This window comes from Streptomyces sp. (genome assembly GCF_035645055.1).
In the GTDB taxonomy this organism is placed as follows: domain Bacteria; phylum Actinomycetota; class Actinomycetes; order Streptomycetales; family Streptomycetaceae; genus Streptomyces.
In genome coordinates this window covers 1-111,832 of the sequence record NZ_DASQNH010000065.1, presented here as the reverse complement: position 1 = coordinate 111,832, position 111,832 = coordinate 1, and the positions used below count along the sequence as shown (strand labels likewise).

Below are 111,832 nucleotides of genomic sequence, written 5' to 3'. Positions count from 1 at the left end.
ATGAACGGTGTCCTGATATTGTTCCCGCATGACCACCCCCGATCCGGACGCCCTGCTCGCCGAGCAGCTGCTGCGGCTCACCCGCCGGGTGCACCGCATCCAGAAGCGCCATCTGGAGCAGCGCGGACTGGGCATCACCCCCGCCCAGTCCCGGCTGCTGCGCACCCTCGCGCACTACGGCTCGCCGCCCCGCATGGCCGATCTCGCCGAGCGCCTGGAGGTCGTACCGCGGGCCGTGACCACGCTGGTCGACGGGCTCGAGGCGAGCGGGAAGGTGCGCCGGGTGCCGGATCCGGCGAACCGGCGGGTGATCCGCATAGAACTGACCCCCGACGGCCGCACCGCGCTGCGGCGGCTGCGCGGAGTACGGCGGTCGGCGGCGAACGAGATCCTGGCACCGCTGACGGAGGATCAGCGGCGGCTGCTGGGCGGGTTGCTGGACACGCTGGTGGACGGGGCCGGCGAGCGGTCCTGCTGAGACCTTTCGCGGGCGCGGGTCACGCCCCCCGGCAGCGCAGCCGGTCCTCGACGAGCACGCCCTGCACGGTCGTGAGCGTGCGGTCATGGCACCCGGACGCACCCGCTTCGGATCCGGACAGCCGGTAGCGCTCGCGCGTCGTGCCGACCGCGCGCCGCTCGTCGCGCGGGACGTTCACGGTGTAGGTGGCGTCGCCCGTGTAAGTGTCGTCGAGCCGCGACCAGGCGGTGCGCCGGCCGTCCCGCGTGGTGACGGCGACGGCCCGGTCGCCCAGCGTCAGCACCGTGCGCAGCCGGTCCGCCGCGCCGAGGGTGGTGGTGCCGTCCATCGTGTACGTCCGGTGGGTACGCGTCGTGCGGGCCGGTCCCTGCCCGCTCACGGTGACCGCTTCCGTGTCGGTCCACTCGGCGTCGAGCGCGTCCGTGGTCTCCTCGTCGGTCCAGCGGTGCGCGGAGGCGTGCGCGAGGGCCCGGCTGACGGTGGTGGTGACCCGGCCGTGCGAGGTCTCGACGTATCCGGAGACCGTCAGACGGTGGGCGGCCTCGGTGTCCACCCGGTGCTCCTCCTTCTCCGAACGCGGCGTGTACGTCGAGGAGTTCGCCGGGACGCCCTCCCGGTGGCCGGTGAGCGCGCCGGGGACGTGTGCGCGCCTCTCGTCCTGCCAGACCAGGACGTTGACGGGCGCGCCCCAGCCGGGACGGCCCTCGGGCACGCCGGTCACGGAGACCTCGATCCGGTGCGGGCGGCCGTCGTTGAGGAGTCCGGCGAACGGGGTCAGGTCGTAGGTGATCGGCTTGATGTCGAAGGCGCGCGGGCCCGGAACGACGTACCAGAGGAAGGGGTTGGACCAGCCGCCGGTCCAGACCGTCGGGAACGGCGTGGCGATTCCGGCCAGTCGTCCGTCGACCCGGAGCTGGACCTCGCGGTAGGGGCCGTCGTCGGCCCGGCAGGAGTACGGCGCGATGGAGGGCACCGTGAGATACCAGTACTCCTCGCAGCCGCCTCCGGAGCCGGTGGCGTACACCTCGGCGACGATGCGCTCGCTGTTGCGCGGGGTGGTGAGGGTCGTTCCGTCGGTGAGGGTGAGGACGCGGTCGGGGGTGCGGACGCGGTCGGAGGTGAGGACGCGGTCGGAGGTGGGCGCGCCGGTCGGGCGGCCGGCCGCGTAGAAGGTGAGGGTGGTCTTGACGTCGATGACGCCCGTGTAGGTGTCGTCGACGACGTTCCCGATGAGCATCTCGACCTCCTGGGCGCGGCGGAAGGTGTCGCTGTAGCGGGTGACGTCCTTCTCGACGGACCACTCGATGCCGTCCGGTGAAGGCTGCGGGGTCGAGGTGCGGAGAATCTCGACCCCGCCGACCTGGAGATGGCCCAGGCGGTCGTACTGGCGGCCCTTGACCTTGCCGTCGAGGCGCAGTACGACCCTGCTCCAGCTCTCGCCGCAGCCGTCCGGCGGGGTGTAGGTGCCGCGGTAAGGGGTGAAGTCGCGGAATTTCGCCTCGGCGAGGGTCACTTGGCAGGACTCGGTGTCCGGCCTGGGGACGGGCGGGGCGGCGGTGACCGGATCGTGCCAGTCGGTGCCGAACTCGGCGGGGACATCGGCCGCTTGGGCGGGGCCCGCTCCGAGCAGGGCGCCGGCGAGGAGGGTCGCTCCCGAGAGCCCGGTGAGCATGGACATGATGAGACGGTTTCTCATGGCGGGTTTCTACGGGGGTTCCGCGACCGGCGCAATGAGGCATCCCCGGCCGCCCCCTGCCACCCTCCGGCCCCGCCTTGCCCGTTCTGTGCGGTCCCGTGGAAAACCGTTTGCTATTGACCATGTCACGACGTGAACCTTTCACGGCTTGCTGTCGCCGTTCACCCCCCTGATCCGAGCCACTGGGACGTCATGCAGATCCGAGACCTTCCGTTTCCCGACCCGGGCGTGCCCGACGCACGCTCGGGCCCCCGATTTCTGTGGTGGCTCTTCCGCAATCAGCTGAGCGGCCAGCTGAAGTCGCTGGCCTGGGGCCTGCTGCACTTCGTCTCCGTCTCCGCGCTCCCGTTCTGCGTCGGGTTCGCCGTCCAGGCGGTCGTCGACCGCTCCGGCTCCCGACTGGCCCTGGCGGGCGGGCTGCTGGCGCTGTGCGGCGTCGGCATCGCGCTCGGCGACACCTTCCTGCACCGCGCCGCCGTCACCAACTGGGTGACCGCGGCGGCCCGCGTCCAGCAGCTGCTGGCCCGCAAGACGGCCCAGTTGGGCTCGGCGCTGACCCGGCGGGTCGCGGCCGGTGAGGTGGTGGCCGTCTCCACGGGCGACGTGGAGAAGGTCGGCTGGTTCGTGGAAGCCGTCTCCCGGTTCACCGCCGCCGCCCTCACCGTCGTCCTGGTCGCCGTCGGCCTCGTCGTCTACCAGCCGGCGCTCGGCGTGGTCGTCGCGCTGGGCCTGCCCGTGCTGGCCCTCGCGGTGCTGCCGCTGCTGCCTCCCGCCACGCGACGCGCCGACATCCAGCGCGAGAAGGCCGGACGGGCCACCGAACTGGCCTCCGACACCGTGGCCGGCCTGCGCGTACTGCGGGGCATCGGCGGCGAGGACCTGTTCCTCGACCGCTACCGCCGCGCCTCCCAGGAGGTCCGCCACGCGGCCGTGCGCAGCGCCCGGATGTGGTCGCTGATCTCCGCGATCCAGGTGCTGCTGCCCGGACTGCTGCTGATCTCGGTCGTCTGGTACGGCGTCCGCCTGGCCCGCGAAGGCCGGATCACCGTCGGCGAGCTGGTCACCGTGTACAGCTCCGTCATGATCATGAGCTACCCGCTGCGGCACTTCGAGGAGATCGCGATGGCGTACTCCTTCTCGCGCCCCTCGGCCCGGCGGGCCGCCCGCGTGCTGTCGCTGGAACGCGCCACCGACACCGGCGGCTCACGCGCCGCCGATCCGCCCTCCGGCGATCTGTACGACCCGGCCACCGGACTGCTCGTCCCCGAGGGCCTGCTGACCGCCGTGGTCTGCGGCGACCCGGACGCGGCGGGGCGGCTCGCGGAACGGCTGGGCGGACACGCCGCCGAGGCGGGTACGCCCGTGCTGCTCGGCGGGGTGCCGCTGGACGAACTCCCGCTCGACACCGCGCGCACCGCCGTCCTCGTCCAGGACAAGGACCCGGTCCTTCTCTCGGGCACCCTGCGCGACCTGCTCGACGTGCCCTCCTCGGGCGCGGTCGACGCCTCGGACGCGCTGTCCGCCGCGCAGTGCGGGGACGTACTGGCGGCGCTCGCCCAGAGTTCGCTCGACGTCGAGGACCCGCTGGACGCCCGGATCACCGAACGCGGCCGGTCCCTCTCCGGCGGCCAGCGCCAGCGGCTCGCCCTGGCCCGGTCGCTGCTGACCGACCCGGAGGTGCTGGTCCTCGACGAGCCGACCTCCGCCGTCGACTCCCATACCGAGGCGCGCATCGCCCAGGGCCTGCGGGACCTGCGGGACGGCCGTACGACCGTGGTCTTCACCTCCTCTCCGCTGCTGCTGGACCGCGCGGACCGGGTGGTGCTGGTCCACGACGGCCGGGTCGCGGCGGTCGGGCCGCACCGTGAGCTGGTGCACGACGAGCCGCGGTACCGGGCGGTGGTGACCCGTGAGGCCGACGACGGAAGCGGACTCGATGAAGTCGGCGGCCGGAAGCAGCTCGACGGACAACGGCCCGGTGAACAGCGGCCCGGTGAACAGCGGATCGATGCGCAGCCGATCGATGCGCAGCCGATCGATGCACAGCGGATCGACGCACAGCGGATCGATGCGGAGCAGTTCCACGGACAGCGGCTCAATGAACTGAACGAACTGGAAGAGATCGAGGAGACCGCATGATCGGCGTGGCGCCACCGGCCCACGACCCGGCGGCCCCGACGACGGCGAACACCCTGCCCGTCGGCGCCCCCGCCACCGTCCGCGCCTACGTGGCCGAGCTGTTCCGCCGGCACCGCCGTGCGTTCCTGCTCCTCGTCGGCGTGAACACGGTCGCCGTGATCGCCTCCATGGCGGGCCCCTACCTGCTGGGCGGACTCGTCGAGCGGGTGACGGACGAGGCGCGGGAACTGCACCTGGGCCTGACGGCGATCCTGTTCGTCGTGGCGCTGGTCCTCCAGGCCGTGTTCGTGCGGGAGGTACGGCTGCGCGGCGCGATGCTCGGCGAGCGGATGCTGGCCGATCTGCGCGAGGACTTCCTCGTCCGGTCGGTCGGGCTGCCGCCGGGCGTCCTGGAACGGGCCGGCACCGGCGATCTGCTCTCCCGGATCACCACGGACATCGACCGGCTCGCCAACGCCATGCGCGAGGCCGTGCCGCAGCTGGCCATCGGTGTGGTGTGGGCCGGACTCCTGCTGGGCGGACTCGTCGTCACGGCACCTCCGCTGGCCGCCGCGGTGCTGCTCGCGCTGCCGCTGCTGGTGGCCGGCTGCCGCTGGTACTTCCGCCGGGCGCCCTCCGCCTACCGGTCCGAGTCCGCCGGATACGCCGCCGTGGCCGCCGCGCTCGCCGAGACGGTGGACGCCGGGCGCACCATCGAGGCGCACCGGCTGGGCCGGCGGCGGGTGGAACTGTCCGAGCGGCGGATCCGCGAGTGGACGGCCTGGGAGCGGTACACCCTCTGGCTGCGCTCGGTCCTGTTCCCGGTCATCAATCTCACCCATGTGACGGTCCTCGGTTCCGTGCTGATGGTCGGCGGGGTGTTCGTCCTGCAGGGCTGGATCGGCGTCGGGCAGCTCACCACGGGCGCACTGATCGCGCAGATGCTGGTCGACCCTGTGGGGCTCATCCTGCGCTGGTACGACGAACTCCAGGTGGCCCAGGTGTCGCTGGCCCGGCTGGTCGGGGTCCGCGACATCGAGCCGGACGCGGGGGACGCCTCGGTGCGGCCGGACGGCCGCGACGTACGGGCCGACCGGGTGCGCTTCGGCTACCTCGAAGGCGTGGACGTGCTGCGCAAGGTCTCCCTGGAGGTCGCTCCCGGCACCCGGCTGGCGCTGGTCGGCCCCTCGGGGGCGGGCAAGTCCACGCTGGGCCGGCTGCTCGCCGGGATCTACGCGCCCCGCGACGGCCGGATCACCCTCGGCGGTGCCGAACTGTCCCGGATGCCGGCCGAGCGGGTCCGCTCCCATGTGGCCCTGGTCAACCAGGAGCACCACGTCTTCGTGGGCTCCCTGCGGGACAACCTGCTGCTCGCCCGCACCGACGCCGTGGACGCCGAGCTGTGGGCGGCGCTCGGCGCGGTCGACGCGGACGGGTGGGCACGGGCTCTGGACGAAGGCCTGGACACCGAGGTCGGCTCGGGCGGGCTCGCGCTGACCCCGGCGCAGGCCCAGCAGATCGCCCTGGCCCGCCTGGTGCTGGCCGACCCGCACACCCTGGTGCTGGACGAGGCGACCTCCCTGCTCGATCCCCGCGCCGCCCGCCATCTGGAACGCTCCCTGGCCCGGGTCCTCGACGGCCGCACCGTCGTCGCCATCGCCCACCGCCTGCACACCGCCCATGACGCCGACGTCATCGCCGTCGTCGAGGACGGACGCATCACCGAACTCGGCAGCCACACCGATCTCGTCGCCGCGAACGGAGCGTACGCGGCCCTGTGGAGGTCGTGGCACGGCTGAGCCGTCCGCCTGGGGTGGGGCGGAGCCGACGGTGGGCACGCCGCGGGTCCCGGGTGGGGCGGAGCCGAGGGTCGGTGCCGCGCGGGCCCCGGACGGAGTGGGTGCCAAGGGCAAGTGCCGGGCGGGCCCCGGACGGAGTGGGCGCCAAGGGCAGGTGGCGGGCAGGCCCCGGACGGAGTGGGCGCCAAGGGCAGGTGCCGGGCAGGCCCCGAGCCGGGCGGGTGCCGCGCGGGCCCCGGACGGAGAGAGCGCCAAGAGCGGGTGCGGGCCTGCGCTGGCGGGGCGCGGCCCGAAGGGCCGGAAGTACCGTGCGTCCCCGGACGGCCGATTGCCAGGCGCTGCCCCAGACGCTGTTTGGCGGGCGCCAGCGAGGCGCCGGCCCAGGCACTCGGGTGTCCCATATCGCCTCGTGCACCCCTGGCCGCGTCGCCTCGCCCGGCAGCGACGGGACCGGCCGGGGCGCGGGCGGTGCCGGGCCGTCGGCGTCCGGCGTGGTTCCGGGCAGGCGGTGGGCTGCCGCGGCCTGGATCCCGGCCGGCCGTTCATCACCGGCACGGGCCGGAGCCCGGGGAACGGCCCGGGCCGGAGCCCGGCGCAGCCCCCTCGGCTCCTTGCCGTTGCGCGGTGCCGAACAGGGGTGGAAGGCTGGATAGCGGCGGCGCCGGCTCGGGGGCGCGCCCGCAGTCCGTGGCGGGCGGGGCCTGTGCCCCGGCACGGACGATCGCGGTCCGCCGCCCACCGCGGTGAGAACGGCACCGTCCCCACCCCCTGGAGGTACCCGTGAACAGCGCCGACGGATGGGGAGACGACGTCTATCAGCCCGACGCGTCCGACCAACGCGAGGACACGGGCGTGCTCGACGCGGAGGACACCCTGGAGTACGACGGTGTCGACGATCCCCTCGACCGGGGCTGGTCCCCTCCGGAGCGACCGTGGGCGGTGGAGCACACCGGGGTGACCGCGGCCGAGCGCCACGCCGGCGAGACCCTGGACCAGCGGCTGGCCGAAGAGCAGCCCGACCTCGCCGTTCCGGACGGCGACGGCCTCGGCGACTCCGCGGACACGGACGGCGAACTCCTGGACAACGAGGTCGGTGCCGCCCGCGCGGGTCGTCTCGTCGCCCCCGACGAAGGCGCGCACGAGGACGAGGAAGCGGCACTGGTCGCCACGGACGTCGGTATCGACGGCGCCGCCGCCTCCGCCGAGGAGGCCGCCATGCACATCGTCGACGAGGAATCCCTGTCCGGCTGACCCCGCCGTCACCGGCGCCTCTCCCCTGCCCCCGCCCCACCTGGAGCACCCATGCAGCAGGACAAGCACCCCGACTACCACCCCGTCGTCTTCCGCGACCGGGCCGCCGGCTACGCCTTCCTCACCCGGTCCACCGCGACCAGCGACCAGACCATCGAATGGGACGACGGCGAGACCTACCCGGTGGTGGACGTGGAGATCTCCGCGGAGAGCCACCCCTTCTACACCGGCAAGGCCCGCACCGTGGACACGGAGGGCCGCGTCGCCCGCTTCGAACGGCGCTACGGCGAGGGCACCCGCCAGGGCTGAACCCACCAGGTCCGAGCCCACGGGGCGGCGGGCCGCCCGGGCGGCCCGCCTCAGATCACGTTGAGCGCCGCCGCGCCGCCCACTCCCCCGAGCAGCATGAACGCCGGCATCAGCACCTTCAGCTCGACCCAGCTGCCCGCCCGGAAGCGCATGGCCCTCGGCGGGCCGACCGGGTACCAGCGCTTGCGCCCGACCGGGATCGGCCACAGGATCGGGCAGCCGGAGACCGTCAGCGCGTCCCCGATGTCGTGTACCAGCGCGCCCAGCACGACCGGCAGTCCCAGCCACAGATACTCCTGGCCCGGCGCCGTGAACAGCCAGTCCGACCCGTTGCCCGGCTTGTCCAGCACTCCGGCCAGGATCCACGCGCTGGTCGCGGCCAGGAGCCATACCAGGACATCGCTGCCGGAGCCGCGGGTCGCCCGCCACAGCAGGCCCTCGATCGCCAGCACCATGTGCACGAACAGGATCGCCAGCACCGCCCAGCGCTCGCCGGTGATCGCCAGTACCGAGGTGCCGCCCCCGATCAGCACCGCCCACACCCAGGTGTGCGTCAGCGTGCGGTGCCCGCCGGAGCGACGCGGGTCGCCTTGCTTCCTGGTGGCCTTGTAGACCGCGTACGAAAGCTTGTCGACGATCTCGCACAGGCCGCGCGAGAGGGGCCCGAAGGCCCGGGAGATGGTCGCCGCCTTGTGGTCGAGGTCGGGGGCGAGCGCGGCGCCGGCGCAGATCAGGGCGCCGGCCAGCACGACCGGCCAGGGCATGGGGTGCCCGGCCGCGGCGGCGGCCGCTCCGACTCCGAGCCAGGCCGCGGCTCCGGAGAGTGAGTGTGCTGGTCCCATCATCGCCGTTGCCCGCCCCGTTCTTCGTGTGCCGCTGTCCAGTCGGCCGCGCGTGCTGTCGCCACGCCGGCGACTCAGCGTAGCGTTCGTGATCTTCGGGCGGGCATCCGATTCCCGCATCGGGCGCGAGGCCAGGCAAGATGGGGGCGTGACCCTCATCGATCAGCTGCCGCCGACCGCCGACCCCGACGCCCTGTACGAAGCCTTCGAGTCGTGGGCTCAGGACCGCGGTCTCACCCTCTATCCCCACCAGGAGGAGGCGCTGATCGAGGTGGTCTCGGGCGCGAACGTGATCGTGTCGACGCCCACCGGTTCCGGCAAGAGCATGATCGCCGCCGGTGCCCACTTCGCGGCGCTCGCCCGGGACGAGGTCACCTTCTACACCGCTCCGATCAAGGCGCTGGTGTCGGAGAAGTTCTTCGAGCTGTGCAAGATCTTCGGCACCGAGAACGTCGGCATGCTGACCGGCGACGCGTCCGTCAACGCCGACGCCCCGGTCATCTGCTGCACCGCCGAGGTGCTCGCCTCCATCGCGCTGCGCGACGGCAAGCACGCGGACGTCGGCCAGGTCGTCATGGACGAGTTCCACTTCTACGCGGAGCCGGACCGCGGCTGGGCCTGGCAGATCCCGATTCTGGAGCTGCCGCAGGCGCAGTTCATCCTGATGTCGGCCACCCTCGGCGACGTCTCGATGTTCGAGAAGGACCTGGCCCGGCGCACCGGCCGCCCGACCTCGGTGGTCCGCTCGGCGACCCGCCCCGTCCCGCTCTCCTACGCGTACCGGCGCACGCCGCTCACGGAGACGCTGACGGAACTGCTGCAGACCCAGCAGGCGCCGGTGTACATCGTGCACTTCACCCAGGCGCAGGCGGTGGAGCGAGCGCAGGCGCTGATGAGCATCAACATGTGCTCGAAGGAGGAGAAGGAGCGGATCGCCGAGCTGATCGGCAACTTCCGTTTCACCACCAAGTTCGGCCGCAACCTCTCCCGTTATGTGCGGCACGGCATCGGTGTGCACCACGCCGGCATGCTGCCCAAGTACCGGCGTCTGGTGGAGAAGCTGGCCCAGGCCGGTCTGCTGAAGGTCATCTGCGGCACGGACACGCTCGGCGTCGGCGTCAACGTGCCCATTCGCACGGTGCTGTTCACGGCACTGACCAAGTACGACGGCAGCCGGGTGCGCACCCTGCGCGCGCGGGAGTTTCACCAGATCGCGGGCCGTGCCGGGCGGGCCGGCTTCGACACGGCGGGTTTCGTCGTCGCCCAGGCGCCCGAGCACGTCATCGAGAACGAAAAGGCGCTCGCCAAGGCGGGCGACGACCCGAAGAAGCGCCGCAAGGTGGTCCGCAAGAAGGCGCCCGAGGGTTTTGTGGCGTGGTCGGAGGACACCTTCGAGAAGCTGATCACGTCCGAACCGGAGCCGCTGACGTCCCGCTTCCGGGTGACGCACACCATGTTGCTGTCGGTGATCGCACGGCCCGGGAACGCCTTCGAGGCGATGCGGCATCTGCTGGAGGACAACCACGAGCCGCGCAGGCAGCAGCTGCGGCACATCCGCCGCGCGATCGCGATCTACCGTTCGCTGCTGGGCGGCGGCATCGTCGAGAAACTGGACAAGCCGGACGCAGAGGGCCGGATCGTCCGGCTCACCGTCGACCTCCAGCAGGACTTCGCGCTGAACCAGCCGCTGTCCACCTTCGCGCTCGCCGCGTTCGAGCTGCTGGACCCGGAGTCGCCGTCCTACGCCCTGGACATGGTGTCCGTGGTGGAGTCCACGCTGGACGACCCGCGGCAGATCCTCGCCGCCCAGCAGAACAAGGCGCGCGGCGAGGCGGTGGCCGCGATGAAGGCGGACGGCGTCGAGTACGAGGAGCGCATGGAGCGCCTCCAGGACATCACCTACCCGAAGCCCCTGGAGGAGCTGCTCTTCCACGCGTACAACACGTACCGCAAGAGCCACCCCTGGGTCGGTGACCATCCGCTGTCGCCGAAGTCGGTCATCCGCGACATGTACGAGCGGGCGATGACCTTCACGGAGCTGGTGTCCCACTACGAGCTGGCCCGCACCGAGGGCATCGTGCTGCGCTACCTGGCCAGCGCCTACAAGGCGCTCGACCACACCGTGCCCGACGACCTGAAGTCCGAGGATCTGCAGGATCTGATCGAGTGGCTGGGTGAGATGGTCCGCCAGGTCGACTCCAGTCTGCTCGACGAGTGGGAGCAGCTGGCGAACCCGGAGGAGATGACCGCCGAGGAGGCCCAGGAGAAGGCCGACCAGGTCAAGCCGGTCACCGCCAACGCGCGGGCCTTCCGGGTCCTGGTGCGCAACGCGATGTTCCGCCGGGTGGAGCTGGCGGCCCTCGACCAGGTGGCGGAGCTGGGCGAGCTGGACGCCGAGTCCGGCTGGGACGCCGAGGCCTGGGGCGAGGCGATGGACAAGTACTGGGACGAGTACGAGGAGCTGGGCACCGGCCCGGACGCCCGCGGTCCCAAGCTGCTGATCATCGAGGAGGAGCCGCAGAACGGTCTGTGGCGCGTCCGGCAGATCTTCGACGACCCGAACGGCGACCACGACTGGGGCATCAGCGCGGAGGTCGATCTCGTGGCCTCCGACGCGGAGGGTCGCGCCGTGGTCCGTGTCACCGACGTCGGCCAGCTGTGAGCACAGGAGAAAGGCACCCATGACGAATCCGGCCGAGAGACTCGTCGACCTGCTCGACCTGGAGCAGATCGAGGTCAACATCTTCCGTGGCCGCAGCCCCGACGAGTCCCTCCAGCGGGTCTTCGGCGGCCAGGTGGCCGGCCAGGCCCTGGTCGCCGCCGGGCGTACCACGGAGGGCGACCGCCCGGTGCATTCGCTGCACGCGTACTTCCTGCGCCCGGGCCGGCCGGGCGTGCCGATCGTGTACCAGGTGGAACGGGTCCGCGACGGGCGGTCGTTCACGACCCGCCGGGTCACGGCCGTGCAGCAGGGCCGCACGATCTTCAATCTGACCGCCTCCTTTCACAAGCCTGAGGAAGGGAGCTTCGAGCACCAGCTGCCGCCGGCCCGGAAGGTGCCGGACCCGGAGTCCCTGCCGACGGTCGCCGACGAGATCCGCGAGCATCTGGGCGCGCTGCCCGAACAGTTGGAGCGGATGGCGCGTCGCCAGCCGTTCGACATCCGCTACGTGGACCGGCTGCGCTGGACGCCCGAGGAGATCGAGGGCGCCGAGCCCCGCAGCGCGGTGTGGATGAGGGCGGTCGGCCCGCTCGGTGACGACCCCCTGGTGCACACCTGCGCGCTGACGTACGCCAGTGACATGACCCTGCTGGACGCTGTGCGCATCCCGGTCGAGCCGCTGTGGGGACCGCGTGGCTTCGACATGGCGTCGCTGGATCACGCGATGTGGTTCCACCGGCCGTTCCGCGCCGACGAGTGGTTCCTGTACGACCAGGAGTCCCCGATCGCGACGGGGGGCCGGGGTCTGGCCCGTGGGCGGATCTACGACCTGGAAGGGCGCCTGCTGGTGTCCGTCGTCCAGGAAGGGCTGTTCCGGGCGCTGTAGTCCGGGGCCGACCGGCTGTTCAGGAACCTCTGCGGCGCAGCCATCCGGGAAGACGGCGCCGTCGCTCCGGCGTCGGCAGCTCGGCCTCGGGCAACCGGGGGCGCGGTGTCGGCCGGGGCGCCGGGCGTGGGGCGGGCCGGTGCTCGCGGGCCTCTTCCAGGGCCCGTGTCAGGTCGGCCCGCAGCCAGCCGATCTCGTCCGCGTCCTCTGCCGTCGTGATCCTCTCGGCGAGCTGGGCCGCCGGCGAGCCGGGGGCGCACCGGACCGGCGGACCGGGCCGGAACCGGTTCAGATGCGCACGCTCGTAGGGGTCGTTGACCAGCTCCGCGATCTGGACCGGATCGAGCAGGGCGGCCAGGGCGCCCGCCTTCTCCCAGGGGTCGTCGGCGTGCCGCAGCAGGAAACCCAGGTGGCGGCCCCGCCAGTTCCGGGGCCGTAGATCGAGCCCGGCGGCCAGCTGGTCCCGCAGCCACTCGGGTGCCCGGCCCCTCAGCAGCGCGGCGTTCTTCTCGTCGGCGGCGAACTGCCGTACCTCGTCGGCGAGATAGAGCCAGACGACCGCGCGGTAACGGTTGATGTAAAAGGCCACGGGCACCACCAGACCCAGGCGCGCGAGGCGGGTGAACCTGGTCGGCGTCACGCCCATGAGTGCGGTGGCCTCCCGTGTCCCCACTGTCCGCAGGCCGTCGCGGAGCGTCTCGGGGAAGCCCTCCGCGGCGCGCAGCCGGTCGACCTCGTCGCGGGGCACGCGGCGGCCTCCGCCGCCGTCGTCGGGCACCGTGCGGATGCGTCCCAGGTGCACCGCGAGGTCGAACTCGTCGCGCTTGAGCCCCAGTTCGCGGGCGGCCCGGCTCGGCGCCCAGGTGAGGCGGTTCCCTGCCGTGATGGTGTCACCTGACATGTCGGTCTCCCCCGTGGAGTCGTGTGCTCACGCTGTGTGCGTTCGCGGTGACACCAACGTAACCGGTCCGGCCGACAGCGCGCCGAGCCTGTGGACAACTCCGCGGGGGAGTGAGAAAGCGCAGCTCAGAGGTCTGCGGCTGGGGCTCGCTCAGGGCGGCGGGCATCTACGCCGAGGTGTTCGCCGACCCGGTTGACGAGCAGCGTCATCTCGTAGCCGATCTGGCCGATGTCGGCTTCAGCGCCGCTGAGCACGCACAGACAGCTGCCGCTGCCCGCCGCGGTGACGAACAGCACCGCGTCGTCGAACTCCACCATGGTCTGGCGGACATTCCCCGCGCCGAAGTGCCGGCCCGACCCCTTGGCCAGGCTGTGCAACCCGGACGCGACGGCGGCCAGGTGTTCCGCGTCCTCGCGCCGCAGGCCCGTGCTCGCGCCGGTCACCAGCCCGTCGTTGGACAGGACCAGTGCGTGGCGCACGTCTTCGACGCGTTCGGTCAAGTCGTCCAGCAGCCAGCCGAGTCCCTGGTTCTGTGCCATGTTCAAGTCTCCCCGTGTGATGTCTCCCCCTGGCCGGAGGGGATCTCTCCGTCAGCCTTACCCAGGACCGGCGCGCGGGCAAGGAGGAGGGGAGGCATGCACAGAAGATGACCGACGGCCAATGGCGGGAGTTCGTCTCGCGCGGTGCCCGCACCGGAAAGCTGTCGACCGTCCGGGACGACGGGAGTCCGCATGTGACACCCGTCTGGTTTCTGCTGGACGGCGACGAGGTGGTGTTCGACACCGGCAAGGACAGCGTGAAGGGGCGCAATCTGGCCCGCGACGGCCGGATCGTCCTCTGTGACGACGACGACCGGCCGCCCTACGCCTACGTGGTGCCGCGGGGCCGCGCCCGGCTCGTGGAGGACCCGGTCGAGCTGCGGCACTGGGCGGCCCGGATCGGGGCCGGGTACATGGGCGAGGACCGCGCCGAGGAGTTCGGGGCGCGCAACGGCGTACCCGGTGAACTTCTGGTGCGGGTGACCATCGACAAGGTCCTCGCGGAACGGGGCGTGGCCGACTGACTCCGTCCCCGCGGCCGGGGAGCACGGGTCAGCCGACGGAGTCGAGCAGCCGGGTGGCGTGCATCCGCCCGGCGTACTCGACGAGCCGGATCAGCACCTCCGTGCCGGAGTCGCGGTCACGGGCGCCGCACAGCACCACGGGGGTGCCCTGGTCGAGGTCGAGCGCGCGGCAGACATCGTGGGCGCCGCAGGTGCGGGCGCCCACGAAGCAGTTGACGGCGGGGCACAGGCGCACACAGGGGCGCATTCTCGAAAGGTGCTGGAATGTGGCGCGCAGGTGTACCTGAACGCCCGCCTCCCGCTCGAACGGGTGCGCCGAGGCGTCGTCCGCCTCGGTGAGGGATCATGCGGAACATGAGCGACGACCGTACGCACGTCCAGGAGTTCTTCACCTCCCGCGCCGCCGACTGGGACAGCCGGTTCCCCGACGACGGCCCGGCCTACGCGGCCGCGGTCGCCGAACTGGGGCTGCGTCCGGGCGACCGCGTCCTCGACGCGGGCTGCGGCACCGGACGCGCGCTGCCGCCGCTGCGCGCGGCCGTGGGCCCGTCAGGGGTGGTGGTGGGGGCCGATCTCACTCCGGCGATGCTGGAGGCCGCCGTTCGGGCCGGCCGGGACCGGCACGGGCGGCTGCTGCTCACCGACGTGGCCGCGCTCCCCCTGCGGACGGGGGTGTTGGACGCGGTCTTCGGGGCGGGCCTGATTGCTCACCTGCCCGACCCGGCCGCCGATCTGCGGGAGCTGGCTCGCGTGGTGCGCCCGGGCGGCCTGCTCGCCCTCTTCCATCCGATCGGCCGCGCAGCGCTGGCGGCCCGTCACGGGCGGCAGATCACCCCGGACGACCTCCGCGCGGAGCCCAACCTCCGCCCGCTGCTCGCCGCCTCGGGCTGGCGCATGACGTCGTACGTCGACGAGGACGACCGGTTCCTGGTGCTCGCCGTACGCGAGGACTGAGCCGTCGGGGACGACCGGGCCGTCACAGGAGCATCACCGCGCTGACGGGGCATGTGCGGCCGGTCGCGGAGAGCACCCGGTATCCCGCGATCAAGCGACTGGAGCGGGCCGGTCTCCTGGTACGCGCCATGGAGCCCGGGGCGGTGGCCGCCCCGCGGCACGTGCTGTCCCTGACCCACGAGGGTCGGCGGGATCTGCGCCACCGGCTGGCGGAGCCCGCGCGGCGCGACATCACGGACGAGAACCGCTGGTTCACGGTGCTCGCCTTCCTCCGTCACCTGGACGACGCCGACGCGCAGGCGGCCGTACTGCGCCGCAGGCTGTCCTTCCTGGAGGAGCCCGCGAGCTTCTTCTACGACGGTGACCGGCCGCTCGCCGCCGAGGATCTGGACGACCCGTTCCGGCAGGGCATCCTGACCATCGCGCGCGCCACGTCCCGGGCAGAACTCAAATGGCTGCGCGCCACGTTGACGTCACTCGGCGACCGACCCGCCACCGTGCCGCACCGGGCAGCCACGCACCCCCGGCGTCGGCCAGGTGCCCAGGTCGGCCAGCCGATAGCCGTCCGGATAGCCCTTGATCTCCCGGTTCTGCCGGGCGAAGTGCGGGGACCGCCGCGGCGGCATCAGCCGGACGGCCCGGCCCCGCAGGCGCACCGCACGACGTACCAGCGCGCGCGTGCCGGGGCTCGGCACCGGATAGCGGAAGGCCCGCAGCAGCGGGTCGTCGAGCAGCGCCAGGATGCCGGTGCGCAGCACGGGCGCCAGAGGGCGCGGATACCAGGAGGCCATCAGGTCGAGCGTGGCGTCCGAGACCCGGCGCCCCGCCTCGTCCCAGTCGAAGTGGGCGGCCTCGTAGTCGTCGAGGCAGGCCTCGAACTCCTCGTAGGTCTCCGGGATGCCCTTGATGCCCATGTGGCGCCCCAGGGCGCCGTAGTGCACCGCGAAGGCGGAGATCTCGTGCCGGGACAGCCTCCGCCACCCGTAGGCGTCGATCCACCGCCTGGGCATCACGACGAACGTGCACAGCACGTACCGCATGTCGTCGTTGCTGATGTCGTAGGAGCGGTGCATCCGGTTGATGCGGCGGACCGCCGTACGGCCGGTTGTGCTGTCGAAGCCGTGCTCCACGACGGCGTCGAGCAGAAGCGAGGTGTCGTCGTACCGCTTCTGCGTACGGTCCGTCAGTTCGGCGGTCTCGGCGAGCAGCCGGCCGATGCTCGGCACGGCGTAGGTGCGGTACAGCGCCAGCTCCAGTGCGCGGGTGTAGTCCCATGGGAACTCGTACGCCGATGTGAGCCGGAGGATCGCCGTCGCCTCCTCGCGCGGATCCATCCGCCGGATCTGCTCGAGCCGCGCGAATCGCTTCACTGCGCCCCCCTTCTGCCGCCGAAGTTCCAACTCTACGTTGTGCAACAGTGTTTGAGACGATCAGTGACGCACACCCTCACAGGGGGGAAGGTGGTCGGCATGTTCGGCAAGGTATGCCAGGCATGGGGGAAACTTCAGGGCGCCGCGCGGGAGGAGCGGAGTGCCGGCCGTGACACACGCACGCACAACCTCTTCGAGGCGGCAGCCGTGTATGTGTCGGCCTGCGCGGAGGACGACCAGGAGCGGAGCGACGAGGCGGCGGGCTGGGTGTCGCCGGAGGCGCTGTCCTTCGGGGTGAACGAGCTGGCGTGCCGTGCGGTGATCGCGCTCGCGCGGGAGCGCGGCGAGTCGCCGCAGACCGTCGCCCGCGATCTGCTGGGATTGCCGGCGGCCTGACGCCCGCGGCCCGAGGTGGCCGTTTCGTCCGGTCTCCACCGGATCACCGCGGTTCCGCGCGGTCGATGGAGTCGTGACAAGCGGCTCCCGGGCGCACTAGGGTGCGCGCCGTTGGACGAACCCCTGGGGAGGCTGTGATGGCCGGGATGGACGAGGATGCCGTCGCCGCCGCGGACGACGCGCTGTATGTGCTCACGGCGGTGCTGCTGACACCGGCCAAGTTCCCGAGCGTGCTCGGCGACGACTACCCGGAGGCCTGCGCGGCGCTCGGCCTCCCGCCGCTGGCCGACGGGTACGGCCTGGTGCTGGGCCAGGACGGCGAGGGCGCGCGGTGGACGGTGGTCACCGACGACGTGTCCCTGGTGGCCGTCGCGATCGCCTCCTGGGACTGCGGCATGGAGTACGACCTTTCGCCGGACGAGCGCAGCGTGGTCGCCGCCCTGCCCGGGTGGCCCCTCGCGCTCGCGGTGGCGGCGCCCGGAGTGCCCGCGCCGCATGACCCCGGCCCCGACCTGGCCGACCGTCCACCGCTGACTCCGCCCGACACCAGCACGTGGGGTCCCGCCCAGCGGCGGCTCGGGGCCGACGAGATAGCCCTCCAGTGGGCGCAGTGGAGGGAGCAGCTCGACGACTCCGAGTTCACGACCCCCGGCGGCGCCGGGGAGGGAGAGCGGGGAGGCGGGCACGGCGGTGTGCGGCGGGTGCTCGCCGAGGCACGCGCGTACGTGGCCACGCCACCGCCCCTGGGCCGGGTCCGGTCGTCCTTCGCCCCGGGCGACGCGCGGACGCTGCGCGCCGACGGTCCGGGCTGGTCCCTGGTGGCCAGGACCGACGACATCGCGTTCGTGCTGCTGGACGAGATGCCCGGGGAGGTCCTGCCGGTGGGGCGCGGGCCGGAGCTGCCGGGGCTCCTGGAGGCCCTGGACAGGATGGCCGTACGCCCGAGCTGAGCGCGCCGGGCCGTAGGGGCATCGCGTGGCGGACCGGGCTCGTGTCCGCCACACGGTGTGAGCCGTCGGGCGCACGCGCCACCCGGCGCATTCGGGGGTTGGTGGGGAGCCGGTGGCTAGCGGCCGAGCTCCTTGCGGGTGGCACGGCGCAGGCGGCGCCGCTGTGCGGGGTCCAGTGCGACGTACGCGGCGGCGGGGACGCCCAGCACGATCAGCAGCGCCGCCCACCAGGGCAGCCAGATCAGCAGAAGAAGACCAACCGCCACACCCCCTGCGGCGATCTTCGCGTTCTTCGACATATGAGTCGCCTCCTTCGCGGCCACTGCCGCTCTCTGCCGGAAGAACGGCCCCGCGCCGCCGACGGTTCCGAGCCGCGCCCCTGAGACATCCCTGACGCCCGTCCCTTAGGGCATCCCGAAGCCTTCCCCGCTCAGTGACTCAGGTCACAACCTTCTCATGCCGAGCCGGCCGATGCGGTGCTGTACCCTCGGCGACTCCAAACCCGGTAGTCAAATTTGAGGAATGCGACGCGCTGTGCAGAGGATTTCCCCGGCAACCTCCTCCGAGATCCCCGAACTTGCCCGCTGCTGCGCGGTGTTCGTACCCGGTGACCCGGCCCGCGCCGGTGGCGTCGCCTTCTGGCGGCCCGGCGGCGAGGCACCGCCGGATGTCGCCGCGGGCACCGTCACGGATCTGGTCGTCGTCCTGCCCGACGGCGGTGGCGTCGAGCGGGTCACCGTGCCCGCCGTGGTCCTGCCGCTGCGCCTGTCCCTGCCCGTCCTCACCCGCGCGCGTGTCACCGGGCAGGGGCACCGGGCGGCCGTGTTCTGGGGGGCGGCGGCCCTTCTCGCCCTGAGGTTCACCGCGCGGGGCCTGCTGCTGCCCGGCCTTTCCGCGAGCGATCACGACGCATGGCGCACCGGTCCGCTGCGCGCGGAGGAGATCGAACAGGTCCGGCGGCTCGCCGCCGCGATGCCGCCCGAGGCGCACTCCGTGCCGGTGGACCACGCGGAGCCGCCGCGGCTGCCCGACCAGGAGCGGCTGTTGCGGGCCTTCCTGGACGCCGTCGCCGACACACTGCCCCGCTCCCCCGCCGCGCCGCTCGTCACCGGCGGACCGGCGTACGCGGGACGGGAGCCGCAGTATCTGCCCGAGCAGCGCGCCTGGGCCGCCGATGTCGCCGCGGGCCATGACGCGGGGGTGCGGATCTCGCTGCGGATCGAGGTGACGGGGCTGACGGACGCGCCGGAGCGGGCGAGGCCCGCCTTCCGCGCGGTGCCGCAGGTACACCTGGTGAGCGACCCCTCCCTCGTCGCGGACGCGGCCGACGTGTGGGCCGCCACGGACACCTCGGGCCGTGCCTTCGGCCCGCGCGCGCGGATGGACGCCCTCGTGGCGCTGCGCCGCGCGGCCCGCGCCTGGCCGGCGCTCGGCCCGCTGCTCTCGGCCGCCGTGCCGGACGCCGTGGACCTCGCGGACGAGGAGATCACCGAGCTGCTGGGCGAGGGCGCGGCGGCGCTCGCGGCGGCCGGGGTCGACGTGCACTGGCCCCGGGAGCTGGCCCGCGGCCTGACCACCCACGCGGTCGTCGGTCCGCCGGACGACGAGCCGGGCACCGGGGGCAGGATCTCCTCGGACACGCCGTCATTCCTGTCCGCCGACGCGTTGCTCGCGTTCAGCTGGTCGTTCGCGCTCGGTGACCAGCGGCTGACCCGGGAGGAACTGGACCGCCTCGCCGAGGCGAGCCGCCCGGTCGTCCGGCTGCGCGACCAGTGGGTGCTCATCGACCCCCATCAGGCGCGCCGGGCCCGTGACCGGCAGGACCGCAAGGTGACGCCGATCGACGCGCTGGGCGCGGCGCTGACGGGCTCCACGGAGGTCGACGGGCGCCGGGTCGAGGTACGGGCCACGGGCTGGCTGGCGGGGCTGCGCGAACGGCTCGCCGCCCCGGAGGGCCAGGAACCGGTCGCCCAGCCCGCCGCCCTCGCCGCCGAGTTGCGCGACTACCAGCGACGCGGTCTGAACTGGCTGGCCCGGATGACCTCTCTGGGACTGGGCTGCTGCCTCGCCGACGACATGGGCCTCGGCAAGACCATCACGCTGATCTCCCTGCATCTGCACCGGCAGAGCGACCTCTCGACGGCCGGTCCGACCCTGGTCGTCTGTCCCACGTCCCTGATGGGCAACTGGCAGCGCGAGATCGAGAAGTTCGCGCCGGGCACGCCCGTGCGCCGCTTCCACGGGGCCCGGCGCGACCTGGACGCTCTGGCCGACGGCGAGTTCGTGCTCACCACCTACGGCACTATGCGCCTGGACGCCCGCCGGCTGGCCGAGGTGCCCTGGGGCCTGGTGGTGGCCGACGAGGCCCAGCACGTGAAGAACCCGTATGCGGCGACCGCGCGGGCCCTGCGCTCCATCGGCGGACGCGCGCGCGTGGCGCTCACCGGCACTCCCGTGGAGAACAACCTCTCCGAGCTGTGGGCGATCCTCGACTGGACCACCCCGGGACTGCTGGGCCGGCTGGGCACCTTCCGCGCGCGGTACGCGCAGGCGGTGGAGAGCGGCCGGGACCCGGCCGCCGCGGAGCGGCTGTCCCGGCTGGTAGGCCCCTTCCTGCTGCGCCGCCGCAAGTCCGACCCCGGGATCGCGCCGGAGCTGCCGCCGAAGACGGAGACGGACCGCGCGGTGTCGCTCACACCGGAGCAGACGGCTCTGTACGAGGCGGTGGTGCGCGAGACGCTCGCGGAGATCGCGGGCGCCGACGACATGGCGCGGCGCGGGCTGATCGTGAAACTGCTGACCGCGCTGAAGCAGATCTGCAACCACCCGGCGCAGTACCTCAAGGAGGAGCGCCCGAGGATCGCCGGACGCTCCGGAAAGCTGGAGCTGCTGGACGAACTGCTCGACACCATCCTCGCCGAGGACGCGGGTGTCCTGGTCTTCACGCAGTACGTGGCGATGGCGCGGCTGATCGAGCGGCATCTGGCCGCGCGGGGCGTGCCCTCGCAGTTCCTGCACGGCGGGACGCCGGTGCCCGGGCGGGAGGCGATGGTGCGGCGCTTCCAGGACGGTGAGGTCCCGGTCTTCCTGCTGTCGTTGAAGGCTGCGGGCACCGGACTCAACCTCACGCGCGCGGAGCACGTCGTGCACTACGACCGCTGGTGGAACCCCGCCGTGGAAGCCCAGGCCACCGACCGCGCGTACCGCATCGGGCAGACCCGGCCCGTGCAGGTGCACCGGCTGATCGCCGAGGGCACGATCGAGGACCGCATCGCCGAGATGCTGAGCCGCAAACGGGAGCTGGCCGACGCGGTGCTCGGCTCCGGCGAGGCCGCGCTCACGGAGCTGACGGACGCCGAGCTGGCCGACCTGGTGGAACTGCGAGGGAGCACCCGATGAACCGGAACCGGAACGACACCGAGCGCACCTTCGCCGCCCTGCCGCCCGCGCCGGGGCGCGGTTTCGCCCGCACCTGGTGGGGCCAGGCCTGGCTCAAGGCTCTGGAGGACACGGCGCTGGACGGCGGGCAGGTCAAGACGGGCCGCCGGCTCGCGCGCGCGGGAGCCGTGGGCGCGGTGTCGGTGCGGCCGGGCCGCATCACCGCCGTCGTCCAGGACCGCGACGGCACCGCGTACCGGGCCGACGTCCTGCTGGAGGAGCTGTCCGCCGAGCAGTGGGACCGCTTCCTGGAGCTGGCCGTCGAGCGCGCCGGGCATGTCGCGGCGCTGGTCGACCGGGAGATGCCGCCGCACCTCGTCGAGGACGCGGCGGTGGCGGGCATCGAACTGCTCCCGGGGCTGGGCGATCTCGAACCGGCGTGCGACTGCGACGCCTGGGACCACTGTGGGCACACAGCCGCGCTCTGCTATCAGATGGCTCGGCTGCTCGACGAGGACCCCTTCGTCCTGCTGCTGTTGCGGGGGCGTGGCGAACGGGCTCTCATCGGCGATCTTCAGGCGCGCGGTACCGCGCGGGCGACCACGTCGACGTCGAGGTCGGCATCGGCGGAGGAGCCTTCGGAAGCGGCCGGGGTGGACGCCGCCGAGGCGTACGCCGCCGGCGACATCCTGCCGCCGCTGCCCGCCCTGCCCGAGCTGCCCGAGCAACCCGGACTGCCGCCGTCGCTGGACACCGAGGCCTCGCCCGCGCCGGGGATCGACCCGGCGGCCCTCGAGTTCCTGGCCGCCCGGGCCGCCGCGTCGGCACACCGTATGCTGGCCGACGCCCTGAGGGCCGAGGAGGACTCCCGGGAACCGGAGTTGCCGGTCGTTCAGGACGCGGTCCGGCTGGCCGCCGGAGGGCCCGAGCGGGCGATCCTCGAGCGGCTGGCGGACGGCTCGGGGCGCGGCCGGGAGGAACTGTCGGCCGCCGTACGGGCCTGGGAACAGGGTGGGGTGGCCGCTCTGTCGGTGCTCGAGGAGGAGTGGGCGGTCGAGGGTGACGCCCTCGCACGCGCGCGTGCGGCCCTGGAATCGGCCTGGGACGAGGACGATCGGCCGCCGCTGCGCGCGCGGGGCAACCGCTGGACGGTCGTCGGCGCGCCCAGCCAGCTGCGCCTGGGCCGCGACGGCCGCTGGTGGCCGTATCGCCAGGAACGCGGCCGCTGGATCCCGGCCGGCGGCCCGGCGCTGGACCCCGCGACCGCGCTGGCCTCGGCCCAGGCCCGACCGGAGGAAGGGGCTTGCTGACCGGCTTGGGCGTGCCCCCGCGGGCGGTGGCGCGAACCCCGGCGCGGTACGGGCCCGCAGCGACGTGAGGCCCGGGCAAGTCGGGATCCCCTGGCCAGGGGGTGACCCCAGCGGGATGTGGGCCACCACCGGGCTGTTGGCCCCCGCGTGAGGGCATGGGTCCGGCGGCGAGGGCTGAGCATGGCGGCGGCCGTAGACGGCATACGGCCGCCGCCGTGTGATCGCCTGGCCGGCGCCCGGGCACACGGCCGAGTCTCGGTCACCCGGCCGACGCCATGTCGTGCGGTGATCGCGCGTCCAGTCCCCGCGCTACGGCAGATCCCCCTCGCCGAAGGACGGGATCAGCGATTCCAGACCGCTGGGAAAGTGGCTGGGGAAGCCGCTCGGCAACTCACTCGGGAAGCCGCTCGGCAACTCACTCGGGAGGCCGCTCGGCAGGTCACTCGGGAGGCCGCTCGGCAGCTCGCTGGGGAAGCCCGACGGCAGGGACGGCACACCGGTGGGCAGCTCGCTCGGAAGACCGAGGGACGGCGCCGGGGAGCGGCTCGTGCTCGTGCCGGGCTCGGCGGAGGCCTCGCCGTCCGGCAGCCCGTCGCCGTCCGAGGCCACGAGCAGGACCGCGGCGACGATGGCGACGGTCACGAGAGCGGCCAGGGCCAGCAGGAGCGCGGTGCGCCGCCGCGCCGGAGGCTCGGGGCCCCCGGGAGGCGGTCCGAAACCGTCAGGGGGCGGCGCGCCGGCCGGTGGGCCGGGCGGCTGAGGCGGTGGGGGCGGCATGGCCATTCCACCAGCCTCCCGCCGGACCGGCCGTGAGGCGACCCCCGCGCGGGGTCCGGCACGGACTCATGCCATGGACCACATGATTCCGCGACATCGGACCGCGGCGCCAGCGGCATGGGCGCGCGGCATTCCGCACGGGGGGCCTCGGCCGGCCATCCGGCCGGCCGGGTGGTCAGCCGCGTGCGCCCAGCAGGTGGTCCATGGCCAGCTGGTCCAGCCGCTCGAAGGCCATCCCGCGCGCGGCGGCGGCGTCGACGTCGAACTCCTCGAACGCCGACCGGTCGGCGAGCAGCGCCTGCAGGCCGTCGTCCGCCGTCGGCTGGGCCAGCTCGTCCAGGCGGGCGGCGCGCAGGGCTTCCTGGACCTCGGGGTCCGCGCGGAAGGCGGCCGAACGCTCCTTGAGGATGAGGTAGTTGCGCATGCAGCCGGCGGCGGAGGCCCACACGCCGTCCAGGTCCTCGGTACGCGGCGGCTTGAAGTCGAAGTGGCGGGGGCCGGTGTAACCGGCGTTCTCCAGGAGGTCGACCAGCCAGAAGGCGGAGCGCAGGTCTCCGGCGCCGAAGCGCAGGTCCTGGTCGTACTTGATGCCGGACTGGCCGTTGAGGTCGATGTGGAAGAGCTTGCCGGCCCAGAGGGCCTGCGCGATGCCGTGCGGGAAGTTCAGCCCGGCCATCTGCTCGTGCCCGACCTCCGGGTTGACGCCGTACAGCTCGGGCCGCTCCAGGCGCTCGATGAACGCGAGCGCGTGGCCGACGGTGGGCAGCAGGATGTCGCCGCGCGGCTCGTTCGGCTTGGGCTCGATGGCGAAGCGCAGGTCGTAGCCCTGGGAGGTGACGTACTCGCCGAGGAGGTCGAAGGCCTCCTTCATGCGGTCGAGGGCGTCGCGCACGTCCTTGGCGGCGCCGGACTCGGCTCCTTCGCGGCCGCCCCAGGCGACGTACGTCTTCGCTCCCAGCTCGACCGCCAGGTCGATGTTGCGGATGGTCTTGCGCAGCGCGTAGCGGCGCACGTCGCGGTCGTTGGCGGTGAACGCGCCGTCCTTGAACACGGGGTGCGTGAACAGGTTGGTGGTGGCCATCGGCACGGTCATGCCGGTGGCGTCCAGAGCCTGGCGGAAGCGCTTGATGTGCGATTCGCGCTCGGCGTCGGAGGCCCCGAAGGGGATCAGGTCGTCGTCGTGGAAGGTGACGCCGTAGGCGCCGAGCTCCGACAGGCGCTGCACCGTCTCGACCGGGTCGAGGGCGCCGCGCGTGGCGTCGCCGAACGGGTCCCTTCCCTGCCAGCCGACGGTCCACAGGCCGAAGGTGAACCTGTCCTCGGGGGTGGGCTGGTAGCTCATGCCGCGGCTCCTTGCTCGTTTGCTGCTGACTATTTCGTCATGGCGCTTTACAAATTAGTATGCGGTCGCGTCTCTGGGAAGAGACAAGGTGTCCCCGATCGCAACGGGTCACAATCCACCACATATCTCCGCTGAGCCGCGGAAGAGGGAGAGCCCCGATGTCAGCAGCCGAGGGTCCGCTCGTCGTCGGCGTGGACACGTCCACGCAGTCCACCAAGGCGCTGGTCGTCGACGCGGCGACCGGGCAGGTCGTGGCGAGCGGCCAGGCGCCGCACACCGTCACGACCGGAGCGGGACGCGAGAGCGACCCGCGGCAGTGGTGGGACGCCCTGTGCGAGGCGTTGCGCCAGTGCGGTGACGCCGCCCGCGAGGCCGCGGCCGTGTCCATCGGCGGGCAGCAGCACGGCCTGGTCACCCTGGACGAGCGGGGCGAACCGGTGCGCCCCGCGCTGCTGTGGAACGACGTCCGCTCGGCGCCGCAGGCCCGCCGGCTGACCGAGGAGCTGGGCGGCGCGAAGTTCTGGGCCGAGCGCACCGGGTCCGTCCCTGCCGCGTCCTTCACGGTGACCAAGTGGGCCTGGCTCGCCGAGCACGAGCCGGAGGCGGTCCGCGCCACGACGGCGGTGCGCCTCCCGCACGACTACCTCACCGAACGGCTCACCGGTCAGGGCACGACCGACCGCGGCGATGTCTCCGGCACCGGCTGGTGGGCGTCGGGCAACGAGTCGTACGACGCCGAGATCCTCGCCCATGTCGGTCTGGACCCGGCGCTGCTGCCCCGCGTGGTGCGGCCCGGCGAGGTGGCCGGGACCGTGCGGGACAGCCACGACCTGCCGTTCTCCAAGGGCACTCTGGTCGCGGCCGGCACCGGCGACAACGCCGCCGCCGCGCTGGGACTCGGACTGCGCCCGGGGACGCCGGTGCTGAGCCTCGGCACCTCGGGCACGGTGTACGCGGTCTCGCGGCACCGGCCCGCCGACCCGACCGGCACCGTCGCGGGCTTCGCCGACGCGCGCGGCGACTGGCTGCCGCTGGCCTGCACCCTGAACTGCACCCTCGCCGTCGACCGCGTCGCCGCGCTGCTGGGCCTGGACCGCGAGGCCGTCGAGCCCGGCACGACCGCGACGCTGCTGCCGTACCTGGACGGCGAGCGCACCCCGGCCCTGCCGCACGCCTCCGGGCTGCTGCACGGTCTGCGGCACGACACGACCGCCGGGCAGTTGCTCCAGGCCGCGTACGACGGCGCCGTGCACTCGCTGCTGGGGGCGCTCGACCTGGTCCTCGACGAGGACGCGGACCCCTCGGCCCCGTTGCTGCTGATCGGCGGCGGCGCCCGTGGCGCGGCCTGGCAGCAGACCGTACGGCGGCTCTCGGGACGCCCGGTCCAGGTGCCCGAGGCGAAGGAGCTGGTCGCGCTCGGCGCCGCGGCCCAGGCCGCCGGGCTGCTGACCGGCGAGGATCCGGCCGCGGTGGCGCGCCGCTGGGACACCGCGCGCGGGCCGGTGCTGGAGGCCGTGGAGCGGGACCAGGAGACGCTGACCAGGATCGCCGGGGTACTCTCCGACGCGGCACCGCTGCTGGAGCGGAGCCCGCAGAGCCGCTGAGGACGGACGGAGGCATGACCGTACCGCTGCACGAGACCCACCCGGCCGGTCCCAGGCGCGCGCTGCCCGACACCCAGCAGGGCATGCGCCGCCGCAACCTCGCCCGGGTGATGCACACCGTCAGTGCCGAGGGGCCGCTGTCCCGGGCGGCCGTCGCCTCGCACATCGGGCTGACCCGGGCGGCGGTGTCCACACTCGTCGACGAGCTGATCCGCTCCGGCCTGCTGCGGGAACTGGGACCCGAGCGTCCGGGCCGGGTCGGCCGGCCCGGGTCCGCGCTCGCGGTCAGCGCACAGGGGCCCGCCGGACTCGGCGCGGAGATCGGCGTCGACCATCTCGCCGTGTGCGTGGTGGACCTGCGCGGCGAGGTACGGGCCCGGGCGGTGCGGCACGGCACCAACCGCGGCCGCGCGGCCGAGCCGGTGGTCGAGGAGCTGACCGGGCTCGTCCGGCAGATCGTCGCCGAGGCGGAGGGCGAGGGGCTGTGGCCCGCGGGGCTCGCCGTGGCCGTGCCCGGTCTTGTGGCGCGCGACGGCCGCACGGTCGTCCGCGCCCCCAACCTCGACTGGCACGACATCGACCTCGGCGCCCTGTTGCCTTTCGAGGCCGGGCTGACCGTCGACAACGAGGCCAACTTCGGCGCGCTGGCGGAACTCTGGCTCGGGGAGGGCACCCCTCCCGATTTCCTGCACGTCTCGGCCGAGATCGGCATCGGCGCGGCGGTGGTGGTCGGCGGAGGTCTGCTGCGCGGCACGCGCGGCTTCGCGGGCGAGCTGGGCCATGTGCCGGTCCGCCCGGACGGACCGGAGTGCGCATGCGGCGGGCGCGGCTGTCTGGAGCAGTACGCCGGCGAGGAGGCGGTGCTGCGTGCGGCGGGTCTGGAGCCGGGCGAGGACCGGGTCGGGCTGCTCGCCGGTCGCGCCGAGGAGGGCGACGAGGACGTACGGCGGGCGCTGCGCGACGCGGGAGAGGCGCTGGGGATCGCGCTGACCGGGGCGGTCAATCTGCTCGACCCCGAGAGCGTGGTGCTGGGCGGCGCGCTGGCCGGACTGGCGCCCTGGCTGCTGCCGTCGCTGCGATCGGAACTGGCCCGGCGCACGGCGGGGCCGCCCTGCCCGGTCTCCGTCTCCCGGCTCGGTCCACAGGGCCCGCTGCTGGGGGCCGCGCACTCGGTGGTCCGGGCGGTGCTGGACGATCCGGCGGCGGTGGCGGGACGGGTCTGACTCCGGCGGCGCACGCCAATCACCCGTGTGAGTGAGCGAGTTGTCCACAACGGCGCGCTTGTCCACGGAAGATCGCCGGGCCCTTCTGCCCGTCCGCCAAGCCCCGTACCGTGAATCACGCGAGCCGCACCGGTCCTGTCCCGTCCCGCGACGACGGCGGTGTGCGGATCGCGCCGACCGAGGGACTCATCGTCGACGGGGGACGCTCATGTCCGGAGAGCAGACACGCATTCTGACGGTACGGCCCGAACCGGGCGAGTACGCCTGGACGTTCGGCGGCGTGCCGCCCGTGGCCCGGATCGCGCCGGGCACCGTGCTCGATCTGTACACCGAGGACTGCTTCGCCGGGCGAGTGCGCTCCGAGAAGGACCTGGTGTCCGAGGTGTGCGAGTTCCCGTACCTCAATCCGCAGACCGGCCCGTTCCACATCGAGGGCGCCGAGCCGGGCGACACGGTCGCGGTGCACTTCGTGTCGATCGAACCGGCCCGGGACTGGGCCGCGTCGACGACCGTGCCGCTGTTCGGCGCGCTCACCTCCACGTCCACCACGGCCACCCTCCAGCCCCCGCTGCCGGAGACCGTCTGGATCTGGCACCTCGACCGGACCCGCCGCACCGCGCTGTTCCGGGCACACGACAGCGACATCGAGATCGAGCTGCCCCTCGACCCGATGCACGGCACGGTGGGCGTGGCCCCGGCCGGTCTGGAGGTCCGCTCGGCCCTCGTGCCCGACGCGCACGGCGGCAACATGGACACCCCCGAGATGCGGGCCGGTGTCACCTGCTATCTCGGGGTGAACGTCGAGGGAGCGCTGCTCAGCCTGGGTGACGGGCACGCCCGGCAGGGCGAGGGCGAGACCTGCGGGGTGGCCGTCGAGTGCGCGATGAACACCGTGGTGATCGTCGAACTGCTCAAGGGCCTGCGCACGCCCTGGCCGCGCATCGAGTCGGACACCCACATCATCTCCACCGGCTCCGCCCGTCCGCTGGAGGACGCGTTCCGGATATCCCAGCTGGACCTGGTGCGGTGGCTGGTCCGTGACTACGGGTTCAGCGAGCTGGACGCCTACCAGTTCGCGACCCAGGCCGTGGAATCGCCGCTGGCCAATGTGTGCGACACGAACTACACCTGCGTGGCCAAGCTTCGCAAGGAATGGCTCCCGGCCCGCGAGACTCACCGCGGACTGCACGCCCGACTGCGCGAGACGGCGGCGACGCTGCGGAGTTGAGCCCGCGCATCACCTCTCACCCACAGAGCCCCACAGAGCACTCGAAAGGCACTCCCCCATGGAACGGGCACGACCGCTCCCCACCCGGCGACGGCTGCTGCAAGGCGCCGCCCTCGCCGCCGTCCCGTACGCGCTGCTGCCCGAGACGCGGGCCGACGCGCGGACCCGGGCCCCCGACCATCCGCCGGCCGCGTGGCATCCGGCGCACACCGCCAACTGCACGCCGGCGAACCGTCCGGTGAGCCACCCGGTCGACTTCGTGGTCATCCATGTCACCCAGGCGTCCTACTCGACCACCCTGGGCGTCTTCCAGAACCGCAGAAAGCAAGTGTCCGCGCACTACGTGGTGCGCTCCGCCGACGGCCGTCTCGCGCAGTGCGTCCGCGAGTCCGACATCGCCTGGCACGCGGGGAACTGGGACTACAACACCCGCAGCATCGGCATCGAGCACGAGGGCTGGGTGGACCGGCCCGGTTGCTTCACCGACGTCCTCTACGAGCGGTCGGCCCGGCTCACCGCGTCGATCTGCGGCAAGTACGGCATCCCCAAGGACCGCGCGCACATCATCGCGCACTACGAGGTGCCGGGCTCCGACCACACCGATCCGGGCCCGCACTGGGACTGGAGACGGTACATGCGGCTGGTCAACCGCGTCTGACCGGCGCCCGCCGCACCCACAACCCTTCGGGCGAAGCCGAGAGAGGGCCACGGACACAGGTACGTGGCGTCGGGTCGCACGGTCCCGGCGCTCATCCGTCACCTCGTTGCCCGGTGCACAGGGGCGGGCGGTGCGATCCAGCCGGTGAGACGTGAGACCGATGTCGTACCCGGAGCGGCCCGTGGTGACGCTCGTGGTGCGCGCGGCAGCCCGCCCCTCCCGCCGGACAATGGTGACCGGCACGTCGTCATCGGCGAGAACCAGCAGGTCATCGCGGATCACAGGCGCTGCCCACCGACCGGCCGGAGCATCGCCGGGCCGTCGGCCCGGCGCCGCTCCCGCAGGCGGTCAACCGCGCTGCGCCCCGAGTGGGAGAGTCGGGCGTGGTGGACGGGCACACCGGAGGGTTGGCCGAAAGGAACTGGCAAGAATCCGGGCAGCGGGTCGGACGGCCCTGTCACTCTGAGTCAATGAGTCAGCCCGCTCTCAGTGTTCGTTCCCTGGACCTCACCGATCCGGCCACTTTCATCGAGAACGACATCCACGAGTTCTGGCGCGACGTACGTGCGCGACGTCCCGTCTACTGGCACGAGGCCACCGATCGCCGTCCCGGGTTCTGGGTGGTGTCCCGGTATGCGGACGTGCAGTCGCTGTACCACACCGCGGCCCTCACCTCGGCGAGGGGAAACGTCCTCGACGTCGTGCTGCGCGGCGACGACTCCGCGGGGGGGAGCATGCTGGCCGTCACCGACGGTCCGCGCCACCGCAGCCTGCGCAACCTCATGTTCAGCGCGTTCACGCCGCGGGTCCTCGGCGAGGTCGTCGAGAAGGTCCGCAAACGCACGGACGAACTGGTGTCGGCGGTGCTCGAGAGGGACACCTTCGACTTCGCCGCCGAGGTCGCCGAGCAGATTCCCATGAACACGATCTGCGATCTGCTGTCCATTCCGGTCACCGATCGCGGTGACCTGCTGCAGTGGAACAAGATGGCCCTGTCGTCGGGTCACGCCGACAGCAGCGAACTCGACGCGCTCAGCGCCCGCAACGAAATCGTGCTCTATTTCATGGAGTTGGCGCAGGAACGCCGGGACAAGCCGGGCGACGACGTCATCAGCATGCTCGCGACCTCGGAGGTCGAAGGCCGTCTCCTCACCATCGAGGAAGTCGCCGTCAACTGCTACAGCCTCATTCTCGGCGGCGACGAGACATCCCGGATATCGGCGATCTGCGCGGTCCTCGCGCTGATCGAGAACCCCGATCAGTGGCATGCGCTGCGGACGGGAGAGGTCTCCTTCGAGTCCGCGGTGGAGGAAGTGATCCGCTGGGCGACTCCGGGAATTCACCTGGCGCGCACCGCCGTCGAGGATTTCGAGATCCGCGGCGAGAAGGTGCGCAGCGGCGACATCGTCACGCTGTGGAACATCTCGGCGAACAACGACGAGTCGGTCTTCGACCAGCCGCGCCGGTTCCTGCTGTCGCGTTCGCCCAACCGGCACCTGTCGTTCGGTCACGGCCCGCACTACTGCCTGGGCGCCTACCTCGGCCGGGGGGAGCTGCGGGCGCTGCTGAGCGCCTTGGTGGAACGCGTCGCACGGATGGAGCTGCGCGGGACACCCCGCCCGATCTACTCGAACTTCCTCACCGGTTACGAGAGCCTGCCGGTTCACTTCGAGAGCCGCTGACGCCCTCGCGGAACAGGTCCTCGCGGAAAGAGGCCGCCGCGGAGGAGTCCTCCGCGGAAGAAGTGAACCCGGCGGCACCACGAGGTTGCCATCCGCATTGCCGTCCGCGAGAACACCCGAAGTCGAGAGGTGAGCATGAGGAAGAGTGTCTGTGTCATAGGCGCGGGTCCATCGGGTCTGGTGGCGGTCAAGGAACTCCTGGACGAAGGTCATTCCGTGACCTGCTTCGAGCACAGCGCCGAACTCGGCGGCGTGTTCCGGGCGGGAGTCGGGGCCGACGAGGCGGGTGCCTACGACTCCACGATGCTGACCATCTCCAACTACATGATGACCTTCTCCAGCTTCCCGCCGCCCGATGGCCAGGACCGGCGCTACTGGTCCGCGGGCGAGTACCGGCGGTATCTGCTCGACTTCGCGGAGAAGTTCGGCCTCGAACCCACCATCCGGTACCGGACCGATGTGCTGAGCGTGTCGCGGAACGACAACGGCGGCTACACCGTCGAGGTCGCCCCGGCGGACGACCCCGAGGGCCGGATCGCCCACCAGTTCGACGCCGTGGTCATCTCGACCGGAACCCACCGTGTCCCGAACTACATCGACCTGCCCGGCCAGGAGGACTTCACGGGCGAGATCGTGCACTCGGCCCACTACCGCAACGCCGACCGGTTCCGCGGCAAGCGCGTGCTGTGCGTGGGCATCGGCGAGACGGCCGCGGACGTCGTGAACGAGATCGCCCAGGTGGCCGCGAGCTGCACACTGTCCGTGCGCCGCTACCAGCCCATCGTCGAGCGGTACCCCGGGGACCGGCCGTTCACGAACGACGCCTACACCTCCCACCTGCTGCACTCGGTGCCCCTGGCCGCCGCCGGCGCGATCATGCACTTCGGGATGAAGCGGAACCGGACCCGGGGGAAGACGGCCGCCGCCCGGGCGGTGGCCGCGTGGAACGCGAACAACAAGGACTTCTTCCACCACTTCCTGACGAAGAACGACGCGTTCGTCCACCGGATCGTCGACGGCACGCTGACGGTCAACGCCTCGGGCATCCAGCGGCTCGGCAAGGACCACGTGGTGTTCGAGGACGGCCGCCGGGAGTCCATCGACACCATCATGCTGAACACGGGCTACACGGAGGACTTCAGCATCCTGAAGGACGTCGACGTCACCGACGTCCGCAGGCTGTACAAGCACATGATCCACCCGGAGCTGGGCGCCGGTGTGGTCTTCGTCGGGTGGGCGCGGCCCGCCGCCGGTGGCGTTCCGGCCTGCTCCGAGATGCAGAGCCGCTACTTCGCGCTGCTGTGCAGCGGCAAGAAGCGGCTGCCGGACCGGGTCCGGCTCCAGGGGCTCATCGAGCGGCAGGCCGCCTACGAGAACGAGGTCTTCCACGGCAACCCCGGTCTGCGGACCCTGGTCCACTACAACCACTACATGATCGATTTCGCGAAGGTGATCGGCTGTTCCCCGTGGCGTACAGCCCTCGTCCTCGATCCGCGGCTCGCCCTCCGGCTGTGGTGCGGCTCCCAGACACCGCACGTCTACCGGCTGTTCGGCCCGCACAGCGACCACAGGACCGCGCGCAGGACCGTCATGAGCCTGCCGTCGGCGTTCACGGTCTCCCGGATCGTCCTGACCATGGCGGTCGGCGCGGTCTCACGCGCACTGATCGCGATGGGCCTGATGAAGCCGGATCCCGCGTACTGAGACGTGTCGCGACCACCACCACAGGGCACTCGGGACGGGTCAGGGAGGTCCCGAGGAGAGGTGCGGTCACGGTGGACGATCGGCGCTACGACGAGCAGGGCGAGGTACCACTGGCGGGCTACGCCGGTGTCGCGGGCGTGTTCGCGGCGAGCGCGGCGACGTACGCGCTGGTGTTCCGGCGCCTGGGGCGGCAGGTGCCGGAACGGGTGCCGCCGTGGGACGTGGTGCTGCTGGGCACGGCGACCTTCAAGGCGGCACGGCTGCTCACCCGGGACAAGGTGACCAGTTTCCTGCGGGCGCCGTTCACCCGCCGTGCCGGGGAGGGCGGCGGCAGCGAGGTGTCGGACGTGCCCCGGGGCGGTACCGCCCGGCAGGCGGTCGGCAGCCTCGTGTCGTGCCCGTTCTGCACGGCCGCCTGGGTGGCCGCCGGCCTGACCGGCTACTACGCGTGGGCGCCGCGGCCCGCCCGGCTCGTCTGCGCGGGGCTGACCGCCGTGACCCTGGCGGACTGGCTGCAGTACGCCTGGACCGGGACCCGGGAGGCCGTCGACGGCTGACACCCGGGGATTGGGCACCGCCGGTCGCTCACCGGCAACACGGAGACGGGCACTGGGGCTGGCCCGTGGCGCCGCGGGTGCCCCGACCGCCTGACCCGACGGCACACCGGCGCCCGGCGCGGCGCACCACCTGCCGGACGGTCCCGGCACCCGGACCGGTATCACCGGCGCCGGACGGTGACCGATGCCGACGCCCAGGGGACGGCAACCGGGTCTGGGTCGGCCGGCGGCCCGCGACGCAGCCCCATGGTCTCTGGGTCACCGAGGACGGCCGGCTGACCGGCGGGCGCGTGCGGGACAACGACTTCTCCGGCAACGCCGGCGGCGACCCGGCGCGACACCGCGCCGGTGGACGCGCGGTGACGGGACAGCGACGAGTGACCCGGCGATCCGGGGAGAGCCGGCTCAGCGCCGTTGCGGCACCTTCGTCCCCGTACCGCCGCTCAGCCTCAACCGCGCGCCCTGGCGCAGCAGTTCCTCCTGGACGAGTTCGGCGGGCACCTCGCGCGGGGCGCGGCCGGAGCGGACGGCGAGCGCCGCGCAGACGCCCGCGGCCTGTCCGGTCGCCATGGCGATGGGCATCACGCGGTAGGAGGAGTGCGCCACGTGCGAGCCGGAGATGCAGCGGCCGGCGACGAGGAGGCGCTCGGTGTCGCGGGGCAGCAGGCAGCGCAGCGGGATGTCGTAGAACCGGCCCTGCGGGACGCGCATCAGGATGGTGCCGGAGCCCTTCGGGTTGTGGATGTCGACCGGGTAGGCGCCGTGCGCGACGACATCGGGGAAGGAGCGGGCCTCCATGATGTCGTGGCCGGTCAGGTGGTAGTCACCCAGGATGCGGCGGGTCTCGCGGACCCCGATCTGGGTGCCGCTCTGCGCGACGTACGACGTCTCGAAGCCCGGCACGTACTGCCGCAGGAACCGTTCGATCTGCTCCAGCTGGCGGCGGGCCACGTACTCGGCGCGGGTCAGGTCCCACACGTCGATGCCCAGCGCCCCGGTGACGCGGGTGCTGTTGACGCTCACCTCACCCGCGTGCGGGGTGCCGAAGAACAGGATGTCCTCGCGCGGCAGCGTCAGTTCGCCCGCCTTCGTGGCCTCCTCGACCAGGTCCCACAGCCCGTGCACGCCCTTCCACTGGTCGGGGTGCTCACGGACGTACTCGGAGAATCGCGGGCGCAGGAAGTCGACCACCCGGAACATCAGCGTCATCGGCTGGACCAGCCCGTCCTGCGGGCGGCCGATCTCGAACGGCGCCCCGCAGGCGGTGGCCACATCACCGTCGCCGGTGCCGTCCACGACGACGTCCGCGTCGATCACCACCGGCCCCGACTTGGTCTCGAACACCACGCGCCAGCCGTCGTCCAGCGGCAGCGCGGTGGAGGCGAAGGAGTGGAACAGCAGACGCACCCCGGCGTCGTCCAGCAGGTCCAGCAGGACCAGCTTGTAGATCTCCGGGTCGAACGGCACGGTGTAGCCGGTCTTCAGGGACGGCCGGACACAGCCGCCGCGCGCGTTCAGCCGGTCCAGCAGCTGCCACAGGAACCCGGCGACCACCGCCTCGCCCTCACCGTGGTCGGTGGGCAGCAGTTGGTCGCCCAGTTCGCCGGGCTCGGTGAACACCGCCTGCTTGCGCTCGTTGTGGAACGACATCAGCGGCATGACCAGGGCCGCGGTGGCGTTGCCGCCCAGGAAGCCGTACCGCTCCACGAGAACGACCTCCGCACCCGCCTCGGCCGCCGCGCAGGCGGCGGCCGTGCCGGCCGGTCCCCCGCCGACGACCAGGACATCCGTCCGGCCGCCGTCGCGGGCCGGGCGGGCCGGCACGGTGAGGGTCCGGGGCTGTGCGGGTGGTTCCAGGATCGGCATCACTTCATCCCGTCGGCAGGTGGATCCGCTGCGGCAGGCCCGGCGTCCGGCGCGGCAGGGGGCGGGGGCCCGGCGGCGGACGTCAGGTCGGGGTCCCGGTACCCGGCCTGAGCAGGTGCAGGCCCGGCTCGGCGGGCTCCGCGACGGCCGGGGCCGCCAGGTCGAGCGCGTCGAGCACCGCGCCGAGGCGGGTACAGGTCTCCCCGGCCCGGCCCCGCAGCCGCTGCACCCGCTCCTCGAAGTCGCCGCGCCGCTGCGGGAACTCGTCCCAGAGCCGGTCCACCTCGGCGAGCAGCAGCCCCGCCTGCTCGCGCGCGACACCGACCAGGGCGGGGGCGCCGAGCCGGCGGGCGAAGTCGAAGACCTTCCCGGAGTACGGCAACGGCAGGACGGGCAGCCCGGAGAGGGCGGCGAAGATCAGGAAGTGCAGGCGCATGCCGACGACGAGGTCGAGGTGGCTCATGAAGCCGAGGACCTGGCCGGGGCTGTAGACGCTGTGCAGGATGCGGCCCCGGTCCGGGGCGGTCATCCGGGAGAGCACACCGTGGGCGTGGTGCACGTCCTGGCGCTCCATCGGCACGAAGACGACATGGGCGTCCAGCCGCCGCACCAGGAAGTCCGCCACGTCGGCGAGGAGCGCGTGGTAGTCGCCCTCGTCGAGCTTCTCGGCGGCCCGGCCCGGTTCCCGCACCGACATGCCGACCAGCCGGTGGGCGTCGGCCGGGATGCCCTCCTGGCGCATCATCTGGTCGGTGAACGGTTCGGGCGGCAGCAGCAGCGCGGGATCAGCGGTGACGACGATGTCGCGGTCCAGCCCGGCCTCCTCCAGGACCAGGTGCGATTCCTCGTCGCGGACCACGACCTCCTCCATGTCCGACAGCACCGCGCGCACCGCCTCCCGGTCCTCGGCCTCGCGCAGCGGGCCCGCGCCGACGGCGTAGGCGAAGGTGCGTACGCCGCGGGCCTGGGCCGCGGCGACCAGGCGCAGATAGCGGCGGGCCTCGCCGTCGTAGAGGATGCCGCCGCCCCCGAGGACCAGCAGGTCCAGCCCGGACAGCACGTCGAGCAGCTGCCGCTGGGGGACACCCTCCCAGTCGACCACCTCGTCGAGGGTGGGGTGGTGCGCGCGGGTGTGCTCGGCATTGCGGCTGAGGGCGACGAGCCGGGCCTTCGGGCGGTGGGCGCGCAGACAGCTCAGCATGCACGTGAGGATGGCCTCGTCCCCTAGGTTGAAGCCACCGTAGGAACCGAGCAGGCCGATACTCGGGCTCGCTTCGGTGGAGCGGGGCGGCTGTGCGGTGGTGGTCATCCGGCACTCCTGTTCCGTGGCGGGTCGCTGCCGCGGTTCGGGCCCGAGTTGCCGCCACAAGTCGGGAGAAACACCCCTTCTGAGGCAGTCGGGCCGAGAGGGCGGCGGACGGCCGGTACGCCGTCGAGGTCAGTCCGAGGTCATACGCACGGCAGCCGCGAGCGTCGTCGCGGCGGAGCCCGCCGGTTCCGCGACCGGGGCCGCCTCCCCTGCCCGGATCCGGCCCGGTACCCGCCCGGCGGTCGGATCGGCTCCGCGCCCATCCTTCCACGGGTCCCGACCGGCCACCATCGCAAGCGGGGCCGGGGCGCGGCGGCCGGAAGAGACGGCCGCGACAGCCGAGGGGACGGCTCCCCGCCGGGCCGGGGGGCCGGGGGCAGCCCTGCGGACACCGGGGTGCCGGCCGGGCCGGATCGGTGCCGGGCGGGCGCCGTCACGTTCCGTGTGTCACTCCGATGCCGTACATCGCCGAGCCGCGACGGCCCGGACGACGGAGGCTGATCGGGTGCAGCGGTTCGCCGTCGCGCCAACGAGGAGGCCCGAATGAGCACTCATTCTTCCCGGACCTGGCAGCACGCCGTCGTCACCGGCGGCGCCGGGTTCGTCGGCTCCCATCTGTGTGCCGCCCTGCTGGAGTCCGGCGCGGCCGTCACCTGTGTGGACGACTTCAGCACCGGCCGCCCGGAGAATGTGGCGCCGCTGCTCGACCGCCCGGGATTCGCCCTGGTGCAGGCCGACGTCGCCGAGGGCGTCCCCGTGGACCGGCCACCGGATCTGGTGCTGCACTTCGCCTCTCCCGCTTCCCCGGCCGACTATCTGCGGCTGCCGCTGCACACCATGGAGGCCGGCAGCCTGGGCACCCGGCACGCCTTGGAGCTGGCTCATCGCGCGAGCGCCCGGTTCGTGCTGGCCTCGACGTCCGAGGTGTACGGCGACCCGCAGCAGAACCCGCAGGACGAGCGGTACTGGGGTCATGTGAACCCGGTCGGCCCGCGCAGTGTCTATGACGAGGCCAAGCGTTTCGCCGAGGCGCTGACCACCGCGCACGCGGACAGCGAGGGCACCGACACCTGCATCGTGCGGCTGTTCAACACGTACGGCCCGCGGATGCGCGGCCACGACGGCCGGGCGGTGCCGACCTTCGTCCGGCAGGCCCTCGCCGGAGAGCCCCTCACCGTCACCGGCGACGGGCGTCAGACCCGGTCGCTGTGCTACGTCGACGACACGGTGCGCGGCGTTCTCGCCGCGGCGGCGCACGGCCTGCGCGGCCCGGTGAACATCGGCAACCCGAGCGAGATCACCATGCTCGGCCTCGCCCGGCTGGTGATCGAGCTGGCCGGGTCGGACTCGGAGATCCGGTTCATCGAGCGGCCGGCCGACGATCCGGCCGTGCGCTGCCCGGACATCACCCTGGCTCGCGACAAGCTCGGCTGGGATCCGGAGGTGGACGCCGAGGAGGGGCTGCGCCGCACGATCGCCTGGTTCCGTTCCGGCGCGGCCCGCTGACTCCGCCGTCGACCGAGCCGTCCCCGCGGAAGCCGACCGCTCCCTTCGCCGAAAGGCCTGGCCATCCATGCGCATCCTCGGAATCAACGCCCTGTTCCACGACCCCGCCGCCGCTCTGGTGATCGACGGCCGTACCGTCGCAGCCGCCGAGGAGGAGCGGTTCTCCCGCCGCAAGCACGGCAAGCGGCCGGTGCCGTTCTCGGCCTGGGAGCTGCCGGAGCAGGCGGCCGCGTGGTGTCTGCGGCGGGCCGGACTGCGCCCGCAGGACCTGGACGCCGTCGCCTACTCCTACGACCCGGCCCTGGCCCGGCCCGCCGGCGAGCTGGGCCTGGACGACCCCTGGGACCATCTGCGGCAGACGTACGCCCGGGAGGCGCCGGGGTTCCTGAGGACCGCGCTGCCGGGGCTCGACCCGGAGATCGTGCGGTTCGTGCCGCATCACATGGCGCACGCCGCGTCCAGCGCGTACTGCGCGGACGGCGCCGAGGACTCCTCCGTGCTGGTCCTGGACGGCCGCGGGGAGCGCGCCTCGCATCTGGCCGCGCGCCGGGTCGGGGACAAGCTGGAGCCGCTGTACGCGCAGGAGCTGCCGCACTCGCTCGGGCTGGTGTACGAGGAGCTGACGGGACATCTGGGCTTCCTGCGTTCGTCCGACGAGTTCAAGGTGATGGCCCTGGCCTCGCACGGCAGCCCGCGCATGCTGTCCGAGCTGCGCCGCTACGTCCATCCGACCGGCGACGGCGGGTTCCGGGCGACGGGTGTGCCCTGGCACGAGTTCTGTCCGCCGCGGGGCGCCGAGGAACCGTGGACGCAGGACCACGCGGACGTGGCCGCGAGCGCTCAGGCGGTGCTGGAGGAGACCCTGCTCGACCTGGTGCGCTGGCTGCACGGCCAGACCCGGCACAGCGTGCTCACGCTGGCCGGCGGCGTCGCCCTGAACTGTGTCGCCAACTCGCGGATCGCCCGCGAGGGGCCGTTCTCCCGGGTGTGGGTGCAGCCCGCGGCCGGGGATGCGGGCACCGCGCTGGGTGGCGCGCTGCTGCTGGCCGCCGGGTCGGGGGACTCTCCGGAGCCGATGGCCGGCGCGGACCTGGGCCGGGACTGGACGGACGCGGAGCTGGGCGCGTGGCTGAAGACGGCGGCCGTGCCGTTCGAGCGTCCGCCGGACATCGCCGAGACGGTGGCGCGCACGCTCGCGGACAACGGGATCGTCGCCTGGTTCCAGGGCCGTTCGGAGTACGGCCCGCGGGCGCTCGGCCATCGCTCGCTGCTGGCCCACCCGGGGCACGCGGGCAATCTGGAGCGCCTGAACGACGTGAAGGGGCGCGAGCAGTTCCGGCCGGTGGCGCCGATGGTGCTGGCCGACCGGGCCGCCGAGATCTTCGACGGGCCGCTGCCCAGCCCGTACATGCTGTTCGTGCACGACGTGGCCGAGTCCTGGAGGGACCGGATCCCCGCCGTGGTGCACGTGGACGGCACGGCCCGCATCCAGACCGTCGACCCGGCCCGGGAGCCGCTGGTGGCGCGGATGCTGGGCGAGTTCGAGAAGCTGACGGGCCTGCCCGTGGTGGTCAACACCAGCCTGAACACGGCGGGCCGGCCCATGGTGGACGACCCGCGCGACGCCCTGGAGTGCTTCGGCTCCTCGCCCGTCGACCTGCTCGCCATCGGCCCGTACGCGATCCGGCGCGGTGACGTCTTCCGCGCCGCCGGCGACGGGAGGGTCTGATGGGCGACCACGGAGCGCGGTGGCCGCACGGCCACGGGCCGGAGACCGCGTACGCCGTGGTGATCCCCACCCTCGGCCGCCCCAGCCTGGGCGTCTGTCTGCGCGGCCTGGCCGCCGCCGACGGGCCGCCGCCGGAGCGGCTGGTGCTCGTCGACGACCGGCGCGGGGACGCGGGCGCGTCACTCCTGGCCGAGGTGCCGCGGTCGCTGCGGTCGCGCACGACGGTCGTCGCGGGCGGCGCCCGCGGGCCCGCCGCGGCCCGCAACGCCGGGTGGCGGGCGGCCGGCGCGGTGCCGTGGATCGTCTTCCTCGACGACGACGTGGTGCCCGGCCGCTCCTGGGCCGCCGATCTGACCCGCGACCTGGCGGCGACGACGGAAGGGACCGCCGCGGTGACCGCGCGGATCGAGGTGCCGCTGCCGGAGGGCCGGCGCCCCACCGACTGGGAGCGCAACACCGCCGGGCTGGCGACCGCCCGCTGGATCACGGCCGACATGGCGTACCGGCGTACGGCCCTGGAGGCGGCGGGCGGCTTCGACGAGCGGTTCCGGCGGGCCTTCCGGGAGGACGCGGACCTGGCGCTGCGGGTGACCGCGGCCGGGTGGTCGGTGGCCGAGGGGGCCAGGACCACGACCCATCCGGTGCGGCCCGCCGGCCGGTGGGTCTCGGTGCGGCTCCAGGCGGGCAACGCGGACGACGTGCTGATGACCCGCCTGCACGGCCGGGACTGGTGGCGGCGGGCGGACGCGCCGCGGGGGCGGCTGCCCGCGCATCTGACGGTGACCGGGGCCGCGGTGGCCGCGCTGTCCTGCGCGGCGATGCGCCGGCCGCGGCGCGCGGCGGTGTGCGCGGCGGTCTGGCTGGCGGGGACGGCGGAGTTCGCGCTGGCCCGGATCCGGCCCGGGCCCCGGACCCGGGACGAGGTCGTCACCATGGTGCTGACCAGCCTCGCCGTCCCGCCGGCCGCGGTCTGGCACTGGCTGCGCGGGCAGCTCGTCCACCGGGGAACGCCCCCGTTCGACGTGGCGGGGACCGAGGGACCGCCGTGGACGCGGCGGGAGCCGGAGCCGGAACGGGTGGGCTCATGACCATGCGGCCCTGGATCTTCGCGGGAGCGGCGGCGCCCGCCCGCGCCCCCGCTCGCGATCCCGGCGACGGTCTCCCGGCCGCCGTCCTCTTCGACCGCGACGGCACACTGGTGGCCGATGTGCCCTACAACGGCGACCCGGCGCGGGTGCGGCCGGCGCGGACGGCGCGCGCGGCCGTGGACGCGGTGCGGGCGCGCGGTATCGCGGTCGGGGTGGTGAGCAATCAGTCGGGGGTGGCGCGCGGGCTGCTGACCCGGGCCCGGGTCGAGGCGGTCCAGCACCGGGTGGAGGAGTTGCTCGGACCGTTCGGGGTGTGGGCGGTGTGCCCGCACGGACCGGACGACGGCTGCGCGTGCCGCAAGCCCGCGCCGGGGCTGGTCCTGGCCGCCTGCGCCCGGCTCGGTGTCGATCCGTCCCGCAGCGTGGTCATCGGCGACATCGGCGCCGACATGGCGGCGGCCCGCGCGGCGGGTGCCCGGGGGGTGCTCGTGCCGACGCCGGTGACCCGCCCGGAGGAGACCGCCGAGGCCGCGGAGACGGCACCGGACCTGCTGGCGGCGGTACGGCTGGTGCTGGGCCCGGACCCGCACCCGGAGCGGCCGGGGGCCGGGCCGGGTCCCTGCCTCGACCCCCTGCGCGAGCCGGTCCCGGAACCGCCGGGCACCGCGCCTGCCCCCTCCCCCGGCCCCGCCCGAACGGCGGCCCCCTCATGAGCGCCGCCCCCCGGACCCTCGTGGTCCGTCTCGACAGCGCCGGTGACGTGCTGCTCGCGGGGCCGGCCGTGCGGGCGGTGGCCGCCGGGTCGGCGTACACGGCGTTGCTGTGCGGGCCGCAGGGCGAGCAGGCGGCGCGGATGCTGCCAGGCGTGGACGAGGTGCTGGTGCACGACGCCCCGTGGGTGGGTCTGGAACCGGCGCCGGTGTCGCGGGAGGGGACGCGTCGGCTGCTCGGGGAGCTGGCGGAGCGCCGCTTCGACCGGGCGCTGATCCTGGTGTCGTTCCACCAGAGCCCGCTGCCCGCGGCGCTGCTGCTGAAGCTGGCGGGGGTCGGCTGGACCGCGGCCGACAGCGAGGACTATCCGGGCGCGCTGCTGGATCTGCGCCACCACCGGCGCCCGCACCGGCACGAGGCGCTGGCCGCCCTGGATCTGGCCGAGGACGCCGGGTTCGCGCTGCCGCGGGGCGACGACGGCGCGCTGCGGGTGGAGCCGCCGCCGGACACCACGCCTCTCACCGGTGCCGAGCCGTATGTCGTGCTGCATCCGGGCGCGGCCGTGCCGGCTCGCGCGTGGAGTCCGGACCGGGCGGCGCGGGCGGCTGCGGCGCTGTCCGCCGAGGGCCACCGGGTGGTGGTCACCGGGGGGCGCGGGGAACGTGAGCTGACCGCGCGGGTGGCCGGGCGGCACGCACTGGACCTGGGCGGGGTCACGGATCTGCGGCAGCTGGCGGGGGTGCTGGCCCGGGCACGGGTGGCGGTGACCGGGAACACCGGTCCGGCGCACCTCGCCGCCGCGGTCGGCACTCCGGTGGTGTCGCTGTTCGCCCCGGTGGTGCCGGCCGAGCGGTGGCGGCCGTACGGCGTGCCGTTCGTGCTGCTGGGTGATCAGCGGGCGGTCTGCGCGGGGACGCGGGCGCGCCGCTGTCCCACGCCGGGACATCCGTGTCTGGACGGGATCGGGGACGCCGAGGTGCTGGCCGCGGTGGCCGCGCTGTGCGGCGGCCGAGCGGCGGACCGACCGGTCGGGATGAATAACTTGACGGAGACAAGAAAGACGGCCCACGAGACAACTGTGACAAAAGGGGCAAATGAGCGAGGAGTGACCTGGTGAACATCCTTCTGTGGCATGTGCACGGCTCCTGGACGACGGCGTTCGTGCAGGGCCCGCACACCTACCTCGTCCCCCTGCTCCCCGACCGCGGACCGGACGGCCGCGGTCGCGCCCGCACCTTCTCCTGGCCCGCCTCCGTACGCGAACTGCCCCCCGACGAGCTGCGCGAGGCGGAGGTCGACCTGGTCGTCCTCCAGCGCCCGCACGAGCTGGAGCTGGCCGAGCGGTGGCTCGGCGGCCGACGCCCCGGCCGGGACGTGCCCGCCGTCTACCTGGAGCACAACACCCCGGACGGCGACGTACCGAACACCAGGCACCCGTTCGCCGACCGCGACGACCTCACCCTCGTCCACGTCACCCACTTCAACCGCCTCTTCTGGGACAACGGCGGCACCCGCACCGAGGTGATCGAGCACGGCATCGTCGACCCGGGCCACCGCTACACGGGCCGGCTCGCCCGCGCGGCGGTCGTCGTGAACGAGCCCGTACGGCGCGGCCGGTACACCGGCACCGACCTGCTGCCCGCCCTGGCCGAGGCCGCGCCGCTGGACGTCTTCGGCATGCGCGCCGAAGGACTCGCCGCGCACCTCGGGCTGCCCGAGGAGCGCTGCCGGGCCATGGACCTGCCGCAGAGCGACCTGCACGCGGCACTGGCCGAGCGGCGGCTCTACGCGCACCCGGTGCGCTGGACCTCCCTCGGGCTGTCGCTGCTGGAGGCCATGCACCTGGGCATGCCGGTGGTGGCGCTGGCCACCACGGAGGCGGTGGAGGCCGTCCCGCCCGGCGCGGGCGTGCTGTCCACCCGCCCGGAGGTGCTGGCCGAGGCCGCCCGCCGCTATCTCGCGGAGCCCGGGGCGGCGGCCGAGGACGGGGCACGGGCCCGTCAGGCGGCCCTCGGACGGTACGGGCTCAAGCGCTTCCTGAACGACTGGGAGCGCGTGATGACGGAGGTGCGCTCATGACGGCATCGGCCGGTTCCCTGACCGCCGCACCGGACGCCGGTGGCCCCGGCTCCCTCGACATCGCGCTGGTCTCCGAGCACGCCAGCCCGCTCGCCGCGCTCGGCGGGGTGGACGCGGGCGGGCAGAACGTGCACGTCGCCGCCCTCGCGGGCGCGCTCGCCGACCGCGGGCACCGGGTGACCGTGCACACCCGCCGGGACAGCCGGGAGCTGCCCGACCGGGTGCCGCTGCGCGACGGGGTGGAGGTGCACCATGTGCCGGCCGGGCCGCCCGAGCCGCTGCCCAAGGACGAACTCCTCCCCCACATGGACGAGTTCGGCCGGCAACTGATCGGGGTGTGGCGCTCCCGGCCGCCCGACCTGGTCCACTCGCACTTCTGGATGTCCGGCCTCGCCTCGCTGCACGCGGTGCGCGCCCTCGACCTGCCGCTGCTGCACACGTATCACGCGCTCGGCACGGTCAAGCGCCGCCACCAGCAGCTCGCCGACACCAGCCCGCCGCAGCGCGTCGCGCTGGAGACCGAGGTGGGCCTGGGCTGCGACCGGGTGATCGCCACCTGCCGGGACGAGGTCGCCGAACTCGCCCGGATGGGGGTGCGCTCCGCCAAGGTGAGCGTGGTGCCCTGCGGGGTCGACACCGAACTGTTCACCCCGCAGGGCCCGGCCGCCCCGCGCGGCCCCCACCCCCACCGGCTGCTCCAGCTGGGCCGGCTGGTCCCGCGCAAGGGCGCCGCGGTGTCCATCGCCGCCCTCGCCCTGCTGCCCGACACCGAGCTGGTGGTGGCCGGCGGCCCGCCCGCGCACCGGCTCGACCAGGACCCGGAGGTGCGCCGGCTGCGGGAGATCGCCCGCCGGGCCGGGGTCGCGGACCGGGTCCGGTTCACCGGCGGAGTGCCCAGCCGGCAGGTGCCGACGCTGCTGCGCGGCTCCGACGTGGTGCTGTGCCCGGCGGACTACGAGCCGTTCGGCATCGTGCCGCTGGAGGCGATGGCCTGCGGCGTCCCCGTGGTGGCCAGCGCGGTCGGCGGCCAGCTCGACACCGTCGCCGACCCCGGCACCGGCCGCCTGGTCCCGCCGCGCGACCCGCGCGCGCTGGCCCGGGCGGTCGCCGATCTGCTCGGCCGCCCCGAGGCCCGCCGGGCGTGCGGCGCGGCCGGCCGCCGCCGGGTGCTGCGCCGCTACACCTGGGCGCGGGTCGCCGCCGAGACCGAGGCCGCGTACTGCGCCGTTCTGGAGGCCGCGCCGGCCGTGACGGAGGTGGTCTGACGAAGCGGCCGAGACAGCCCCGGCCGTCACGGCTCCTCGGGAGCCCAGGCCATGAGGGCCACGTGGGAGCACCGGCCCCAAGGGCTGCCAAGGAGCGCCGACCGCCCTCTGCCACCGCTGCGAGCACCGACGTCCGAAGGAGGTGCGGGTCCCGCCGCCGTCGTCCCGACGCGGTATCCCCGACCAGCATGAGCGAATCCCCTGCACTCGCCGCCGCCCAGCTGCACTGCCGCTCCCTGGAGCAGGCCCTCGTCCGGCTGCGCACCGACGGCCTCGGCCGGATCGCGGAGTGGGGCGGCCGGCTGGCCGCCGTCCTGCCCACCGGCGGCCGGCTGCTCGCCGCGGGCAACGGCGGCAGCGCCGCCCAGGCCCAGCATCTGACCGCAGAACTGGTCGGCCGCTACCGGCAGGAGAGGCCCGCTTTCTCGGCGATCTCCCTGCACGCGGAGACCTCCAGCCTCACCGCCATCGGCAACGACTACGGCTTCGACCAGGTGTACGCCCGGCAGGTCGCCGCCCACGGCCGCCCCGGGGACGTGCTGATCCTGCTGTCCACCTCCGGCCGCAGCGCCAATCTGATCGGCGCGGCCGTCGCGGGCCGCCGGGCCGGCCTGCGCGTCTGGGCCTTGACCGGGCCCGCCCCCAACCCGCTGGCCGAGGCCGCGCACGAGGCACTGTGCGTCGAGGCCGACACCACGGCCACCGTGCAGGAGGCCCACCTGGTCGCCGTGCACCTGCTCTGCGAGGGCTTCGACGCGGCCCTCGGCACCGAGGCCGCCGTCCGGGAGCGGGCCACCGCGGCCGGGGGGATGTCGTGACGGGGCCGCGGCGGCTGGTGGTCGTCGGGGACGTGCTGCTCGACGAGGACGTCGAGGGCGTCGCCACCCGGCTGGCCCCGGACGCGCCCGCGCCCGTCGTGGACGTCACCGACGACCGGCGCCACCCCGGCGGGGCCGGCCTGGCCGCCGCGCTGGCGGCCCGCGGCGGCCGGGAGGTCGTCCTGGTGACGGCGCTCGGCGACGACGCCGCCAGCGAGGCCGTACGCCGCCAGCTGCGCGGCCGGGTCCGGCTGGTGGAGATCCCGCTGCGGGGCAGCCTGCCGGTGAAGACCCGGGTGCTGGCCGGCGGCCGTCCGCTGGTCCGCATCGACCGGGGCGGCGGCGAGCCCGGGAAGCCCGAGCCCGGGGAGCCCGACGAGGCGGTGCGGGAGGCGCTGGCCCAGGCCCACGCCGTGCTGGTCGCCGACTACGGGCGGCACACCGCGCGTGCCGTACGGCAGCACCTGGAGGGGGTCGTCCCGCGCACCCCGCTGGTGTGGGACCCCCACCCGAAGGGCGACCCGCCGGTGTCCGGCGCCCGGCTCGTCACGCCGAACGCGGCCGAGGCGCGCACCCTGTGCCCCGGCGAGGGCGAGTCGCTGCGCGCGTACGCCGAGCGCGGGTCGCGGCTCGCGGACCGCTGGCAGGCGGCCGGTGTCGCGGTGACGCTCGGCGAGCGCGGGGTGCTGCTGACCCGGCCCGCCGCCGGGACGCCGATGCTGGTCCCGGCGCCGTACCGGGCGAGCGGCGATCCGTGCGGCGCGGGCGACTGCTTCGCCGCGACGACCGCCGCCGCGCTCGCCGACGGCGCGCTGCCCGAGGAGGCGTTGCAGCGGGCGGTCGCCGAGGCCGCCGCGTTCGTGGCGGCGGGCGGCGCGGGGAACCCGGCGCTGTGGCGCACCGAACCCGACCCACCCGTCCGGCAGGCCCCCGCCACGGACCCCTTCGCCGTCGCCGAGCGGGTACGGGCGCGGGGCGGCACGGTGGTCGCCACCGGCGGCTGCTTCGATCTGCTGCACGCCGGGCACGTCGGGCTGCTGGAGAGCGCCCGGCGGATCGGCGACTGCCTCATCGTGTGCCTCAACTCCGACGCCTCCGTGGCCCGCCTCAAGGGCCCCGGGCGCCCCATCAACCCGGTGGCCGACCGGGCCAGGGTCCTCCAGGCGCTCGGCAGCGTCGACGCCGTCGCGGTGTTCGACGAGACCACTCCGCAGGAGTTGCTGACCCGGCTGCGGCCCGACGTGTGGGTGAAGGGCGGCGACTACTCCGTGCAGGAGCTGCCCGAGGCGGAGACGCTGCGCGCGTGGGGCGGGCAGGCGGTGGTCCTGCCGTACCTCGACGGCCGGTCGACCACGGTGCTGGCGCGGCGGGCCGCGCGGGCCGCGCGGGCCGCCGTGCCGCTGGAGCCCGGCGGGCCGGCGGCGTGAGCCTGGAGCCCCGGACGGCCCGGCCGAGCGCGCTGGTGCTGCGCGCGCTCGGCCTGGGCGACCTGCTGACCGCCGTCCCCGCCCTGAAGGCGCTGCGCCGCCACCTGCCCGGCCACGAACTGGTGCTGGCCGCCTCCGAGCGGCTGGCCGGGGCGGTGGCGGCGACCGGTCTGGTCGACCGGCTGCTGCCCGCCGAGGCGCCGGGCCGGGCCGTACCCGCCGCCCTCGCGTGGCCGGGCGAGGGCCCGGACCTCGCGGTGGACCTGCACGGCAACGGGCCGCCCAGCCATCTGCTGCTCCAGCGCCTGGGCCCGCGCCGGCTGTTCGCCTACGCGCACCCCGGTACGCCCGGCATCCCCGGCCCGGTGTGGCGGGAGGACGAGCACGAACGGGAGCGCTGGTGCCGGCTGCTCACCTGGTACGGCATCGCCGCCGACCCCGCCGACCTGTCGATCCCGGCGCCCGCGGCCTCCTCCCCCGCGCCCGGCGCCGTCGTGCTCCACCCGGGCGCCGACGCCGCAGCGCGCCGCTGGCCGAAGGAGCGCTTCGCGGCCGTGGCGCGGGAACTGCGCGCGGCCGGTCACCTGGTGGTGGTGACCGCGGGCGCGGGCGAGGGCGCGCTGGCCGGGTATGTGGCGGAGCGGGCCGGGCTGCCTGCGGGGTCCGTGCTGGGCGGCACCGCCGACGTCCCGTTCGACCGGCTGGCGGCGCTGGTCGCGGGCGCCCGCTGCGTGGTGGTCGGCGACACGGGCCTCGCTCATCTGGCGACGGCCCTGGGCACCCCGTCCGTCGTCCTGTTCGGCCCGGTCGCCCCCCGCCTGTGGGGACCCCCGCCCGGCCCCCGCCACCGCGTCCTGTGGCACCCCGGCACCGACCCCTCCCCCCGCCCGGGCGACGCCCACGGCCGGGCCCCGGACGAGCGGTTGCTGCGGATCACGGTGGAAGAGGTGCTGACCGCGGTCCACACCCTCGTGGAGACCGCTGCCGGGCCGATCGGGCACGACTCGGCCGGCCACCCGCCGGTGGACGCCCCGGCCGGCTGAGCCGACGGAGTGCCGGTGACCCGAGCCGCTGGTCGGGGCGCCGCGCGAGCCGCGCGCCGTACAGCCGCTCGGCGGCGCGAGTCGGAGCCGTACGGCCTCTCGGGCGGCGGGGTCCGGGGCCGTACGGCCCCTGCTCAGGCCGCCGTCTCCAGGGCCGGGCGCAGTTCCTCCGTGCGGAGCGGCCTGATCGGCGTCGGGGTGCTGCGCTGCCGCAGGAGGTGGCCCGTGCCGATCGCGCCCGCGATGATCAGGCCGCCGGCGACGAGCGCGCCGCGGGCGCCGGCGCACTCCATGAGGAGGCCGAGGGCGGGCGGGCCGGCGAGGCCCCAGCCGGTGCTGATGCTGCCCCACACACCGAGGACTCGGCCGCGCAGGTGGGCGGGCGGGTCGGTCTGCAGGACGGTGGTCCCGGCGGTGTCGGAGACGGACTCCACGACGGCCATGGGCAGCACGAGCACCAGCAGCACGGCGAGCGACGGCGACAGGCCCGCCACCGCCTGGAGCAGCCCGCCGGCCGCGGCCAGCGCGCCCACCAGCCGCACGGACGGCTTGCGCAGCCGCGCGCCGAGCACCGCCCCGACGATGCCGCCCACGGCGAGCGCGGTGGAGACGGCGCCGAAGGACCCGGCATCGCCCGCGAGCGGGCCGGTGACGAGGACGGCGAGGGTGAGGCCGTAGTGGCGGCCGAAGACCGCGCTGATGCCGGTGATGCCGGCGAGGGCGACCAGCCGGGGGCGCCGGGCGAAGAACGCCAGGCCCTCGCGGACGGTCATGTCGCCGCCCTCGCGGGCCTTGCGCCGGTCGGGAACGGCGGCCACCCGGCCGGCCGCCCCGGCGACGGGCTTCAGGAACGGGACGACCGAGGCGACGAAGAGGAAGGAGAGACCGTTGGCGGCGTAGGCGGCGCCCGTGCCGAGGAAGCCCACGGCCACCCCGGCGCACGCGGTGCCGGCGAGCCGGCCCGCGCTGTGCACCAGGGAGCCGACGCCGATGGCGGAGGGCACGTCCTCGGGCCGGACCAGGTCGTTGCCCAGCAGGGCGCAGGCGGGACCGTCGACAGTGGCGATGGTGCCGGTGACGGCGGCCAGCGCCAGCAGCACGGTCAGGTCGAGCCGGTCGGTCGCCACCAGCACGGCGGTGACCAGGGCGACCGTGCCGAGCAGGGCCTGGCTGACCATGGCGGTCAGCTTCCGGGGCCAGCGGTCGACGGCGGCGCCGCCGGCCAGGCTGATCAGCAGGGCGGGCGCGGCCTGCACGGACACCGACAGGCCGGTCGCGGCGGCGGATCCGGTGATCTGCAGGACCAGCAGGTTCTGCACGGTGAGCTGCATCCACGTACCCGCGTTGGACACGAAGTTGGCCAGGGACCACCAGCGCATGCTGCGGTAGCGCAGGGACCGCCACGGCGAGCGGGCCTCGGCGGACGGGGGCGCGACGGGGACGGTGGCGGGGCCGGTCGGGGGCGTGGAGGCGGCGGCCGTATCGGGCACGGTGGAGGAAACAGGCACGGCGGAGGAATCAGGCACGGCGGTACTCGGCAGGGTGTCCGGGGACTCGGGAGGATCGCGAAATCCACGGGAGTCGGGAACACCGGCGGCCGCGCTGCGCGGCCACTCCAGGGGATGTTTCGAACGAGCGCCGCCCATCGTGGCAGACGGGGCCCCCGAGTCTTCACCGGCCGCCCTCCCCGAAAGCCTCCCGGAGGGGCCAAGTCCCGGTGGCGGCATGGCCTTTCCCGCACCTTGTGCACTTGCTCACAAGCGCCGCGCGGGCGCCGCCCGCGCCCCTCCATTCACACCCCAGTGCCCGCGTTACGCCGGCCCCGGCACGGGCACCCGGGAGGCTGGGCGGGCCCCGCCCGCGGGAGCCGCCGCAGTCACGACGGAGGGAGCGACATGGGACACGGAGGAAACGTCATCGACGAGCTGGTGACGGATCACCGGGAGGTCGAGACGCTCTTCGGGCGGATCGAGGCACTGCCCTCGGGTGACAAGGACCGCAAGGTCTACGCGGACCAGGCCATCATGGAGCTGGTGCGTCACTCGGTCGCCGAGGAGGCCCACCTGTACCCGGCCGTGCGTGAGCACGTGGCCAACGGGGACGCGCTGGCCGACAGGGAGCTGGAGGACCACGCGAAGGCCGAGCAGATCATGAAGGATCTGGAGGGCTGCGACGCCGGGGATCCCGAGTTCGACCGCCTCATGGGCATGCTCATGATGGAGATCCGCTCGCATGTGGCGGACGAGGAGGAGAACCTCTTCCCCTTGCTCCGCCAGTCCTGTCCGGCGGAGACCCTCGACGAACTGGGCGACAAGGTGCGCATGGCGAAGAAGATGGCGCCGACCCGGCCCCACCCGTCCGCCCCCGACAAGCCCCCGGCCAACAAGCTGCTCGCGCCCGGCATGGGACTCGTCGACCGGATGCGCGACGCACTGACCGGCCGCGGAAAGAAGGACTGAGCCCCGTCCGGGTGCCCGTCCTTCGGGGAACCCCCCACCCGTTCTCGACCGCCATGGAGGTGTCATGGCCGGCATCACCCCACCCGACCTGCAGAAGGCCCTGTCCGGCGCGGAGTACCCGGCGGACAGCAAGCAACTGGCGAAGGTCGCCCAGAACAACCACGCCCCCAAGGAGATCACCGAACGGATCAAGCACCTGGGGAAGAAGGAGTTCCAGAACCCGGCCGAGGTGAGCAAGGCCGTGTTCCGCGAGCAGTGACTCCCGGTCCCCGCACCGCACGGCGGCCGTGGCACTCAGCCACGGCCGCCGTCGTCCGCGCGTACGCCGCGCCCCCCTGACGTCAGTCGGCCGACGTACCTGACGTCAGTCAGCCGACGTACCTGCGCGCGGGCGACGTCCGCCGCGCTTCCTCCAGCAGGGCCAGCCGGGCCTCCAGGTCGGGCGGGACCGGATCGCGCTGGCGCAGCACCCAGGGCAGCCCGGCCGCCGCGTGGGCGAAGGCGCGCGCCGAGGCCCGGTCGTGCGGCACCGTGCGCAGCAGGTACCAGGTCCGGCGCAGCGCCGAGGGCAGGGGGCGGCGCAGCCAGGTGAACCACAGGGTGTTGCGCAGGCCGAGGACCCGCCGGTGGGTGCTGTCGCGGACCGGGGAGGCGGCGTGGTGGATGGTGATCTCGGGGACGTAGCAGAGCCAGTGCCCGCGCCGCAGCAGGTCGGTGGCGAGCAGTTCCTCCTCGCCGCCGAGCCACAGCCCGGGATGGAAGCCGCCGGCGGCCCGGAAGACGTCGGCGCGCATCACGGTGGCGGCGGCGAGGAACGAGCCGAGGGCGGGGCCGGGCAGCCAGTCGGGGCCGGTGAGGGGCGAGTCGCGCAGCTCGGCGACCACCGGGTCCTCCTCCCCGGACGGCTCGACGAGGATCCGGGCGGTCACGGCGGCGACCCTCGGGTGCGCGTCCAGCACGTCCGCCGCACGGCGCAGGGAGCCGGGCTCCCACCAGGTGTCGTCGTCGCAGAAGGCCACGTACGGGGTGCGGGCGTACCGCACGGCGAGGTTGCGGCCGACGGCTCCCAGGTTGCGTCCGGGGCGCAGCAGCAGCACCTCCGGGTGGTCGCGGGCGACCGCCTCGGCGGTGCCGTCGCGCGAGCCGTTGTCGGTGACGATCACCGGGGGCCGCTCCGGCAGGTCCCGCAGTGTGCGCAGGGTGCGCAGCAGTTCGGGCCGGCGGTCGCGGGTGATCACCACCACGGTGGTACGGCCGTCGGGGCGGGCCGCGTCGTCGGTCATGGGTGCCTCCCGTCGTCCAGCAGTCGGGCCGCCCGTTCGACCCGGTCCGGCAGCGGCGTGCGGTGTCTGAGGGCGGCGGGGAGTCTGGCGAGGGCGCCGCGCAGGGCGGCCCCGGCGGCCGGTTCGCGGCGCAGGGCCGCGGCTCCGAGGCGGGCGGTGCCGCGCAGGGCGACCGGGGCGGGGCGGCGCAGCCAGGCGGTGAGCACTTCGTTGCGCCGCTGGGCGGCGGAGCGGCCGGGCCGTCCGCCGGGGTCGGGATGGTGCAGGGCGGTCACCGAGGGCACGTAGGCCACGCCCCAGCCGCGGGCGGCGAGGTCATAGGCGAGGAGGGTCTCCTCACCGCCGAAGAACAGCACCGGGTGGTAGCCCCCGGCGTCGAGGAAGGCGCGCCGCCGCACGACGGAGGCGCAGGCGAGGAAGCCGAGCACCGGGGTGCCGGGGAGCCCGGGGTCGGGGGGCAGCGGGGAGGCGGCGAGGACGGAGTTCAGCGGGTCCTCGGCGGCGTCGGGCCCGACGAGGGTGCGCGCGGCGAGGAGCCCCAGTCGGGGGTGGGTGTCGAGGACGTCGGCGGCGGTCGCCAGGGCGCCCGGCGCCCACCAGGAGTCGTCGTCGCTGAAGGCGATGTACGGGGTGGTGGCGTGGCGGACGGCGAGGTTGCGGCCGAGGGCCCCGGTGTTGCGCCCGGGGGTCAGGACGCGGGCGCCGACCGGGTGGTCCAGGACGGCGGCGGCGGTGGCGTCGGCGGAGTCGTTGTCCACGACGATGACGGGGGGCCGTTCGGGCAGCTCGGCCAGCCGGTCCAGGGTGCGCAGGACGCTCGCGCGGCGGTTGCGCGTGATCACGGCCACGGTGATCCGCCCGGCCGCGGGCGTGCGGGCCGGGACGGCAGGGGTCGGGGCCTGCTGGTGCACGGGGGGCGCTCACGTCCTTCCGTCGAGAAGCCTGCGCACGGCACCGGCCACGTCCCGGGCCGTGCTGTCGCCCGGGGCGAGCAGCACGGTGGGCACGCCGTGGGGACGGCGCGGTCCGCCCGGCGGGACCAGCGAGACGACGGGCGTACCGGTGGCGGCGGCGAGGTGGGCGGGGCCGGCCACGCCGGTCGCCACCGCGTCGGCGGCCCGCAGGACGCCGGCCAGCCGCCGGGGGTCGGTACGGCCGCCCAGGTCGACGGCGATGTCCCCGCTGACGTGCCGGGTCACCGCGGTCTCCTCCGGTCCGCCGGTGACGACGACGCGGTGTCCGTCGTCGGCCAGCGCGGAGACGGCCGCCGCCCAGCGGTCCGGGTCCCGGGCGTGGCCGGGCGGTCCGGCGCCGGGGTGGACGACGACGTAGGGGCCGTTGCCGGTGAGCCGGGCGGTGTCGGGCGGGGGCAGCACGCGCAGCCGTCCGTCGTCCCCGGCGCGGGGGCGGAAGCCCAGGGTGGCGGCGGTGTCGAGGGCCGCCTCGGCGCCGGCGCCGCCGCAGGCGCCGACCCGGTCCACGCGGGCCATCCGCAGCAGCCGCTCGGCGGGCTCGGGGCTCTGCCCGGCGGGGGCGACGACGAGTGCCACGTCGTACGCCTCGGCCCGCAGCCGCCGCACCAGCGCGTCCTCGTCCGCCTGCGCGGAGCCGGGCGTCTCCCACGGCGGATCCCAGACGACGACGTCGTCGACGTGGGGCAGCAGCCGGGCGGCGGGCGCGCCACCGGGCGCGCACAGCACCGTCACCGGGTTCGCCCGGGTGGCGACGGCGCGGACGGCGGGGCCCGCGAGGAGGACGCCGGTGAACCCGTCGAGCCGTACGACCAGCGCCTTCACAGTCCCTCCCCCTCCCGGGCGCCGGGGGCGGACCGCTCGGCGAAGTGGGCGATGGTCCGTTTGAACCCTTCTTCCCACGGGACCCGCGGCGACCAGCCGTAGACCTCCCGGGCGAAGGTGGTGTCCGGGCGGCGCCGGGCGGGGTCGTGCGCCCGGCCGGGCCGGTGCACCAGCCGGGAGGGGGAGCCGGTCAGGTGGATCACCCGGCGGGCGATCTCCTCGACGGTGGCCTCGTCGTCGCCGCCGATGTTGACGGGCCGTACGGCGCCGCTGGCGGCCACGCGCAGCACGCCCTCGACGACGTCGTCGACGTAGGCGAGCGACCGGGTCTGGCTGCCGTCGCCCTCGATGGTGAGCGGCTCTCCGGCGAGTGCCTGCCGGATGAAGGTGGGCAGGGCCTGGCGGCCGTCCGCCCGCATCCGCGGGCCGTAGGTGTCGAACACGCGCACGATCCCGGCGTCGGTGCCGTGGGCCGTCGCGCCGGCGGTGGTGAGGGCTTCGGCGAACCGCTTGCCCTCGTCGTGGGCGCTGCGCGGCGCGACCGGGTCGACGTGACCCCAGCAGTCCTCGCGCAGCGGGTGCGCCGCGGGGTCGCCGTACACGTGGCAGGCGGAGCCGAGCAGGAACCGCGCCCCGTCCCGTTCGGCGACGGCCAGCGCGTTGCGGGTGCCGGGTCCGGCGGCGTCCAGTGCGGCCAGCCGGTCGCCGAGGCAGTCGGCGGGCGAGGCGGGGCCTGCGAAGTGCAGCACCAGGTCGTAGGGGCCGGGCAGGGCGTCCGGGCAGCCGGACGCGCTCACGTCCTGCCGCAGGAACCGGAATCCGGGGGATGCGGTCAGGTGGCGGACGTTGCCGGCGGACCCCGACGACAGGTCGTCCGCGCAGTCGACCTCGATCCCGGCCTCGACCAGCCGTTCGCACAGGTGGGAGCCCAGAAACCCGGCACCGCCGGTGACCAGGGCCCTTTTCCAGCGGGGCCGTGACATCGGCAGCGGTATCGCGGAGAACGCCATCGGCGTCATGTACACGGCCTCCTTCCGCCGATGAGGCCTCCGTCCCCGCCGGGGGACGGACGGCGAGCGGCGCCCGAGTGCCCAGGGGGGCCGTTTTCATACTCCGACGCCCGGTGCCGCCGTGCCACATGAGGCCATCGGGCCGCCCGGGGCCGCCGGATCACCCGTTCGGGGGTCCCGTTCGTCCATCCGTCCCCCGACGCGCACGTCCGGCCACCCGGCCGGACGTCGCCGTCTGGTGCACTTCCCCCCGTTGCTGCGACAGTTGACGGAACCTCAGGGGGATGTGTGACGAGACGTCAAAAGCGCTGCCGGGCCGGCAGAACGGTACTGGCCCTCCTCACTGCTCTCGGCTCGCCGGCCGGTGCGGCCCTGGCCGGGGCGGCACCGGCCCGCGCCGCCCCTGCGGCCGTCGAGATCGCACCGGGCGTGGCCTATGAGCAGTTCGGCCTCCAGGCGGCGGGCGGCCCGGCCCGCGCGCATGTGCTCGCCGTCGACCTGCGCCACCCGAAGGTCCGTCTGGACCTGCTGTATCCCGGGGCGGTGGCCGAGCGGGCGACCGTGTCACGACTCGCCGGCCGGCAGGCCGCCGTCGCGGGCGTCAACGGGGACTTCTTCAACATCACCGAGACCCAGCACCCGGGTGTCGAGGCGACCGGCGCGAGCGTCGGACCGGCCATCGCGGGCGGCCGGACGCTGAAGGCGGCGGTACCGGACGGGCAGCGCTTCGGCCCCGCCCTGCCACCCGGCACCTCCACCCGGGACGTGTTCGGGGTGGGCACCGACCGGCGGGCCCGGCTGGACAGTCTCGCCCTGGACGGGACGGTCACCACGTCCGCCGAGCGACTGCCGCTCGGCGGTCTCAACCAGTACGCGCTGCCGGTCGGTTCGGTCGGCGCGTTCACCGCTGACTGGGGCGACGCGTCCCGGGTGCGCGCCACCTGTGGCACGGACACCGAGCGGGCCGCGCCGTGCAGCACGGACACCCACGAGGTGACGGTCCGGGACGGCCGGGTGGCGGCGACCGACCAGAGCCCGGGCGGCGGGCCAATCGCCGCGGGCACCACTGTGCTGGTGGGGCGCGAGGCGGGGGCGCAATGGCTGCGCAAACTCGCCGTGGGCGACACCGTGCGGGTGCGGCACCGGCTGGTGGCGGCCCGGTCCAAGGTGCCGTACCGCTTCGTCATCGGCGGCTACCCGGTGCTGTCCGGCGGGCAGCCGCTGCCCGGACTGGACCACCGGACCAGGGCGGTGCGCTCCGCGGCGGGCCTCGCGGACGGCGGCCGGCGGGTGCTGCTGCTGTCACTGGACGGCTCCCCCGAATACCGCACCGGCCTGACCATCGCCGAACTGGCCGACGTCATGCGGCGGCTGGGCGCGGTGGACGCCTTCAGCCTCGACGGCGGCGGCTCCTCCACCCTGGTCGCCCGGGCCCCGGGCACGACCACCGTGACCGTCCGCAACCACCCGTCCGGCGGCACGGAGCGACCGGTGCCGAACGGGATCGGGGTGTTCTCGACGGGGTGATCCCCGGGTCCCTACGGCCTGAGGCTGCTCACGATGTCCGCCGTCGCCGTCAGGCCGCTCTGGATCGTGGGCGCGACGCTCGTGCTCGCCAGGTAGAAGCCGAGCAGCAGGCAGACCAGCGCGTGGGAGATCTTCAGGCCGCCGTTGCGCAGAAAGATCACCGCAAGGACCAGAAGCAGCAGCACCACTGAGATGGAAACGGCCATCGTCAACCTCCTCCGCCACGCCGTCACGCGTCCGGTTCACGGCGTTCGGCCGCAAGTGTGGCGTAGCGGAGGGTTCATCCGGGCGACTGACCTGTCCTCCGATCGTGTGGTGTCTACGCCGGGCGGTGGGTGTCCAGGAAGGTTGCGAGGCCCGCGAGGTCGTCGGTGTTGAGGTGGTCGACGCCGGCGGCGAGCAGTTCGGTCCATACCGCGTCCCGCTCCGGTCCCGGCTGGTCGGGGGTGGCCCAGAACCGCACCCGCTGCCCACGCGCGTGCGCCGCCCGCACGATGTCGCGCAGCTTCGTCCGCTCGGCCGCGGGGAACGCGCCGACGCCCCGCCAGGTGAAGTGCCGTGTCCAGTTGTCGCTGATGAGCGGGGCGAAGGAGGCGGGCGCGGGGCCGCCGAGGTCGGTGAGCCGGCCGTCATAGAAGGCGCGGCGGACGGTCTGGGCCTCCATCGGGGCGCGGGCCGCCCGGTCGCCGGAGATGACGGCGGTGACCGGGCCCGGGATCACCCGGCCGTGGGCGTAGGTGGTGAACAGGTGGCGGTGACGGCGCAGGTGCCGGTCCAGCTCCCGGTAGGTCGAGGAGCCCTCGGTCTTGAGGTCGACGAGCAGTTGGAAGGGGCCCCGGTGGCCCCGGTACACCGAGCCGTGGTGGGCGCGGACTCGGGCGGCGAGCGGGTCGAGGTAGAGGGCTTCGAGGGTGCGGGCGGGGTCCAGGTCCTCCGGGTCGTGGGCGACGAGCAGTTGGCCGTCGACGAGGAAGATGTCGGCCTCCACGCTGCCGAAGCGGTGGTCGAGGGCGTCGAGGAGGGGGCGCGGGTGCTCGTAGTCGTTGTGAGCGTGGGCGCGCCACAACGGGCGGAGCCCGGGCCGTCGTTCACCGGCGAGCGCGCTCCCGGCGGGCAGGGCGACGGCGCCCGCGAGGGCGGCGCCGAGGGTGGTGAGGGCTCTGCGGCGAGTGGTGAGGGCCATGCGCTGCCTCCCTTGAGGGGCCGGACGGGACGCAGCGAGTATGCGATCGGCGGGGGCTCGATGGACCCGTCCGCGCGGCGAGTTGGCCGGGGTGCCGTCAGGTGTTCACTTCGCCGGAGCGGCGCACACGAAAAAGCCCGCCCCCGGTGGGGCGGGCTTTCCCGGCGGTCCGTCAGGGGGCCCGGAGGTCCACCAGTTCGGCCAGCGCCGCGCGGTGGGCGCCCGCGGTGCCGTAGGCGATCGAGTCGGCCTTGGCCCGCTTGAGGTAGAGGTGGACGGGGTGCTCCCAGGTCATGCCGATGCCGCCGTGCAGTTGCAGCGCCTCCTCGGCGGCGCGGACGGCGACCGGTGCCGCGTAGGCCTGGGCGACCGCGACCGCCACCTCGGTGTCCTCGCCGGTCGCGAGGGCGTCGGCGGCGGCGCGGGCGGCGGCGCGCAGGCTGACGACCTCCAGCCACAGCTGGGCGAGCCGGTGCTTGAGCGCCTGGAAACCGCCGACCGGCCGGTTGAACTGTCTGCGGTCCTTGAGGTAGCGGACGGTCTCGGTCAGCGTCCAGTCGGCGAGGCCCAGTTGCTCGGAGGCCAGCAGCCCGGACGCCGAGCGCAGGGCCCGGCGTACGGCCGGTTCCGCGGCGCCGATCCGGCGGGCCGGGGCGCCGTCGAGGGCGATCGTCGCCAGCGGCCGGGTGAGGTCCAGTGACGGCTGCGGGATGACGGTCGCGGCGGCGGCGTCGACCGCGTGGAGCGAGCCGTCGTCGCCGGGCACGAGCAGGACGTCCGCGACGGCGGCGTCCGCGACGCCGGTCAGCTCCCCGCGCAGGGTGCCGTGCTCGACGCGTACGGTCTTCACCGCGCCGCCGGCCGCCACGTTCAGCGCGACGGCGAGGACGCCGATCCGGCGGCCCGAGGCCAGCTCCTCGACCAGATCGCCGGCGTCGTCGCAGGCCAGCAGCGCCTCGGTGGCGACGACCGCGCTCGTCAGATAGGGCACGGGCGCGACGGCCCGCCCCAGCTCCTCCAGCACCACGGCGGCTTCGCGGTGGGTGGCGCCCTGACCGCCGCGCTCCTCGGGCACCAGCAGTCCGGCCAGGCCCATGCCGTCGGTGAGGGCCTTCCACAGCCGCAGGTCGTGCGGGGCGTCCGACTCGGTGCGCGCGATGACGGCCGCCGGGTCGCAGTGGCCGGCGAGAAGGTCCCGGACGGCGGCGCGCAGCGCCTCTTCCTCCTCCGAGTACAGCAGGTCGGGGTCGGTCATCGGGCGAGGTCCTTCCAGGCGACGTCCTTGTCGGTGCGCGGTTCGGCGGGCAGGCCGAGGACGCGCTCGGCGACGATGTTCAGCAGGACCTCGCTGGTCCCGCCCTCGATGCTGTTGCCCTTGGAGCGCAGATAGCGGTATCCGGCGTCGCGGCCGGTGAAGTCGACCTGCTCCGGGCGGCGCATGGTCCAGTCGTCGTAGAGCAGGCCCTCCTCGCCGCGCAGTTCGACCTCCAGGCCGCTGATGGCCTGGTTGAGGCGGGCGAAGGCCAGCTTCATGCCGGCGCCCTCCGGGCCGGGCTGTCCGGCGACGAGCTGCTGGCGCAGGCGTTCGCCGGTGAGCCGGGCGACCTCGGCCTCCACCCAGAGGGTGAGCAGCCGCTGGTGCAGGTCGTGGGTGCGCAGTCCGGGCCGTTCGCGCCAGGTCTTCGAGACGGGGCCGATCATGCCGCCCTCGCGCGGGATGCGCATGCCGCCGATGGCGACGCGTTCGTTGTTCAGCGTGGTCTGGGCGACCCGCCAGCCGTCGCCGGCCTCGCCGAGCCGGTGGGCGTCGGGGATGCGGACGCCGGTGAGGAAGACCTCGTTGAACTCGGCCTCGCCGGTCATCTGCCGCAGCGGGCGCACCTCGACGCCGGGGTCGGTCATGTCGCACAGGAAGTAGGTGATGCCCTGGTGCTTGGGCACGTCCGGGTCGGTACGGGCGATGAGGATGGCCCAGCGGGCGAGGTGGGCGCTGGAGGTCCACACCTTCTGCCCGTTGACGACCCAGTGGTCGCCCTCGCGGACGGCCCGGGTGCCGAGCGCGGCCAGGTCGGAGCCGGCACCGGGCTCGCTGAACAGCTGGCACCACACCTCCTCGCCGGTCCACAAGGGCTTGAGGAAGCGGCGCTTCTGCTCCTCCGTGCCGTACCGGAGGATGGTCGGGGCGGCCATGCCGAGGCCGATGCCGATGCGCCGGGGGTCGTTGTCGGGGGCGCCGGCGGCTTCCAGTTCGCTGTCCACGACGGCCTGGAGGGAGCGTGGGGCGCCCAGTCCGCCGAGGCCCTCCGGGAAGTGCACCCAGGCGAGTCCGGCGTCGAAGCGGGCCCGCAGGAACTCCAGCCGGCCGGTGGTGGCGGGCGGGTGTGCGGCCAGCAACTCCCGGGTGCGGCGGCGCAGTGCGGCTGCGTCGGTCATCGGGCCTCCTCCATCACGACGGCGATCCGGCCGGTGCTGCGGCCGTCGGCGACCTTCTGGACGGCGGTCGCGGCCTCGTCCAGCGGGACGCGCTCGCTCACCAGCGGCTTGATGGCGCCCCGGGCGGCCAGGTCGGTGAGCTGGTCGTGGCAGTGCTGGACCAGCTTGGGGTTCTTGGTGTTGTACAGGCCCCAATGGAGACCGAGGACCGAGTAGTTCTTCACCAGGGCGTGGTTGAGCGCGGGGCTGGGGATGGTGCCGCTGGCGAAGCCGACGACCACGATCCGCCCCTCGAAGGCGACCGTCTTGGCGGACTGGCTGTAGGCGTCCCCGCCCACCGGGTCGTAGATCACGTCGGCGCCCCGGCCGCCGGTGGCCTCCTTGACGGCGGCGACGACGTCCTCGGCCCGCCGGTCGATCACCGTGTCGCAGCCCAGTTGCCGGGCGACGGCGGCCTTCTGGGCGCCGCCGACGACACCGATGACGGTGGCGCCGGCCGCCTTGCCGAGCTGGACGGCCGCGCTGCCGACCCCTCCCGCCGCGGCGTGGACCAGCAGTGTCTCGCCGGCCTGGAGCGCGGCCCGCCGGTGCAGGCCGAACCAGCCGGTCTGGTAGCCGATGTGCAGGGCGGCGGCCTCGGCGTCGTCCAGCGACTCGGGGGCGGGCAGCAGGGCGGCGGCGTCCGCGACGGCGTACTCGGCGAAACCGCCGTACGGCAGCGCGGGGTTGCCGATGACGCGGCGGCCGTCCTCGGTCTCGCCGCAGATCTCCACGCCCGGGGTGAAGGGCAGCGGCGGCCGGATCTGGTACTGGCCCCGGCACAGCAGCGCGTCCGGAAAGTTGACGTTCGCGGCGCGCACTCTGACCAGGACCTGGCCGTCACCGGGCGTGGGGCGCCCGGCCTCCGCGAGGCGCATCACCTCGCCCGGCTCGCCGTTCTCGTGCACGTGCCATGCCTGCATGCGGTGCCTCCACGGGGGACTGCTTCGTCTGACCGGGGTCGGATCGCATACTAAGCGGTCGCTTGCCGATCAGGGAACAGTCGCAGGGTCACTCGCCGGACGTCTTCTTCGGCCGCGCCCGGACGTGCATCCGCTCCCCCTGCGGCCCGAACAGGCTCAGGAACTCCACCGGCCCCTCCCCCGTCGACCCGAACCAGTGCGGCACCCGGGTGTCGAACTCCGCCGCCTCTCCGGCCGTGAGCACCACGTCGTGCTCGCCCAGCACCAGCCGCAGCTTCCCGGCCAGGACGTACAGCCACTCGTAGCCCTCATGGGTCTGCGGGGACGGTTCGAGGCGCCGGTTCGGCTCGATGATCTTGTACGCCTGGAGCCCGCCGGGCTGGCGGGTGAGCGGGATCATGGTCCGGCCGTACCGCTCGATCGGCTTGGCGGGCCGCACCCGGGGGTCCCCCACCGGCGGGGCGCCGACCAGCTCGTCCAGGGGGACCTGGTGGGCCTGGGCGATCGGCAGCAGCAGCTCCAGGGACGGCTTGCGCCCGCCGGACTCCAGCCGCGACAGCGTGCTCACCGAGATGCCGGTCGCCTCGGACAGCGCCGCGAGCGTCACCTCCTTCTCCTTCCGGATCCGCCGCAGCCTCGGGCCCACACCCGCCAGAACGTCATCGGTACTCATGTCCCACATTGCAGTTTCGGCAAACTGGTTTGTCAATGGGGCACCGATCGGCGACCGTCGGACGGGAGGTGGTCACCATGAACGAGAACCCGGCCGAGAAGTACGAAGCGATCGTCGTCGGCGGCGGCACCGCCGGTCTGTCCGCCGCCCTGGTCCTGGGCCGGGCCCGGCGCCGCACCCTGGTCGTCGACGCCGGCGAGCCCCGCAACGCGCCCGCCGCCCACATGCAGGGCTATCTGTCCCGGGACGGCATGCCGCCGGGCGACTTCCTGGCCCTGGGCCGCGAGGAGATCGCCCGCTACGGCGTCGAACTCGTCCGGGACCGGGCGGTGGACGTGACCCGCGACGGGGACTTCGCCGTGGAACTGGCGAGCGGGCGGACCGTGCGGGCCCGGCGGCTCGTCGTCACCACCGGCCTCAGGGACGAGCTGCCCGCCGTGCCCGGCGTCGCCGAGCGGTTCGGCCGGGATGTGCTGCACTGCCCGTACTGCCACGGCTGGGAGGTGCGCGACCGGGCCTTCGGCGTGCTCGCCGCGTCGCCGCTGAGCGTGCACCAGGCCCTGATGGTCTCCCAGTGGTCGAAGGACGTGACGTTCTTCCTGCACAGGGTGGCCGAGGACGAGCTGTCGGACGACGATCTGCGCAGGCTGGCCGCGGCCGGGGTCACCGTGGTGCCCGGCGAGGTGGCGGGCCTGGTGGTCGAGGACGACCGGCTCACCGGGGTGCGGCTCGCCGGGGGCACCCCCTGCGGGGGAGGCCCGGTGCACGCCCGCGAGGTGCTGTTCGTCTCCCCGCGCCCGGTGCCGCAGACCGGACTGCTGGAGCGGCTGGGCGCCGCCTTCCACGACACGCCGTTCGGCAGCTACCCGGTGGTGGACGCCACCGGGCTGACCAGCGTGCCCGGCGTGTGGGCGGCGGGCAACGCGATCGGCTTCGCCGAGCAGGTCGTCCACGCGGCGAGCGGCGGCTACCGGGCCGCAGCCGCGCTCAACGGCGAGCTGCTGATGACCGGCCTGGACTCCGCGGTGCGGGTGTAGACCCGGCCGCGCCGGTGCACCATGACTGCATGCTGCTGGCCCGGCTCGCCCAGGTGTCCCGGGAGGTCGCCGCCACGTCGGCGCGCTCCCGCAAGACCGCGCTGCTCGCGGAGCTGTTCCGCGAGGCGGAGGCGGCGGACGTCCCGGTCGTCATCCCGTATCTGGCGGGGCGGCTGCCGCAGGGGCGGCTCGGCATCGGCTGGAAGGTGCTCGGCCGCCCGGTCGCCCCGGCCGCCGAACCCGCCCTGACCGTGCGCGAGGTGGACGCCCGGCTCACCGCACTCGGCAAGGTGTCCGGACCCGGCTCGCAGGCCGAGCGGGCCCGGCTGGTGGGGGAGCTGATGGGCGCGGCCACCGAGGAGGAGCAGCGGTTCCTGCTGGGCCTGCTCACCGGCGAGGTCCGGCAGGGCGCGCTGGACGCGGTGGCCGTGGAGGGCCTTGCGGGGGCGACCGGCGCGCCGCCCGCCGACGTCCGCCGGGCCGTGATGCTGGCGGGCTCGCTCCAGACCGTGGCCGAGGCGCTGCTCACCGAGGGCCCGCCCGCCCTGGAGCGCTTCCGGCTCACCGTCGGCCGCCCGGTGCTGCCGATGCTCGCGCACAGCGCGTCCTCGGTGGCGGAGGCGGTCGGCAAGCTGGGCGCGTGCGCGGTGGAGGAGAAGCTGGACGGCATCCGCGTCCAGGTCCACCGGGACGGCGGCACCGTACGGCTCTACACCCGCACCCTCGACGACATCACCGACCGGCTGCCCGAGGTGACCGCGGCGGCGCTGGAGCTGCGCGGCGGGCGTTTCGTCCTCGACGGCGAGGTCATCGCCTTCGGCGAGGACGGCCGGCCGCGCTCGTTCCAGGAGACCGCCGGGCGGGTCGGCTCCCGGGTGGACGTGGCGACCGCGGCGGCGGCGGTCCCGGTCTCCCCCGTCTTCTTCGACGTCCTCTCGGTCGACGGCCGGGATCTGCTGGACCTGCCGTTCGCCGAGCGGCACGCGGAGCTGGCCCGGCTGGTGCCCGAGCCGATGCGGGTGCGGCGGACGGTGGTGTCGGGCCCCGGCGAGCTGCCCGCGGCGGAGGAGTTCCTGGCCGGGACACTGGCCCGGGGCCACGAAGGGGTGGTGGTCAAGGACCTCGGCGCGCCCTACAGCGCGGGCCGGCGCGGCGCGTCCTGGCTGAAGGTCAAGCCCGTGCACACCCTCGACCTGGTGGTGCTGGCCGCCGAGTGGGGCCACGGCCGCCGCACCGGAAGGCTCTCCAACCTGCACCTGGGCGCCCGCCGCGAGGACGGCTCCTACGCCATGCTCGGCAAGACCTTCAAGGGCATGACCGACGCGATGCTGGCCTGGCAGACCGAGCGGCTGCGGGAGCTGGCGCTGTCGGACGACGGCCAGGTGGTGACCGTCCGGCCGGAACTGGTCGTGGAGATCGCCTACGACGGCCTCCAGCGCTCCACCCGCTACCCGGCCGGTGTCACGCTGCGCTTCGCCCGCGTGGTCCGCTACCGCGAGGACAAACGCCCGCAGGACGCCGACACCGTCGAGGCCGTACTGGCCGCCCACCCGGAGGTGCGGCGGTGACGCCCCGGCGCAGTGCGGGGCTGCTGCTGTTCCGGCGCACCGGCGAGGGGCTTGAGGTGCTGCTGGGTCATATGGGCGGGCCGTACTTCGCCCGGAAGGACGCCGGGGCGTGGACCGTCCCGAAAGGCGAGTACGCACCGGGTGAACCCGCCTGGGAGGCGGCCCGCCGGGAATTCCGGGAGGAACTGGGACTGGAGCCGCCCGACGGGCAGGCCGTGCCGCTCGGCGAGGTCCGCCAGACCGGCGGGAAGGTGGTGACGGTGTGGGCGGTGGAGGGCGACCTGGACCCCGGCGCCGTCAGCCCCGGCACCTTCACCATGGAGTGGCCGCCGAGGAGCGGGCGTCTGACCGAGTTCCCTGAGCTGGACCGGGTCCGCTGGTTCGGCCTGGACGCGGGCCGGGCGGTGATCGTCACCGCGCAGGCCGCGTTTCTCGACCGGCTGGCGGAGCACTCGCCCTGAGGAGACGCCCCGCGTTGCGGCCCCCGCCGCCGCGCGCGAAGGTCGAAGCATCAACCCTTGCCAGGAGGTCAGTCATGCCCATCGCGACGGTGAACCCGGCGAACGGCGAGACGGTCAGGACGTACGAGGCCATGGGCGAGGAGGAGATCGAACGCCGGCTCCAGCTCGCCGAGGCCACCTTCCGCACCTACCGGACGACCGCCTTCGCCGAGCGGGCCCGTCTGCTGCACCGGGCCGCCGACCTCCTCGACGAGGACCGGCGGGACATCGCCCAGGTGATCACCACCGAGATGGGCAAGCCGGTGAAGCAGGCCCGCGCGGAGGCCGCGAAGTGCGCCAAGGCCATGCGCTGGTACGCCGATCACGGCGAGGAACTGCTCGCCGACGAGGAGCCCGCCGAGGCCGATGTGAAGGACTCCGGCGCCTCCCGCGTCCTCGTCCGTTACCGGCCGGTGGGCCCGGTCCTCGCGGTGATGCCGTGGAACTTCCCGCTCTGGCAGGTGATCCGGTTCGCCGCGCCCGCGCTGATGGCGGGCAACGTCGGGCTGCTCAAGCACGCCTCGAACGTGCCGCAGACCGCCCTCTACCTGGAGGACCTGTTCCACCGCGCGGGCTTTCCCGAGGGCTGCTTCCAGACCCTGCTGATCGGCTCCGCCGCGGTGGACGACCTCCTGCGCGACGAGCGGATCAAGGCGGCCACCCTCACCGGCAGCGAGCCCGCGGGCCGTGCGGTGGCCTCCACCGCCGGGGAGATGATCAAGAAGACGGTGCTGGAGCTGGGCGGCAGCGACCCCTTCATCGTCATGCCCTCCGCCGACCTGGACCGCGCCGCTGAGGTCGCGGTCAACGCCCGCTGCCAGAACGCCGGGCAGTCCTGCATCGCCGCCAAGCGGTTCATCGTGCACACGGACGTCTACGACGCCTTCGCCGAGCGGTTCACCGCCGGCATGAAGGCGCTGAAGGTGGGCGACCCGACGGACGAGGAGACCGAGGTGGGGCCGCTGTCCAGCGAGCGGGGGCGGGCCGATCTGGAGGAACTGGTCGACGACGCGGTGCGCGCCGGGGCGAGCGTGCTGTGCGGCGGCGAACGGCCCGACGGGCCCGGCTGGTACTACCCGCCGACCGTCCTCGCCGGGATCACCCGGGAGATGCGCATCCACCGCGAGGAGGCGTTCGGACCGGTCGCCACGCTGTACCGGGCCGGCGACCTGGACGAGGCCGTGCTGATCGCCAACGACTCGGAGTTCGGGCTGAGTTCCAACGTGTGGACACGGGACGAGAACGAGGTCGACCGGTTCGTCCGGGATCTGGAGGCCGGCGGCGTGTACGTCAACGGGATGACCGCGTCCCACCCGGCGTTCCCGTTCGGCGGGGTGAAGCGGTCCGGGTACGGGCGTGAGCTGTCCGGGCACGGAATCCGCGAGTTCTGCAACATCACCACGGTTTGGCACGGTGCGTGAGCGCCGCGCGGCTACGATCCCGGTTGTGAACCGCGAAGTGACTCTGCCTCTGATCGTCGATGACCGCGGGAACCTTCAGGTGGCCGCGGCCGATGTGAGCAAGCTGCTCCGCATGGTGGGCGGGCGGTGGCTGCATCTCGTCGAGGCCGGTGAGGAAGGGCTCGACGAGGACACGGTGGCCGCGCTGACCATCGAGCTGGCGAAGCTGGCGGATCGTATCGACGTGGCGTGCATCGCACACAGCAGCGGGGGCGCGCCGTAGCGGGTGCGCGACGGCGGGCGCTCAGGCGCGGCGCCTGGCGCGGCACTCCTTGTGGAACTCGCGGACGATCCAGCAGCCCGTGCCGGCGACGGTGAGCAGGACCAGGAGCCCGAGCAGGCCGGGAAGAACGATCATGCGGTCAGCATGACAGACGCCTCTTCCCGGCCGGCACCCGGTGTGACGTCCGCTAGCGGATCGGCATCCCGGACAGGGTGCGGGCGATCACCAGGCGCTGGATCTCGCTGGTGCCCTCGAAGATCGTGTAGATGGCGCTGTCCCGGTGCATGCGCTCGACCGGGTATTCCCGGGTGTAACCGTTGCCGCCGAGGATCTGGACGGCCTGGGCGGTGACCTTCTTCGCCGTCTCGCTGGCGAAGAGCTTCGACATCGAGCCCTCGGCCGCGGTGAACGGCTTGCCGTTGATCGCCATCCAGGAGGCCCGCCAGACCAGCAGCCGGGCCGCGTCGATCTGGGTGCGCATGTCGGCGAGCTGGAAGGCGACGCCCTGGTTGTCGATGATCGGGCGGCCGAACTGCTCGCGGGTCCTGGCGTAGTCGAGGGCGACCTCGTACGCGGCCCGGGCGGTGCCGACGGCCATGGCGCCGACCGCCGGGCGGGACGCCTCGAAGGTCGCCATCGCCGCGTTCTTCACGCGCTCGCCGCCCGCCTTCGCCTTCTCCCGGGCCCGCGCCAGCCGCTCGTCCAGCTTCTCCTTGCCGCCGAGCAGGCAGGAGCCGGGCACGCGCACGTTGTCGAGGATGACCTCGGCGGTGTGCGAGGCGCGGATGCCGTGCTTCTTGAACTTCTGGCCCTGGGACAGGCCGGGGGTGTCCGGCGGGACGATGAAGGACGCGTGCCCCTTGGAGCCCAGCTCCGGGTCGACGACCGCGACGACCACGTGCACATTGGCGATGCCGCCGTTCGTGGCCCAGGTCTTCGTGCCGTTGATCACCCACTCGTCCTTGGCCTCGTCGTAGACGGCCCGGGTGCGCATCGAGGCGACGTCGGAGCCCGCGTCGGGCTCGGAGGAGCAGAACGCGGCGACCTTGACGTCGTTCGCGTCGCCGTACATCTGGGGGATCCAGGTGCCGATCTGCTCCTCGGTGCCGTTGGCGAGGACGCCGACGGCGGCGAGGCCGGTGCCGACGATGGACAGGGCGATGCCGGCGTCACCCCAGAACAGCTCCTCCATGGCCATGGGGATGCCGAGACCGGTGGGGTCGAAGTACTGCTGGGCGTAGAAGTCGAGGGAGTAGATGCCGACCTTCGCGGCCTCCTGGATGACCGGCCAGGGGGTCTCCTCGCGCTCGTCCCACTCGGCGGCGGCGGGGCGGATCACATCGGCGGCGAAGCCATGGAGCCAGTCCCGGACCTCCCTCTGCTCGTCGTTCAGCTCCATGGTGAATTCGGCCATGTCCCCTCCAGCGGCACCCGTGCGTGTTACTTGCGGTAACCGCAGTCTGTTACCGGCGGGTAGGGAAAGTCAACTCACCCGGCACCCCCGGCAGCCCGTTCGATGAGTGTCGCGCGTCGAGTGTTAGTTTGCGCAGGCGTCACCGATACAGCACGGGTGGGGAGAGCACATGGACACCACGCAGCGGACCGAGCAGCAGCGGTCCGCCGACCGCCGACGACGCGAGCTGCTGGAAGCCGCGGACCGGGTGGTGCTGCGCGACGGGCCGCAGGCGTCCATGAACGCCATCGCTGCGGAGGCGGGCATCACCAAGCCGATCCTCTACCGCCACTTCGGTGACAAGGGCGGGCTCTACGCCGCGCTCGCCAAGCGGCACACCGACGCGCTCCTGGACTCGCTGCGAGCGGCGCTCGACGCGCCCGCGGAGCGGCGGGAGCGGGTGGAGTCCACGCTGGACACGTATCTCGCGGCCATCGAGGCGCGGCCCCAGGTGTACCGGTTCCTGATGCATCCGGCGGAGGGCGGCCAGGCCGGGGAGCAGGGGTTCGACGTGGGCAAGCACTCGGCGCCGGTGCTCCGCAGGATGGGCGAGGAGCTGGGGAAGGTCATCGAGGAGCGGGTGGACCTCGGGCCCGGCGGTGAGCGGCTGGCGCGGGTGTGGGGGCACGGGATCGTCGGGATGATGCATGCCGCCGGGGACTGGTGGCTGGGCGAACGGCCTTGTTCGCGGCAGGAGTTGGTACGCGGTTTGGCCGACCTGCTGTGGGGGCGACTGGCGGCCGCGGGGGACAGGGCGGGGGGGCCGGGTTTCTGACGGTCGTACGTCAGCCGCGGACCGGATGCGGCTGGTCGCGCAGCTCCCCGCGCCCCCGGCGGAGTCATCCCGGCCGGCACCAGGAGGCTCGGCTCACTTTTCGCATCAGCCTGCGGTGGCGCCAGCCCTTCACACGGTCCGCGTAGACCGTGCCGTCCAAGTGGTCGCACTCGTGCTGGAGGCAGCGGGCGAAGAAGCCCATGCCGTGGACGGTGACCGGATCGCCGGTCATGGTGAAGCCCTCGACGACCGCGTGGTCGTAGCGTTCCGTGCTCGCCTCCAGGCCCGGCAGGGACAGGCAGCCCTCCGGGCCGCGGATCACCACCCCGTCCGTCTCCACCAGGCGCGGATTCACGATATGCCCGAGATGCCGGACATCCTCGTCGTCGGGGCAGTCGTAGACGAACACCCGCAGCGACTCCCCCACCTGATTCGCCGCCAGCCCCACCCCCTGCGCCGCGTACATCGTGGCGAACAAGTCCTCCACGAGCCGGGAGAGTTCGGGGCCGAAGTCGGCGACCTCCGCGCACGGGGTGTGCAGAACGGGGTCGCCGAGCAGGGTGAGGGGCCGGACGCGCCCGTGGGCGCCCGGGATCGAGCCGTGTCGCATGGCCGCAAGGGTACGGTTCCCTCAGCCGCCCCGGCCCCGTGGGCACGGGCCGGGATTCGGGAGTGCGAATGGATCTCGATAGGCTGACCACCATCACGTTGCCGACAGGCCCAAGGCGCGGCGCGTACGCAAGGAGGATCGAGAACTGATGGCAGGCAACTCGGACCCGCTCACGCCGCGGGCCAAGCTGGCCGTGACCGCGGGCAAGGCGGTCGCTGCGGCATCCCGTGCCGCGGGACGCGGCAGCGGTTCGGTGATCGGTGGCCGGGTCGCGCTCAAACTCGACCCCGACCTCCTCGCCCGGCTCGCCCAGAACCTGGACGTCGTCCTGGTGTCGGCGACCAACGGCAAGACGACCACGACGCGGCTGATCGCGGAGGCGCTGCGGGCCGCGGGCCCGGTGGTCTCCAACGCGCTCGGCGCCAACATGCCGGCCGGCATCACCTCGGCGCTCGCCGGCGGCTCGGACGCCAGGTACGGCGTCATCGAGGTCGACGAGAAGTACCTCGCGGGCGTCGCCCGGGACACCGACCCCAAGTGCATCGCGCTGCTGAACCTCTCCCGCGACCAGCTCGACCGGGCCGCCGAGACCCGCATGCTCGCGGAGAACTGGCGCGAGGGCCTGGCCGGGTCCAAGGCCGTGATCGTGGCGAACGCGGACGACCCGCTGGTCGTGTGGGCGGCGTCCTCGTCCCCGAATGTGATCTGGGTCGCGGCCGGTCAGATGTGGAAGGACGACGCCTGGTCCTGCCCCGCCTGCGGCGGTGTGATGCAGCGCCCCGGCGACGACTGGTTCTGCGGCGAGTGCGGCTTCCGCCGCCCCACCCCGACCTGGGCGCTCTCCGGCGACCACGTCCTCGACCCGCACGGTTCGGCCTGGCCGATCCACCTCCAGTTGCCGGGCCGCGCCAACAAGGCCAACGCCGCCAGCTCGGCCGCCGTCGCCGCCGTGTTCGGCGTGCCGCCGCAGGTCGCCCTGGAGCGCATGTACCAGGTGCAGGCCGTGGCCGGACGCTACGACGTCGTCCAGTTCCAGGGCCGTGACCTGCGACTGCTGCTGGCGAAGAACCCCGCCGGGTGGCTGGAGACGTTCTCCCTGATCGACCCGCCGCCCACCCCGGTGATCCTCTCCGTGAACGCGCGCGGCGCCGACGGCACCGACACCTCCTGGCTGTGGGACGTCGACTACACCCGGCTCACCGGCCACCCGATCTTCGTCATCGGCGACCGCAAGCTGGACCTGGCGGTGCGCCTGGAGGTCGCCAACCAGCACTTCCAGGTCTGCGAGAACCTCGACCAGGCGGTGCAGATGTGCCCGCCGGGCCGGATCGAGGTCATCGCGAACTACACCGCGTTCCAGGACCTGCGCCGCCGCGTCGGCAACTGAGTGAGTCGAAGGACAGTGACCATGAGCGACAACAGCCTGCGGATCGTCTGGATCTACCCCGACCTGCTCAGCACCTACGGCGACCAGGGCAACGCCCTCGTCGTGGAGCGCCGGGCGCGGCAGCGGGGCCTGGACGTGGCCCGCCTCGACGTGCGCAGCGACCAGCCGATCCCGACCTCCGGCGACATCTACCTCATCGGCGGCGGCGAGGACCGGCCGCAGCGGCTCGCGGCCGAGCGGCTGCGCCGGGACGGCGGTCTGTACCGGGCGGTGGAGAACGGCGCGATCGTCTTCTCGGTGTGCGCCGGTTACCAGATCCTCGGCCACGAGTTCATCAACGACCTCGGCCAGCGCGAGCCCGGCCTCGGCCTGCTCGACGTGGTGTCGGTGCGCGGCGAGGGCGAGCGGTGCGTCGGCGACGTGCTCGGGGACATCGACCCGCGGCTCGGGCTGCCGCCGCTGACCGGGTTCGAGAACCACCAGGGCGTCACCCACCTCGGCCCGACCGCCCGTCCGCTCGCCCAGGTGCGGCTCGGCAAGGGCAACGGCACCGGCGACGGTACGGAGGGGGCGTACAACGACACCGTGTTCGGCACGTACATGCACGGTCCCGTCCTCGCCCGCAACCCGCTCATCGCGGACCACCTGCTGAAGCTGGCCCTCGATGTGAACGCGCTGCCGCCGGTGGACGACCACTGGTACGAGGCGCTGCGCAACGAGCGCATCGCGGCTGCGCAGCAGCCTGCGTAACCGGTTTTCGACCCGCAGTTCACCAGCCCGTCTGACGGTACGTCCGCACAGGTGAGCGGGGTCGTCCAGCAGGCGGACGCATGCTTCGGCCCCGCCCCCTTGTGCCGCTAGGGTGGCGGGGATTCCCGCCGGACAACGTGGTCCGGTCCCCGGCCCACATCGAGAAGGTATTTCGGGCTATGCGCATTGGTGTCCTCACGTCCGGCGGCGACTGCCCCGGCCTGAACGCCGTCATCCGGTCCGTCGTGCACCGTGCCGTCGCCGACCACGGCGACGAGGTCATCGGTTTCCGGGACGGCTGGAAAGGCCTCCTGGAGTGCGACTATCTGAAGCTCGACCTGGACGCCGTCGGCGGCATCCTGGCCCGCGGCGGCACCATCCTCGGCTCCTCCCGGGTCCGCCCCGAGCATCTGCGGGACGGCGTGGAGCGGGCCAGGGGCCATGTCGCCGAGCTGGGTCTCGACGCGATCATCCCGATCGGCGGCGAGGGCACGCTCAAGGCGGCCCGTCTGCTGTCCGACAACGGGCTGCCGATCGTCGGCGTGCCGAAGACCATCGACAACGACATCGCGGTCACCGATGTCACCTTCGGCTTCGACACGGCCGTCGGGGTCGCCACCGAGGCACTGGACCGGCTGAAGACCACCGCCGAGTCCCACCAGCGGGTGCTGATCGTCGAGGTCATGGGGCGGCACACCGGCTGGATAGCGCTGCACTCCGGGATGGCGGCGGGCGCCCATGCCATCGTCGTGCCGGAGCGGCCGTTCGACATCGAGGAGCTGACCGCTCGGGTCGGCGAGCGGTTCGAGGCGGGCAAGCGGTTCGCCATCGTGGTCGCGGCGGAGGGGGCCAAGCCGAAGCCCGGCAGCATGGCCTTCGACGAGGGCGGCAAGGACATCTACGGCCACGAGCGGTTCGCCGGGATCGCCCGGCAGCTCTCCGTGGAGCTGGAGCGGCGGCTCGGCAAGGAGGCCCGGCCGGTCATCCTCGGGCACGTCCAGCGGGGCGGGACGCCGACGGCGTACGACCGGGTGCTGGCGACGCGGTTCGGGTGGCACGCGGTGGAGGCCGCGCATCGCGGTGAGTTCGGGATGATGACGGCGCTTCGCGGGACCGACATCGTGATGGTGTCGCTGGCGGAGGCCGTCGAGACGCTGAAGACCGTGCCGGAGTCCCGGTACGCGGAAGCGGAGTGCGTGCTGTAGCCGTCCGGCGGGTGCGGGTGGCCCGTGGCTGGGCGCGTCCCCGCGGCGGAGCCGCATATCGATACGGCCCCGCGCCCGTGAGGTGAGTACGCGTGCCCCCGGTCATCAGCGCGGCCGGGGGCAGCTCTACTCTTGTGGGCGGACATCAGCACAAACCCCCCACGAATCAGGAGCCGGCGGATGGATCACAGCGGGCACGGCATGACGATGGATCTGCCGCCGTTCACGCTGGGGCGAGGGCTTCAGTGGTCCGCGGACCCGTTCTTCCTCGTCGCGTGTCTGCTGGGACTGGCGCTCTACACGTGGGGCGTCGTCCGGCTGACCCGGCGCGGTGACAAGTGGCCGGCCGGGCGGACCGGCTTCTTCTTCGCCGGTGTGCTCAGCATCGGGCTGATGATGAACACCAAGCTGAACGACTACGGCATGGTCATGTTCAGCGTGCACATGGTGCAGCACATGGTGATCAGCATGCTGTCGCCGATCCTGATCCTGCTCGGTGCCCCGATCACGCTGGCGCTGCGGGCGCTGCCGCCGGCCGCGCGGGGCAGCAAGGGCCCGCGCGAGCTGCTGCTGATGCTGCTGCACAGCCGGTACATGCGGGTCGTCACCCATCCGGTGTTCACCATCCCGCTGTTCATCGCCAGCCTGTACGGCCTCTACTTCACCCCGCTGTTCGACTTCCTGATGGAGTCCAAGCCGGGGCACATCGCGATGATGGTGCACTTCCTCGCGACCGGCCTGGTGTTCTTCTGGCCGATCATGGGCGTGGACCCGGGTCCGCACCGGCCCGGCTATCTGATGCGGATGCTGGAGCTGTTCGCGGGCATGCCGTTCCACGCCTTCTTCGGCATCGCGCTGATGATGGCCTCGCAGCCGATGGTCAAGACCTACACCGATCCGCCCGCCTCCCTCGGCATCGACGCCCTCTCCGACCAGAACGCGGCCGGCGGCATCGCCTGGGCGTTCAGCGAGATCCCGTCCGTCCTGGTGCTGATCGTGCTGCTGTTCCAGTGGTACGGCTCGGAACAGCGGCAGGCCAAGCGCAAGGACCGGGCCGCCGACCGGGACGGCGACAAGGAACTCGAGGCGTACAACGCCTATCTGGCCTCACTGAACGCGCAAAGCCGCTGAACGCCATGTGCCGCTGCACCGGCTGCGCAGCGGTGGCATGGGCCGTGCCGCCACCGGCGGACCGCCCACCCCGGCCGCCGACCTGTTCTCGCTGGGCTGCACGCTCCACTACGGCGTACGGACGCTGCTCGCCGAGGATCCGGTCCGGCGGCTCGGAGCGGCGGAGGCGGCGCCGGCGGCGATCGTGACCCCGCAGCCGCGGTGGTACGGCCGGGCGGACCCGAGGGCCGCAGCCCCCGTGGGGCGGGGCGGAGACGGGCCCCGCAGCGCGGCCTCCGTGGGAGCCGGCGCCGGCCGGTCCCGGGCCCGGCCCCGCTCCCGTCGGGCTCCCGTCAGGCTCCGCAGGCCGCTCCCCGGGACGTGCGGCTGGCCTCGTGCGCGGGGCGGTACGACGAGCGGGTGCCGGGGTTCACCCGGCTGGACCAGTGGCACACGTTCGCCCAGGACCGCACGCGCTCGGACGCGGCCTGTGCCGGGGAGGTGCCGCCGGGCGACTACGGACTCGATCCGTCGGTGTACGAGGCGGGGTCGTGGACCGGCCACGGGGCCTGTAAATCGGGCAGACATCTGGTCGCGCGCACCGTAAGAAGGCAGAACGGGGGCACCATGGAGGGGGACGAACCATGAGGAGGGTGTCGCGATGCCCGGTTCTACGGACGGCTCGACGAAGACCATGGGGGTGCTCACCATGGGTGGGCTCGTCATGGTGACGGCCTACACGGTGGCGCTCGGCAGCAACGGCTGGCTGTGGTTCGGCTGGGTCGTGCTGGGCCTGATCACCCTCGGCATGGTGGCCACCCGCAGCACCTGACCGCACCTGACCGGCATGCCCTCCCCCTACTCCTGGGCGAGGCGCCCCGCCGAGTGCACCCCCGGCTGGTACTTGGGCAACCGGGCGGTGACCTTCATGCCCGCGCCCACGGCGGTCTCGATGACCAGGCCGTGGTCGTCGCCGTACACCTGGCGGAGCCGGTCGTCGACGTTGGACAGTCCGATCCCGCCGGACGGGCTGACCTCCCCGGCGAGGATGCGGCGCAGCAGTTCGGGGTCCATTCCGGCGCCGTCGTCCTCGATGACCACCAGGGCCTCGGCACCCGTGTCCTGCGCGGTGATGCTGATCCGGCAGGTGCCGGCCTTGCCCTCCAGACCGTGCTTGACGGCGTTCTCCACCAGCGGCTGGAGGCACAGGTACGGCAGGGTGACCGGCAGCACCTCGGGGGCGATCTGGAGGGTGACGGAGAGCCGGTCGCCGAAGCGGGCCCGGACCAGGGCCAGGTAGTGGTCGATGGCGTGGAGTTCGTCGGCGAGAGTGGTGAAGTCGCCGTGCCGGCGGAACGAGTAGCGGGTGAAGTCGGCGAATTCGAGGAGCAGTTCGCGGGCGCGCTCGGGGTCGGTGCGGACGAACGAGGCGATGACCGCGAGCGAGTTGAAGATGAAGTGCGGGGAGATCTGGGCGCGCAGGGCCTTGATCTCGGCCTCGATCAGCCGGGTGCGGGAGCGGTCCAGGTCGGCGAGTTCGAGCTGTACGGAGACCCAGCGGGCGACCTCGGCGGCGGCTCGTACGAGGACGGCGGACTCGCGCGGGGCGCAGGCGACGAGGGTGCCGTGGACGCGGTCGTCGACGGTGAGCGGGGCGACCACGGCCCAGCGCAGCGGGCAGTCCGGCTCGTCGCAGGCGAGCGGGAAGGCCTCGCCGCGGCCGGTCTCCAGCGGGCCGGCGAGCCGTTCCAGCACCTCGGCGCGGTGGTGGCCGCCGACGCCGTCCCAGACCAGGACCCGGCTGTCGTCGCTGAGGCACAGCGCGTCCGTGCCGAGCAGGGTCCGCAGCCTGCGGGCCGACTTGCGGGCCGTCTCCTCGGTGAGCCCGGCCCGCAGCGGGGGCGCGGCCAGGGAAGCGGTGTGCAGGGTCTGGAAGGTGGCGTGCTCGACGGGGCCGCCGAGGCCCCCCGGGGCCTGGGTGCGGGCGGTGCGCCGGCCGAGCCAGAAACCGGCGGCCAGCAGCGGCAGGACGGCCGCGCAGAGCCCGGCGAGGAAGCCGCTCACGCCTTCACCTCCGTGCGCAGCTGTTCCGGCAGATGGAAGCGGGCCAGGATGGCCGCCGTGCCGGCCGGGACCCGGGCGGGGGTGGCGAGCGACACCAGGATCATGGTCAGGAAGCCGAGCGGCACCGACCACAGCGCGGGCCAGGCGAGCAGGGCGTGCAGCGGTCCGCCGCCGGGGAAGCCCGCCATGGTGGCGGCGACGGCGGCGAACGCGGAGCCGCCGCCGACCAGCATCCCGGCCGCCGCGCCGGGCGGGGTGAGCCGCCGCCACCAGATGCCGAGGACGAGCAGCGGGCAGAAGGAGGAGGCCGAGACGGCGAAGGCGAGCCCGACCGCGTCGGCGACGGGCAGTCCGCCGGCCAGGACGCTCGCCGCGAGCGGCGCGGCCATGGCGAGGAGCGTGCCGAGCCGGAAGTGCCGCACGCCGCGCGCGGGCAGCACGTCCTGGGTGAGCACTCCGGCGACGGCCATGGCGAGCCCGGAGGCGGTGGACAGGAACGCGGCGAAGGCGCCGCCGGCGAGCAGCGCGCCGAGCAGGTCTCCGGCGACGCCGCCGATCATCCGGCCGGGCAGCAGCAGGACGGCGGCGTCGGCGTCGCCGGTGAGGGTGAGCTCGGGGGCGTAGAGGCGGCCCAGGGCGCCGTAGACCGGGGGCAGCAGGTAGAACGCGCCGATCAGGGCGAGGACGGCGACCGTGGTGCGGCGGGCGGCCACGCCGTGCGGGCTGGTGTAGAAGCGGACGACGACGTGGGGCAGACCCATGGTGCCGAGGAAGGTGGCGAGGATCAGTCCGTACGTGGCGTACAGCGGGCGTTCCTCGCGGCCCGCGGCGAGCGAGGTCGACATGCCGGCGTTGCTGCCGCGGTCGGCGGTGGGGACGGGGGTGCCGGGGGCGAAGGTGAGGCGGGTGCCCTGGTCGACGCGGTGGGTGCCGGCGGGCAGCCGGATCTCGGTGCCGTCGTGGGCGCGGCCGTCCACGGTGCCGTCGACGGTGACCGTCAGCGGGCTGTCCAGGCGCAGGTCGAGGGTGGTGTCGACACGGACGGCGCGCTGTTCGCGGAAGCCTGGCGGTTCGTCGAAGGGACGGCGGGGAGCGCCGTCGGCCTGCCAGGCGAGGAGGAGGAAGAAGGCGGGGACGAGCAGGGCGGTCAGTTTCAGCCAGTACTGGAAGGCCTGGACGAAGGTGATGCTGCGCATGCCGCCCGCGGCGACGATGGCCACGACGACGACCGCGACGATGACGCCGCCGAGCCAGTCGGGCGCCCCGGTCAGCACGGTGAGGGTGAGTCCCGCGCCCTGGAGCTGGGGCAGCAGGTAGAGCCAGCCGACGCCGACGACGAAGGCGCCCGCGAGCCGCCGCACCGCCTGCGAGGCGAGCCGGGCCTCGGCGAAGTCGGGCAGGGTGTAGGCGCCGGAGCGGCGCAGCGGGGCGGCGACGAAGAGCAGCAGGACGAGGTAGCCGGCGGTGTAGCCGACCGGGTACCAGAGCATGTCCGGGCCCTGGACGAGAACCAGGCCCGCGATGCCGAGGAAGGAGGCGGCGGACAGGTACTCGCCGCTGATGGCGGCGGCGTTCAGGCGCGGCCCGACGGTGCGGGAGGCGACGTAGAAGTCGGAGGTGGTGCGGGAGATGCGCAGGCCGAAGGCGCCGACGAGGACGGTGGCGAGCACGACGAGGGCGACGGCGGGGACGGCGTACGAGGAGTTCACGGCAGGTGGTTCCGGTTCAGCGGTCCTCGACCAGGCGGACGAAGTCGCGTTCGTTGCGTTCGGCGCGGCGGACGTACCAGCGGGCGAGCAGGACGAGCGGGGCGTAGAGGCAGAAACCGAGCACCAGCCACTGGAGGCGGCCCGCGTCCGGTGCCGCCGCGAAGACCAGCGGCAGCGGGCCGATCAGCAGCACGAGGACGGCGCCCACGGTGAGGGCGGCGCGCAGCTGGCTGCGCATCAGGGAGCGGACGTAGGTGTGGCCGAGGGTGGTCTGCTCGGCGATCTCGGTGCGGGGGCGGTAGGCGCCGGGGACGCGGCTGGTGCGGCGGGGCGGGCCGGTGACGACGACCCGGCGGTCGGCGGGGTTCTGCGGCACGGTCACGGCCTCCTCATCAGCAGGTCCCGCAGCTCGCGGGCGTGGCGTCGGCTGACCTGGAGTTCCTCGGAGCCGACCAGGACGCTGACGGTGCCCGCGTCGAGGCGGAGTTCGCCGATGTGGCGCAGGGCGACCAGGTGGCGGCGGTGGATGCGGACGAAGCCGCGCGAGCGCCAGCGGTCCTCCAGGGTGGACAGCGGGATGCGGACCAGGTGGCTGCTGCCCTGCCCGGTGTGCAGCCGGGCGTAGTCGCCCTGCGCCTCGACGTGGGTGATGTCGTCGACGGCGACGAAGCGGGTCACTCCGCCCAGCTCCACGGCTATGTGGTCGGGGTCGGGTTCGTGCACGGGGATGCGGGGCGTGGTGCCGCGCAGGTCGGCGGCGCGGCGGACGGCTTCGGCGAGGCGCTCCTTGCGGACGGGTTTGAGGACGTAGTCGACCGCCTTGAGGTCGAAGGCCTGGACGGCGAAGTCCTCGTGCGCGGTGACGAAGACGACCAGCGGGGGCCGGGCGAAGCCGGTGAGCAGCCGGGCGAGGTCGAGTCCGTCGAGGCCGGGCATCTGGATGTCGAGGAAGACCACGTCGATCGCCTCGGGGCCGTCGGGTCCCGACTCCAGGGCGCGGTTGATCCGGCGCAGCGCCTCGGTCGCGTCGCCGGCGCCCTCGGCGCTGCCGATGCGGGGGTCGGCGTGCAGGAGGTAGAGGAGTTCCTCCAGCGAGGGACGTTCGTCGTCGACAGCCAGGGCGCGCAGCATGAACCCGGAGTGTAGGAGCAATTCGTACGCCTGCACACGGGCCGGTGGAGGAAGCCTCGCGGGCGTTCCCGCTGGATACAGTGCCGCCATGAACAGCAGGCCGGCACCCTTCGACGAACTCGACCGGAAGATCGTCACCGCGCTGATGGCGAACGCGCGGACCAGTTTCGCCGAGATCGGGGCGGCGATCGGGCTGTCCTCGACGGCGGTGAAGCGCCGGGTGGACCGGCTGCGGGAGACCGGGGTGATCACCGGGTTCACGGCGACGGTGAAGCCGTCGGCGCTGGGCTGGCGGACCGAGGCGTACGTGGAGGTGTACTGCGAGGGCGCGGCACCGCCGCGGCGGCTGGCGGAGGTCGTGCGCAATCATCCGGAGATCACCGCGGCGATGACGGTGACCGGCGGGGCGGACGCGCTGCTGCATGTGCGGGCGCGGGACGTGGAGCACTTCGAGGAGGTGCTGGAGCGGATCCGGGCGGAGCCGTTCATCCGGAAGACGATCAGCGTGATGGTGCTGTCCCATCTGCTCCCGGACAGTCCGGAGGCGGGCGCCAGCCACCCGGTGCCGGAGGACGCGGGGCACGGTACGGATTCCGGCGCAGCGGACGTGCGTCTCACCTGATCACAACGCAGTAATCCTGCGTAGGTGCGCAGCTTTCGTTTCTTGTCGGTCGTCGGGTTCGCTTTCTACCGTTGTGTCAACCCCCAGTAGACACCGCAGGAAGCGGAGGAACCCCTCTGTGTCCGAAAGCCGTGTGCCGCGCCGGCGGCGTTTCCTCGTCTGCGAGCCCAGACACTTCGCCGTGCAGTACGCGATCAATCCCTGGATGCATCCCGATGTCCGGGTCGACGTCGATCTCGCGCAGGAGCAGTGGCAGAAGCTGATCGCCGCCTACCGCGCCCACGGCCACGCGGTCGACAGCGTGGAGCCGGTGCCGGGCCTGCCGGACATGGTCTTCGCCGCGAACTCGGCGTTCAGCGTCGGCGGCCGGATCTTCGGCTCCCTGTTCCACGCGCCCGAGCGCCGGGCCGAGTCCGCGCACTACGAGACCTGGTTCAAGGCGGCGGGCTACGACGTGCACCGGCCGGAGTCGGTGTGCGAGGGCGAGGGCGACCTGGTCTGGACGGGCCGGTACGTGCTGGCCGGCACCGGGTTCCGCACGACCCGGGAGGCGCATCGCGAGGCGCAGGAGTTCTTCGGTCACCCGGTGATCAGCCTGACCCTGGTGGACCCGTACTTCTACCACCTGGACACGGCGCTGTTCGTGCTCGACGACTCCGCCGACGGAAACAACATCGTGTACTACCCGGAGGCGTTCTCCCCCGGCAGCCGCGAGGTGCTCAAGCGGCTGTACCCGGACGCCGTGCTCGCCACCCGCGACGACGCGATGGCGTTCGGCCTCAACTCCGTCTCCGACGGCCGCCATGTCTTCATCGCCCCGCGGGCCGAGGCGCTGGCCGCCCGGCTCGACGACCACGGCTATGTCCCCGTCCCCGTCGACCTGTCGGAGTTCCACAAGGCCGGCGGGGGCATCAAGTGCTGCACTCAGGAGATCCGTTCATGACCGCACCCGCCCGCACCGCCCGTGACTCCGCCGAGCTGATCGCCGCCGAGGAGCCCGTCCTCGCGCACAACTACCACCCGCTGCCCGTGGTGGTGGCCCGCGCCGAGGGCACCTGGGTGGAGGACGTCGAGGGTCGCCGCTACCTGGACATGCTGGCCGGCTACTCGGCGCTCAACTTCGGCCACCGCCACCCGGATCTGGTCGAGGCCGCCCACCGCCAGCTGGACCGCCTCACCCTCACCTCCCGCGCCTTCCACAACGACCGGCTCGCCGAGTTCGCCGAGCGCCTGGCCGCTCTGACCGGGCAGGACATGGTGCTGCCGATGAACACCGGCGCGGAGGCCGTGGAGAGCGGCATCAAGGTGGCCCGCAAGTGGGCGTACGACGTCAAGGGCGTGCCCGCCGACCGGGCGACGATCGTGGTCGCGGCGGAGAACTTCCACGGCCGGACGACGACGATCGTCAGCTTCTCCACGGACGAGGTGGCCCGGACCGGCTTCGGCCCCTTCACCCCCGGTTTCCGGGTCGTCCCGTACAACGACCTGGCGGCGCTGGAGGCGGCGGTCGACGAGACCACGGCGGCGGTGCTGATCGAGCCGGTCCAGGGCGAGGCGGGCGTGGTCATCCCGGACGACGGCTATCTGGCCGGGGTGCGCGAGCTGACCCGCCGCGCGGGCTGTCTGTTCATCGCCGACGAGATCCAGTCCGGGCTCGGCCGCACCGGCCGCACCCTGGCCGTCGAGCACGAGGACGTGGTCCCGGACGTCGTGCTGCTCGGCAAGGCGCTGGGCGGCGGCATCGTGCCGGTGTCGGCGGTGGTCGCCCGCCGGGAGGTGCTGGGTGTCCTGAACCCGGGCGAGCACGGCTCGACCTTCGGCGGCAACCCGCTGGCCGCCGCCGTCGGCACGGCCGTCGTCGACCTGCTGGAGAGCGGCGAGTTCCAGCGCCGGGCCGCCGAGCTGGGCGTGGTGCTGCGGGGCGGTCTGACCGAGCTGGCCGGCAAGGGCGTGGTCGGCTTCCGCGCGCGCGGCCTGTGGGCGGGCGTCGACATCGACCCGGCCATCGGCACCGGCCGCGAGATCAGCGAGCGGCTGATGCGGGAGGGCGTCCTGGTCAAGGACACCCACGGCTCGACGATCCGGCTGGCGCCGCCGCTGACCATCACCGGGGAGGAACTGCAGTCGGCGCTCGGAGCGTTGGAGAGGGTACTGGCACGCGGCTGAGGCCGTGGCCTTCCCCTGGATCGCCGAGTCTTCAACGATGATGGGGAACCCCTGACAGGGAGGTGCGTTCCCCTTGTTCTATCACCTGCTCAAGTACGTACTGCTGGGACCGCTGCTGAGAGTGGTGTTCCGGCCCCGGATCGAAGGCCTGGAGCACGTCCCGGCGTCGGGCGCGGCGATCGTCGCCGGGAATCATCTGTCGTTCTCGGACCACTTCCTGATGCCCGCGGTGCTGAAGCGGCGGATCACCTTCCTGGCGAAGGCGGAGTACTTCACGGGTCCCGGGCTGAAGGGGCGGCTCATCGCCGCCTTCTTCCGCAGTGCGGGGCAGATCCCGGTGGACCGCTCCGGGAAGGACGCGGGGCAGGCGGCGATCCGGGAAGGGCTCGGCGTGCTGCGCGAGGACGAGTTGCTCGGGATCTATCCGGAGGGCACCCGGTCGCACGACGGGCGGCTGTACAAGGGGAAGGTCGGGGTCGCGGTGATGGCGCTGAAGGCCGGGGTGCCGGTCGTGCCGTGCGCGATGATCGGCACCTTCGAGGCACAGCCGCCCGGCCGGAAGCTGCCCCGCGTCCACCCGGTGGTGATCCGTTTCGGCGAGCCGCTGGACTTCTCCCGGTACGCCGGGATGGAGAACGAGAAGGCGATCCTGCGCGCGGTCACCGACGAGATCATGTACGCGATCCTGTCGCTGTCGGGACAGGAGTACGTCGACCGGTACGCGGCGGACGTGAAGGCGGAGGAGGCCGCCGGCAAGGAGCGCAAGGAGCGCCCCTTCCGGCGGCTGCCGCTGGGCTGACGTGCCGCCGGTCAGGCGAGACGGGCCCGGGCCACCCAGTGGTGGTCGCGGGGCGGGCACAGCCGCTCGGGCGGCGCCGGCACCCAGGGGCAGGCGCCCGCGGCGAGTTGCCGCAGCGTGTACGCCTCCGCCTGCCAGCCGCACCGGTTCAGGAAGCCGCCGAAGTCCTCCAGGCCGAGCCGGAACGCGGATCCGCGGGCTTTCATGAACGCCAGGAAACGGGCGTTCGCGGGATCGGTGAAGTACGCGGCGTGCGGGGCGTCCACCAGCAGGACCGAACCGGGGCTCGACATCTCCTCGATGTGCGTGAGGAGCCGGGTGAAGTGGCCGGTCTCCACGTAAGGAAGCAGGCCTTCGACGACCCAGACCGCGGGCTTCGCCCGATCGTAGCCCGCGTCCTTCAGCCGTCGCGGCCAGGTGCTCTCCCTGAGGTCTTCGGCGAGGGTGACACGTCGGCAGGTGAGCCGGTCCGCGATCGGGGCGAGCAGCGCGTCCTTGGCTTCCAGCTGACCCGGCAGGTCGATTTCGAAGAACCGCGTACCGGACGGGAGCGGCAGACGCCAGGCGCGTGTGTCGCTGCCCGCCGCGAGACAGACCACCTGGGTGATCCCCTGGTCCATCGCCTCGCCGAGCGCGATGTCGCCGAAGCGGCCTCGGACGATCACGGATCCCACCGTGCCGCCCGCGGCCAGCGCCTCTTCCGCCATCGCCCTGGACCGTGGCGTGCTCAGCAACGCCGCATGGGGATCCGCCAGGTAGGCGTCGGGGCGCTCGTTCTCCATGGCCCTGATCACGGCGGTGATGAAACCGGTCTCCTTGACGGCCGTGTGCCCGTCGTCGCGCCGGGTCGCGTCCGTCACCGTCCACCCCCGACGGACAGCGAAGGCCTGGTGTTCACCCAGTCCTGGTCGAACTTGCCGGTCACGGCGTAGCCGCGGGAGATCTCGGCGAGTTCCTCCGCGCTGAAGACGTCCCGTACGTCGCTGAATCCGCCGGGGGCCCTTCGGTGAGCCATCGTGAGTACCCTTTCCGGGCCCAGGGAGCGGTTGCTCTTCTGCAGTTCCGTCATCTGCGGTCGGCGTTCCTCCTCGTAGGCCCGCAAGGCCGCACCGGCGTCGGAGTGCCGGGCGAGCTGCCAGGCGAGCACACGTGCGTCGATGACGGCCTGGGTGGCCCCGTTGGATCCGGCGGGATACATGGCGTGCGCGGCATCGCCCAGGAGGGTCACGCCGCCGAAGGTCCACCGCGGGAGGGGGTCCCGGTCGATCATCGGATACCGCTGGATGTCCGGCGTCCCCTCGATCAGGGCGGCGAGGTCCACTTCGGGAGGGGTCCAGTCACCGAGGTGACGCAGGATGTCCTTCCGCTTCTCCGCTGCGTCCGTGGTGGACCGCGCCTCGGACCGCTGGCCGGGAAAGGCGGCCACCCAGTTGATCAGCGTCCTGCCCGTCGTCTCGTCCCGGTCTATCGGATACAGGACGAGCCGCCTCTGGTCGTCTCCCAGGACGGCCATGGACTCCCCGGTCAGGAACTTCCGTCCCCAGACGGTTCCCCGGTACATCGTCACACCGTTCGTCGGGGGTGGTCCCTCGGCGGGATACAGCGCTGCTCGCACGGCGGAGTGAATGCCGTCCGCGCCGATGAGCAGATCGGTTTCGACGGTTCTCGTGGAGCCGTCCCGGCTCTCGAAGACCGCGCGGGTCCGGCCGGGAGTGTGCTCCAGGCCGACGAGCCGGGCGTCGGTGACGACCGCGCCGTCACCGAGGCGGCGCCGTGTCTCCGCGGCCAGCGCCATGACGAGCCGGGCGCGGGAGACCGACAGCTGCGGCCATCGGTACCCCGCCGCCAGTCCGCGGTCCTCCCGCCACACCAGGGTGCCCCGCGGGGTGTACATCGCCAGTTCCCGCGTTCTGATCGCCCGTCGCTGCACCGCGTCCAGCAGTCCGAGTTCGGCCAGTTCGCGCACGGCGTTGGGCAGGATGTTCAGTCCGAGTCCGAGCGGACGGAGGCCGGGGTCCGCCTCGAAGACGGTCACCTCGTGGAATCCGGCCGCGTGGAGGCTGACCGCGGCGGCGAGTCCGGCAATCCCGGAACCGGCGATCGTGATTCTCATCGCCCGCCCACCATGGCGCCGTTCTTTCTGGTGAGGGTCAGGATCTCCTCCAGGAGTTCCACACTCCCCCCGCCACTGCCCAGTTCATAGAGCCGTACCTCGGCACGGTAGGCCCGTCGCGCCATCACCAGGTGTTTTCCGCGAAAGGACGTGAGCGATCTGAGGGCTTGCCGCAGTCCGCGTGCGCTGGACCACGCGTACTCCTGGGACGGCGCACGGGAATCCGCGAGCGCGGCGACGACACGGGATGTCATGGACGGCGTCTGGGTCCATTCGGCATGACGCTCCCGCCAGTCGGGAAGGGTGTGGGAAGCGACCTCGTCGCAGAATGTCAGGTAGTCCCGGCTGCCCCGGTCGGAGGCCCAGAGGAGCAGGTCGATCAGGAAGAGGGGGATATGCGCGGCGGCCGGCCCCATATAGATGCGCCCCGCAATCCGCACATCCTCGAAGAACGGTCTGAGTACGAGCGCGAAGAATTCGGGGGTGACCTCCGCGAGCACGCTGCTCATCGCCTTGTCGGCGGCCGTGACGTGTGACGCCAGCGACCACATGGCGGCGGCGCCGTCCGGGGTGCGGAGATCTGTGTACTGCAAGGAGCACCCGGCTCTCACGGCGTTCGCCAGCTCCGGCACGCAGGTGCGCACCGCGTGGATGAGCCGGCGCTCCATGGGCTGCCCGCTGTAGAGGCGCTCGCGCTCCCCCACCGGATTCCAGCACGTGTAGTGGTAGACGGTGTCCCGCGGAATCATCCGAGTGCGCCGCCCGAGCAGTTGGAACGTTTCCGTCGCCTCGGGGACGATGTCGAAGGCGGACACTCCGTGCCGCTTGAGACTGCCGAGATACATCCCCAGGTCGCGCATGGCGGCGAGACACTCCGGAAGAGTGAAGGCAGCGACCCGCTCGACGGGCGGAAGCGCCTCTCGGAGGACTCGCGCCAGCGCGGCGACGTCCCCGCTCTCATTCATTTTCGGCAATGCCCTGAGGTCTACGTCCAGCTCCAGCGGATCGAGCTGTCCGACCTTCTCATTGTGTTCCTCGGACGTCACATCTATATGTGCTTCGCAGTCCATGTGAACCAACTCTCCGACGAGGATCCATGAGCCGCCCGCCGGCACGAAGGTAGTACTGACCAGCCAATGTCTCCTTTTGATTGAAACTAAGGTGAAACCAACAATTGCGAGGTGCGGGGCTCATGACCGAGGGGCGGCCGGTGGATACCGGCCGCCCCTCCTCTCGTACGGATCCGCCTACGGCTTGGGCGTGGCGTGCGGGGCGCAGGTCACGTCCCGGGCGTCCAGCTTGCCGGTGAGCAGGTAGGCGTCCACCCGCTCGTTGACGCACGAGTTCGCCAGGCTGGTCACCCCGTGCGAACCGGCGTCCTTCTCGGTGATCAGGCGGGAGCCCTTGAAGCGCTTGTGCAGTTCCAGCGCACCGCCGTAGGGGGTGGCCGCGTCGCGCTCCGCCTGGACGATGAGCACCGGCGGCAGGCCCTTGCCGGTCTTCACGTCCACCGGGGTCCGCTGCTTGACCGGCCAGGTGGCGCAGGGCAGGTTCATCCAGGCGTTGGACCAGGTCAGGAACGGGTGGTCGCGGTGCAGCCGGGTGTTGTCCCGGTCCCAGCGCTCCCAGCTCCTGGGCCACTTCGCGTCGGCGCACTCGACGGCGGTGTAGACGGCGTTGCCGTTCTCGGAGGCGGCGTTGCCCGCGGTGTCGCTCAGGTCGGGGGCGGCGGCGTCGACGAGGGCCTGGGTGTCGCCCGCGACGTACTTGCTGAACACGGTGGCCACCGGCACCCACGCCGAGTCGTAGTACGGCGCGCTCTGGAAGAAGCCGGTCAGCTCGGCCGGGCCGACGACCCCGCCGAGGGGCTCCTTCTTGGCGGTGGCGCGCAGCTGCAGCCACTTTGCCTGGACCTCGGCACGGGTGGTGCCGAGGTGGAAGGTGGCGTCGTGCTTCGCGACCCAGTCCTGCCAGTCCCGCCAGCGCATCTCGAAGGCGACGTCCTGGTCCAGGTTGGCCTGGTACCAGATCTTCTCGCGGGACGGGTTGACCACGCTGTCGGTGATCATCCGGCGGACGTGGTCCGGGAAGAGGGTGCCGTAGACGGCGCCGAGGTAGGTGCCGTAGGAGACGCCGAGGAAGTTGAGCTTCTTCTCGCCGAGCGCGGCGCGGATGACGTCGAGGTCGCGCGCGGTGTTCGGGGTCGTCATGTGCGGCAGCATCGCGCCGCTGCGCTCGTGGCAGCCCTCGGCGTACTCGCGGGCCAGCTTGCGCTGGGCGAGCTTGTCGGCCTCGGAGTCGGGCACCGGGTCCATCTTGGGCGCCTTGACGAACTCCTGCGGGTCGACGCAGGAGATGGGGGCCGACTTGCCGACGCCGCGCGGGTCGAAGCCGACGAAGTCGTAGGCCTTGGCGACGTTCTGCCAGACGGGGGCCTTGGTGGTGACGCGGCGCGGGAAGCGCAGGCCGGAGCCGCCGGGGCCGCCCGGGTTGTAGACGAGGGCGCCCTGCCGCTCGGCCCGGGTGCCGGTGTTGCCGATGCGGTCCACGGCGATCTTGATCTGCTTGCCGTACGGCTTGGCGTAGTCGAGCGGCACGGTGACCCAGCCGCACTGGATCGGCTTCTCCAGCCCCCAGTCCGCCGGGCAGTCCTGCCAGTCGACGCCCTGCTGCGCGGCGCGGGCCGCGGCGATCGCGGCGCCCCGGGCCTCGCGGTCCTGACCGTGGCGGGCCTCGGCGGCGGCCCGGTCGGCGCCGGCCGTGGCGCCCGCATCGGCGCTGGCCGTCGGTGCCGCGACCGCGCCGGCTATCAGGGTCGCCGCGACGAGCGCCCCGGCCGAGCCGAGCGCCGCCGTCCGCCTGTTCGGTCTGCTGTCCCTCAAGTGGGGCCTCCCCCTGCGTCGTTGCGATGAACAGGGGGATCCTGGCGGCTGGGTGGGCACCGGGAACAGAGGCGGCCCCGCTTCTTTGCCAATCCGATAACCGGATAAGACCATCGCGCTGAGCGGAATGCCGTGCTGCGGATGACGGTGAGTCGGCTAGCCGAGGTCCGCCAGCGCCCCGTCCAGCAGCCGGCGCAGCCGCAGCGCGTCCGGCGCCACCGCGCTCACCAGCGCGGCGGGCCCGGCGAGCGGCAGCACGGCGGCACCCTCCCCGAGCGTCCGCGCCACCACCGGACGCGCCGCGAACTCCGGCCGCACGACGACGAGCTGGCCCACGGCGCGATGTCCGCCCAGCCCGGCGGAACCGTCCCAGCCGCCGGGCGCCCCCGGCCCGCACGCCAGCTCCTGGTCGAGCACGGCCCGCCCGTCGACCCGCACCGTCAGACGGCTGGTAAGCCGCCCGGGTTCCTCCCCCACCCGCCCGAGCACCTGCTCCTCGCGCAGCACCAGCCGCCCGCCCGCCGCCAGGTCCACCCGGGTGCGGACGGTCAGCTCGCTGCCGGCCGCGCAGATCAACTGCTCCGGCAGCCAGCGCAGTTCGCCGCCGTCGGCCACGGTGAGCCGTACCTCGTAGCGGGCCTCGCCCCTGGCCTGGCCCGGCAGGGCGATGGTGGCGGCGGCCGAGCCGACCCGCAGCCGGGCGTGCTCGGCCACGTCCGCCGCCACGGTGAGGCGGTCGCCGCCCAGTGGCGCGCTCATCGCGCCGACGATCATGACGCGGGCCTCGCGACCGTTCCCCCGGGTCCGCCGCAGCGCCAGCGGGGCCTCGCCCGCGAGCACGGGCAGCGCCGTACCGCCCCGGCCGTCGGGCACGGCCCGGATCCGCGCCGTCGCCCGTACCCCGGTGGCCGCGGTCATGCCGTCCACGCGGCGAGCCGCGCCCGCACCCAGCCGGCGACGTCCGCGACACCGGTCTCGCCGCGCAGCGACTGGAGGACGACCGGCAGGTCACCCCGCTGCGCCTCGGCGTCCGCCGCCATCCGGGCGAGGTCCGAGCCGACGTACGGGGCGAGGTCGGTCTTGTTGACGACCAGCAGGTCCGCGGTGGTGACCCCGGGCCCGCCCTTGCGCGGGATGTCGTCGCCGCCCGCCACGTCGATCACGAAGATCTGCGCGTCCACGAGCCCCTTGGAGAAGGTGGCGGTGAGGTTGTCCCCACCGGACTCCACGAGGATCAGATCCAGCGGCCCGACCTCGTCCTCCAGGTCCTCGACGGCCTCCAGGTTGGCGGAGATGTCGTCCCGGATCGCGGTGTGCGGGCAGGCGCCGGTCTCGACGGCGGTGATCCGCTCCGGCGGCAGCACGGCCTCCCGGAGCAGGAACTCGGCGTCCTCGCGGGTGTAGATGTCATTGGTGACGACGGCCAGCGACAGCTCGTCGCGCAGTGCCCGGCACAGGGCGGCGACGGTGGCGGTCTTCCCGGACCCGACGGGCCCGCCGAGCCCGATCCGCAGGGCCCGCCGCGACCCGTCGGGCCGTAGAGCGTCGGCACTCAGGGCGGCGGGACCGTGGTGGGAGTGGTCGAGATGCATGGCAGCTCCTGTTTCAGCCAGGCCGGCGTGAATCAGCCCGTGCGGCGTTTGAGGACGAGGCCGTTCAGGCCGAAGGGGGGTCGGGGGGCAAGCCCTCAGGGTCGGGACCGGGAAGGGGCGTCGGGGGGCGAGAACGCCTCAGGAGGCGAAGAGACGCACGGGCCAGGCCGCATGCTGCTCGGCGGAGATCTCCAGCAACGGAGCGGAACACGCGGGCAAGGCGTCGACGCCCTCGACGACCGCGGCCCCCGCCGTCTCCACCGCCCGATCCGCGACGCGATCCAGGTCCGGCGCCAGCCGCGCCAGCACCCCGCTCGCGTCGAACGGGTCGAGACTCAGCAGCCGCACCGTCGCCGTCGCGGGCCCGCTGACACTCTCGTAGGCGGCGCAGTAGGCGGCGTCGGCCGCGCCGAGCCCCGCCGCCCGCGCCGCGAGCCCGAGCACCACCGGCTGATGCGCCCCCTTGGGGAAGGCACCGGCCAGGGCGTCGAGTTCGGCGGACGGCCAGGTCGCCCGCGCGGCCCGCGTCAGCTGGCGCCCCAGCTTGCGCGCCGCGGTCCGCAGCGCGGGTGACGGCGTGCGCGCGTCCGCGGCGGCGTCGAGAGCCGCGGGGTCCACGCCGAGGGCGGCGGCCGCGGCGAGAGCGGCCGAGACCAGCCCCGCCGTGTGCAGCCGTCCCCGGCAGAAGTCCTCCAGGCTCGCCGCTCCGGTGATCCGCCCGGCCTTGACCGCGGCCTCGGCCCCACCGGAGTGCGCGTGCCCTCCGGCGGGGAACCGGCCGTCGGCGAGGACGAGCAGTGCTGCGCGGGCCATCAGAAGAGGAAGTAACGCTGGGCCATGGGCAGTTCCTCGGCCGGCGCGGCCTCGACCAGCTCCCCGTCGATGTGCACGGCGAAGCTGTCGGGGTCGATCCGTACGTCGGGCCGGGCGTCGTTCTCACGCATGTGCGCCTTGGTCACGCCGCGCGTCGACTCGATGGCCACGAACCGCTTGCCGAGCCCCAGCCGTTCCGGCAGCCCGTCCTCGAGGGCGAGCGGGGCCACGAAGTTGACCGAGTTGGCGGCGGGCGCGCGTCCGATCGCGCCGTACATGGGCCGCGGCAGGATGGGCTGCGGGGTGGGGATGGAGGCGTTGGCGTCGCCCATCTGCGCGTAGGCGATCTGCCCGCCCTTGAGGACAAGGAGCGGCTTGACGCCGAAGAAGGCCGGTTCCCACAGCACCAGGTCGGCGAGCTTGCCGCTCTCGACGGAGCCGATCTCGTGGGCGAGGCCCTGGGCGAGCGCCGGGTTGATCGTGTACTTGGCGACATACCGCCGCACCCGGTGGTTGTCCGCGCGCCCGTCCCCGGGCAGGGTGCCGCGCCGCCGCTTCATCACGTGCGCGGTCTGCCAGGTGCGCAGTACGACCTCGCCGACGCGGCCCATGGCCTGCGAGTCGGAGGAGATGATCGAGATGGCGCCCAGGTCGTGCAGGATGTCCTCGGCGCCGATGGTCGAGGGCCGGATGCGGGACTCGGCGAACGCCAGGTCCTCGGGGACCGCCGGATTCAGGTGGTGGCACACCATCAGCATGTCGAGGTGTTCCTCGGCGGTGTTGAGGGTGAACGGGGGTCGGGTTGGTGGAGCTGGGCAGCACATGCGGTTCGGAGACCACGGTCATGATGTCCGGCGCGTGCCCGCCGCCCGCACCCTCGGTGTGGTACGCGTGGATGCCGCGCCCGGCGATCGCGGCGAGGGTGTCCCCCACGAATCCGGCTTCGTTGAGGGTGTCCGTGTGGATCGCGACCTGGATGCCGGTCCGGTCGGCGACGGTCAGCGCGGCGTCGATGACGGCGGGGGTGGAGCCCCAGTCCTCGTGCAGCTTCAGCCCGAGCGCGCCGCCCCGGATCTGGGACAGCATCGCCTCGTGGGAGACGGTGTTGCCCTTGCCGAGGAAGCCGATGTTGAGCGGGTACTGCTCCATCGCCTCCAGCATCCGGGCGAGGTGCCAGGGCCCGGGGGTGACGGTGGTGGCCTTGGAGCCCTCGGCCGGGCCGGTGCCGCCGCCGACGAGGGTGGTGATGCCCGACGCCAGCGCCTCGTCGGCGACCTGCGGGCAGATGAAGTGGACGTGCGCGTCGACGGCTCCGGAGGTGACGATCCGTCCGTTGCCCGCGATGACCTCGGTCTCCGGGCCGAGCACCAGCTCGGGGTGGACCCCGTCCATGGTGTCGGGGTTGCCCGCCTTGCCGATGCCGGTGATGCGGCCGTCGCGGATGCCGATGTCGGCCTTGACGACACCCCAGTGGTCGATGATCACGGCGCCCGTGATGACCGTGTCGGGGGTCCCGTCGGCCCGGGTGGCACGGGACTGCCCCATGGACTCGCGGATGACCTTGCCGCCGCCGAACACCGCCTCGTCACCGGCGAGTCCCGGTCCGCCGGAGCGGTCCTCCTCGATCTCGACGAGCAGATCGGTGTCGGCGAGCCGGATGCGGTCGCCGGTGGTCGGGCCGAACAGGTCGGCGTACGCGGCGCGCGACAGCTCAGGCATCGAGGGCACCTCCGGTCTCCCCGCGCAGACCGGGCACGATCCGGGCGCCGGCGATCGGGACGAGTTCGATGTCGACGGGGATGCCGGGCTCGAACCGCACGGCGGTGCCGGCGGCGACGTTGAGCCGTTTGCCGCGCGCGGCGGCGCGGTCGAAGTCCAGGCCGGGGTTGGCCTCGGCGAAGTGGTAGTGGGAGCCGACCTGGACGGGCCGGTCGGCGGCGTTGAGGACGGTCAGCCGGGTGACCTCGCGTCCCTCGTTGACGGCGATCGGTCCCTCGGCGAACAGGATCTCTCCGGGAGTCATCGAGGTCACCTCAGACGATCGGTTCATGGACGGTGACGAGCTTGGTGCCGTCCGGGAAGGTCGCCTCGACCTGGACGTCGTGGATCATCTCGGGGACGCCTTCCATGACGTCGTCCCGGGTGAGCACCTTGCGTCCGGAGGACATGAGTTCGGCGACGGTGCGGCCGTCCCGCGCGCCTTCGAGGATGTGCGAGGTGATGAGGGCGACGGCCTCGGGGTGGTTGAGCCTGAGCCCCCGGGCCCGGCGCTTCTCGGCCACGTCGGCCGCCACATGGATCAGCAGCCTCTCCTGCTCGTGCGGGGTCAGTTGCACGTCCCACCTCACATCCTCGCTCCGGGCCGTGCGGGGCCCGGTTGCCGCAGCCACCGCGTCAGGGGATAGATGTAACACACAAGGAAATGGCGCGATTCGGTGTGTTCGGGAAAGAAAAACCCCTGGTGGCGTGGAGGGGCAGGCTAGTTCGCCGGAGTTTCAACGACGTTAACCAGACCTTGATCGCTTCATGACCCGTCGCTGGACTCCCCCATACTCAGCAGCGCGCGCAGACCGTCCCGGAGCGTGCGCTCCGAGGCCGCGCCGAAGAGCGCGAACTGGACTCCGAACCCCTGGAGGAGCGCGATCATCACGCGCGCCACGGCATCCGCGTCGGCGTCCGGGGGCATCAGGCCCGCCTCCTTGTACACCTCCACCAGCTGCGACCAGGCAGCGCGGACCCGGTCGAACCCGGAGCGCAGCACGGCCGCCAGCTCCGGGTTCCGCAGCGTCTCGGCCCACACCTGCACCATCAGCCGGGGGAACACCCACTCGCCGTGCTCCAGCATGCCCGGCCGCACCTCCCTCATGCGCGCCATGACCCGGGGCAGCAGAACGTCCGGCGTCGGCGGCGGGGTCTCGCGGGCCGCCGCCTCGTAGAGAGTGCCCACCGTGTCCAGGACCTCGGCGACGATCGCGCCGATCAGCTCCTCCTTGCCGCTGAAGTACCGGTAGACGGCACCCGCGGAGAGGTCGACCTCCTTGAGCACGTCCTGCATCGAGGTGGCGTGGAAGCCGTTGCGGGCGAAGCAGACCGCGGCACCATCGAGGATCTGCCGGCGGCGGGCGTCGAGGTGTTCCTGGGATACGCGAGCCATGGTCACCAACCTAAAACGAACGTTCCTTCTTGACAAGGAGCCGCTCCCGGCGGGACGGTGGGCAGAGAAAAAACGAACGATCCTTCTCTATAAGTGGCGCCTCCGTCGGCGCCGAGAATCAGGCACCAGGAGATCCCCATGTCCGCTGCCCGCACCCCGGCCATGGCGCGCCGGCTGATCGCCGTCGTCGCCCTCGTCCCGCTGGTGGCCGCTCTGGCTCTGTGGGCCTTCGCCTGGCCCGCCGCCCGCATCGCACCGCGCGATCTGCCGCTCGGCGTCGCCGGTCCTCCCGCCGCGACCGCCCAGGCCGAGCAGCGGCTGACAGAGCGCGAGGGCGCCTTCGAGATCCACCGCTACGCCGACGAGGCCGCCGCCCGCGACGCGATAGCCGACCGGGAGGTGTACGGCGCGGTCGTCGTCACCCAGCGGGGCTCCCGGCTGCTCACCGCCTCCGCCGCGAGCCCGACCGTCGCGCAGCTGCTGCGGCAGGCGATGGCCGAGCCGGCGGCCGCCGAGGGCGCGCACGTCACGACGGTCGACGTGGTGGCCGCCCCGGCGGACGATCCGCGCGGCGCGGCCTTCGGCGCCAGTGCGCTGCCCCTGACGCTGGCCGGGCTGGCGGCCGGGGCGGTGGTGACCCTGCTGGGGCTGCGCGGGCTGCCCGCCGTGGCCGCGCTCCTCGGCGCCTCGGCCCTGGTCGGCGTGGCCGCCGCCGCGATCGCGCACAGCTGGCTGGGCGTCCTGACCGGCCACTGGTGGGCGGAGGCCGGGGTGCTCGGGCTCGCCTCGCTGGCCGTGGCGGGCGCCGCCGCCGGGCTCGCCGCCCTGCTGGGCCGCGCCGGGACCGGCCTCACCGCGGTCCTGATGATGCTCCTCGGCAACCCGTTCTCCGGGGCCTCCTCCGCGCCGGAGCTGCTGCCGGGACCGGCCGGGGTGATCGGCCAGTGGCTGCCGCCGGGCGCCGGAGCGTCCCTGCTGCGCTCCGTGTCGTACTTCGACGGCGCGGCGGCGGCCGGCCCCGCGCTCACCCTGGCCTGGTGGGCGGCGCTGGGGCTGGGGGCGGTGCTGCTCGGCGCGGCCCTGAAGTCCCGTACGGCGGCAACGGCCGCACCGGTGGCCGGGCGGGAGCCCGCGCTCACCGGCTGAGCACCGGCCGGACAGCCGCAACCGAACCGGCCGTGCGTCCCCGCGGCAGCGGACAGGACGCACGGCCTTGCGCCGCCCCCGGGGCATCCACGGCTGCGGGCGGGCCGCTCAGAGAGGGCCGGCCGCTACGACGGGCCGGGCCCCCGGTGTTCCGCCGCGATGCCGAAGCGCTGCTGTTCGCGGGGAGCGGACGCGGCCTCGCGGACGTGGGAGACGGCGCTGATCACCTGCTCCTCCCCGGGCCCGTCGGGCTCTTGAGGCTCTTCGAGCCGCTCCAGGTCAGCGGCCGAGACAAGGGCGACGAGAGGCTTGCCGTGGCGGGTCACGACCACGCGCTCACCGCCGTACACCACCCGGTTGATCAGATCGGCTAGCTCGGCCCGGGCTTGCGTCACCGGAATCTCGTAGGCCATGGCCTCCACATTACGTGATGTACGTCCTGTACATTTTTTACGGAGACAGCTCCCACCGCGAGGAGGGGTCCGCCATGACCCGACAGCCCGTCCAGCCGTCCGCCCGCCACGTCCTGCCCGAGTTCACCGAACGCACCGGCATCGGCCACCGGACGACCGATCCGTACGCCAAGCTGCTGGAAGAGCGGATCGTGTTCCTGGGCACGCCGATCGACGACACGGCGGCGAACGATGTGATGGCCCAGTTCATGCACCTGGAGTACCGGGACCCGGACCGGGACATCTCGCTGTACATCAACTCCCCCGGCGGCTCGTTCACCGCCATGTCGGCGCTCTACGACACCATCCGGTTCGTGAGCTGCGAGGTGGAGACGATCTGCCTCGGCCAGGCCGGCTCCGCCGCGGCGGTGCTGCTGGCCGCCGGGACCCCCGGCAAGCGATACGCCCTGCCGGGTGCCCGGGTGGTGATCCGTCAGCCCGCGCTCCTCGACCCGGTCGAGGGCCAGACCCGTGATCCGGCGATCCAGGCGGAGGAGTTGGTCCGGGTGCGGGGCCGGATGGAGGAGATGCTGGCCCGGCACACCGGGCGCGGCAGGGAGCGGGTGAGCGCCGACATCGAGCGGGAGCTGATCCTCACGGCACCGCAGGCGCTGGAGTACGGCCTGATCGACCGGATCGTCACCGACCGCGAGGGGCCGGGCATCGCGTCCGGCGCCAGGTGAGCCGCCGATGCTGCCGGAACTGCCGCCGCTGCCCGCCCTGACCCGCGCGGAGGCCGAGCTGATCGACCGTTATCTGGAGGTGGTGGACCTGCTCGGCCGGATCAACCCCGGCCGGGTGGGGCACACGTACGGCGGACTGCGCGCCGCCCAGGCCCTGGTGGCCAAGGCCGCCGCCCTGCGGGACGCGCTGGCGCTGATGCACCGGCGAGGCGAGACGGAGCTGCACGCGCCCACGCTCGCGCGGGCGCTGCGCGTGCTCGACGGGGAACGCCGCACGGCGCGCCTCACCCTTCCACCGCGCTCCGACAGTTGACGCACCGGACACGCGGTCAGGTGCTCCCGCGCAGGTCACGGGGTGTCCGCGACACGCCCGAAACGGACCGAACGGATTACCCACGTTCGGCGTAGGCCGGCCTCCTTTTTCGGGCTGGTTCAGGTTGCGCCGAGAGCGGGCCACCGGGGCGGAATTGGGCGTTCCGCTGCTGGTCCGGGGATCCTTGACGGTCTTGACACCCGCCCCCTCGTCAGGGTGTCCACCCGAACGGGTGAGTGGTGAGGAAGACCACAAATCCCCGGTTCCGTTGGGATTTTCGGACATGTGTGAGTCAAGATCCCTGTCTGACGACAAGCCCCCGCCACCGCGGCGGGGCGATCCGGGCGGACGCCGAGTCCTGCCGCCGCCCGGATGACCGGTCGACAGGAGTGGATCGGCAGGAGTGGAGGACCCAAGCACGACGGGTCGCCGGAACGGTCGCACCATGACCGGACCGAGCAGCCCTTGGGGTGAAGCCGCGGCAACGCGGCCGGGCAACTTCGCCAGCCCGAATCCGACAGGTCATCCTTCACAGGCGGCTGACGAAGGGTTCGCGCATGACCGCGCTCAATCGTGTCCCGTCGCTCATGGCCCGTGCCGGAACGGCCTCGGCCCTGACCCTCGCCGCGGTGGGCGGCTCCGTGATCGCCCCCGGCTTCGCCTCCGAGGCCGCGGCCGCCACACCGGCGTCCAAGGCGCTCCAGGTGGCCGCCTCGAAGAAGGGCTCCCCGTACAAGTGGGGCGCCACCGGACCGAGGCGGTTCGACTGCTCGGGGCTCACGCTGTACTCGTACAAGAAGGCGGGCAAGTCCCTGCCGCGTACGGCCGCCCAGCAGTACAACAAGACGCGCCACATCTCGGCCGGCAACCGCAAGGCCGGGGACCTGGTGTTCTTCCACTCGGGGTCGAACGTGTACCACGTGGGGATCTACGCCGGAAAGGGGAAGATCTGGCACGCCCCCAAGACCGGGGACGTCGTGCGCCTGCAGAAGATCTGGACGAAGAGCGTCTGGTACGGCCGGGTCAAGTGACCCGTGCGGGCCGTGGACGGCGCCCCTGACCGCCGTCACCGCGCCCGGGATGCCCTTGAGCGACCACGCCGGGCCCGAGCACGCGTACGCGCGTGCCGGGCCCGGCTCGCGTTCCGGGGACGGCCCTCCGGGCCGGGTCAGGGCTCCTGCCGCCCCGCCGTCACCGGCCGGGCCGGGATCGTCCACGGCAGTTCGATGGCCACGGTCTTGCCGCCGTCACGGGTGCGGCGCACTCTCAGCCGGCCGCCGCACTCGGCGGTCAGGCAGCGGATGATCACCATGCCGCGTCCGTTGTCCTGCTGCACGGCGGCCGGCAGCCGCTTGGGGAACCGGGGGTGACTGTCGGTCACCCCGATGCGCAGGTGTTCGTCACGGTCCAGCTGGACGTCCACCGTGAAGGTGGGGGACTGCCCGAACGTGTGCTGTACGGCGTTGGTGGCCAGTTCGGAGACGATCAGCCGGATGGTGTCGGCCACGTCCGTGTCCGACGGCAGACCCCACTCCGCCAGGGTGCTGACCACGTAGGCGCGAGCCGCAGAGACCGAGGCGGGATCGCTCGGCAGAGTGACGGATGCTTCCAGATGGTCTGCCATGGCGATGTCGTCCCTTTCCCAACGGGACCGCGGACCGCCACGAAAGACGAGGGTCGAGTACGGTCCCGGACTGGTGCTTCGTCGCCAGACTGCCACTCCGGGGCCGATCCGGGTGGCGATCCACCAAGTATGCATATATCTGTCCCTCGATGCGGTGAACTCTGCGACGACAGACCGTATTCGGGCGGCTCGGTTGGAGTAAGGAGGAGCCCATGCAGCACGGTCCCGCGGTGCGCCGCCGGAAACTGGGCGCCGAACTGCGTGCGCTGCGCACGGGTGCGGGGCTCACGAGTGGCGAGGCGGCCCGGCTGGTGGGCTGGCACCAGTCCAAGGTGAGCCGGATCGAGACGGGCGCGAGCGGGGTGAAGCCGGCCGATGTGCGGTTACTGCTCGACGCCTACGGGGTGGCGGACCCGCATTTCCGGGAACTGCTGCTGGCCCTTGCCGGGTCGGGCGGCGGGCAGGGACGGGACCACTGGTGGCACGCCTACCGCGGGGTGCTGCCGCCCACCTACCGCGATTTCATCAGCCTGGAGTCACAGGCCAGTGGGATGCGCACGCTGGAGACCTCCGTGGTGCCCGGCCTGCTCCAGACGGCGGAGTACGCCCGCGCGGTGACCCGGGCCGCCGTGGAGGGCCTGGACGAGGAGCGGCTGGACGCGCTGGTGGAGGTGCGGCTGGCCCGGCAGGACGTGCTGCGGTCCCGGCCGCCGCTCGCGCTCAGCGCGGTGCTGGACGAGGCGGTGCTGCGGCGCGAGGTCGGCGGCCCCGACGTCATGCACCGGCAGCTGCGGCGGCTGCTGGAGGCGGCGCGGCTGCCTCAGGTGCGGCTCCAGGTGCTGCCGTTCTCCGCGGGAGCGCACATCGGCGTCACAGGGCCTTTCGTTATCTTCTCGTTTTCGAACACTTCTGATCTGGATGTGGTTGTTCTCGACCACTTGACGAGTAGCCTCTATCTCGAGCGGAAAGAAGACGTGGGGGCCTACGCCGAGGCCTTCGACGCCCTTCGGAAGAACGCCCTGTCACTTGAGGAATCGCTGGATTACATCGCCGGGATAGCTGACGGCGGGTAAGGAGGCATCCATGACCGCACTGCCTCGGAACGTACCTTCCACGACCCATCTGTCCGAGGTGCGCTGGCTGCGCAGCAGCTACAGCACGGGAGCGAACAACTGCGTGGAGACGGCCAGGACCCGCTCGGGCCCCTGGGCCGGACTGCTCGCGGTGCGCGACTCCAAGAACCCGGCCGGGCCCGCACTGCTCTTCTCCCCCCAGAGCTGGGCGACGTTCACGGCCGCCGTCTGACCCTTCGTCCGTCACCGGCGACGCACGGCCGTGTCACGCCGACTCATGGCCGCGTTTCGCCGATCACACGTACAGCGCGTTCGATCTGGTCCCCGGAGAGGTCCGCCCGGGCGGTCAGCCGCAGCCGGGAGACGCCGTCGGGCACGGAAGGAGGGCGGAAACAGCCGACGGCGAGCCCGGCGGTCCGGCAGTCGGCCGCCCAGCGCACGGCACTCTCCGGGGACGGCGCGCGCACCGAGACCACCGCCGCGTCCGGCCGGACCGCCGCGTGGCCCGCGGCCGTCAGCCGGGCGTGCAGCTCGCCCGCCACCGCGCGGGCCCGCTCCGCCCGCTCCGGCTCACGGCGCAGCAGCCGCAGGGCCGCCAGGGCCGCGCCCGCCGCCGCCGGGGCGAGGCCCGTGTCGAAGATGAACGTCCGGGCCGCGTTGACCAGGTGGTCGATCACCCGTGCGGGCCCCAGCACGGCGCCGCCCTGGCTGCCCAGCGACTTGGACAGGGTGACCGTCACGACGACGTCGTCCGCACCCGCCAGACCCGCCGCGTACGCAGCGCCCCGGCCGCCCGCCCCGAGCACCCCGAGGCCGTGCGCGTCGTCGACCACCAGTCCCGCCCCGTGCTCCCGGCAGGCCGCCGCCAGGCCGGCCAGCGGGGCCGCGTCACCGTCCACGGAGAACACCGTGTCGGACACCGCCACGGCGGGCCCGTCATGGGTCTGGAACGCCTTGCGCACCGCGTCCGGGTCGGCGTGCGCCACCACCTGGGTGGTGCCGCGGGCCAGCCGGCAGCCGTCGATCAGGGAGGCGTGGTTGCCCGCGTCGGAGACGATCAGCGAGCCGTGCGGAGCCAGCGCGGTCACCGCGGCCAGGTTGGCGGCGTAGCCGGAGGAGAAGACCAGGGCGGCCTCGAAGCCGCAGAAACCGGCCAGCTCGCGTTCGAGTTCGGCGTGCAGTTCGGTGGTGCCGGTGACCAGCCGGGAGCCGGTCGAGCCGCCGCCCCAGACCCGGGCCGCGCGGGCCGCGCCCTCGGTGACCTCCGGGTGGCGGGCCAGGCCCAGGTAGTCGTTGCTCGCGAGGTCCAGCAGCGGCGAGTCGGCGGGCCGGGGCCGCAGGGTCCGCACGAGTCCGGCCCGGCGGCGCAGCTCCGCCTGCTCGTCGATCCAGCCGAACGCCATGGCTCCTCCGGGGGATTTTGTAGGCAGTGGACAGACACTAGCGGCCCGGCCCGCAGGCCAGGATGTGGCAATCCACACACGACGAAGTGGCGCTGTTGTACGAACTCTCCTTGGCCACGGGCACCTCCGTAGGACAGGATCGGCTCTCATGGACCTGCTGAACACGCTGGTGGACAAGGGGCTTCGGCGCGAGCTGCCGACCCGCGAGGAGGCGCTGGCCGTCCTCGCGACGACCGACGACGAACTGCTCGATGTGGTGGCCGCGGCCGGAAAGGTGCGCCGCCACTGGTTCGGCCGGCGGGTGAAACTCAACTACCTCGTCAACTTGAAGTCCGGACTGTGTCCGGAGGACTGCTCCTACTGCTCCCAGCGGCTCGGCTCCAAGGCCGGCATCCTGAAGTACACCTGGCTCAAGCCCGACGAGGCCTCCCAGGCCGCCGCCGCGGGTCTGGCCGGCGGGGCCAAGCGGGTCTGTCTGGTGGCGAGCGGGCGCGGCCCGACGGACCGGGACGTGGACCGGGTCTCCGAGACCATCAAGACGATCAAGGAGCAGAACGAGGACGTCGAGGTGTGCGCCTGTCTGGGTCTGCTCTCCGACGGCCAGGCCGAGCGGCTGCGCGAGGCGGGCGCCGACGCCTACAACCACAACCTGAACACGTCCGAGCGGACGTACGGGGACATCACGACCACGCACACGTACGCCGACCGGGTCGAGACCGTGCAGAAGGCGCACGCGGCGGGGCTGTCGGCGTGCTCGGGGCTGATCGCGGGCATGGGCGAGAGCGACGAGGACCTGGTCGACGTCGTCTACTCGCTGCGCGAGCTGGACCCGGACTCGGTTCCGGTGAATTTCCTGATCCCGTTCGAGGGCACCCCGCTGGCCAAGGAGTGGAACCTCACCCCGCAGCGCTGCCTGCGGATCCTGGCGATGGTCCGGTTCGTCTGCCCCGACGTCGAGGTGCGGATCGCGGGCGGCCGGGAGGTCCATCTGCGCACCATGCAGCCGCTGGCGCTGCACCTGGCCAACTCGATCTTCCTGGGCGACTACCTCACCAGCGAGGGCCAGGCCGGCAAGGCCGACCTGGAGATGATCGCGGACGCCGGTTTCGAGGTGGAGGGTGCGGGCGAGGTGACGCTGCCGGAGCACCGCGCGGCGGCCGGGGGCGGCTGCGGGTCGCACGCGGCCACCGCGGGTGGCGGCTGCGGCTCGCACGCGAGTGCCGGGTGCGGGTCGCACGAGGGCGGCACGTGCGGGTCGCACGAGGGCGGCGGGGTGTGCGGTACGGCCGCTGCCGTGCCCGCCGGCGAGCCGCGCACCGATCTGGTCGCGGTGCGCCGCCGGGGTGCCGGAACGGACCTCGCGCCCAATGCCTGAGCTGAGCGTCCCGGAGCTGCTGGAACTCGACCGGCGGCACGTCTGGCATCCGTACGGTCCGATGCCGAACCGGCAGGAACCGCTCGTCGTCGAGTCGGCGAGCGGAGTGCGGCTCAAACTGGCGGACGGCTCCGGGGAACTGGTCGACGGCATGTCGTCCTGGTGGTCGGCGATCCACGGCTACAACCACCCGGTGCTGAACGAGGCGGTGCGCGAGCAGCTGGCGCGGATGAGCCATGTGATGTTCGGCGGGCTCACCCACGAGCCCGCCGTGCGGCTCGCGAAGCACCTTGTCGACTTGTCGCCCGAGGGGCTCGAGCATGTGTTCCTCGCCGACTCCGGTTCGGTGTCGGTCGAGGTCGCGGTCAAGATGTGCCTGCAGTACTGGCGTTCGCTGGGCCGTCCCGAGAAGCGCCGGATGATGACCTGGCGGGGCGGCTACCACGGGGACACCTGGCAGCCCATGGCGGTCTGCGACCCCAAGGGCGGTATGCACGAGCTGTGGAGCGGGGTGCTGCCGCGCCAGGTGTTCGCGGACCCGCCGCCCGCCGGGTACGAGGAGGCGTACGCCGATCACCTGCGCGCGCTGATCGCCGGGCACGCGCACGAGCTGGCCGCGGTGATCGTGGAACCGGTGGTGCAGGGCGCGGGCGGGATGCGATTCCACTCCCCCGCGTATCTGCGGGTGCTGCGGGAGGCGTGCGACGCGCACGACGTCCTGCTGGTGTTCGACGAGATCGCCACCGGGTTCGGCCGCACCGGTGCGCTGTTCGCGGCCGGGCACGCGGCGGTGTCGCCGGACGTGATGTGCGTGGGCAAGTCGCTGACCGGCGGCTATCTCACACTGGCGGCGACCCTGTGCAACCCCCGGGTGGCCGACGGGATCTCGCGGGGCGAGGTGCCGGTGCTCGCGCACGGACCGACCTTCATGGGCAACCCGCTGGCGGCGGCGGTGGCCTGCGCATCGATCGAGCTGCTGCTCGGCCAGGACTGGCTCGCCGAGGTCAAGCGGATCGAGGCGGGTCTGCGGGACGGGCTCGCCCCGGCCGCCCAGCTGCCCGGAGTGCGGGAGGTACGGGTCCTCGGCGCCATCGGAGTGGTGCAGCTCGACCACCCCGTCGACATGGCGGCGGCGACCGCGGCGGCCGTGCGCGAGGGTGTGTGGCTGCGGCCGTTCCGCGATCTGATCTACACGATGCCGCCCTACGTCACGGGCGACGCGGATGTGGCACGCATCGCGCGCGCGGTGTGCGCCGCGGCACGGGAGGGATGACATGCCGGTCCTGGTGATCACAGGGACGAACACGGAGGTCGGCAAGACCGTCGCGACGGCCGCCGTCGCGGCGGCAGCGCTCGCGGCCGGCCGGTCGGTGGCCGTGCTGAAGGCCGCGCAGACCGGTGTACGGCCGGACGAGCGCGGCGACGCCGATGAGGTGGCCCGGCTCGCCGGCCCCGTCACGGCGACGGAACTGGCCCGCTATCCCGAGCCGTTGGCGCCCGGGACGGCGGCCCGGCGGGCCGGGATGGCGCCGGTGCATCCGCAGGACGTCGCCGAGGCGGCGGCCAAGCTGGCCACCGAGCACGACCTGGTGCTGGTGGAGGGCGCGGGCGGGTTGCTGGTCCGCTTCGACCCGGCGGGCGGCACGCTCGCCGACGTGGCCGCGCTGCTCGGCGCGCCGGTGCTGCTGGTGGCCTCGGCGGGTCTGGGCACGCTGAACATCGCCGAGCTGTCCGCCCGCGAACTGCGGCGCCGTGATGTGGAGCTGGCCGGTGTGGTGATCGGCAGCTGGCCCGTCGAGCCCGATCTCGCCTGCCGCTGCAACATCGCGGACCTCACCGAGGTCTCCGGCGCCCCGCTGCTCGGCGCGCTCCCGGAGGGCGCCGCCTCCCTCGCCCCCGCCGCCTTCCGCGCCGCGGCCCCTGACTGGCTGGCGCCCCGGCTGGACGGGACGTGGGACGCGGAGGCGTTCCGGGTGCGGGAGGCGCCGGGGCACTGGCGCTGAGGCGGTAACGCCGGAGCGGTGGCGCCGGGACGGTGACCGTGAGGCGGTGGCGCTGTGGCCGTGGCGCTGTGGTCGTGCCGCTGGGGCGGCGGTGCCGGGAGGTGTCGCCGTCCGTGCGCCGGCGAGGGTGCGGTGGAGCCGTTACGGGGGACAATCCCCGAAGGAGCAGTCCGCCCTCAGGGAGGTCCCCATGCCCCTACCGTTCGCCGGTGCCGGCAAGGCGGCGCGGGATCCCGTCCACCACCCGCTGTTCGCCCGCTACTACGCCCGGCTCAGCGTGGCCGCCGAGACCCGGATGGGCATGGCCGGGGTGCGCGACCGGCTGCTCGCCGGGCTGTCCGGGCGGGTGCTGGAGGTCGGCGCGGGCAACGGCCTGAACTTCGCGCACTATCCGGGAACCGTCGCCGAGGTCGTGGCGATCGAACCGGAGCGCGTCCTGCGGCAGCTGGCCGTCGAGGCCGCCGTGCGCGCCGGGATGCCGGTGGACGTGGTACCGGGCGCGGCGGAGGCGCTGCCGGTCAAGAGCGAGGGCTTCGACGCGGTGGTGCTGTCGCTGGTGCTGTGCAGCGTGCGGGACGTCCCGCGGGCGCTCGCTGAGGTGCGGCGGGTGCTGCGGCCGGGCGGACAGGTGCGGTTCTTCGAGCACGGGCGGGGCGGCGGCCGGGCGATGCGGCTGACCCAGCGCGCCCTGGACCGCACGGTGTGGCCGCCGCTGAACGGCGGCTGCCATGTGGGCCGGGACCCGGTGGCCGCGCTGCGGGACGCCGGGTTCGAACTGGGGCCGTACCGGCGGCTGCTGATGCCGGAGAAGGGGCCGGTGCTGCCCGCCTCGTACTGCGTGCTGGGCACCGCCTGGCGGCCGCCGGCGCGGGCGGGCTCGTAGGCGTCTCGGTCACTGGCACCAGTGGCGCAGTTCGCGCGCGATCTCGTGCACCGACGCCTCGCCGGACTTGACCAGCCTGGCCAGGTCGCGGACCTGTTCCGGCGAGGTGACGACCTTGAAGCCGCTGGCGATCAGATAGGCGTAGGCGACCGCGGAGGCGAACAGCGCGTTGGAGCGCTCCAGCGCGGGGATGTGGATCAGCTGCTGGAGCAGGGCGGCGGCGCGGGTGTGCGGGGAGTCGTAGACGGGGACGTCGAATATCTCGGCCTGGTGCCGGGCGAGCGCGGCGACGAGCGCGCCCCAGTCGGTGACCTGCGGGTCACCGGGGGTTCTGCGCTCGGCCAGCATCAGCAGCCAGGCCAGGTCGATACGCACGTCGCTCAAGAGATCAGCGACCGCCCTCGCCGAACTCCTCGGCGAACACCTTCTCGTACCGCTCCATGAAGTCGGCGGCGGCCTCCACGAAGGTGTGGCCGGCCTCCCCGGCGTCCTGCCGCACCAGTTCCTCGATGTAGCGGTTGACGCTCATCCCGCGGGCCAGGGCGCGTTCGCGGGCGGCCCGGGCCGTGTCCTCGTCCACCCGCACGTTCAGCTGGGTCTTCGCCATGCCTCGACGCTAGCGCCGGGGTGCTAGCACCGGCAAGGGCGGCCGTCCCGGTCCGATGAGGTGTACCGGTGTGCGCCGGTCACATTACGCTCGGCCGGGACAAGGAAGTCCGCCCGTCCGCGAGCTTGGAGGTAGCTTTGTCCACACCTGCTGCGGAGCACGCCCCGGGGCTCGGGTCCGCCGACGCGGTCGCCGCCCGCGCCCGCGGGCTGACCAAGGCGTACGGCTCTGGCGAGACGACCGTCCTCGCCCTGGACTCGGTGGACGTGGACGTCGCGCGCGGCCGGTTCACGGCCGTCATGGGGCCCTCGGGCTCCGGCAAGTCCACCCTGATGCACTGCCTCGCCGGGCTCGACACGGTCTCGGCCGGGCAGGTCTGGCTCGGCGACACCGAGATCACCGGACTGAGGGAGCGGGAGCTGACCCGGCTGCGGCGGGACCGGATCGGGTTCATGTTCCAGTCGTTCAACCTGATACCCACGCTGAACGCGCTGGAGAACATCACCCTGCCCATGGACATCGCGGGCCGCCGGCCCGATCCGAAGTGGCTGGACCAGGTCATCGACACCCTCGGGCTGCGGGACCGGCTCCGGCACCGGCCCGCGCAGCTGTCCGGCGGTCAGCAGCAGCGCGTGGCCTGCGCGCGGGCGCTCGCCGCCCGGCCGGAGCTGATCTTCGCCGACGAGCCGACCGGCAACCTCGACTCGCGGGCCGGCCTGGAGGTGCTGGGGTTCCTGCGGGAGGCCGTGGACGAGCTGGGGCAGACCGTCGTCATGGTCACGCACGACCCGGGCGCCGCCGCCCACTCCGATCTGGTGCTGTTCCTCGCGGACGGCCGGATCGTCGACGAGATGGCCCGCCCGACGGCGGAGGCCGTGCTGGAGCGCATGAAGCGCTTCGACGTCATCCGCGGACCGTTCGACCGGGCCACCGAGCCCGGCCGCCGTACCGGCGCCGGGGGAACCCCGGGCGCCGGCCGACCCGCCCCCGCCGGCGGAACGCCCGGCGCCCGCCGACCCACCGACGAGGACTGACCCGTGCTGAAGGCGACGCTCAGGAGTTTTCTCGCGCACAAGGGCCGGCTGCTGCTCTCGGCGCTCGCGGTGGTCCTGTCCGTGGCGTTCGTCGCGGGCAGTCTGATCTTCTCGGACACCGTGAGCCGTACCTTCGACCGGCTGTTCGCCTCCTCCGCGGCCGACGTCACGGTCGGCCCGAAGGAGTCCCTCGACGAGACGTTGCCGTCCGGGGCCACGGCCACGCTGCCCGCCGCGCTCGCCGGCCGGGTGGCCCGGATCGACGGGGTGGCCGCGGCGCGTGCGGAGGCCGAGGTGGAGAACATCACGGTCGTCGACGCGGAGAACGAGGCCGTGAGCCCCACGACCGGCGCCCCCACCATCGGCGGCGCCTGGAATCCGACCGACCGCAGTCCCGTGGCACTCGGCTCCGGGCGCGCCCCGCGCGGTCCCGGCGAGGCGCTGCTGGACTCGCAGACCGCGGACCGCGCGGGCGTGGCGATCGGCGACACCCTGACCGTGATCGCGCCGCCGGGGTCCTTCCGGGCGCGGGTCGTCGGCATCGTCACCTTCACCACCACCAACCCCGGCGCGGCCCTGCTGTTCGTGGACACGCCGACCGCCCGGACGAAGCTGCTCGGCGACGCGGAGGCGGCCACCTCCATCACCGTCGACGCGGCGGCCGGGGTGAGCGACGCGGCGCTGAAGCAGCGGGTGGCCGCCGCACTGGGCACCGACCGTTACGACTACCGGACCGCCGACGAGCAGGCCGAGTCGGACGTCGAGGAGCTGGGTGGATTCCTCGACGTCATCAAGTACGTGATGGTCGGATTCGCCGGGGTCGCCGTGCTCGTGGGTGTGTTCCTCATCGTGAACACCTTCTCGATGCTCATCGCCCAGCGCACCCGCGAGCTGGGACTGCTGCGCGCGCTCGGCGCCGACCGGCGGCAGGTGCGCCGCTCGGTGCTGACCGAGGCGCTGCTGCTCGGGCTGATCGGCGCCACGCTGGGCCTGATCACCGGCATCGGGCTGGCGGCCGGGCTGATCGAGCTGATGGGCCTGCTCGGCATGAGCATCGACACCACCGAGATGGTGATCGGCTGGGCCACCCCGGTGACGGCGTACGCCGTCGGCGTCGGCGTCACCTTCGTCGCGGCCTACCTGCCCGCCCGGCGCGCGGCGGCCGTGTCGCCGATGGCGGCGCTCTCGGACGCGGAGGTCGCCGGGGTGGGCCGGCCGCTGCGGCTGCGCGCGGTGGCCGGCGCGGTCGTCGGCGCGGCCGGGGCGGCGGCGCTGGCGGGCTGCGCGGCGGCGTCCGAGACCGGGTCGGCGGCCTCGCTGCTGGGTGTCGGCATCGTCCTGACCTTGATCGCGACCGTCATCGCGGGACCGCTGCTGGTGCGGCCGGTGATCCGGGTGCTGGGTGCGGCGTTCCCGGCGCTGTTCGGGCCGGTGGGGCTGATGAGCCAGCGCAACGCCCTGCGCAATCCGCGTCGTACGGGGGCGACGGCGGCGGCCCTGATGGTGGGGCTCGCGCTGGTCGGCGGGATGTCGGTGGCCAGCGCGTCGATGACGGAGTCGTTCGACCGGCAGATCGACAAGACGCTGGGCGCGGACTTCGTCGTGCAGAACACCAACTTCGCGCCGTTCCCGCGGGAGATCACCGAGGCGGTGCGCGGCACCGAGGGGGTCGGTCTCATGGTGCGTTCGGCGTTCACCACGATCGCGGTGCGCCTGCCGGACGGCGACCGGGTGGAGACGACGGCGGCGGGCTACGACCCGCGGCTGGACGAGGTCGCCAACATCACGTACGCGCGAGGGGGTACGGCGTCCGCGCTCGCCGACGGGCGGCTGGCGATGGACGCGGACTTCGCGCGCGAGCACGGGGTGCGGGTGGGCACCGTGCTGCCGGTCGAGTTCCGGGGCGGGCGGACGGCCGAGCTGACCGTGGGCGCGCTGACCGACCAGGAGGCCGCCGAGGGCTTCGGCACGGCGGGCGGGATCTACTTCGGCATGGGCACGGTCGAGCGGTACGCGCCGGGCGGCCAGGACGCCGCCGTCTATGTGAACGCCGCGGCGGGCACGGACGCCCGTGAGCTGCGCGCCGCGCTGGAGCGGACCCTCGATCCGTATCCGCAGGTGCAGGTGCGGGACCTGGCGGACTACAAGCAGCTGGTCCGCGACCAGATCGCCGTACTGCTCTATCTCGTCTACGCCCTGCTCGGCCTCGCGATCATCATCGCGGTGCTCGGCGTGGTCAACACCCTCGCCCTGTCGGTGGTGGAGCGGACCCGGGAGATCGGGCTGCTGCGCGCGATCGGGCTGGGGCGGCGGCAGCTGCGGCGGATGATCCGGCTGGAGTCGGTGGTGATCGCGGTGTTCGGGGCGGTCCTCGGGCTCGCGCTCGGGCTGGTGTGGGGGGTGTGCGCCCAGCAGGTGCTGGCCTTGCAGGGCATGACGGCGCTGGCGATCCCGTGGGGCACGATCGTCGCCGTCGTGGTGGGCTCGGCGGTGGTCGGCGTGGTGGCGGCCCTGCTGCCGGCGTTGCGCGCCTCCCGGATGAACATACTGGCGGCCATCGCACACGAGTGAGGGCAGCGCGGCGGCCGGCGCGTTCGGGCCTCGGTGTCCGCATGGTGGAATTCCGCGTCCCGCGCGATGCCGCGTGGTGGGATGTCGGCATGAGTGACCTGCGGATACGGGCCGCGACGGCGGACGATCTCGACAGCGTGCTGGCCTTCTGGAAGACGGCTGCCGAGGGGACGAGCATCAGCGACGACCGGGACGGAGTGGAGCGGCTGGTCGCGCGGGACCCAGAGGCGCTGATCGTGGCCGAGCGGGCGGGGGAACTGGTGGGTACGGTGATCGCCGGGTTCGACGGGTGGCGGTGCCACCTCTACCGGCTCGCGGTGCATCCGCGGCGGCGCCGGCAGGGCATCGGCACGGCGCTGCTCGCCGCGGCGCAGGAGCGGTTCGTACGGCTCGGCGGGCGCCGCGCGGACGCGATGGTGCTGACCCGGAACGAGACCGCGCACCACGCCTGGCACGCGGCCGGGTACGCGCCGGAGGAGCGGTGGCGGCGCTGGGTGAAGCCGCTCACCGAATCCTGACCGCGTTCCCTCCTCTTTTTGCCGAGCTTTTACTCTTGGCGGATCACTCGGTCCTCCAGATGAAAGATGTGAACGTCCACCCATGGGCGAGCCCCCCAGCACCCGACATCGCGCGCACTCCCCGGCCCTGGCCGACCATGGGACGGAGGTGACCCGATGATCGAAGTGCTCCTCCTGCTGGTGGCCATCCTGCTGTCGCTGATCTGCGGCGCCTTCGTCGCGGCGGAGTTCTCGCTGACCACGGTCGAGCGCGGCGACCTGGAGGCCGCGGCGGAGCGCGGTGAGCGCGGCGCGGCCGGCGCGCTGAAGGCCGTCCGCACTCTGACCTTCCAGCTCTCCGGCGCCCAGCTCGGCATCACCGTCACCAATCTGGTGGTCGGCATGCTGGCCGAGCCGTCGATCGCCCGGCTGCTCGCGGGTCCGCTGCGCGCCCTCGGCGCCTCCGCGTCCACTGCCTCGTCGATCGCCCTGGTGATCGGCACCGCGCTGTCGACGGTGTTCCTGATGGTCGTGGGCGAGCTGGTGCCCAAGAACTGGGCGATCTCCTACCCGCTGCCCGTCGCCCGGCGGGTGGGCAACGCCCAGCGCTGGTTCAGCGCGCTGTTCCGGCCGTTCATCACCCACCTCAACAACACCGCCAACCGCGTGGTGCGCCGCTTCGGCATCGAGCCCGCCGAGGAGCTGGCCTCCGCGCGCGGACCGCAGGAACTCGCCGCGCTCGCCCGGCACTCCGCCCGGGAGGGCGCCCTGGAGCCGGACACCGCCGAGCTGTTCGTGCGGACCCTGAACCTCGCCGACCTGACCGCGGAGAACGTGATGACGCCCCGGGTCCAGGTGATCGCCCTCGACGCGCAGGCCACCTGCGAGGACGTCGCGAACGCCACCCGGGCCACCGGGCTGTCCCGGTTCCCGGTGTACCGCGGCAGCCTGGACTCCGTCGTCGGCACCGCGCACATCAAGGACGTCCTGGCCGTCCCCGCCGAACGCCGGGCCCGGGTGCCCGTCTCGGAGCTGATGCGCGAGCCGCTGCTGGTGCCGGAGACGCTGACCGTCGACCGGCTGCTGGACCGGCTGTCCGGGCGGCGGACGATGGCCGTGATCATCGACGAGTACGGCGGCACGGCGGGCGTCGCCACGCTGGAGGACATCGTCGAGGAGGTCGTCGGCGAGGTGCGCGACGAGCACGACCCGCACGAGACACCCGACCTGGCCCCGGCGGGCACCGACGTGGACGGCCACGCGCTGTACTCGGCGGACGGGGCCGCCCGGATCGACCGGCTGGCCCGCGTGGGCCTGCGGGCGCCGGACGGGCCGTACGAGACGCTGGCCGGGCTGGTCGCCACCGAGCTGGGCCGGATCCCGGCCGTCGGGGACGTGGTGGCGGTCGCCGGGTGGCGGCTGGAAGTCGTGGACGCCTCCGGGCGCAGGGCGGCGCGGGTGCTGCTGCACGCGCCGCTGGACGACCAGAAGGGGGCGCGGGCATGACCGCCGTACAACTGCTGATCGGTCTGGCGACCCTCGTCGTCAACGCCTTCTTCGTGGGCGCCGAGTTCGCGCTGATCTCGGTGCGGCGCTCGCAGATCGAGCCGTACGCCGAGCAGGGCGACCGGCGGGCCAAGAGCGTGCTGTGGGGTCTGCGGCACGTGTCCGCGCTGATGGCGGCGGCGCAGCTCGGGATCACCCTGTGCACACTGGTCCTGGGTGTGGTCGCCGAACCGGCGATCGCGCATCTGCTGGAACCCGCCTTCCACGCGATGGGCGTGCCGAGCGGTGCCGGGCACGCGGTGTCGTTCGTCATCGCGCTGACCCTGGCGACGTATCTGCACATGCTGCTGGGCGAGATGGTGCCGAAGAACATCGCGCTCGCCGAACCGGTGCGCAGCGCGCTGCTCCTCGGTCCGCCGCTGGTGACGCTGTCGCGGGCGCTGCGCCCGGTGATCTTCACGGTCAACGCCTTCGCCAACGCCCTGCTGAAGCTGCTGGGCATCCACACCCGGGACGAGGTGACGTCGACCTTCTCGGACGCCGAGCTGGCCCGGCTGGTCAAGGACTCCGGTGCTGCCGGGCTCATCGACGACCGGGCGCAGGAGCGGCTGCGCGACGCGCTGGAACTGGGCCGGCGGCCGGTGCGCGATGTCGTCGTGCCGCTGGAACGCGTGGTCTACGCGCGCGTGGGCGTCACCCCGGAGGAGCTGGAACGCCTCTCGGCCCGGTCGGGCTTCTCCCGCTTCCCGGTGGTCGACGAGGGCCGCCGGATCGTCGGCTACCTCCATGTGAAGGACGCCCTGGACGCCTCCCCGCGCGATGTGCCGTTCCGGCTGCGCGACATGCGGCCCATCGCCCGGGTGCGGGAGACGACTCCGCTGGACGACGTCCTGACCGCGATGCGCGGCAGCCGCACCCACCTGGCGGCGGTGCTGGGCGCCGACGGGCGGCTGGCCGGGCTGGTGACGATGGAGGACGTGCTGCGGGAGCTGTTCGGGCAGCGGGCCTGAGCGCCCGCTCCGGGGGGGGGGGACCGACCGATGGGTATGTGCTTCGGGATACCATCGGTGCCGCCATGCAGAAGAACTCCCCTCCCACGCACGCCAGCCTGGTCGCGGTCGGTGACTCCTTCACCGAGGGCATGTCGGACCTCATGCCCGACGGGACCTACCGGGGCTGGGCCGATCTGCTCGCCACGCGGATGGCCGCCCGCACGCCCGGTTTCCGGTACGCCAACCTGGCGGTGCGCGGCAAGCTCATCGGGCAGATCGTCGAGGAGCAGGTGGGCGTGGCCGCCGCGATGGGCGCCGATGTGATCACCCTGGTCGGCGGCCTCAACGACACTCTGCGGCCCAAGTGCGACATGGGCCGGGTGCGGGGCCTGCTGGAGGAGGCCGTGGAGCGGCTGGCGCCCGCCTGCGAGCAGCTGGTGCTGATGCGCAGTCCCGGCCGGCAGGGGCCGGTCCTGGAGCGGTTCCGGCCGCGCATGGAGGAACTGTTCGCCTGTATCGACCAGCTCGCCGCCCGGCACGGCGCGCTCGTCGTCGACCTGTACGCCGCGCCCTCGCTGGCCGACCCACGGCTGTGGGACGTGGACCGGCTGCACCTGACGTCCGACGGGCACCGCCGGGTCGCCGAGGCGGTCTGGCAGACCCTGGGCTACGAGCCGGAGGACCCGGACTGGCACGTTCCGCCGCCGGTCACCGCGCCGCCCGGCTGGGTCACCCGCCGGGTCGCCGACCTCCGCTTCACCCGGCGGCATCTGCTGCCGTGGATCGGGCGCCGGCTGACCGGCCGCTCCTCCGGCGACGGCCGCCCGCCGAAACGGCCCGACCTGCTGCCGTACGAGGCCGTGCTCGACACCGGGGCGTGACGGCGGCGTCGCACACCGGTGGGCGTGCGGGGCCGGCTGCGGTGCCGACCTGTGCCGTCGGCGCCGGCGGCCGCCCGCCCGGTGCGTGCGGCCGACGATGACGGCCGCCTCTCTCCCCCCGGCGCGCGGTGAACGCCCGCCGAGGGCAGCCGCCCGCCGAAGCGACTCGGCCTGCTGCCGTACGAGGCCGTGCTCGACACCGGCGTCTGACGGCGGCACCGGCCGCACCCCAGGGGTGCGGGGCGGTGCCGGCTCGGGCGCCGATCTGTGCCGCCCGGCGGCGACCGCCACCCACCGGTGCAGAGCGACGGCGCCGGCAGCCGCCCGCCCGGCGCGCGGTGAACGCCCGCCGAGGGCAGCC

The 111,832-nt window shown here is 73.4% G+C and carries 106 protein-coding genes and 3 pseudogenes; 65 read left to right on the top strand and 44 right to left on the bottom strand.

Translation table 11 applies throughout. The annotated features are described in order from the left end of the window. The first annotated feature begins 28 nt into the window (after positions 1–28). The gene (locus tag VE614_RS22240) at positions 29–478 is read left to right on the top strand and encodes a MarR family transcriptional regulator (RefSeq protein WP_324939892.1); all 450 of its coding nucleotides are present in this window, start codon (positions 29–31) and stop codon (positions 476–478) included. A gap of 19 nt (positions 479–497) precedes the next feature. Here VE614_RS22240 and VE614_RS22235 read toward each other — a convergent pair whose 3' ends face one another. After that, a complete protein-coding gene (locus VE614_RS22235) occupies positions 498–2,174 on the bottom strand; it encodes a peptide-N4-asparagine amidase (RefSeq protein WP_324939889.1) in 1,677 nt (558 codons plus the stop codon). Between the two features lie 192 nt (positions 2,175–2,366). Here VE614_RS22235 and VE614_RS22230 point away from each other — a divergent pair, with 192 nt between their 5' ends. The 4 genes from VE614_RS22230 (at position 2,367) to VE614_RS22215 (ending at position 7,651) form a co-directional block, all read left to right on the top strand. Continuing rightward, on the top strand, positions 2,367–4,313 hold the full coding sequence (locus VE614_RS22230) for an ABC transporter ATP-binding protein (RefSeq protein WP_324939886.1): 1,947 nt from the start codon (positions 2,367–2,369) through the stop codon (positions 4,311–4,313). Further along, complete coding sequence (locus tag VE614_RS22225; protein ID WP_324939882.1) at positions 4,310–6,091, top strand: ABC transporter ATP-binding protein; 1,782 nt, start codon at positions 4,310–4,312, stop codon at positions 6,089–6,091. Before VE614_RS22230 ends, VE614_RS22225 begins: the two co-directional genes overlap by 4 nt. A gap of 780 nt (positions 6,092–6,871) precedes the next feature. Then, complete coding sequence (locus VE614_RS22220; protein WP_324939879.1) at positions 6,872–7,342, top strand: DUF5709 domain-containing protein; 471 nt, start codon at positions 6,872–6,874, stop codon at positions 7,340–7,342. A 51-nt stretch (positions 7,343–7,393) separates the two neighbouring features. Next, a complete protein-coding gene (locus VE614_RS22215) occupies positions 7,394–7,651 on the top strand; it encodes a type B 50S ribosomal protein L31 (RefSeq protein WP_324939876.1) in 258 nt (85 codons plus the stop codon). A gap of 50 nt (positions 7,652–7,701) precedes the next feature. Here the strand turns inward: VE614_RS22215 and VE614_RS22210 are convergent, their stop codons facing one another. Beyond that, positions 7,702–8,496, bottom strand: a complete 795-nt coding sequence (locus VE614_RS22210) for a metal-dependent hydrolase (protein ID WP_324939872.1) — start codon at positions 8,494–8,496, stop codon at positions 7,702–7,704. Positions 8,497–8,641: 145 nt separating this feature from the next. On the opposite strand from VE614_RS22210, the gene VE614_RS22205 reads away from it, so the two are divergent. Beyond that, a complete protein-coding gene (locus VE614_RS22205; RefSeq protein ID WP_324939869.1) occupies positions 8,642–11,155 on the top strand; it encodes a DEAD/DEAH box helicase in 2,514 nt (837 codons plus the stop codon). A 19-nt stretch (positions 11,156–11,174) separates the two neighbouring features. Continuing rightward, complete coding sequence (locus VE614_RS22200) at positions 11,175–12,041, top strand: acyl-CoA thioesterase (protein ID WP_043498495.1); 867 nt, start codon at positions 11,175–11,177, stop codon at positions 12,039–12,041. Positions 12,042–12,060: 19 nt separating this feature from the next. Here the strand turns inward: VE614_RS22200 and VE614_RS22195 are convergent, their stop codons facing one another. Further along, positions 12,061–12,942: a DUF6397 family protein gene (locus VE614_RS22195; RefSeq protein WP_324939864.1), complete on the bottom strand. Its 882-nt coding sequence runs from the start codon at positions 12,940–12,942 to the stop codon at positions 12,061–12,063. Between the two features lie 125 nt (positions 12,943–13,067). Beyond that, positions 13,068–13,481: a roadblock/LC7 domain-containing protein gene (locus tag VE614_RS22190; RefSeq protein ID WP_324939861.1), complete on the bottom strand. Its 414-nt coding sequence runs from the start codon at positions 13,479–13,481 to the stop codon at positions 13,068–13,070. Between the two features lie 107 nt (positions 13,482–13,588). On the opposite strand from VE614_RS22190, the gene VE614_RS22185 reads away from it, so the two are divergent. After that, positions 13,589–14,005, top strand: coding sequence for a PPOX class F420-dependent oxidoreductase (locus tag VE614_RS22185; protein WP_324939859.1), 417 nt, complete (start codon positions 13,589–13,591; stop codon positions 14,003–14,005). A 28-nt stretch (positions 14,006–14,033) separates the two neighbouring features. On the opposite strand, the pseudogene VE614_RS22180 reads toward VE614_RS22185, so the two are convergent. Further along, a pseudogene (locus tag VE614_RS22180) lies at positions 14,034–14,225 on the bottom strand (ATP-binding protein); the annotation flags it as partial. Between the two features lie 134 nt (positions 14,226–14,359). Between VE614_RS22180 and VE614_RS22175 the strand changes: the two are divergent. Both VE614_RS22175 and VE614_RS22170 read left to right on the top strand, forming a co-directional pair. Next, the gene (locus VE614_RS22175) at positions 14,360–14,959 is read left to right on the top strand and encodes a class I SAM-dependent methyltransferase (protein ID WP_324939856.1); all 600 of its coding nucleotides are present in this window, start codon (positions 14,360–14,362) and stop codon (positions 14,957–14,959) included. Between the two features lie 26 nt (positions 14,960–14,985). Next, positions 14,986–15,438 (top strand): annotated as a pseudogene (locus tag VE614_RS22170) (PadR family transcriptional regulator); the annotation flags it as partial. Here VE614_RS22170 and VE614_RS22165 read toward each other — a convergent pair. Then, positions 15,433–16,329: an oxygenase MpaB family protein gene (locus tag VE614_RS22165; protein ID WP_324939853.1), complete on the bottom strand. Its 897-nt coding sequence runs from the start codon at positions 16,327–16,329 to the stop codon at positions 15,433–15,435. The pseudogene VE614_RS22170 and the gene VE614_RS22165 overlap by 6 nt on opposite strands. Positions 16,330–16,428: 99 nt before the next feature. On the opposite strand from VE614_RS22165, the gene VE614_RS22160 reads away from it, so the two are divergent. Next, on the top strand, positions 16,429–16,725 hold the full coding sequence (locus VE614_RS22160) for a hypothetical protein (RefSeq protein WP_324939984.1): 297 nt from the start codon (positions 16,429–16,431) through the stop codon (positions 16,723–16,725). Positions 16,726–16,862: 137 nt separating this feature from the next. Continuing rightward, positions 16,863–17,675, top strand: coding sequence for a hypothetical protein (locus tag VE614_RS22155; protein WP_324939850.1), 813 nt, complete (start codon positions 16,863–16,865; stop codon positions 17,673–17,675). 116 nt (positions 17,676–17,791) lie between these two features. On the opposite strand, the gene VE614_RS22150 is transcribed toward VE614_RS22155, so the two are convergent. Further along, the gene (locus VE614_RS22150; protein WP_324939847.1) at positions 17,792–17,974 is read right to left on the bottom strand and encodes a hypothetical protein; all 183 of its coding nucleotides are present in this window, start codon (positions 17,972–17,974) and stop codon (positions 17,792–17,794) included. Between the two features lie 235 nt (positions 17,975–18,209). Here VE614_RS22150 and VE614_RS22145 point away from each other — a divergent pair, with 235 nt between their 5' ends. Further along, positions 18,210–21,074 carry a DEAD/DEAH box helicase gene (locus VE614_RS22145; RefSeq protein ID WP_324939844.1) on the top strand — a complete coding sequence of 955 codons (2,865 nt, stop codon included), beginning with the start codon at positions 18,210–18,212 and terminating at the stop codon, positions 21,072–21,074. After that, on the top strand, positions 21,071–22,363 hold the full coding sequence (locus VE614_RS22140; RefSeq protein WP_324939840.1) for an SWF or SNF family helicase: 1,293 nt from the start codon (positions 21,071–21,073) through the stop codon (positions 22,361–22,363). The genes VE614_RS22145 and VE614_RS22140 overlap by 4 nt, the downstream gene beginning before the upstream one ends. A 309-nt stretch (positions 22,364–22,672) precedes the next feature. Here VE614_RS22140 and VE614_RS22135 read toward each other — a convergent pair whose 3' ends face one another. After that, positions 22,673–23,005 (bottom strand): hypothetical protein, encoded by a 333-nt coding sequence (locus VE614_RS22135; RefSeq protein WP_324939836.1) that lies wholly within the window; start codon positions 23,003–23,005, stop codon positions 22,673–22,675. A 310-nt stretch (positions 23,006–23,315) separates the two neighbouring features. Beyond that, positions 23,316–24,482 carry a xylose isomerase gene (xylA, locus tag VE614_RS22130; RefSeq protein WP_324939833.1) on the bottom strand — a complete coding sequence of 389 codons (1,167 nt, stop codon included), beginning with the start codon at positions 24,480–24,482 and terminating at the stop codon, positions 23,316–23,318. Positions 24,483–24,640: 158 nt separating this feature from the next. On the opposite strand from xylA, the gene xylB reads away from it, so the two are divergent. From xylB to VE614_RS22095, 7 genes are all read left to right on the top strand, one after another. After that, on the top strand, positions 24,641–26,086 hold the full coding sequence (gene xylB, locus VE614_RS22125; RefSeq protein ID WP_324939830.1) for a xylulokinase: 1,446 nt from the start codon (positions 24,641–24,643) through the stop codon (positions 26,084–26,086). Positions 26,087–26,100: 14 nt separating this feature from the next. Then, complete coding sequence (locus tag VE614_RS22120) at positions 26,101–27,309, top strand: ROK family transcriptional regulator (RefSeq protein ID WP_324939827.1); 1,209 nt, start codon at positions 26,101–26,103, stop codon at positions 27,307–27,309. A 208-nt stretch (positions 27,310–27,517) separates the two neighbouring features. Continuing rightward, positions 27,518–28,537, top strand: coding sequence for an acetamidase/formamidase family protein (locus tag VE614_RS22115; protein WP_324939826.1), 1,020 nt, complete (start codon positions 27,518–27,520; stop codon positions 28,535–28,537). Positions 28,538–28,595: 58 nt separating this feature from the next. Next, entirely contained in the window at positions 28,596–29,195 is a 600-nt protein-coding gene (locus tag VE614_RS22110; protein ID WP_324939823.1) for a peptidoglycan recognition family protein, read from the top strand. A 470-nt stretch (positions 29,196–29,665) separates the two neighbouring features. Then, positions 29,666–30,877 (top strand): cytochrome P450, encoded by a 1,212-nt coding sequence (locus tag VE614_RS22105; protein WP_324939820.1) that lies wholly within the window; start codon positions 29,666–29,668, stop codon positions 30,875–30,877. Positions 30,878–31,012: 135 nt separating this feature from the next. Beyond that, positions 31,013–32,581, top strand: a complete 1,569-nt coding sequence (locus tag VE614_RS22100; RefSeq protein WP_324939818.1) for a flavin-containing monooxygenase — start codon at positions 31,013–31,015, stop codon at positions 32,579–32,581. 71 nt (positions 32,582–32,652) lie between these two features. Continuing rightward, the gene (locus tag VE614_RS22095; RefSeq protein WP_324939815.1) at positions 32,653–33,138 is read left to right on the top strand and encodes a DUF1360 domain-containing protein; all 486 of its coding nucleotides are present in this window, start codon (positions 32,653–32,655) and stop codon (positions 33,136–33,138) included. Between the two features lie 405 nt (positions 33,139–33,543). On the opposite strand, the gene VE614_RS22090 is transcribed toward VE614_RS22095, so the two are convergent. Together VE614_RS22090 and VE614_RS22085 are read right to left on the bottom strand one after the other, a co-directional pair. Next, the gene (locus VE614_RS22090; RefSeq protein WP_324939812.1) at positions 33,544–35,004 is read right to left on the bottom strand and encodes an FAD-dependent oxidoreductase; all 1,461 of its coding nucleotides are present in this window, start codon (positions 35,002–35,004) and stop codon (positions 33,544–33,546) included. A gap of 82 nt (positions 35,005–35,086) precedes the next feature. Beyond that, the gene (locus VE614_RS22085; RefSeq protein ID WP_324939809.1) at positions 35,087–36,313 is read right to left on the bottom strand and encodes a polysaccharide pyruvyl transferase family protein; all 1,227 of its coding nucleotides are present in this window, start codon (positions 36,311–36,313) and stop codon (positions 35,087–35,089) included. Between the two features lie 543 nt (positions 36,314–36,856). Between VE614_RS22085 and VE614_RS22080 the strand changes: the two genes are divergently transcribed. From VE614_RS22080 to VE614_RS22035, 10 genes are all read left to right on the top strand, one after another. Continuing rightward, positions 36,857–37,819, top strand: a complete 963-nt coding sequence (locus VE614_RS22080; protein ID WP_324939806.1) for an NAD-dependent epimerase/dehydratase family protein — start codon at positions 36,857–36,859, stop codon at positions 37,817–37,819. A 67-nt stretch (positions 37,820–37,886) separates the two neighbouring features. Continuing rightward, positions 37,887–39,548, top strand: coding sequence for a carbamoyltransferase family protein (locus tag VE614_RS22075; protein ID WP_324939803.1), 1,662 nt, complete (start codon positions 37,887–37,889; stop codon positions 39,546–39,548). Then, the gene (locus tag VE614_RS22070; RefSeq protein ID WP_324939801.1) at positions 39,548–40,636 is read left to right on the top strand and encodes a glycosyltransferase family 2 protein; all 1,089 of its coding nucleotides are present in this window, start codon (positions 39,548–39,550) and stop codon (positions 40,634–40,636) included. Before VE614_RS22075 ends, VE614_RS22070 begins: the two co-directional genes overlap by 1 nt. Beyond that, positions 40,633–41,349, top strand: coding sequence for an HAD-IIIA family hydrolase (locus VE614_RS22065; RefSeq protein WP_324939798.1), 717 nt, complete (start codon positions 40,633–40,635; stop codon positions 41,347–41,349). Before VE614_RS22070 ends, VE614_RS22065 begins: the two co-directional genes overlap by 4 nt. Next, a complete protein-coding gene (locus VE614_RS22060) occupies positions 41,346–42,464 on the top strand; it encodes a glycosyltransferase family 9 protein (protein WP_324939795.1) in 1,119 nt (372 codons plus the stop codon). The genes VE614_RS22065 and VE614_RS22060 overlap by 4 nt, the downstream gene beginning before the upstream one ends. Next, positions 42,461–43,426: a glycosyltransferase gene (locus tag VE614_RS22055; protein ID WP_324939792.1), complete on the top strand. Its 966-nt coding sequence runs from the start codon at positions 42,461–42,463 to the stop codon at positions 43,424–43,426. The genes VE614_RS22060 and VE614_RS22055 overlap by 4 nt, the downstream gene beginning before the upstream one ends. Continuing rightward, positions 43,423–44,691, top strand: coding sequence for a glycosyltransferase (locus VE614_RS22050; protein WP_324939789.1), 1,269 nt, complete (start codon positions 43,423–43,425; stop codon positions 44,689–44,691). Before VE614_RS22055 ends, VE614_RS22050 begins: the two co-directional genes overlap by 4 nt. Before the next feature lie 188 nt (positions 44,692–44,879). Further along, positions 44,880–45,509 carry an SIS domain-containing protein gene (locus tag VE614_RS22045; protein ID WP_324939786.1) on the top strand — a complete coding sequence of 210 codons (630 nt, stop codon included), beginning with the start codon at positions 44,880–44,882 and terminating at the stop codon, positions 45,507–45,509. Further along, positions 45,506–46,936, top strand: coding sequence for a D-glycero-beta-D-manno-heptose 1-phosphate adenylyltransferase (gene rfaE2, locus VE614_RS22040; protein WP_324939783.1), 1,431 nt, complete (start codon positions 45,506–45,508; stop codon positions 46,934–46,936). The genes VE614_RS22045 and rfaE2 overlap by 4 nt, the downstream gene beginning before the upstream one ends. Next, a complete protein-coding gene (locus VE614_RS22035) occupies positions 46,933–47,979 on the top strand; it encodes a glycosyltransferase family 9 protein (RefSeq protein WP_324939780.1) in 1,047 nt (348 codons plus the stop codon). Before rfaE2 ends, VE614_RS22035 begins: the two co-directional genes overlap by 4 nt. 134 nt (positions 47,980–48,113) lie before the next feature. Here VE614_RS22035 and VE614_RS22030 read toward each other — a convergent pair whose 3' ends face one another. Then, entirely contained in the window at positions 48,114–49,358 is a 1,245-nt protein-coding gene (locus VE614_RS22030; RefSeq protein WP_414719625.1) for an MFS transporter, read from the bottom strand. 516 nt (positions 49,359–49,874) lie between these two features. On the opposite strand from VE614_RS22030, the gene VE614_RS22025 reads away from it, so the two are divergent. Together VE614_RS22025 and VE614_RS22020 are read left to right on the top strand one after the other, a co-directional pair. Next, a complete protein-coding gene (locus tag VE614_RS22025) occupies positions 49,875–50,438 on the top strand; it encodes a hemerythrin domain-containing protein (RefSeq protein WP_324939775.1) in 564 nt (187 codons plus the stop codon). A gap of 64 nt (positions 50,439–50,502) precedes the next feature. Further along, entirely contained in the window at positions 50,503–50,697 is a 195-nt protein-coding gene (locus tag VE614_RS22020; protein ID WP_324939773.1) for a DUF2795 domain-containing protein, read from the top strand. Between the two features lie 109 nt (positions 50,698–50,806). On the opposite strand, the gene VE614_RS22015 is transcribed toward VE614_RS22020, so the two are convergent. Genes VE614_RS22015 through VE614_RS22000 form a run of 4 tightly spaced genes read right to left on the bottom strand, consistent with a single transcriptional unit; the run spans position 50,807 to position 54,536 of the window. Beyond that, positions 50,807–51,721 carry a glycosyltransferase family 2 protein gene (locus tag VE614_RS22015; protein WP_324939770.1) on the bottom strand — a complete coding sequence of 305 codons (915 nt, stop codon included), beginning with the start codon at positions 51,719–51,721 and terminating at the stop codon, positions 50,807–50,809. Beyond that, positions 51,718–52,632 (bottom strand): glycosyltransferase family 2 protein, encoded by a 915-nt coding sequence (locus VE614_RS22010; RefSeq protein WP_324939767.1) that lies wholly within the window; start codon positions 52,630–52,632, stop codon positions 51,718–51,720. The genes VE614_RS22015 and VE614_RS22010 overlap by 4 nt, the downstream gene beginning before the upstream one ends. Before the next feature lie 9 nt (positions 52,633–52,641). Further along, a complete protein-coding gene (locus VE614_RS22005; protein ID WP_324939765.1) occupies positions 52,642–53,517 on the bottom strand; it encodes a glycosyltransferase family 9 protein in 876 nt (291 codons plus the stop codon). Continuing rightward, positions 53,514–54,536 (bottom strand): NAD-dependent epimerase/dehydratase family protein, encoded by a 1,023-nt coding sequence (locus tag VE614_RS22000; protein WP_324939762.1) that lies wholly within the window; start codon positions 54,534–54,536, stop codon positions 53,514–53,516. Before VE614_RS22000 ends, VE614_RS22005 begins: the two co-directional genes overlap by 4 nt. Positions 54,537–54,815: 279 nt before the next feature. Here VE614_RS22000 and VE614_RS21995 point away from each other — a divergent pair, with 279 nt between their 5' ends. Beyond that, positions 54,816–56,054, top strand: coding sequence for a phosphodiester glycosidase family protein (locus tag VE614_RS21995; RefSeq protein ID WP_324939759.1), 1,239 nt, complete (start codon positions 54,816–54,818; stop codon positions 56,052–56,054). 11 nt (positions 56,055–56,065) lie between these two features. Here the strand turns inward: VE614_RS21995 and VE614_RS21990 are convergent, their stop codons facing one another. The 6 genes from VE614_RS21990 to VE614_RS21965 form a co-directional block, all read right to left on the bottom strand. Then, complete coding sequence (locus tag VE614_RS21990) at positions 56,066–56,260, bottom strand: hypothetical protein (RefSeq protein WP_324939756.1); 195 nt, start codon at positions 56,258–56,260, stop codon at positions 56,066–56,068. Positions 56,261–56,373: 113 nt separating this feature from the next. After that, the gene (locus tag VE614_RS21985; protein WP_324939754.1) at positions 56,374–57,237 is read right to left on the bottom strand and encodes a phosphatidylinositol-specific phospholipase C/glycerophosphodiester phosphodiesterase family protein; all 864 of its coding nucleotides are present in this window, start codon (positions 57,235–57,237) and stop codon (positions 56,374–56,376) included. Between the two features lie 172 nt (positions 57,238–57,409). Then, the gene (locus VE614_RS21980) at positions 57,410–58,492 is read right to left on the bottom strand and encodes an acyl-CoA dehydrogenase family protein (RefSeq protein WP_324939752.1); all 1,083 of its coding nucleotides are present in this window, start codon (positions 58,490–58,492) and stop codon (positions 57,410–57,412) included. After that, a complete protein-coding gene (locus tag VE614_RS21975; RefSeq protein ID WP_324939749.1) occupies positions 58,489–59,670 on the bottom strand; it encodes an acyl-CoA dehydrogenase family protein in 1,182 nt (393 codons plus the stop codon). The genes VE614_RS21980 and VE614_RS21975 overlap by 4 nt, the downstream gene beginning before the upstream one ends. Beyond that, positions 59,667–60,632 (bottom strand): NADPH:quinone oxidoreductase family protein, encoded by a 966-nt coding sequence (locus VE614_RS21970; RefSeq protein ID WP_324939746.1) that lies wholly within the window; start codon positions 60,630–60,632, stop codon positions 59,667–59,669. The genes VE614_RS21975 and VE614_RS21970 overlap by 4 nt, the downstream gene beginning before the upstream one ends. 88 nt (positions 60,633–60,720) lie before the next feature. Continuing rightward, on the bottom strand, positions 60,721–61,305 hold the full coding sequence (locus VE614_RS21965; RefSeq protein ID WP_324939743.1) for an XRE family transcriptional regulator: 585 nt from the start codon (positions 61,303–61,305) through the stop codon (positions 60,721–60,723). 77 nt (positions 61,306–61,382) lie between these two features. On the opposite strand from VE614_RS21965, the gene VE614_RS21960 reads away from it, so the two are divergent. From VE614_RS21960 to VE614_RS21940, 5 genes are all read left to right on the top strand, one after another. Continuing rightward, on the top strand, positions 61,383–62,342 hold the full coding sequence (locus VE614_RS21960; protein WP_324939740.1) for an NAD(P)/FAD-dependent oxidoreductase: 960 nt from the start codon (positions 61,383–61,385) through the stop codon (positions 62,340–62,342). A gap of 29 nt (positions 62,343–62,371) precedes the next feature. Next, entirely contained in the window at positions 62,372–63,910 is a 1,539-nt protein-coding gene (locus VE614_RS21955) for an ATP-dependent DNA ligase (protein WP_324939738.1), read from the top strand. Then, a complete protein-coding gene (locus VE614_RS21950) occupies positions 63,907–64,371 on the top strand; it encodes an NUDIX domain-containing protein (RefSeq protein WP_324939734.1) in 465 nt (154 codons plus the stop codon). Before VE614_RS21955 ends, VE614_RS21950 begins: the two co-directional genes overlap by 4 nt. 74 nt (positions 64,372–64,445) lie before the next feature. After that, positions 64,446–65,831, top strand: coding sequence for an NADP-dependent succinic semialdehyde dehydrogenase (locus tag VE614_RS21945; protein ID WP_324939731.1), 1,386 nt, complete (start codon positions 64,446–64,448; stop codon positions 65,829–65,831). A gap of 25 nt (positions 65,832–65,856) precedes the next feature. Next, complete coding sequence (locus VE614_RS21940; RefSeq protein ID WP_324939728.1) at positions 65,857–66,093, top strand: DUF6213 family protein; 237 nt, start codon at positions 65,857–65,859, stop codon at positions 66,091–66,093. A gap of 187 nt (positions 66,094–66,280) precedes the next feature. Here the strand turns inward: VE614_RS21940 and VE614_RS21935 are convergent, their stop codons facing one another. Continuing rightward, complete coding sequence (locus VE614_RS21935; protein ID WP_324939726.1) at positions 66,281–67,507, bottom strand: acyl-CoA dehydrogenase family protein; 1,227 nt, start codon at positions 67,505–67,507, stop codon at positions 66,281–66,283. Between the two features lie 169 nt (positions 67,508–67,676). Here VE614_RS21935 and VE614_RS21930 point away from each other — a divergent pair, with 169 nt between their 5' ends. Beyond that, positions 67,677–68,321, top strand: a complete 645-nt coding sequence (locus tag VE614_RS21930; protein WP_324939724.1) for a TetR family transcriptional regulator — start codon at positions 67,677–67,679, stop codon at positions 68,319–68,321. Positions 68,322–68,385: 64 nt separating this feature from the next. Here VE614_RS21930 and def read toward each other — a convergent pair whose 3' ends face one another. Continuing rightward, positions 68,386–68,931: a peptide deformylase gene (gene def, locus VE614_RS21925; protein WP_324939721.1), complete on the bottom strand. Its 546-nt coding sequence runs from the start codon at positions 68,929–68,931 to the stop codon at positions 68,386–68,388. Positions 68,932–69,079: 148 nt separating this feature from the next. On the opposite strand from def, the gene VE614_RS21920 reads away from it, so the two are divergent. The 5 genes from VE614_RS21920 to VE614_RS21900 all read left to right on the top strand — a co-directional run bounded on the left by VE614_RS21920 (position 69,080) and on the right by VE614_RS21900 (position 74,215). Beyond that, complete coding sequence (locus tag VE614_RS21920) at positions 69,080–70,318, top strand: MurT ligase domain-containing protein (RefSeq protein ID WP_324939718.1); 1,239 nt, start codon at positions 69,080–69,082, stop codon at positions 70,316–70,318. Between the two features lie 21 nt (positions 70,319–70,339). After that, complete coding sequence (locus tag VE614_RS21915; RefSeq protein WP_324939714.1) at positions 70,340–71,068, top strand: glutamine amidotransferase; 729 nt, start codon at positions 70,340–70,342, stop codon at positions 71,066–71,068. A gap of 179 nt (positions 71,069–71,247) precedes the next feature. Then, complete coding sequence (locus VE614_RS21910) at positions 71,248–72,273, top strand: 6-phosphofructokinase (RefSeq protein ID WP_324939711.1); 1,026 nt, start codon at positions 71,248–71,250, stop codon at positions 72,271–72,273. A 180-nt stretch (positions 72,274–72,453) separates the two neighbouring features. Further along, on the top strand, positions 72,454–73,404 hold the full coding sequence (locus VE614_RS21905; RefSeq protein ID WP_324939709.1) for a cytochrome c oxidase assembly protein: 951 nt from the start codon (positions 72,454–72,456) through the stop codon (positions 73,402–73,404). A 640-nt stretch (positions 73,405–74,044) separates the two neighbouring features. Then, positions 74,045–74,215, top strand: a complete 171-nt coding sequence (locus tag VE614_RS21900) for a hypothetical protein (RefSeq protein WP_324939706.1) — start codon at positions 74,045–74,047, stop codon at positions 74,213–74,215. 26 nt (positions 74,216–74,241) lie between these two features. On the opposite strand, the gene VE614_RS21895 is transcribed toward VE614_RS21900, so the two are convergent. The 4 genes from VE614_RS21895 to VE614_RS21880 are packed head-to-tail and all read right to left on the bottom strand — an operon-like array spanning position 74,242 to position 78,287. After that, positions 74,242–75,447, bottom strand: coding sequence for a sensor histidine kinase (locus VE614_RS21895; protein ID WP_324939703.1), 1,206 nt, complete (start codon positions 75,445–75,447; stop codon positions 74,242–74,244). Then, positions 75,444–77,156 carry a cation acetate symporter gene (locus VE614_RS21890; protein ID WP_324939700.1) on the bottom strand — a complete coding sequence of 571 codons (1,713 nt, stop codon included), beginning with the start codon at positions 77,154–77,156 and terminating at the stop codon, positions 75,444–75,446. The genes VE614_RS21895 and VE614_RS21890 overlap by 4 nt, the downstream gene beginning before the upstream one ends. Before the next feature lie 16 nt (positions 77,157–77,172). Further along, a complete protein-coding gene (locus VE614_RS21885; protein WP_324939981.1) occupies positions 77,173–77,532 on the bottom strand; it encodes a hypothetical protein in 360 nt (119 codons plus the stop codon). Positions 77,533–77,534: 2 nt separating this feature from the next. Then, positions 77,535–78,287 carry a LytTR family DNA-binding domain-containing protein gene (locus VE614_RS21880; RefSeq protein ID WP_324939697.1) on the bottom strand — a complete coding sequence of 251 codons (753 nt, stop codon included), beginning with the start codon at positions 78,285–78,287 and terminating at the stop codon, positions 77,535–77,537. Between the two features lie 88 nt (positions 78,288–78,375). Here VE614_RS21880 and VE614_RS21875 point away from each other — a divergent pair, with 88 nt between their 5' ends. The 4 genes from VE614_RS21875 to VE614_RS21860 all read left to right on the top strand — a co-directional run bounded on the left by VE614_RS21875 (position 78,376) and on the right by VE614_RS21860 (position 81,874). Continuing rightward, on the top strand, positions 78,376–78,909 hold the full coding sequence (locus VE614_RS21875; RefSeq protein ID WP_324939694.1) for an Lrp/AsnC family transcriptional regulator: 534 nt from the start codon (positions 78,376–78,378) through the stop codon (positions 78,907–78,909). Positions 78,910–79,027: 118 nt separating this feature from the next. Continuing rightward, positions 79,028–79,852, top strand: coding sequence for a dimethylargininase (gene ddaH / locus VE614_RS21870; RefSeq protein ID WP_324939691.1), 825 nt, complete (start codon positions 79,028–79,030; stop codon positions 79,850–79,852). Next, entirely contained in the window at positions 79,849–81,075 is a 1,227-nt protein-coding gene (rocD, locus tag VE614_RS21865; protein ID WP_324939688.1) for an ornithine--oxo-acid transaminase, read from the top strand. Before ddaH ends, rocD begins: the two co-directional genes overlap by 4 nt. Positions 81,076–81,148: 73 nt before the next feature. Further along, positions 81,149–81,874: a lysophospholipid acyltransferase family protein gene (locus VE614_RS21860; protein WP_324939684.1), complete on the top strand. Its 726-nt coding sequence runs from the start codon at positions 81,149–81,151 to the stop codon at positions 81,872–81,874. Positions 81,875–81,885: 11 nt separating this feature from the next. Here VE614_RS21860 and VE614_RS21855 read toward each other — a convergent pair whose 3' ends face one another. From VE614_RS21855 to VE614_RS21805, 11 genes and pseudogenes are all read right to left on the bottom strand, one after another. After that, entirely contained in the window at positions 81,886–82,734 is an 849-nt protein-coding gene (locus VE614_RS21855) for an SAM-dependent methyltransferase (protein ID WP_324939681.1), read from the bottom strand. After that, positions 82,731–83,987, bottom strand: coding sequence for a flavin-dependent oxidoreductase (locus VE614_RS21850; RefSeq protein ID WP_324939679.1), 1,257 nt, complete (start codon positions 83,985–83,987; stop codon positions 82,731–82,733). Before VE614_RS21850 ends, VE614_RS21855 begins: the two co-directional genes overlap by 4 nt. Further along, positions 83,984–85,033: a monodechloroaminopyrrolnitrin synthase PrnB family protein gene (locus VE614_RS21845; RefSeq protein WP_324939675.1), complete on the bottom strand. Its 1,050-nt coding sequence runs from the start codon at positions 85,031–85,033 to the stop codon at positions 83,984–83,986. The genes VE614_RS21850 and VE614_RS21845 overlap by 4 nt, the downstream gene beginning before the upstream one ends. A 201-nt stretch (positions 85,034–85,234) precedes the next feature. Next, on the bottom strand, positions 85,235–86,869 hold the full coding sequence (locus VE614_RS21840; RefSeq protein WP_324939674.1) for an alpha/beta hydrolase: 1,635 nt from the start codon (positions 86,867–86,869) through the stop codon (positions 85,235–85,237). Between the two features lie 156 nt (positions 86,870–87,025). Then, positions 87,026–87,787 carry an urease accessory protein UreD gene (locus VE614_RS21835; RefSeq protein ID WP_324939671.1) on the bottom strand — a complete coding sequence of 254 codons (762 nt, stop codon included), beginning with the start codon at positions 87,785–87,787 and terminating at the stop codon, positions 87,026–87,028. Continuing rightward, positions 87,784–88,461, bottom strand: a complete 678-nt coding sequence (ureG, locus tag VE614_RS21830) for an urease accessory protein UreG (RefSeq protein WP_324939668.1) — start codon at positions 88,459–88,461, stop codon at positions 87,784–87,786. The genes VE614_RS21835 and ureG overlap by 4 nt, the downstream gene beginning before the upstream one ends. A 138-nt stretch (positions 88,462–88,599) precedes the next feature. Further along, entirely contained in the window at positions 88,600–89,274 is a 675-nt protein-coding gene (locus VE614_RS21825; RefSeq protein WP_324939665.1) for an urease accessory protein UreF, read from the bottom strand. Beyond that, a pseudogene (locus VE614_RS21820) lies at positions 89,274–90,993 on the bottom strand (urease subunit alpha). The gene VE614_RS21825 and the pseudogene VE614_RS21820 overlap by 1 nt, the downstream one beginning before the upstream one ends. Further along, on the bottom strand, positions 90,986–91,297 hold the full coding sequence (locus VE614_RS21815; protein ID WP_324939662.1) for an urease subunit beta: 312 nt from the start codon (positions 91,295–91,297) through the stop codon (positions 90,986–90,988). Before VE614_RS21815 ends, VE614_RS21820 begins: the two are co-directional and overlap by 8 nt. A 10-nt stretch (positions 91,298–91,307) precedes the next feature. Next, positions 91,308–91,610 carry an urease subunit gamma gene (locus tag VE614_RS21810; protein WP_324939660.1) on the bottom strand — a complete coding sequence of 101 codons (303 nt, stop codon included), beginning with the start codon at positions 91,608–91,610 and terminating at the stop codon, positions 91,308–91,310. Positions 91,611–91,798: 188 nt separating this feature from the next. Then, positions 91,799–92,428, bottom strand: a complete 630-nt coding sequence (locus VE614_RS21805) for a TetR/AcrR family transcriptional regulator (RefSeq protein WP_324939657.1) — start codon at positions 92,426–92,428, stop codon at positions 91,799–91,801. A 138-nt stretch (positions 92,429–92,566) separates the two neighbouring features. On the opposite strand from VE614_RS21805, the gene VE614_RS21800 reads away from it, so the two are divergent. Beyond that, positions 92,567–93,574 carry an ABC transporter permease gene (locus tag VE614_RS21800; protein ID WP_324939655.1) on the top strand — a complete coding sequence of 336 codons (1,008 nt, stop codon included), beginning with the start codon at positions 92,567–92,569 and terminating at the stop codon, positions 93,572–93,574. A 125-nt stretch (positions 93,575–93,699) separates the two neighbouring features. Here VE614_RS21800 and VE614_RS21795 read toward each other — a convergent pair whose 3' ends face one another. After that, on the bottom strand, positions 93,700–93,987 hold the full coding sequence (locus tag VE614_RS21795) for a type II toxin-antitoxin system Phd/YefM family antitoxin (protein ID WP_324939652.1): 288 nt from the start codon (positions 93,985–93,987) through the stop codon (positions 93,700–93,702). Positions 93,988–94,061: 74 nt separating this feature from the next. Here VE614_RS21795 and VE614_RS21790 point away from each other — a divergent pair, with 74 nt between their 5' ends. From VE614_RS21790 to VE614_RS21780, 3 genes are all read left to right on the top strand, one after another. Next, positions 94,062–94,709, top strand: a complete 648-nt coding sequence (locus tag VE614_RS21790; protein WP_324939649.1) for an ATP-dependent Clp protease proteolytic subunit — start codon at positions 94,062–94,064, stop codon at positions 94,707–94,709. 7 nt (positions 94,710–94,716) lie between these two features. Then, positions 94,717–95,022, top strand: coding sequence for a hypothetical protein (locus tag VE614_RS21785; RefSeq protein WP_324939646.1), 306 nt, complete (start codon positions 94,717–94,719; stop codon positions 95,020–95,022). Positions 95,023–95,579: 557 nt separating this feature from the next. Next, a complete protein-coding gene (locus VE614_RS21780) occupies positions 95,580–96,053 on the top strand; it encodes a C40 family peptidase (protein ID WP_324939643.1) in 474 nt (157 codons plus the stop codon). 137 nt (positions 96,054–96,190) lie between these two features. Here the strand turns inward: VE614_RS21780 and VE614_RS21775 are convergent, their stop codons facing one another. Next, positions 96,191–96,646, bottom strand: a complete 456-nt coding sequence (locus tag VE614_RS21775) for an ATP-binding protein (protein ID WP_324939640.1) — start codon at positions 96,644–96,646, stop codon at positions 96,191–96,193. A 212-nt stretch (positions 96,647–96,858) separates the two neighbouring features. Here VE614_RS21775 and VE614_RS21770 point away from each other — a divergent pair, with 212 nt between their 5' ends. Further along, positions 96,859–97,719 (top strand): helix-turn-helix transcriptional regulator, encoded by an 861-nt coding sequence (locus tag VE614_RS21770; protein WP_324939637.1) that lies wholly within the window; start codon positions 96,859–96,861, stop codon positions 97,717–97,719. Between the two features lie 10 nt (positions 97,720–97,729). Continuing rightward, on the top strand, positions 97,730–97,951 hold the full coding sequence (locus VE614_RS21765; RefSeq protein ID WP_324939634.1) for a DUF397 domain-containing protein: 222 nt from the start codon (positions 97,730–97,732) through the stop codon (positions 97,949–97,951). Between the two features lie 43 nt (positions 97,952–97,994). On the opposite strand, the gene VE614_RS21760 is transcribed toward VE614_RS21765, so the two are convergent. Then, on the bottom strand, positions 97,995–99,122 hold the full coding sequence (locus tag VE614_RS21760; protein ID WP_324939632.1) for an 8-amino-7-oxononanoate synthase: 1,128 nt from the start codon (positions 99,120–99,122) through the stop codon (positions 97,995–97,997). A 148-nt stretch (positions 99,123–99,270) separates the two neighbouring features. Between VE614_RS21760 and bioB the strand changes: the two genes are divergently transcribed. The 4 genes from bioB to VE614_RS21740 all read left to right on the top strand — a co-directional run bounded on the left by bioB (position 99,271) and on the right by VE614_RS21740 (position 103,383). After that, positions 99,271–100,497, top strand: a complete 1,227-nt coding sequence (gene bioB, locus VE614_RS21755; protein WP_324939629.1) for a biotin synthase BioB — start codon at positions 99,271–99,273, stop codon at positions 100,495–100,497. Then, positions 100,490–101,770: an adenosylmethionine--8-amino-7-oxononanoate transaminase gene (locus VE614_RS21750; protein WP_324939626.1), complete on the top strand. Its 1,281-nt coding sequence runs from the start codon at positions 100,490–100,492 to the stop codon at positions 101,768–101,770. The genes bioB and VE614_RS21750 overlap by 8 nt, the downstream gene beginning before the upstream one ends. Position 101,771: 1 nt before the next feature. Further along, the gene (gene bioD / locus VE614_RS21745; protein WP_324939623.1) at positions 101,772–102,500 is read left to right on the top strand and encodes a dethiobiotin synthase; all 729 of its coding nucleotides are present in this window, start codon (positions 101,772–101,774) and stop codon (positions 102,498–102,500) included. A 190-nt stretch (positions 102,501–102,690) separates the two neighbouring features. Then, the gene (locus VE614_RS21740; RefSeq protein WP_324939620.1) at positions 102,691–103,383 is read left to right on the top strand and encodes a class I SAM-dependent methyltransferase; all 693 of its coding nucleotides are present in this window, start codon (positions 102,691–102,693) and stop codon (positions 103,381–103,383) included. Positions 103,384–103,392: 9 nt separating this feature from the next. On the opposite strand, the gene VE614_RS21735 is transcribed toward VE614_RS21740, so the two are convergent. Next, on the bottom strand, positions 103,393–103,767 hold the full coding sequence (locus tag VE614_RS21735) for a fic family toxin-antitoxin system, toxin component (protein ID WP_324939617.1): 375 nt from the start codon (positions 103,765–103,767) through the stop codon (positions 103,393–103,395). Positions 103,768–103,771: 4 nt separating this feature from the next. Next, positions 103,772–103,990: an antitoxin gene (locus VE614_RS21730; RefSeq protein WP_324939614.1), complete on the bottom strand. Its 219-nt coding sequence runs from the start codon at positions 103,988–103,990 to the stop codon at positions 103,772–103,774. Positions 103,991–104,127: 137 nt separating this feature from the next. Here VE614_RS21730 and VE614_RS21725 point away from each other — a divergent pair, with 137 nt between their 5' ends. The 6 genes from VE614_RS21725 to VE614_RS21700 all read left to right on the top strand — a co-directional run bounded on the left by VE614_RS21725 (position 104,128) and on the right by VE614_RS21700 (position 111,471). Continuing rightward, entirely contained in the window at positions 104,128–105,024 is an 897-nt protein-coding gene (locus tag VE614_RS21725; RefSeq protein WP_324939611.1) for an ABC transporter ATP-binding protein, read from the top strand. 3 nt (positions 105,025–105,027) lie between these two features. Continuing rightward, positions 105,028–107,595, top strand: coding sequence for an ABC transporter permease (locus VE614_RS21720; RefSeq protein WP_324939608.1), 2,568 nt, complete (start codon positions 105,028–105,030; stop codon positions 107,593–107,595). Between the two features lie 89 nt (positions 107,596–107,684). Then, the gene (locus VE614_RS21715; protein WP_324939605.1) at positions 107,685–108,113 is read left to right on the top strand and encodes a GNAT family N-acetyltransferase; all 429 of its coding nucleotides are present in this window, start codon (positions 107,685–107,687) and stop codon (positions 108,111–108,113) included. A gap of 156 nt (positions 108,114–108,269) precedes the next feature. Beyond that, entirely contained in the window at positions 108,270–109,598 is a 1,329-nt protein-coding gene (locus tag VE614_RS21710; RefSeq protein ID WP_324939602.1) for a hemolysin family protein, read from the top strand. Further along, a complete protein-coding gene (locus tag VE614_RS21705; RefSeq protein ID WP_324939599.1) occupies positions 109,595–110,608 on the top strand; it encodes a hemolysin family protein in 1,014 nt (337 codons plus the stop codon). Before VE614_RS21710 ends, VE614_RS21705 begins: the two co-directional genes overlap by 4 nt. Positions 110,609–110,673: 65 nt before the next feature. Further along, entirely contained in the window at positions 110,674–111,471 is a 798-nt protein-coding gene (locus tag VE614_RS21700; RefSeq protein WP_324939596.1) for an SGNH/GDSL hydrolase family protein, read from the top strand. The last annotated feature ends 361 nt before the right edge of the window (positions 111,472–111,832 follow it).

Excerpts from the sequence above, each read along its gene's own strand:
- VE614_RS21935 (WP_324939726.1), bottom strand. The coding sequence starts at position 67,507 with ATGGCCGAATTCACCATGGAGCTGAACGACGAGCAGAGGGAGGTCCGG.
- VE614_RS22240 (WP_324939892.1), top strand. The coding sequence starts at position 29 with ATGACCACCCCCGATCCGGACGCCCTGCTCGCCGAGCAGCTGCTGCGG.
- VE614_RS22210 (WP_324939872.1), bottom strand. The coding sequence starts at position 8,496 with ATGATGGGACCAGCACACTCACTCTCCGGAGCCGCGGCCTGGCTCGGA.
- rocD (WP_324939688.1), top strand. The coding sequence starts at position 79,849 with ATGACCGCACCCGCCCGCACCGCCCGTGACTCCGCCGAGCTGATCGCC.
- VE614_RS22100 (WP_324939818.1), top strand. The coding sequence starts at position 31,013 with ATGAGGAAGAGTGTCTGTGTCATAGGCGCGGGTCCATCGGGTCTGGTG.
- VE614_RS22065 (WP_324939798.1), top strand. The coding sequence starts at position 40,633 with ATGACCATGCGGCCCTGGATCTTCGCGGGAGCGGCGGCGCCCGCCCGC.
- VE614_RS22045 (WP_324939786.1), top strand. The coding sequence starts at position 44,880 with ATGAGCGAATCCCCTGCACTCGCCGCCGCCCAGCTGCACTGCCGCTCC.
- VE614_RS21730 (WP_324939614.1), bottom strand. The coding sequence starts at position 103,990 with ATGGCGAAGACCCAGCTGAACGTGCGGGTGGACGAGGACACGGCCCGG.
- VE614_RS21835 (WP_324939671.1), bottom strand. The coding sequence starts at position 87,787 with ATGACCGCGGCCACCGGGGTACGGGCGACGGCGCGGATCCGGGCCGTG.
- VE614_RS21945 (WP_324939731.1), top strand. The coding sequence starts at position 64,446 with ATGCCCATCGCGACGGTGAACCCGGCGAACGGCGAGACGGTCAGGACG.
- VE614_RS21875 (WP_324939694.1), top strand. The coding sequence starts at position 78,376 with ATGAACAGCAGGCCGGCACCCTTCGACGAACTCGACCGGAAGATCGTC.
- VE614_RS21715 (WP_324939605.1), top strand. The coding sequence starts at position 107,685 with ATGAGTGACCTGCGGATACGGGCCGCGACGGCGGACGATCTCGACAGC.
- VE614_RS21780 (WP_324939643.1), top strand. The coding sequence starts at position 95,580 with ATGACCGCGCTCAATCGTGTCCCGTCGCTCATGGCCCGTGCCGGAACG.
- VE614_RS21930 (WP_324939724.1), top strand. The coding sequence starts at position 67,677 with ATGGACACCACGCAGCGGACCGAGCAGCAGCGGTCCGCCGACCGCCGA.
- xylB (WP_324939830.1), top strand. The coding sequence starts at position 24,641 with ATGTCAGCAGCCGAGGGTCCGCTCGTCGTCGGCGTGGACACGTCCACG.
- bioB (WP_324939629.1), top strand. The coding sequence starts at position 99,271 with ATGGACCTGCTGAACACGCTGGTGGACAAGGGGCTTCGGCGCGAGCTG.
- VE614_RS22110 (WP_324939823.1), top strand. The coding sequence starts at position 28,596 with ATGGAACGGGCACGACCGCTCCCCACCCGGCGACGGCTGCTGCAAGGC.
- VE614_RS21905 (WP_324939709.1), top strand. The coding sequence starts at position 72,454 with ATGGATCACAGCGGGCACGGCATGACGATGGATCTGCCGCCGTTCACG.
- def (WP_324939721.1), bottom strand. The coding sequence starts at position 68,931 with ATGCGACACGGCTCGATCCCGGGCGCCCACGGGCGCGTCCGGCCCCTC.
- VE614_RS21805 (WP_324939657.1), bottom strand. The coding sequence starts at position 92,428 with ATGGCTCGCGTATCCCAGGAACACCTCGACGCCCGCCGCCGGCAGATC.
- VE614_RS21815 (WP_324939662.1), bottom strand. The coding sequence starts at position 91,297 with ATGACTCCCGGAGAGATCCTGTTCGCCGAGGGACCGATCGCCGTCAAC.
- VE614_RS22075 (WP_324939803.1), top strand. The coding sequence starts at position 37,887 with ATGCGCATCCTCGGAATCAACGCCCTGTTCCACGACCCCGCCGCCGCT.
- VE614_RS21960 (WP_324939740.1), top strand. The coding sequence starts at position 61,383 with ATGAACGAGAACCCGGCCGAGAAGTACGAAGCGATCGTCGTCGGCGGC.
- VE614_RS22015 (WP_324939770.1), bottom strand. The coding sequence starts at position 51,721 with ATGACCGACGACGCGGCCCGCCCCGACGGCCGTACCACCGTGGTGGTG.
- VE614_RS22200 (WP_043498495.1), top strand. The coding sequence starts at position 11,175 with ATGACGAATCCGGCCGAGAGACTCGTCGACCTGCTCGACCTGGAGCAG.
- VE614_RS22060 (WP_324939795.1), top strand. The coding sequence starts at position 41,346 with ATGAGCGCCGCCCCCCGGACCCTCGTGGTCCGTCTCGACAGCGCCGGT.
- VE614_RS21985 (WP_324939754.1), bottom strand. The coding sequence starts at position 57,237 with ATGGCCCTCACCACTCGCCGCAGAGCCCTCACCACCCTCGGCGCCGCC.
- VE614_RS22190 (WP_324939861.1), bottom strand. The coding sequence starts at position 13,481 with ATGGCACAGAACCAGGGACTCGGCTGGCTGCTGGACGACTTGACCGAA.
- VE614_RS21760 (WP_324939632.1), bottom strand. The coding sequence starts at position 99,122 with ATGGCGTTCGGCTGGATCGACGAGCAGGCGGAGCTGCGCCGCCGGGCC.
- VE614_RS22120 (WP_324939827.1), top strand. The coding sequence starts at position 26,101 with ATGACCGTACCGCTGCACGAGACCCACCCGGCCGGTCCCAGGCGCGCG.
- VE614_RS22185 (WP_324939859.1), top strand. The coding sequence starts at position 13,589 with ATGACCGACGGCCAATGGCGGGAGTTCGTCTCGCGCGGTGCCCGCACC.
- VE614_RS22090 (WP_324939812.1), bottom strand. The coding sequence starts at position 35,004 with ATGCCGATCCTGGAACCACCCGCACAGCCCCGGACCCTCACCGTGCCG.
- VE614_RS21980 (WP_324939752.1), bottom strand. The coding sequence starts at position 58,492 with ATGACCGACCCCGACCTGCTGTACTCGGAGGAGGAAGAGGCGCTGCGC.
- VE614_RS22175 (WP_324939856.1), top strand. The coding sequence starts at position 14,360 with ATGAGCGACGACCGTACGCACGTCCAGGAGTTCTTCACCTCCCGCGCC.
- VE614_RS21765 (WP_324939634.1), top strand. The coding sequence starts at position 97,730 with ATGACCGCACTGCCTCGGAACGTACCTTCCACGACCCATCTGTCCGAG.
- VE614_RS22115 (WP_324939826.1), top strand. The coding sequence starts at position 27,518 with ATGTCCGGAGAGCAGACACGCATTCTGACGGTACGGCCCGAACCGGGC.
- VE614_RS21990 (WP_324939756.1), bottom strand. The coding sequence starts at position 56,260 with ATGGCCGTTTCCATCTCAGTGGTGCTGCTGCTTCTGGTCCTTGCGGTG.
- VE614_RS21955 (WP_324939738.1), top strand. The coding sequence starts at position 62,372 with ATGCTGCTGGCCCGGCTCGCCCAGGTGTCCCGGGAGGTCGCCGCCACG.
- VE614_RS22105 (WP_324939820.1), top strand. The coding sequence starts at position 29,666 with ATGAGTCAGCCCGCTCTCAGTGTTCGTTCCCTGGACCTCACCGATCCG.
- VE614_RS21775 (WP_324939640.1), bottom strand. The coding sequence starts at position 96,646 with ATGGCAGACCATCTGGAAGCATCCGTCACTCTGCCGAGCGATCCCGCC.
- VE614_RS21825 (WP_324939665.1), bottom strand. The coding sequence starts at position 89,274 with ATGGCCCGCGCAGCACTGCTCGTCCTCGCCGACGGCCGGTTCCCCGCC.
- VE614_RS22085 (WP_324939809.1), bottom strand. The coding sequence starts at position 36,313 with ATGACCACCACCGCACAGCCGCCCCGCTCCACCGAAGCGAGCCCGAGT.
- VE614_RS21790 (WP_324939649.1), top strand. The coding sequence starts at position 94,062 with ATGACCCGACAGCCCGTCCAGCCGTCCGCCCGCCACGTCCTGCCCGAG.
- VE614_RS22215 (WP_324939876.1), top strand. The coding sequence starts at position 7,394 with ATGCAGCAGGACAAGCACCCCGACTACCACCCCGTCGTCTTCCGCGAC.
- VE614_RS21920 (WP_324939718.1), top strand. The coding sequence starts at position 69,080 with ATGGCAGGCAACTCGGACCCGCTCACGCCGCGGGCCAAGCTGGCCGTG.
- VE614_RS21975 (WP_324939749.1), bottom strand. The coding sequence starts at position 59,670 with ATGACCGACGCAGCCGCACTGCGCCGCCGCACCCGGGAGTTGCTGGCC.
- VE614_RS21880 (WP_324939697.1), bottom strand. The coding sequence starts at position 78,287 with ATGCTGCGCGCCCTGGCTGTCGACGACGAACGTCCCTCGCTGGAGGAA.
- VE614_RS21970 (WP_324939746.1), bottom strand. The coding sequence starts at position 60,632 with ATGCAGGCATGGCACGTGCACGAGAACGGCGAGCCGGGCGAGGTGATG.
- VE614_RS21965 (WP_324939743.1), bottom strand. The coding sequence starts at position 61,305 with ATGAGTACCGATGACGTTCTGGCGGGTGTGGGCCCGAGGCTGCGGCGG.
- VE614_RS21750 (WP_324939626.1), top strand. The coding sequence starts at position 100,490 with ATGCCTGAGCTGAGCGTCCCGGAGCTGCTGGAACTCGACCGGCGGCAC.
- VE614_RS22050 (WP_324939789.1), top strand. The coding sequence starts at position 43,423 with ATGACGGCATCGGCCGGTTCCCTGACCGCCGCACCGGACGCCGGTGGC.
- VE614_RS22025 (WP_324939775.1), top strand. The coding sequence starts at position 49,875 with ATGGGACACGGAGGAAACGTCATCGACGAGCTGGTGACGGATCACCGG.
- VE614_RS22235 (WP_324939889.1), bottom strand. The coding sequence starts at position 2,174 with ATGAGAAACCGTCTCATCATGTCCATGCTCACCGGGCTCTCGGGAGCG.
- ureG (WP_324939668.1), bottom strand. The coding sequence starts at position 88,461 with ATGCATCTCGACCACTCCCACCACGGTCCCGCCGCCCTGAGTGCCGAC.
- VE614_RS21700 (WP_324939596.1), top strand. The coding sequence starts at position 110,674 with ATGCAGAAGAACTCCCCTCCCACGCACGCCAGCCTGGTCGCGGTCGGT.
- VE614_RS22080 (WP_324939806.1), top strand. The coding sequence starts at position 36,857 with ATGAGCACTCATTCTTCCCGGACCTGGCAGCACGCCGTCGTCACCGGC.
- VE614_RS22020 (WP_324939773.1), top strand. The coding sequence starts at position 50,503 with ATGGCCGGCATCACCCCACCCGACCTGCAGAAGGCCCTGTCCGGCGCG.
- bioD (WP_324939623.1), top strand. The coding sequence starts at position 101,772 with ATGCCGGTCCTGGTGATCACAGGGACGAACACGGAGGTCGGCAAGACC.
- xylA (WP_324939833.1), bottom strand. The coding sequence starts at position 24,482 with ATGAGCTACCAGCCCACCCCCGAGGACAGGTTCACCTTCGGCCTGTGG.
- VE614_RS22225 (WP_324939882.1), top strand. The coding sequence starts at position 4,310 with ATGATCGGCGTGGCGCCACCGGCCCACGACCCGGCGGCCCCGACGACG.
- VE614_RS22150 (WP_324939847.1), bottom strand. The coding sequence starts at position 17,974 with ATGTCGAAGAACGCGAAGATCGCCGCAGGGGGTGTGGCGGTTGGTCTT.
- VE614_RS21795 (WP_324939652.1), bottom strand. The coding sequence starts at position 93,987 with ATGGCCTACGAGATTCCGGTGACGCAAGCCCGGGCCGAGCTAGCCGAT.
- VE614_RS21785 (WP_324939646.1), top strand. The coding sequence starts at position 94,717 with ATGCTGCCGGAACTGCCGCCGCTGCCCGCCCTGACCCGCGCGGAGGCC.
- VE614_RS21900 (WP_324939706.1), top strand. The coding sequence starts at position 74,045 with ATGCCCGGTTCTACGGACGGCTCGACGAAGACCATGGGGGTGCTCACC.
- VE614_RS22030 (WP_414719625.1), bottom strand. The coding sequence starts at position 49,358 with ATGCGCTGGTGGTCCCTGGCCAACTTCGTGTCCAACGCGGGTACGTGG.
- VE614_RS21915 (WP_324939714.1), top strand. The coding sequence starts at position 70,340 with ATGAGCGACAACAGCCTGCGGATCGTCTGGATCTACCCCGACCTGCTC.
- VE614_RS22155 (WP_324939850.1), top strand. The coding sequence starts at position 16,863 with ATGGCCGGGATGGACGAGGATGCCGTCGCCGCCGCGGACGACGCGCTG.
- VE614_RS21800 (WP_324939655.1), top strand. The coding sequence starts at position 92,567 with ATGTCCGCTGCCCGCACCCCGGCCATGGCGCGCCGGCTGATCGCCGTC.
- VE614_RS22160 (WP_324939984.1), top strand. The coding sequence starts at position 16,429 with ATGTTCGGCAAGGTATGCCAGGCATGGGGGAAACTTCAGGGCGCCGCG.
- VE614_RS21710 (WP_324939602.1), top strand. The coding sequence starts at position 108,270 with ATGATCGAAGTGCTCCTCCTGCTGGTGGCCATCCTGCTGTCGCTGATC.
- VE614_RS22195 (WP_324939864.1), bottom strand. The coding sequence starts at position 12,942 with ATGTCAGGTGACACCATCACGGCAGGGAACCGCCTCACCTGGGCGCCG.
- VE614_RS22230 (WP_324939886.1), top strand. The coding sequence starts at position 2,367 with ATGCAGATCCGAGACCTTCCGTTTCCCGACCCGGGCGTGCCCGACGCA.
- VE614_RS21740 (WP_324939620.1), top strand. The coding sequence starts at position 102,691 with ATGCCCCTACCGTTCGCCGGTGCCGGCAAGGCGGCGCGGGATCCCGTC.
- VE614_RS21770 (WP_324939637.1), top strand. The coding sequence starts at position 96,859 with ATGCAGCACGGTCCCGCGGTGCGCCGCCGGAAACTGGGCGCCGAACTG.
- VE614_RS22140 (WP_324939840.1), top strand. The coding sequence starts at position 21,071 with ATGAACCGGAACCGGAACGACACCGAGCGCACCTTCGCCGCCCTGCCG.
- VE614_RS21910 (WP_324939711.1), top strand. The coding sequence starts at position 71,248 with ATGCGCATTGGTGTCCTCACGTCCGGCGGCGACTGCCCCGGCCTGAAC.
- VE614_RS22070 (WP_324939801.1), top strand. The coding sequence starts at position 39,548 with ATGGGCGACCACGGAGCGCGGTGGCCGCACGGCCACGGGCCGGAGACC.
- VE614_RS21705 (WP_324939599.1), top strand. The coding sequence starts at position 109,595 with ATGACCGCCGTACAACTGCTGATCGGTCTGGCGACCCTCGTCGTCAAC.
- VE614_RS22000 (WP_324939762.1), bottom strand. The coding sequence starts at position 54,536 with ATGACGCCGATGGCGTTCTCCGCGATACCGCTGCCGATGTCACGGCCC.
- VE614_RS21850 (WP_324939679.1), bottom strand. The coding sequence starts at position 83,987 with ATGAGAATCACGATCGCCGGTTCCGGGATTGCCGGACTCGCCGCCGCG.